The following is a 115,343-nucleotide window of genomic DNA, read 5'->3' as shown; positions in this document are numbered from 1 at the left end:
AGTGGTTGTATCCGCTCACGAAGAAATCCTTCAAGCTTCCTCTTTGAATCACACTAATTAGTCCTTGTTGCGCAAAACACCGGCAAGAGCCATCGCATATCTTTCTGCGAAACCAACGGTTCGCTGACACGGTGTCCGGACATCGTTAGATTATCTGTTGTTGAGCAAAAAGAATGTTTCTCGCTATTTTCACCCTGTTAACGTCTGCTTGCAATTGCATAATGGCCGGAAAATAAATACACCTCTCCATACCGCGAAAGCGAACGGCAGTCGTTCGTTCCGTCGATACGGAGAGGTGTGAGAGCGGTTTAACGCTCAAGCATTATTGGAAATATGTTTTCGTTTGCTGCGGCTGCTGTGCGGCGGAATTAACAATAGAAATCGGACCTTGCGTCTGCTGAGCGACGGAATTGATCGCCGAAACCGAACCCTGCGCCTGCTGCTCGGCTTTTTGCAGACTCTGCCGGATACTTTGGATTTGCCGTCTTTGGGCGTCCATTTGCGTTTGAAGCTGATTCTCCGCGATCTGCAGCTCGCGACCGATGTTTTGAAGCTCAATGACGAGCTGCTGCACCTGCTGGGAGCGAGGATCAAGGCCTACGTTGCGTAGAGCCTGCTGAGCTTGGATCCGTTCTTGCTCCTGCTGTCGCTGAACCTGCTCTTGAAATTGCTGATAGCTCATCTGTTGACTATTGATTGGCTGCTGTATCTGATTGTCCACTGCAATACCTCCTGTTAATCATATCTAATATAAGGATGACCAAACAGTTGGATATTTATGTATGGACGTTTACATTAAAACAGTCATTTTTCTGCGCGTTCGAGAAATCGCCGAATAGTCTCGTCTGTGATCTTTTTTTTGCCGTATCTAACGCTATTATACTGGTGGATAAGTGTTTCCGCCGAAGGGGAGTCGCTCGCCTGCGTGCCCGCGTCCGCCCCGGTTTCGATTGGGGTCAAATGAGGCTTGAACGCATAACCGGCCTTTACCCGCCTGGCAAGCCACTGCCTGTAAAGGTAACGAATTCGCGATTCGTTATCCTGCAAATCCTTCCAACGGCTTCGCGGTTCCTTTGTTCTGCTCAGCCGTAGTCCGCCGAGTAAGCCCGGCTTCCTAATGCTCTCCACTACATCAACATACCCCTGATTCTGCTCGCCCTTTTCCCTTCCAAATAATTGAGCGAGCTTCTCACGGAGCTGTCGGAGCCATTCCGGAAGATGGCGCAGCTGCCGCAGGACCAGCCATAATACAGCCCCGAGTACCGCAATCGCTATGCCGTACAGCAGAATATCAAGCCAAAGCGGCATGGATTTGCCCTCACCACTTGGCAACCCCGGCGGCTGGGCTGGAGGTTCGGTTTGGGGAGGCGGCACCGCCGCTTTCTCTCCTCCGCTGGACAACCACTTGTTCAATATGCTGGAGAAAGTATGCCATAACGCTCCTAATGCAGCCTGCAGCTGGTAACTAAATACGATTAGCAGGGTTATAACAGCTACAGTGGATACAAGATACAGATTGTGTTTCCTCACCGTCGGCTCGATCATCGGCTTATCGTCATTTGATAACGATTCGTTATTAACATTGTCTCGATTGGCGGCGAATAGCGTCAGAAACAGTGCGACAAGGCCGAGACCAATCATCAGCGGCTTAAACGGTTTGAACGGTTCAGCCAGACTGCACACAACCGATACGCCGAAATAAACAAGCAGGCCGGCCGTATAATGGCGGGGAAGCAGCCTATTATGCCAAGGAGTTACTGCCATCTTGCCTCCGCGATACAATGTAAGCGATGCGGCAATCAGACTGAGTGCACCTTCCTTCGTTGCACCAAACAGCAGCAAACTGTAACAAAAGGCGATTACAGCACTAATGAGAAGGATCATGAATGAATGGCGGAATGAAAACAAGCGGTTGATCATAAATCCTGCCGGGTATCCGATCGGCAGCAGAGCAATCCACAGCCATTCCGTACCGGGAGGCAGCATGAAGGCTTGAAAGACCCACGCAATCGGCACAAACAATATAAGCTCAATGAATCCTCGCCGTAGTGCCAGCAAACTATCCCGCAGCTGCTGTTTCAAGCCGCATCACCTGCCCTTGCCGATAACGGCATCCATTCCACTCCGTGTCCATCGCTGCGGAGTCTGTCGACCGCAAGCTCCATTTTCTCATTCATAAACGCCGATACGATGACGATGTCACAGCTGTCATCAAGCTGATCGGCAAGCTGAGCCAGCAGCAGGTCAAACGGAGTCGCGCTCGATATAACCAGCTTGGCCATGCGCTCAAAAAGATACAGCATATGATCGCTGCCGCTGCTCATCGTGGTGATGACCGGTACGCCGGGCGTATCAAGGTCATGGCCGTTTGACGCAAAACCGGTTTCAAGCCCCTGTTCTGCCGCAAACTGCACGAACCCTGCCGCCAGACGGATACCCTGCTCGATGAGTTCCGTATTGTTCACCACCTGCCACATCCCGGCATGATCCTCAACGTTCAGCAGTACGATAATTCGGAAATCCGCCGTAAAATCGCGTCTATGGACCTGCAGCTTACCGGCCCGCGCCGTCGCGTTCCAGTTAATGGACTTAAGCGAATCTCCCGCCTGATAATTGCGGACGCCTGTCACATAGAACGGATCTTCCACGATCCACCTGCGGACCGTGATATCGCCCTGCCAGCTGCGGGAAGGCAGCTGAAGCTGCGAACGGTCTGCCGGCTGCGGGTAGACGATAAGCTCTTCCTGCAGCGGCACCGTCTCCCACGACCTGAACAAGCCGAACAAATCGCCATACGTAAGCGATGCGCCCGTCAACCGGTAGCAGCCTCTTTGGACGCATTGAACGGCGTGTCTGCGCGTGAGCTGCTTGAAACCGAGTAAACTGAACAAGCTTTTATGATTCTGATAGAACTGGCCGTTGCTGACGTCAAAGTTAAATACATTCTCGAATTTCAGTCCCGTATGAAGCATCGATTCCACACGGAGCCATGGCACTGGAAGAGCTTTACGGTTAGTCAGCCGCTCGATCATTTCGATCCTGTCGCCCTCGAAGCAGCGTGAAACGCTGAAGGTTCGAGCATAAGCCAGACGCTTCAAGCCGAAGCGGCGAAAGACCCAGCCCTGAATGATTATAACGGCCGCGGCGCTTAATATAAACCAATGAATCCCCATCCCTTGTTTCACACCTCCGCTTGAGACTGAATTAAGACCTGGTCATAAGCGGCGCGTCGGACGGAACCGCTACTGTCCGCATGATGGAATCCAAGACGCCTTCCGCCGCATCCGGCCGCAGCCGCTGCGCGCTCCGCAGCGCTATGCGGTGGGCAAGCACGGGCACGGCCATCGCTTTGACGTCGTCTGGGAGCACGTAGTCGCGGCCTTGCAAAGCCGCGTATACCTGGCAGGCACGCAGAAGCGCCTGACTGCCGCGCGGGCTTACGCCGAGCGCCGCATCCGGATGGGAACGCGTGGCTTCCACAATCGCCAGCATGTATTGAAGCATGTCCTCGCTAACAAGAACAGCCGGATAAGCGAGCTGAGCCTCCTCAATCTCTGCTGCGCTTGCGACCGGCTTCAGCTCGTCGAGCGGGTTGTCCGACATAAAGCGCTTCATGATATCGAGCCCTTCCGCCGCCGTCGGATAACCCATCTTCACCTTAAACAGGAAGCGGTCGAGCTGCGCTTCGGGCAGCGGAAAGGTGCCATGCTGTTCGATCGGATTTTGCGTAGCGACAACGAGAAAAGGCCGCCCAAGACGATGGGTCGTTCCATCAATGCTCACCTGCCTCTCCTCCATACATTCGAGGAGACTGGATTGCGTTCTCGGCGTTGCTCGGTTAATTTCATCGGCCAGTACGATGTTCGTGAACAGCGGTCCCGGCCGGAATTCGAACTCCGACAGCTTCTGGTTATAGAAATGAATGCCGCTCAAATCGGACGGCAGCAGATCCGGCGTAAATTGAATCCGTTTAAACGAGCAGTCGATAGATTTAGCAAGCGCTTTCGCAAGCAGCGTCTTGCCTGTCCCGGGTACGTCTTCAAGCAGAACGTGCCCCGATGCAATGATGGCGATGAGCATTTTATCGATGATATCTTCTTTTCCTACTATTACACTTCCTACGTTTGTACGAATACGGTCGGCCAATCGGTGAATCGACTGTAAGCTCATCCGGCGGTGCTCCTCTCTTCTTTAAGAAATGGTAGAGTCTGTTTCAGTATACCCGGTCGTACAAAGCCAGGCTATGTATTTGCCGTCAGCCATGCTTCGTATGCTGTTATTATGACACAAAAAAACCGCAGCCCGCCAGCTGAAGTGCACCCCTTAGAATAGACATTGGAAAAACCCCTGGGTTGACCGATGATATTTCTAGGGGGTGTATTTTTTATGGCGCTAAAGGGACAAAAATTTAAGCATTATCCTGAGTCACTTAAGATGGAGGCAATTCGTCTTCACACGGTGGAGGGCTGGAGTCAGAGGTCCATTGCTATTCATTTGGGAGTTCAGGATAAAGATCGAATTAAGATATGGGTGAGGAAGTATCGGGAAGTTGGAGACACCGCATTTAAGGATGGTCGGGGAGATCCGAAACGAACGGAGACCGAACAAGAACGCGAACTCCGTCGGTTGCAATTGGAGGTAGACGTACTAAAAAAGTGGTTACAAATCTTGAATCAGGAGGTGCACACTGTAAGCACATCGTTGTCGACCAAATGAAGAACAGACAAAGCATAAAAGGATTATGCCAATACCTTGGTATCAGTCGTAGTGGATACTACAGCTATCTGAAAAGAAGCAACCATGATCCTAGCGAAGATCTGAAACGTCAAATTACAGCTATATTTGAACGCCGTAACAAGACTGTGGGCTACCGGCGCGTACAGGATGAGTTGTATCGCCAGCATGGCCTCGTGGTTAATCACAAGAAGGTACTTCGTTTAATGCAGGAGCTGGGCATTCAGGCTGTTATCCGTCGCAAATATGTTCACCGAACAAGTCAGCAAGCAGCGGTAGAGGATGGCCGGATCGCAGAAAATCTACTGCAACGAAATTTTAAGGCAGACGCTCCCAATCTAAAATGGGTAACCGACGTAACTCAGTATCGGGTATTGGATGAAAGAATCTATCTGTCAGCCATTAAGGATCTCTGGAATAACGAAATCATTGCCTACCACATAAGTAGGAACAACGACAACCCACTTGTTTTAGAGACTTTTAAGAAGGCGTTCAACAAACATAAAGACGTGACTGGATTGATCATTCACAGTGACCAAGGAAGCCATTACACGTCTCATGCTTACCACGACATGCTGCCACAGGTTGGAGCCCAAATCAGCATGTCACGCCGAGGCAATTGTTATGACAACGCCTCGATAGAAAGCTTCTTCTCTCATCTTAAAGTCGAAGCACTCTATCCCTATGATATACGATCTATCGATGAGGCACAAAGGCGAATGGAGGAATTCATCCAATTTTACAATGAAGATCGCGCTCAACGAAAACTAAACAAGCTGACACCGGTTGAATACCGGCGCCAGCTTGTTGCATAGGGCTTTTTCCAATGTCCACTATACGGGGTCTTGACCAAGCGATACGGTGCGGTTTATGAAGCGGCGATGCCGCTTAAGCGCATTACAACCAGCCGGCAAGCAGCACAGCCGCTATAAAAACAATCTGCAGCGCAGTCCGCTGAGGCAGCGGTGTAACGCTTCGGCCCCCGATCATCCCTTTGACCTTTGCCGCGTGAATATTGGCAGGGAACATCGCGAGCAGCATAACCGCAAGTCCTGTGCCGGCATATGGCGCCAGCATCGGTATCCACAGACCGATTACACCTGCAATTTCAAGTATTCCGGTAATTGTTACAAGCAGACCGGGATTAGAATAAGAAGGCGGCACCATACGGATCAGATTCTCCCGTTTATTGCCCCAGTGTGCCGAAGCCGTAAGCAGAAACATCCCAGTAAGCCCTCCAGTCAGCGCATGCTGCCATTGATCAAAGTAGGGAACTCCTGCGAGACCTGCACCGTACAAAATCGCCGTAACCGCGACTAAAACATAGAAAGGTATCAACTTTACTCCTCCTTAAGGCTTGACGACCATCAGGTAAACAATGACAAGAGGTATTACGGTATTCATTATGCCGAATACATTCCACAGCATCGTCCATCGTTTATTCTCGGCAGGCATCACTCCGGTTTCCATGGCGACCTTCGAGTAACGGACCATCTTGACTTGGGCTGGAATGAGAACCGCCAGCCAAATAACGCCTGATAATATGAAGAGGATGTAGGAGTGAGACAGCCAACCGGTAGTCCAGATCGGATATCCAAGTCTCAGCGCGGCAAGATGGCCGAATACAGCAAGAATGACGATTCCCGGCCCTGTAAACACATAATCGGCAAGCAGCACATTCTTGGCTGCCTGGTGCAGTACCCGGAAATCTCGGCCATAATCTGCTCTTACTTTCCAGAAAGCCGCCGTTATTACGTTGCCGAGAAACAATATCGCTCCCAGCACGTGAATAAACTTGAATATCATAGAGGACATCCCCCCGAAAGCATCAGTTTCATAAAAGTGAACATATCGTCTGCGGTGAAGTTTCCCGACTTGGAAACCGTCATTCCTCGGACGCGCATACCGTAAGAAATTAGAAGAAACAGCTCACCTAACTTATGGGCATCGATTTCGGACGGAATAACTCCGCCCTTCTGCCCGGCTTCAATCCATTGAACTGACATATCGAACGATTTCTCGTAAAAGTCCTTCAGCGTTTTCTCCACGACCGGGTTATCGCGTTGGTTTAGCAAATAGACGAGTATCCGGTTGGTGACATCCTTCTCGTCATGCATCTGTTTCATTCCGTATACTACTGCATGGAGCGGCTCCGTTAAGCTTCCCTTTTCATTGACGGCGTTGTAAAATCGTTCATTTGCACTGCTTAGTCTTTCTCGGAGAACAAGACCGAACAGTTCATCCTTGCTGCCCACATAATGATAAATCGCTCCTTTTGAAAGCCCAGTGTCGTTCATAATCTCCTGAAGCGTCGTCTTGCGGCAGCCCTTCTCTGCAATGAGTTTCTCCGCGGTTTGAAGCAGCAGCTGCAAGCTGGAGTTTGTACGGGATTCACGGGGCTCGCTTGATTCTGACATTATCGTTTCCTCCTCTTGTCACGCGGGAATGGCCGGTGTTCAAGCGCTGCTTATTCGGACTAACTCGGCTGTTCGTGCAAATAACCAATTGAGTGAAGAATTCATAAGCTGCTGCCATATTTCACAGACCGACCGTCGGTTTGTTTTAGATTATACCGACCAACGGTCGGTACGTCAACAACATTTTATCGCAGCTGGTCTGCCCCTTTCATATAAGGGCGAAGCGCCTTGGGAATATAGATGGAGCGGTCTTCCCGTTGGTGGTTCTCAACCAGCGGAATAAGAATCCTCGGGCTGGCAACCATCGTGTTATTGAGTGTATAAGCAAACTGAAGCCTACCATTATCATCGCGATAGCGGAGATTTGAACGTCGGGCCTGGAAGTCAAGCAGCATTGACGCTGAATGCGTCTCGCCATAGTTATTCCGGCTTGGCATCCATGTTTCGATGTCATACTGCTTATAATTTTTTTGCGACATATCGCCGGAACAAACCGCGACAACCCGGTATGGCAGCTCGAGCAGCTGGAGGAGCTCCTCCGCGTTTTCGGTAATCCTATCCAGCCATTGCTCCGAAAGCTCATGGTCCGCACGGCAGATAATGACCTGTTCCACTTTCGCAAACTGGTGTACCCGGTAAAGTCCATGAACATCCCGGCCCGCCGATCCGACCTCGCTCCGGTAACAAGGACAGCATGCGGCAAGGAGCTTGGGCTCCGTTAAGTCAATCACTTCTCCGCCATACATGGAAACGAGCGGCACTTCCGCAGTACCGGCAAGCCATTTGTCCTCGCCTGCTATTCTGTAAGTTTGGTCCCTGTTGCCCGGGAAGAACCCCGATGAGACAAGCGTCTCCTCTTTAACCATGACCGGAACGTCGAGCAGCGTATAGCCCTTATCCTGCAATAGATCCAGCGCCAACTGCTGAACGGCGCGGTGGAGCAGCAATCCTTTGTTTCTCAGCACATACTGTCTCGATCCGCCGATCTTCACTCCACGCTCCATATCAAGCATATCATGGTCCCGGCCAAGCTCGATGTGGCTCTTAACCGGAAAGTTAAACACAGGAAGATCGCCGACCCGCCGCAGCTCAACATTATCCCGGTCGTTTCTACCCATAGGCGTGTCGTCCGACATAAAGTTCGGAACCAGCAGCATGAGCCGTTCGTATTCTGCCTGACTCAGCTGAAGCGCCGCCTCAGCTTCCTTTAAATTCCTTAAGAGCTCCGTTACGGCCTGCTTCTCGTATTCCGCTTCCTGCTGCCGGTTCTCCTTTAACAGCTTGGGAACCACCGCCGAACGGTGGTTTCTCTCTGCTCGCAGCTCCTCGGTCTTAGCCAGCTGCTGCCGTCTGCGGTCATCAAGCGCAAGCAGCTCTTTCACATCGAAAGCAAGGCCTTTACGGTCAGCCGCTTCCTGAACATCTTTGCTCCGAGCTCGGATGATGCGAATGTCTAACATGGGCAAGCACTCCTCTTCCTATGCGAAATAAAATACGCGCCCCTCATCCCATAAGGGACGAGGAGCGCGCTCGCGGTGCCACCCAAATTAGTCGAAGCTGACTTCATCGACTCTCTTGATCCGCAGATAACGGTACGGTGCCGGAATACTTAGAGGACGCTTGCAGCCTGCGGCTGCACAGTCCCGTTCGCAGCGCCTCCGAGTTGGATTCTCTTCATCGGCATGATTGCGTATACGGTTATTGTTGGTAATTATAGCAAAGCCGCGGAAATCGCGCAAGTGCAATATCATAAGAGAGGCGATAACCGGTATGCTTCAACCCTCTGAGAGCTTATTTGGAGAATACCCTTTGGAGTAATCTTTTCCTCTCGGTTTCTTTACCCGATAAATGCCGCAAAACGATATCGGCTGCCTGCAGCCTCATCTGATCGTTGCCGTTTTCCAGAAAATCCGCAAGAACGGCGACGGCTTTCTCACTGAGTTGGCCTTTAGCGGTTATGGCAGTATAGGGCTGTTCTTGATTCCACATCCATGCTGTCCGCGCTTTACGTTCGATCTCGGATTGTTTATGTTTCATTGACCATTCCATGAAATAGTGGTTTTCCACGTTAACACTTCCTTTTTGATTTTTCGACCAACGATAGAAAAGTGTCGTCTCAGATGCGAGAAAAGCGGTAAGCACTCTCATTATCAAGCCGCAGTAAAAATCCGGTCCACCAAACACTTGTTTGCTTATAGTATATCAAACATACGTTCTCATTAGAAGGTTTTTTTGCTGTAACCGGAATCTTGTTACTGCTTCAGTATCGCGCCTTCCGGTTAACTTCGGACGCTGCTCTCTAGCTGAAAAACGGCTCCGGATATAACAGCTCTCCTTTGAGATTCTTCAAATCCCCGTCCTTTAATTCACGGACCATAAACACATCATCCGAAACTTCAAATTGCCTCAATGCGAAGTCAAGAGTTCGTGCAGGTTTAAACCCGAATTTAGGGTAGTAAGACGAATGCCCGATCAGAAAGACCGCTCTGAACCCAAGCTCCTCACATCGGTCCAAACCTTCTTTCATTAGCCGGCTGCCGATTCCCTGCTTTTGCAATGACGGGTGAACCGCAATCGGGGCAAGAACAATTACCTCTTGATTCTCTTGACCCTCAGCAACCCTTGCCCTGCTTAGAAGCAGGTGTCCGACGATCCTGCTTTCAATCTCGGCTACCAAAGACAACTGCGGTATAAATCCGTCTGAGTTTCTTATCCGCTCGACCAGTTTCGCTTCGTTCTCCCGGCCGCTGAATGCTTCAACATTCAATTGATAAACCGCTTGATGATCGGCCTCTGCTTCCGTCCTTATCTCGACCAATCGGACCAACCCTCTCTCCAGAAAATCTCATACCATCTATCCATCTGGTACACCAGGTGGACCTTATCCTTTACGCCCCTGTCCGAATCGAAAGCGATTGCTGCATTTCGAATTGGGTCATGTACAGCTTGCGGTACAACCCGCCCTGCTTAAGCAGTTCTTCATGGGTACCCTGCTCCGAAATGCGGCCGTTTTCAACCACAAGAATCACATCCGCATCGCGGATTGTAGACAATCGATGCGCAATAATGAACGCTGTCCGCCCTTCCAGAACCGTCTGGAGCGCAGCTTGAATGTGCTGCTCCGTTTCCGTGTCGACGCTGGAGGTTGCTTCGTCGAGAATGAGAATACGCGGGTCGGATAACAGTACCCGGCCGAAAGCAAGCAATTGACGCTGGCCGACCGACAGCTTGGAGCCGCGCTCCTCGACCTGTGTTTCGTATCCATCAGGAAATTGGGAAACGAATCGGTCAATGCGAACATTTTCCGCAGCCTTTCGAAGCGCTTCATCCGTTGCGTCCTCATTGCCGTACCTCAGATTTTCTTCAATGGTACCGGAGAAAATAAACGAATCCTGAAGCACGATACCCATTTGCCGGCGCAGCGATTCAAGCGTGACATCCTTCACGTCCTGACCGTCGATCACTATTCGGCCGCCTGTCGCGTCGTAAAACCGCATGAGCAGATTGACTATCGTGCTTTTTCCGGCGCCCGTCGGTCCAACGATTGCAACGCGCTGACCCGGCTTGATACGCAGATTGACGTCATGCAGCACTTCCGGTTTATCTTCGCCATAACGGAAGGAGACGTTCTCGAATATGACTTCGCCGCGGATCGGCTTCATACGTTTTGCGTTCGCGCGGTCCTGAACCTCAGGCTCGGAATCCAGCACTTCAAAGATCCGCTCTGCCGAAGCCATCGCCGACAGCAGTTGACTGTATACTTTAGATAAAGCGCTGAGCGGTCCCCAGAAGCGCCACAAATAATTTATAAATGCCATTATAAAGCCGAGCGATAGCGCTTCACTCATGACCTGTTTCGCGCCGAACCAGATTACGATGCAGGTGCCAATCATACCGATCATCTCTACAGAAGGCCATACGGTGGATTCCAGAGTCACAGCCCGCATGAAGGCCTGTTTGTTATTCGTATTCAGCTTCTCGAATCGGCGGTTATTCTCCGATTGGCGTGAGAACGCCTGTATGACGCGTATTCCCTGTATCGTTTCGTTCAGGTTGCCGTTAATGGCCGACATCGTTTTGCGGGATCTCGACCATGAGCCTTCGATTTTCGGCTGCAGCTTGCCTACGACCAAATACAGCAGAGGCATAGTAACGAAGGACAGCAGCGCCAGCTTCCAATCCATCCAAAGTAAAATCACGACGATACCGATCAAATGTGTGAATTCCATTACCATCGTAATGAGACCGCCGTTAATAAGCTCCCCGATTGCATTCGTATCGTTCGTAATCCGGGACATGATCTTCCCTGCAGGTCTTCCGTCGAAGAAACGGAACGACAGTGTCTGCAAATGATTGAACAGCTGTTGACGCAAATCGAACAAAATGCGCTGACCGGTAAAATTGATCAGCCGGGTATGCAAATATCCAAAGAGCCATCCGATGAGCCTGATCGCGAGCAATGTGATCCCAATCCAATGAATGACAGTAAAATCCTTCTTCAAGATGCCCTCATCGATAATATAGCTGAGCAGCAGCGGCTCGGCTAAGCTCAGTGTCATATTTAACAGGACTATGAGCACGACAAAAGTCAGTACCTTCCGGTAGGGCAGTACATACTTGAACAACCGTTTCATATATGACCGGTTAAAGGGCTTTTCCTCCAACTCGTCGATATCCCACTCTATTTGACTCATACTATCCCCCCATTGCGACATTTATGCACATTAATTATTGATGTTATTAATTATATATCTCCGCTCAAGTTCTTAACGTGCTGCCGCTGCTTCCTGCATCTCGAACAAATTACGGAAAAATCCGTCTTGATCGTACAGCTCCTTGTGTGTTCCCTGCTGCACGATTCTTCCGCGGTCAAGCACTATGATGCGGTCGGCGCGTTTCACGGAAGAGAGCCGCTGCGCGATTATGAATGTCGTCCGGCCTTTCATCACTTCCAGCAGCTCTTCATGAATAGCCGACTCGGTTGCGGTATCGACGCTCGCCGTCGCTTCGTCGAGTACAAGAATCGGAGGATCCATCAAAATCGCCCGCGCAAGGGCGACCCTCTGCCGCTGTCCGCCGGACAGTCCAACACCGCGCTCACCGATAAGCGTGTCATAGCCATACGGCATCGTTTCGATGAATTCATGGATTTGCGCTTTGCGTGCCGCCCACTCTATATCCTCCCGGGTCGCATCCGGAACTCCATAGGCGATATTATCGCGTATGGATGCCGAGAACAGGAAGGTTTCCTGCGGCACGATGCCGATTTTGCGGCGCAGTCCATCCAGCTCATATTCCCTGACGTCTACGCCGTCAATGAGCAGACGTCCGCCGCTTACGTCATAGAACCGTGACATGAGCGCGATCAGGCTGCTTTTGCCCGAGCCCGTCGCACCCAGAACCGCAACCACTTCGCCTTGGCGGACATCAAGTGAAATGTTCTTCAGTACGCCTGCATCCTTGCCGGGATCCTGATCGGCAAAATGAAACGAAACCGCTTCAAACGTAACATTGCCCTTGATCCGTATCGCATCGGTGCCGCCGCTTGCCGGCGAGTCGATTTCCACCGGCGTATCAAGCACTTCAAAGACGCGCGGAGCCGCTTTAATTGCCTGCTGCATAATATTGATCTGCCAGCCAAGCATGTTCAGGGGCCAAATAATCCCCCATGTATACCATTGGAATGCCATGAACGTACCCAACGTCATCTTACCGTTGGCAACAAAGATCGCACCCAGCCAGATCATAATAAGGAAGGTCAAGCCGCCATAGAAGCCCATGAGAGGGAATGCTTTGGCCTCCAGCTTGGCGCGCTCCATGTTGGTGTCAAAGTTCTGATCGTTGCGGTTTTCGAATTTGGTTTGTTCCGCTTGCTCGCGGGCGAAAGCCTTCACAACGCGTATACCGGAAATATTCTCCTGGAGCGTAGTCGTCAGCTTCCCCATTTGCTCGCGAATTTGCCCCCAAGCCGGTCCGACCTTCTTGTTGAAACGCCACAGCGCGAATAAGAGCAGCGGAACCGTAGCCATGCTGATCAGTGTAACCTGCCACTGCATAAACAGCATGAATACGATTGTTCCAATAAAGGTCAACAGTCCGCCGAACATCATCAATGCACCGAAGCCGATGAAGTTTTTCACCGCCTCGATATCCCCGGTCATCCTTGACATCAGCTGCCCTGTCTGGGCTTTGTCGTAATAGCCGAACGATAACCGCTGCAGCTTGGCGTAAAGCTCCTTCCGAAGCGTAAACACGACATTCTGGCCGACAAGCTCCTGCGACCTCCCCTGCACAAACATGCCGAAGCTTTTAAACGCCTGAACCCCGGCAAGCGTTAATGTCAGCACCAGAATTACGGTAACATTTTCTTTGGCGATTCCTTCATCGAATATTTCCTTTAACAGCCATGGCGCGATAAGATCGATAATCGTGCCGAGGATCATTAGCGATACCGACAGCACGACCCATCTGCTGCTCGGTCGCAAATAATTCATAAGCCGGAGCAAAACCTTCATTTTCTCTCTCTCCTCCTTCTAAAGCATGCGCATTTCCAAGTGTCAGGCACAAAAAAGAGACTCCGAGCCGCACAGGCTCAAAGTCTCTTTGTACGCACTTGTTACGTTACACGGCCATTATCAGGCAGCGTACGACGAGGCATGCAAAAAGTCGGGCCGATGGGCACATCCAATAACCAACTGACGCACATTGAGAGTTATAGTTGTCATATCCATCGTCCCTCCTTTCGTTGTTTTCCGTTTTTTTGGAACATCCAAATCTTATCATCACTTCCAGCAGCCCGCAAGGGGGAAAAGCAAAAATATTTTTAAAGATCCCGTGAAGATTCCCAATCGGCTTCCGGACTGCCTTCCTCTACCGCATAATCATAATCTTCAATATCGTACACATGAACAGGCACTTCCGCTTCGAGAAGCCGGTCCTGAAATTCGAATTGATCCGACAAAAGCGGTACGTTCAGCTTGAGCGAGGTAAGCAGCAGCTCCGTCTCAATCGGGTCGAAATAGTCGCCGTAATGAGCATTGTCTACAGCATAAACGACAGTGAATTGAATCATATCGCTGAGCAGCAGCGGAGAGCTTTCGCGCCAGGGCATCTGGAGCGCACGCTCGATTTTTTTCCGGTTGAAGGGATCCTCGAAAAATTTGATCAGTTCATCGATTTTTTGTTTGACGTGTGCGTCATCGTCCGGATCATCCATTACCGGATCTGTGCCGTCCTTCATATCGTAAAGCTCTAATATTGTCGAATAAGGCAGGACAAAATCGACCGGCCTGCTTGGTACAAGCAATTGTCCGTAAGTCGCTACCATCACAGCTTCAATAACAAAGCGCCGTCGCATTCTATCACCTCATTTTCATCGTCTGTATACAATTTTAGCTTATTATACAACATTCTGCCGCTCGTACACAGAGCCAATTGCCTGATTAAGCGCTGCAAATGCAATGCGTTCCTGCATTGCTGCCGCAAACCTGCTGAACAAGAGCTCTTCATGTGCTAAAATGATGCTATCTGCAATAACCTTCCAATCATGTTTGCCATCTATAAGGAGGTTTATCCTAAACATATGATTTCCGAACAGATCGTTATTATCGGGGCCGGCCCTTGCGGTTTGGCGGCAGCTCTTCAGCTGCAGGCGATAGGCGTTAATCCGCTCATTATCGAGAAAAGGAATGTCGTTCATTCCATATCCCAATATCCGACATACATGCATTTCTTCAGCTCTCCCGAGCTGCTCGAGATCGGCGAAATCCCTTTCACCACCGCTAATGAGAAGCCCTCGCGGCTGGAGGCGCTGAATTATTACCGAAATGTTTCGCTGCGCCGGAATGTGCGGATCAACGCCTATGAAACCGTTACATCGGTAATACCCGTGCAGGGCGGCGGTTTTGAACTTCATACGGTGGACCGTTACGGGGAATCGCTGAACTACCGTGCGTCTGCCGTCATAGTGGCGACTGGTTACTTTGATCATCCGAACGAGCTGGGCATACCCGGCGAGCAGTCTGATAAAGTTAGTCATTTCTTTCGCGAAGCCCACCCCTACACCGGCACGAATGTTGCCATTATCGGCGGAAGCAACTCGGCTATCGACGCCGCACTCGAGCTTGAGAGGGTCGGAGCGAGAGTGACGGTCGTTTACAGGGGAGAACAGTATTCGCCAAGCATCAAGCCTTGGGTGCGGCCGACCTTTGAGAGTTTAGTGGGCAAAGGCCGGATCGATATGCGATTTTCCTCCCAAATCGTCGAAATCGGACCGCGCAGCGTAAAAGTGAAAGATGCGTTAACAGAGGGGACCGAGCATCTGCCGAATGATTTCGTTCTCGCGCTAACCGGTTTTCACCCGGACCGGGCATTTCTAACCTCAATCGGCGTTTCGATCGAGCCGGAAGGCTACCCCACATTTAACGACGAGACGATGGAGACCAATGTCCCCGGAGTCTATCTGGCCGGCGTCGTAGCATCACGGCGCGAGGCGAATGAAATTTTTATCGAAACAGGACGGTTTCACGGCTTTAAAATCGCGGCTCACCTTATGAACGAGGGTTGTGTTAATAACCGTTAAGTTATCTCCCTATCAATAAGATCAATTTGCCGTTCACATTCACAGATTACACGAAAAATCAATACTTACCGATTGAAAAAGGTTTTGATGTCTGCAGCTGCAGACATCAAAACCTTTTTTTGCGGCCACATCTTACAACTGTTTATCGGCCCCCGTAAAAGTCATTACCGTGTCGATTCTCTGCAGCCGGATGTATTCGTTGTTAGTCAAATCCGTCCGGAAATAAGCAAACATATATACGGCTTCGATGAACGTAAGTCCCGGATATACGGCGATGTTCTGATTCGAATACGGATTGTCGAGCAGCACCTGCCATTCGCCGCTGCGCAGCGTATGACCGATCGAGCCGAAAACATGACGTTTCGTTCTGATAATACTGTCGAATTCCTGCCAGATATAAGCCCAGGACGGACTGATTCGACCCGGCTCCGGAAGCGCCGTCCTTGCAAACTGCAGCAGCGCAGCGGCACGCTCTCCATCATCGTCTTCAAAGCGCCGAAGATAATCGCGGAAATCATCCAGAAACCGCCTTACCGCCGTAAATCCTCCCTCGCGCAGCTGACTGCCGAAACTGGCGGCCGACGATTCATTATCGAGCTCCAGCAGCTGCTGGAAATGAACGTTTTGCATCACTTTCATCTTAACTCTGGTCCCCCTTTTCATTCCTCCGCCCTTTAACAACCGTAATCGTTCCATCGCCTTCCATAATGAGCTGCCGTTTCGGGTCGTTATTCAGCTTCACGTTGAACAGCTTGAGACGTTCTTCCTTGACTTCAAGCAGCTCCCAGTCCGAAGCTTGCTCGAAGCCTGCCGCAGTCAATGCTTGACCCGAACGCTCCTCCGCCGTTTCCTTATCGTCCCACCAGAGTGCGCCATAATATGCAAAATTGTATACATTTTGCAGTAAACCGCAAGCGATTTCACCTGTTGTCCGATGCCTTAACACAATCGGCATGATACTACCGCCCCTCCCCGCTTAAAAAAGCAAACAAGGGCGCAAGCACCATCCGGCTTCGCCCCGATTGCATTACATAAATTTAATTAATGTCCTTAACTATTATAAATATGGATTCTCATGCTTCGCCTTCAGCCTCATCCAGCGCCGTTCAACCTCGTCCTCGAACGATTTGAGCGCTTCGGCGTATTCCGGCCGCGTCATGTGCTTTGTTTTACCCATATTTTTGAGCCAATCGCCCAGTGGAATCCTTTTCCCTTTCTCTTCGGGATTAAACGTAATATTCGTTACGCCTTCCTCCACCTCGTAGAGCGGGAAGAAGCATGAGTTGACGGCATCGTCAATCAATGTTTGCCCGATCTTCTCCTCCGACAGCCAGTTGAGCGGACATGTGATCAGTATTTTACCGTAGACCAGTCCGACGTTTTGCGCGTAATACTGCGCCTTGGCGGCCTTTCTGATCAAATCCTGCGGGATTGATTCCGAACCGGTGAATACATAAGGAATATTCGTTGCAGCCATTATTTGCGCCGTATCCTTGTGATGGAACAGCTTGCCGCCCTGATGCTTGCCGACATTGGATGTCGACGTGCGGTGACCGAGCGGCGTCGAATATGACAGCTGAGCGCCGGTATTCATGTAGCCTTCATTATCGTACTCGAGAATGATCATTTTATGATTGCGCAGTGCGCTGCCGATCGCCGGGCCCATCCCGATATCCATGCCGCCGTCGCCGGTAATCATCACGAATGTGAAATCATCCTTTAGCCCATAGCTGTCCAATTCGCCTCGGCGCTTCCGCTCCCAGAACATTTCGACGACGCCTGAAAGCGTAGCCGCTCCGTTCTGGAACAGGTTGTGAATATAAGTCGCTTTATGCGATGAATAAGGGAAGCCGGTCGTAACGACCATTGCGCAGCCGGTTTGATAGAGAGCAACGATATCGCCTTCTATTCCTTTGAAGAACAGCTCGAGGCCCGAGAAAATACCGCAGCCCGGGCATGCGCCATGGCCGGGAGCCAGCCGCTTCGGCTTCTTCGTGAGCTGACGGACGGGAGGCACTTTCACCTTAAGCTTGCCGGTAGACGCATCGCGGTCTACCGTAATAAGCCCGGTCTTCAGATCCTCGTACTTCATCGGCTCGAGTACCCGTTTCGGCGCTTTATCCGGATCGCCCGGGGTATGGCCGTAATAATCGAATGGAACGGCCACCTTCCCGTTCTTCACGGCTTCCAGAGCGAGCTCGAACATATGATGTCCGTCCTCCGCGTAGAAGTCTTTACCGCCTAAGCCGTAAATGCGGCTTACGACCATCGTGTCGGTTACGCCATGCGTAAACAGAGCAGCCTTAATTTCATTGGTCATGTTGCCACCGTGAGCCCCGTACGAATCGGCGCGGTCGCCGATCGTTACCGCTTTTACGCGGCGCAGAACATCAGCGATTTCCTTGGCAGGGAACGGACGGATCATATTTGGCGCTACCGAGCCTGCTTTAATGCCTTTGGCTCGCAGCTGGTCAACGACGTCCTTGATGATTTCGGAAGCGGAGTTCATGAGGAAAACAGCCACCTCGGCGTCTTCCATCCGGTAAAGATCAAGGATCGGGTAATCGCGGCCTGTCAAGACCTCGTACTCCTTGCGAATACGGTCGAAGACGGCGGAGGCGTTATACATCGCAACCGACTGCTGATAGCAGTTGTTGATATAGTCCGGCTCGTTCATATAAGGCCCAACCGTAATCGGATTGTTGCGGTCGAGCACATGCGCGTAGCCTTCCACCGGCTTCTCGCCTACGAATGCATGGACATCGGCGCGATGCGCGAACGTTTGAACCCGGCGCTTCTGGTGCGATGTGAAGTAACCGTCGGAGGCGACAAGCACAGGCAGCCTGACCGCAGGGTCCTCCGCGAGCTTAATCGCCATAATGTTCATATCGTATACGGCTTGCGGATCCCGGCACATAAGGATTGGCCAGCCGGTGTTAAGCGCAAAATATAAGTCCGAATGATCGCCGTGTATGTCGAGCGGACCGGAAACCGAGCGGCAAACCAGATTCATCACCATCGGAAAACGGGTACCTGACTGTACAGGCATCTGTTCAAGCATATACAGATAACCGTTTGAGCTTGTAGCGTTGAAAACGCGGCCGCCTGCGGCGGAAGCACCGTAGCAAATACCTGCCGAGCCGTGTTCGCCGTCAGCCGGAATGAGTTTTATGTCGTGCTGCCCGTTCGCTTTCATCAGGTCGAGAAATTGCGCAACTTCCGTTGACGGTGAAATCGGAAAATATCCCATTACATGGTAATTGATCTGGTGCGCGGCATACGCCGCCATTTCGTTGCCGGATTCGTATACCATACGCTGTTCGACGGTTCCCCGGCTCACTTCCTTATTGATTTCAATGGCCATTGTTTCTCCCCTCTCTCCTGGCTACCCGAAGCACTGCATTAATTCGCCCATTCAAAACGGTGCGGAACACGGTTCTGCTCGCCGTAACCGTCCGTTTCACGCTCGGAGGCGAGCGCTTCGGTCGGACAAGCGACGACGCATTTCAGACAGCCCTTGCAATATTGGTAATCGATTCCCTGCAGAAACATTTGCGGACGTCCCTTCTTATCCGGCTGCTCATCCCATACGAAGCAGAAGTCCGGACAAGCGGTGTCACAAGCGGCGCAGTGAATACATTTCTCTTCGTCAAAATGCGGCATCATTCCTTGGCGGGAAATACTCAAATCCTTCAGTACGCTGTTGCCGGGGTTCGTAATCATGCCGCCCATCGGTTGAGTCAAATATCCCAGAGCCGGGACATCCCAACGCGTTGGCTGAGGCATTGCCGTCCCTTCCGGCAGCGCAAACGTTTGGAACTGCACTTCGTCGTAGCCTCTCTGGAACGTTCGAAGCGCAGGTTCTACCGCCTGCGGATATTTTTTCTCCAGCGATTTGCGGATTATGCCTTTCATATGCTCAAAATCAAGGAAGTCGCAGAGCCGAAACAAACCGCCAAGCATCGCCATATTGACGCGATTATTCTCTTCGAGTGCAATATTTGTCGCATCGACCACAGCCATCGTACCGCCAAGAAGGTTTAATTTCTCCTTGAGCTGCTCAGGCGACTTGGAAGAGTTGACAAGTACAACGCTGTCTTCATGAATCCCGCTGATGACATTGACCGTCTTCGACAAATTTTCATGAAAAATACCCACGATGTGCGGCCGTTCCACTGGTGTCGTATCCCGGATGTTCGTTTCAAGGTCGCAAAACCGGATATGTGCTTTTACCGGTGAACCCTTCTTTTCCGAGCCGTAAGAAGAAAAACTGACTCCGTTGAAACCGCTTCCAACTACGCCCGCTTCAGCCAGCATTTTACCGGCCAAGTTAGCGCCTAGTCCGCCGATCGATTCAAGGCGAATTTCGAAGAAACCGAGTTCGTTCTGCTTAGGAAGAACCGCCAATTCTCCCACTCCCTTCCCGAATTTTCTGAAAATATATTAAATTCACAACTATCAGTATACCATTATAAGTAATTTCCGAACAGTGGTTCTTTTTTCAATCGTTACTTCCGTTCACCGAGGGGCTTGTCTGCTTTTGGGAGTGCCTGACGCTGTGTCAAGCGTTACCATTGTATTGTCGACCGGAGTTAAACGGACGCGGATAAGCGGCGCTGCAAATCACGCAGCTGTCTCCAGCGAACCGGAATGATCCCCTCAAGGCGGAGCGCTTCCTGAACATCCGGATCCCGGAACAAATCCATCTCCATCCCGCGCTTAAGCGGCGTCTCATGGAAAGCGCATAACTCGTCGGTTACTAGCGACGGATGGATGATGATTTCGGATATGCCGGGATGCAAATTCTGAAGCAGCGCGATCATTTGCGCTTTAAACGTGTCGAAGGTTTCACCCGGCTCAGAACGGAATGGCAGCCCTAGCAAGTAATCCAGCACAATAACGCCTTTCGCATTCGCCAGATCCGCAAGCTCAAGCGCTTGTTCGGCCAGCTCCTGCGGAGCAACCTGCCCGTTCTCAAGCAGAAGAGTTCTCGGCAGCCGGAACGGAAGCCCATACTTCGCACATATATCAAACACCACATCAAGAAAATGGCGCCCGGTCGCAAGTCCGTACAGGCTGCCCATATGATTATCCGCGTGCGACAAATCAACGCCCAGCTTCAGCGCCATCTCAATTTGCGCGATAAGCTCCTGGCGGACTTGCTCCGGATCGGCTTGGCGCTCTAATGTTTTCACATCTTTGGGGAAATATCCCTCTTGGGTGACTAACGAGTCAATGGGCCCTTTTCGGTAAACTGGACCCCATTTCATCAAGTCCCACTCGCTGGTCAACGTAAAATGAACGCCTATATCCAAATGGGTGTGCCGGGCGCTCCAAAGAGCGGCTTCCCTGGCCCAACTGCAAGGCATCATAAGGGTGGCGGAAGATACGACACCGTCCAGGAGGAGCTTTTGAATACCCATATTGGTTGAATGGCATAAGCCGAAATCATCTGCATTTACAATAAGGAGCCGATCGGACGGACCGTAACCAAGAAGCTCCGCTGCGTTCAACATTATGATTAATCCCCCCCACTGCAATTGTAATATATATATGGCGGCAGCCCGGCTTTTCATTCACGGATGTCGCTTCCCAAGAAGCGATATGCCTTGCAAATAAGTAATTAAAGGAGATACTGGCGGAACATCGGCTCCAGTTTGTCTAGGTTACGATTAATCCATTCGCAGACATATGAAGCGCGCACAATCTGGCCGTCCCATACCTGCTCGGGGTCGAGCTTTTCCGCATATCGCCCGGCAAAATGCAGAAAAACATCCATCATCCGCAGCTTGATCAGCTCCGGAAGCAAAGCGATTTCATCTATGGTAAGCTTGACGGCTGATCCGAAGCCCCGGCAGAACAAAGCGGTTCTCTCAAGCGCAGTCCCTTCTTCAGCTTCCGGAAATTCGCCAAGCACAACCGCCAGCTCCATTACTCTGACATCCACGGTACTGAATTCAAAATCAAGCATCCCGACAATACGGTCCCCTTCACAGAGCGAGTTGGTAAACACGATATCACCGTGAATCCACTGATGGGGCAAAGCGGCAATCCTCGGCTTCAAATCGAGAAGCTGGCCGCGGAGCCGAAGCAGCTGCTCCAGCTGGCCGGTCCGGCCTGACAGCAGCTCCGATTCCGCTGCCATTACACGGATAGCCTCATCGGTCACAGCGCCATGCGTTTTATCGAATTCATAGTACGGCTTATATATTGGAATCACATCCGGCCTCACTCCATTTAGCGCGTGGGACAGCAGCCCCGCGGCACGGCCCAGTCCTGCGACGTGCTCCGGATTTTTCGGTGAAGGCCTATCGCCTTCAATAAACCGGAATAGTGCGGCGAGTTTTCCATCCGGTGATACGGTTATGGAAGAGTTTCTGTTATTCTCCACCGGCTGCGGTACTTTGAACGGCAGCTTCAGAGCTTGTAAGCCTTCAAGAACCAAATGCTCGATTCGCACAATTTGTGCGTCGCGGTGGTTATCATACACACGCAGAACATATTTATTATCGCCCGAATATACCATTCGCGTCGTGTTGTTCATGCCGCTTTCTTCCTCTACGGCCCGCCATGCCGCGGCGAGGTTGTATTGATCAAGAAAGGCGGCAAAGTCCCCGCCTGCAGTTATAGCCATCCGATGTTAATCCCCCGTTTTTCTAATGTCCTGCTTCAAGCTTCGCCAATCTGCTCGTCAACGTTTCCCGCCAGCTCGTTGCGAGCTCCGGGATCTCGAGCAGACGCCTTATACCTGCAGAGTCCTTCTTATCCACGCTCATCACACGATTAGCCTCCGAAATCGTAATACCTGCCGGATGTCTGTGTTCGAGATACAGCTCGTCTCCCTCTGCAACCATGCCCTCATGAAGGACGCGAAAATAAAACCCCGTATACCCTGTTCGTTCAACCTGAAGCGGGAGATCCGGAAGATTATGCTTCAAACCGAGTTTAAAGCAGGGTTGACGCGGCTGACTGACCTGCAGCAAGGCCTCCCCTACGCGAACCGTATCCCCAATGCATAGCGATTCCTCCGTCAAACCCGACACGGTAAAATTTTCGCCAAATGCTCCGTTCTGAGCGCTTTTTCCCCATTTCTCCGACCAATATGGAAAATGGACGCTTGTATAAACGCACACGGCCTTATCCGGGCCGCCATGATTGATCAAATCCGCTTGCCCGTCACCTGCCAGTCCGGTGAAGCTTAAATGGAGTGGTTTGCCGGCCGGCTTTTTAAAAATTCCGGTTTCAACTTTCTTCGACCCATGCGGTACGGAGACGGGCGTGGCAATGTTAAGAGATAAGAGCTTCCCGAGTAAAATCAATTGCTTCCCTCCTTCCTATTCTCCAAAGATTATAAGATGGATTGGAAGTGCAAGGCAAATAAATAGATATTTCATGTCATTAATTATTACCATCATACCTCAAACAATTAATAGCATAATTTTTCGACAGGAAGGGCTCGGAAGATAGTGTCGAAAGCGCTCTTTTCCTGTTATTTTATGCGCTTCCCCGGGAAATGAACATATTACTTCGGGAAATTATTGTTGTGGGAATTTTCTCTCAATTCGAATCATCTCATCAAGTGTTCTTCTGCTGAACCGCAAAGGATCGACTGATTTGAAAGGCCCTCTCAGGCGGCGGTATTTAAGTTCAATCAAGATGATGCATAGAACCGCAGCGGTGCATGTGGAGATTTGGAGGGTAGGCTCTAAACGCCATATCACATACACCGAACTTGCAGGAAGCCATAAGAGTGAGATCGTATCGGCTGTCAGACCGATTTTTCCGAGCTGCCATGGTCCCTGCGTCACAGGAGGACGTTTATGCCGGTGAGCGGTAAATTTGATAACGATGGGAATTGCGTAGGAAATGTGGATCGCGGCAAGACCGAGAGAAATAAGATTGACCAGCATGGCTAATTCCGCTGTATGCCAGCCGATCACGCCGGAAGCGATCGATATGATCGCCGAAGCAGCGGCAACACTTACAATTGAGCTCAGCGGCGTACGATAACGTTCGGATACCTCCGCCGCCCGTTTGGCGAACGGTACGACCCCGTCACGAGCCATTGCAAACCAGGTCCTGGAGGCAGATGTCATCGTACCGAGACCGCTGCTCCATCCAAGGAGGGCAATGAGGCCTGCCGCAACCGCCGATACCGTAACACCCCACCTCGCCCATATCCGGTCCATCCATACCGGTAAATCGCCATACGAGGCAAATCCTTCAGTTCCAAAAGGATAATTAATGACCAGGAAGGCAAACAACACAAAACCGAATATGAAAGTATACACAACGGATAAATAAATCCCCCAAGGCACGTTAATGCGCGGTTCATACGTCTCCTCAGCCGTTTGAGCGGCAGCGTCCGAACCGAGAAACATTTTTTGCAAAATCAGCATGCCCAGAAGCATTGACGTCTCGTGTCCGGCGCCATCGGCACTGTTCATTGGGCCGGAAATGTAGAGCAGATCAAGAGGATAAAAGCCAGGCCAGGCGAATGCAGCAAGGGCCGCGACCATAATCAGCACGAATAAAGCGTGAACCCAGGTCATAGCCGACAACATGCGGGAGAGCAAGCCTATTCCCCTCATATTGACGAGAGCTTGAGAGACGAAAAGAACGGCCAGTATCGAATAGAACGGCCAAGCTCCTTCCTGATAACCAAAGCGGGAGGATGCAATCCGGTCCAGCCATCCGGCACATAATAAATTCGTTGTAACAAGCATCAATACCGTTCCGATCAAATTAAACCATCCCGAGATCATTCCTGAACGTCTGCCGCCGATCGCCGTCGTCCAGTGGTAGCACCCGCCCGCCGTCGGAACCGAAGAAGCGAAGGAAGCCAGCGAACAGGCCGTCGCGAGCCCGAACAAAGCCAACACAGGCCAACCGATGCCTACGACGGCCGTGCCGCCTGCCGCAACCGCTGGACCGAGCAGAAATACCGCTCCCCCAATAACCGAAAGAGTTGAGAATGAGAGACCAAAGACTGAGAAGCCGCCCATATGCCGATTCAATTGCTGAGCGATACCAAATCGGTTAAGATCATGTTTATCCTGCATGAATCGGATATAGGAGGAATGGCGAATAAACGACTGCTGCATCGCATGGTTCGTTTTTCGTTGTACGATAACACCGATGCAGACGGATACCGCGCATACGCCGGCAAATAATAGCAGCCCCGAAAGTACCGTAAACACAGCTTCACCCCCATACTTGACTGTATGAGGGCTTTTATCGTGTCAGTACAACCATTGAACAAACGCTCGCCGCATATCGTTGACCCGTGCTTAAGGAGCCGATAGGTGTTCGGTTGCAGTTCTTGAAATAAAGGTCCGGTTAACCTTTAAACCTTAACCATATAAACATCAGCAATGCCGAAACTGCAAACGCAAATCGGAACCATGAAGCCATATATGAGCATAACCGATCCGATAAACGTATATGGAAACAGCAGCCCGAGCAGTACATGTGCGATAATGCCGATCCGCCTTCGCACGCTCACGACACGTCCCCTTCCCGTCCCTGCTCAGCTTCCTGCTTTAGCCTTACCATTACAAAATCTTTTACATATTCAATATCGAAAGGTTTCGTGAAAAATGCAAGCGTACCAAGCATTTTGGCTATTTCAAGCTTTTCGGGATCACCGTAGGCTGTTATCATGGCAACCTGAACGCTCGAATTAAATGTGCGAATTTCCCGAAGCGCCTCGATTCCATCCATGTCGGGCATTTTGAGATCCAGTAAAATAAAGTCGACCGGGTTCCGTCTCACCTGCTGGATCGCTGTCCGGCCATTCGGCGCTTCATACACCGTAATACCCTCAAGTTCGAACAATTCCCGAAGCAGCAGCCTGATGGCGGGTTGGTCGTCTACTATGAGCACATTATATGGGAGCCTGCCCTGCTTAGGCGGAGTAAGATCCGATTCCGACACGTTTTCCCCGGGATCGTAGGTTGTCTGAAGATATGCAACGGTATTGAACGGGTTGTGTTCAACGACCGGTCTGTTTTGCCGCCGCTGACGAATAACGAGAGCAACTCCGACTATTATGACTGAAATTAGAATAAGAAGATAGATCATCAGATTGCTCCTCGTATCTTTGTCTCCCCAGGATTTCGTCGTATATTTATAAATCCTTTAGCGGCCATAAGAAAAGAATTGATCGAATCCGCTAATCGTTGACGGACATGGGAGCGAGAGGTCCGGTCGGGTTAATAATATCATATAAATCATAAACCGAGATAGGGAAATAAGGAAAACCGAAAGCATAGGGCGTCAGTTCATAGAGGGCGAAATAAATGACAAGAGCCCGATCGGCGATATAGAAGGGCTGGTCGGCCCGGATGGACTCAAAGGGATCCAATACGGCAATCTCACGCGCTGCGATTTGGCGTTTGATGATCTCCGATAGTCTGTGTATATAAGGGCTCCCGGGCTTGAACAACTCAGAGAGAGAGTACGACTTGCCGGTACCTGTCTCGAAGGTAAGCGATTGCTGCAGAGTCAAGCCATGGGCTCCGCCGGTATAAGCATAGTTGAACAAAGAAAGGCTGAGTACATTTTTCTCGTTCGTCTTTATCTCAAAATAGCCCAACATCTCAGCTCTCGGATCCTCGAGCGTGCCTTGCTCGGATATGAGCTGGCGTACGGTATGGCGGATCGATTCATTGATCGTGTTTCGCGCCGCGGCGTTTTGCAGACCGCTTACGACGGGAACCCACAGCTCGGCTTTGGGGAAGGTCATGCGTGAAGCATGAATGACCGCAGGAAATTGAAAGGCCATATATGGACACCTGCCTATTCGGGTTGATATTCCATTGTATGCGGCCTTCACGCCACGATTGCTTGGTTAGCGCACTTATTATGCTTACAGCTTAAGGCTCATCTCGCATGCGTCCGACTCCGCCGTGGCTGCATGATAAGCAGATATAATCGAATCCGCACGGCTCAGCCTCGCTGTTAAGAGTCATATCAGCATTTTTTCCCGTTCGGTTAATCTTCTCCCCTTAACATCAAGCACCAGCCTGCCGTTGTTCAGACCTATAATACGGTCGGCAAACCGCTCGGCCCAATCACCCTGATGCATAACAGCGATGACGGAAATACCCTGAATCCGGCACATGCGCTTCAGATCCGAGAGTACCTGCTCCGCGGCGTGAGGATCCAGACCCGATACCGGCTCGTCGGCCAGCAAAATCTGCGCCCCGTGAACGAGCGCTCTTGCGATGGCGATACGCTGCTTCTCTCCACCGCTCAGCTTCTCGCCTTTCTGATGCGCTTTCTCGAGCAGCCCCATTTTTTCTATGACATCCATTGCCCCCATATAATCGTCGCTGCGAACCATCCCCGATAGCCTTCTCCAGAACGGAGTCTGGTAAGCCGCACCGATCAGCACGTTCTTAAGCGCCGTACGGTTCGGATAGAGATTCGGTTTTTCCTCGAGGTATGCCACCTCACGGCGGATTTTCATTGTGCCGGTTAATCCTTTTTTGAGAATTTCCACTCCGTCAACAATATATGAACCGCCGCTCCATTTTTCCCGCAAAGCCAAACAGCGCAGCAGCATCGATTTTCCGCTTCCGCTTGCTCCTTTCACCGCCACGAATTCGCCCGGCTGCACTTCGAAGCTAATTCCGGATAACACCTGCGGGCCGCCTGGTATTTGCTTCGACAATTGAGATACTTTTATCATGAATGGCGCTCCTTTATCAGTTCAATAATGCAATCTATCAGTCTAGTTTAAGGGAAACAAAAAATAGTTTCCATCCGAACAAATGTTTGGTATAATCGAGACAGGAACAGGTGTTCTACTAATCCATCTTTTCGAAGGAGGCTGATCATCATGAATAACTGTGAAAATTATCGATTTATTGAAAGGAACCGTCCGTGGCGTGATTTGACTTTTAAATTTTATTCCAACGGCTCGTTGACCATTATTGATAACACTGCGGAGGAGGTGATCACGCCCCGCGAATTGAAAGGTGAGAGCTATGATTTCTATGTCCGGAAACGGATTGCCTATATTAAGCAGGATCTGAGCGCCAAAATGCGCAAGTTTGCTTGAAAGCCCGGAGAGCGGGCGTCCCCGGTCGATTTTATAATGCCCGTTAAGCGCGCACCCGCTGCAATCGGTGATGATTTGGTAGATGCACGCTTTCGGGCAATGGTGACTTGAGCTGCCGGATGAATTTACGGCAGCTGTTTGTTGATACCGTTAGAATTTGGCACACGATCTGCCGCTTTGTCGGATTTTATCGTTCTGGAGCTTTCTTTTATACTGGATTCATTTTGCTGATTTTCCTTCTTTTCACTTTTATTCCATGGCATAGATTGCCTCACCTCCGGCTACAGTATTTGTAAACGTGTACATAAATATTCGATTTGACGGCGAATCCCGAGATGCGGTAGATTGGATTTACAGCCGATTCATTTGGGAAAGGAGCCGTGCCTATGATGAAGCAGCATATACTGTTTGACCTTGATGATACGCTCATCTACTGCAACAAATATTTCTACCATATCATCGATCAGTTTTCCGACGCGATGAGTGCCTGGTTTCGAGGATATGACGTTTCAAGCGAGGAAATCCGCAGCAAGCAGACGGAGATCGACATAGCGGGCGTACAAGCCGTCGGCTTCACGAGCGAGCATTTTCCACAGTCGTTTGTCGATACATACCATTACTTCTCCGATTTGACGGGAAGGCCTCGATCGGTTATCGAGAGTGATTTCCTGTGGAAGCTCGGACGCAGCGTTTATGAGCATGAGGTTGAGCCCTATCCATTCATGGAGGAGACGCTCGACCGCCTCGCATCGAGCGGGCATGAGCTGCATTTATATACAGGAGGCGAGCTGTTGATCCAGCATCGCAAAATCAAACAAATGCAGCTGGAGCGTTATTTTGATTCACGCATTTATGTCCGCTCCCACAAGAATATCCAAGCAATGGAAGATATCTTAACCGAAGGCGGCTTTGAACGGGATTGCACCTGGATGATCGGAAATTCCATACGTACAGACGTTATCCCTGCGCTTACAACCGGCATTAACGCGATTCATATGAAGAGCGAGTCCGAGTGGGTTTATAATATTGTCGGAATCGATGTTGAACCGAAGGGAGCGTTCTTTACCCTTCATCAGCTGCGAGACATCCCCGACAAAATTCATGATTATGTCCAGAATCGCCAGCCCCTTTCGTAAGCCGCAGCTACGCGCAATAGGCTTGTCACATTCATGAATCTTCATGAGTGTGACAAGCCTATTTGCTATTATTCAGCAGGGATGTATTCAATAGAACCTTTTGTTTGATCAATCAACTTCCATTTTCCGGGCACGATTGACCCATCCTCCAGTTTCAAACTGACCTTGCGCGTCTCGCCGCTCGTGGCGAGCGCTTTAGCCATTGCTGCCGTTATCGCCTTTCCTCCCTGCACTTTCCAAATGACGAAGGAACATCCTTCCCGAAATTTCATACAACCATAACCGCGCTTGCCTTCGACAATTTGCCCTCCGCACCCCGGTCGCGGGCATGCCGCAATCACAGCAGGCGACCCTGCAGCTTTGGCTGAGGTAGTGCTTTTATGATCTTCAGCACCTCCCGAAAGGCGCCTGACGGGCTTAGACGCATTTACTAACCCGTCAGATGCGGTTACGCGTCTCTGTGTCGATGCGGAGGCTTGATGCGGCGAATTTGCAGGTTTTCCTTTACTGCTCGCTGTGACACTACTTTTATTACCATTTCGGCTTGTTCCGCGCCCCTTACCCTTTGCCCCTTGCCCGGCATCCGCTTCGGCGAATAAGTTTGCAGCGGCAGGTCGTTGATGCCTCACCTTCCCGACAATCATCTCTGCAAACTGCTTAACCTTCTGCATAAACTGTTCATCGGACGCTTCGCCCTTGGAAATTTGATGAAGCCTCTGCTCCCATCGGCCCGTCATCTCCGGGGAGGCCAGCAGTTCAACGCCTGCCCCGCGTATCAGCTCAATAGCCGCGCAGCCTTTAGTGGTAATCTCCAAACGTTTGCCGGCCGTTGTAATGTAGCCGACCTGCTTCAGCCGCTCGATTGTCGCTGCGCGTGTTGCCGGCGTTCCCAGTCCTGTTTGCTTCATCGCATCGCGAAGCTCTTCATCTTCAATGGATTTTCCGGCGCTCTCCATCGCTTTCAGCAGTGTCCCTTCCGTGAAGGGCTTCGGCGGTTTAGTCGCCTTCTCGAGCGCTAGCGCTTCCACGCAGTTAACCGGCAAACCGGCATCAACGTTAAACGGCCGGTCCGTAAGCAGCAGTTCGTCTTCCTGCTCCTCAGTCGGCTCTTCCGTCTTCTTCTTTCGGCCTTTCTCTTTGGCGACAGCAGCTCCATCTTCGGCGCTCAGGACAACGCGCCAGCCCGGTTCCAGCTGCTCCTTGGCGCGCGTCTTGAATACCTCTCCCTCGACCTCCGTCATAACCTCGTGGTTGTTGTAGACTGCGGGCGGATAATAGTGAGAAAGAAAGCGGCGGACGATCAGATCATAGATGTTCTGCTCCTCCGCACTAAGCGTGCCGGGACGCTTGGGAGTGGGAAGAATGGCATGGTGGTCTTCCACCTTCGCCGGATTGCAAACTGCTTTGTTCCCTTTGTGGACGCGGCTGCGGTCGGCTCCATTAGCAATATCACCATAAGCCGGGGTCTGCTTCAGCATATTCAGCACATTGCCCATCACCGGAATATTCTCTTCCGTCACATAATTGGAGCTGGTCCTGGGATACGTAATGACTTTATGCTTCTCGTACAACGCCTGTGCGATATCCAGCGTTTTCTTGGCGGGATAGCCGAATTTGCCGTTCGCCTCCCGCTGCAGCAATGTCAGATCGTACAGCCTGTACGGAAATTCCTTTGACTCGTTTGTTTCGTAGCTAAGTATTCGTCCCGGCTTGCCGGATACTTTCTGTGCAATCGCATCGGCCTGTTCGCGTTTCGTAATTCGTTCTCCCTGCCATAGCCCCTTATAGCTGAAGTCCTGCTGGTTGAATGCCGCTTGAACGACGAAATACGTTTCACTGTCAAATGCCGTTATTTCTTTATGGCGGTCATACAAAAGCGCAAGAACCGGTGTCTGAACGCGGCCCACCGACAGCAGGGTCTTGTGGCGAATTGTGAAGGCGCGTGAGGCATTCATCCCGACAAGCCAATCGGCTTCGCTGCGGGCACGTGCAGCACGCGTAAGCGGATCATAGTCCTGATCGCTGCGCAGGGTGTCAAAGCCGCGGCGTATCGTCTCCGGGGTCAAATCAGAAATCCACAGCCGCTCCGTGGGCTGAGACATTTTCAGATATTGCCGGACATAATGAAATATAAGCTGACCTTCACGGCCGGCGTCGCAGGCATTCACTAACCGATCGCAGCGCTTCGCCAGCTCCCCAATCGTCTTCAATTGTTCCTTCGTTCTCGGATTGGGCCACAGCTTGAATCGTTCGGGTATGATCGGCAGGTCGGCATCGTTCCACCGTTTGTATTTAGGATCGTAGTGATCGGGTTCTGCCAGCCCCACCAAGTGGCCGATTGCCCATGTGATAATAAACCGTTCACCTTCAAGATATGACCTTTTGTTTTGCGCCTTCGGTTCGATAACGGCTGCAATGGTCCGGCCCATATCCGGCTTTTCTGCGATGATTAATGTTTTCAACTGATCGCCTCTTTACCGCTCGCTGGTGTCTATGTAGCGCTTCATCGCTTCCATTATGCTTCTAACGCCTTTGGACCAGTTCGGGTCTTCCGCATATTCCCGGTTAATCCAGGTCAGGGCATCTTTACCCTCCGGTCTGTCTTTACTGATCCTCAATATCGTTCTGGCGGCTATATTGGCCGATTGTTCTATGGTCGTATTGTATTCCTTCCAGCTGTGAAACACATTAAAAGGATTGTTCGCTATTCTCTTCGCCTGTTTATGATCTTTAGGGACAAATGCTTGCTCCTGCCCCGTAATGGCGAATAAGAGAAGCGGGTGAATGTTCATATTCTTTGCGGTCGACATAATGGCTTCAAAATAAGGCCGCTCTGCAAGCAGTGATGATTTTATCCGCAAATACTCCAGCAGCCGACTCCGGTTGACTTCAGAGTAGCGAAGCTCGGCCGGCAGGCCGTTCAAGTCTAGCGTCTTTAGCGGCATGACGGGTCTTACGACAATCGGCGGCTGCAGTCTGGATATCGGTGCCGGCGAGAGTTCGCTCCAGCCGTAAAGCAGCGTTGTGGTTACCAGTACTGCTGAGAGAAGGCTGTACAGAACTGAACTGACCCTCGGCCGTCTTATCGTGAGCGGAAAATGAACAACCTGTCCAGGCTCTGACCTTCGTTTCACATAATGAACGGATATTTCTCTCTTATGCATGGAAGCCAGTTCAACCAGGATACTCCAGGTCGTGCCGGATTGCGGCGTCTTAGCCGCTTCAACCGCCTCAGCCAGCAGTCTCCGGAACACATCGACATCTATAAAAATACCAATTCGCTGTTCCGTCCAAGCATGGAGGGCTTCAAACAATTCCGGTCTTTCAAGATCCAAAGACAAGGAAGCGCTAAAGATGTGCTCCGTGCAGACTGGAAGCCGCTCGGCGGCTATAATGTCCCGCAGAAGCCGGCCGGTAAGCTTGTACCTTATATCAGGCGGATAAGCCGGCAGTTGACGAAGGACAATACGCTGCATCGCGTCCGCCAAGATTTCCGCTCGACGCTCGTTAGGCAAGCCGGCATATTTATTATGGACATAATGACGAAGGTTTCGAATCTCGGTTGATGTAAGCACATTGACTGGGGTGGTTTGCATCGGCACTCCTCCTAAGGTTTTGCAAGAGCAAAACTGCATCGGAAGTATAAGCGCAGCTGTCCTTCAATTTTACCACAAGTTTCCTTAGCTTGGGGAGGCCGTATTTGTTATCGCTTTCTGAATATCGGGCCGTTCGATGAACGCCCTGATTTGCTCCTTCTCATCGGCGGTAAATTGAAATTCACAGTCGCAACCTTCATCAAGAGGGACTATTTGCGCAATGACGCCGTCTACTGTACATATGACGAGTGCCGTTAACTCGGTTAACCCGGCAGGCATCGGCGTCAAGTGCGACAGCTCAAGTCCCAGCTCAATATCGACCCATTGATCGTCACGGCGCTCGATTCTGGGATGAAATACCTCAAACCGCAGCTGTGTCACCACATCGGAACCATACTGAATCAACCTTCAACACCTACTTTCAATCCAAGTTAAAAAGCGCCCTAAGGCGCTTTAGTTATTTGCTATAAAGTATAAAATAATTATTATGGCAGCATCGTCGTTCCCATCAAGAACCTGTCAACCTCACGAGCAGCTTCACGGCCTTCGTTGATCGCCCATACAACAAGGCTTTGCCCGCGGCGCATATCGCCGGCGGCGAATACTTTGTCGACGCTTGTACGGTATTTGCCATATTCTGCTTTCACATTGGTTCGGCGGTCCTGCTCAAGGCCGAGCTGTTCAATGATCGTATTCTCAGGACCTTCGAAGCCGATTGCGATCATAACGAGATCGGCAGGCCAAACCTCCTCGGTACCCGGTATCTCTTTATAAATTCTGCGGCCGGTTTCATCAACCGTACGTTCGATGCGGACAGTATGAAGCTCCTTCACATTCCCGTTCTCATCCCCGACGAATTTCTTTGTCAGGACGGAGAATGCGCGCGGATCCTGTCCGTACAAGGCGCGTGCTTCCTCTTGCGCGTAATCGAGCGTGTATACGTTCGGGAACTGCGGCCAAGGATTTCTCACTTGATCGCGCTCCAGAGGAGCTTTTGGAACGGTGCCGAATTGCGTGATGGACTTGCACCCATGACGAAGCGCTGTCGCCACACAGTCTGTACCGGTATCTCCGCCGCCGATGACGATGACATTCTTGTCTTTGGCGGAAATATAATTGCCGTCCGTCAAATTCGAATCCAGATAGCTCTTAATCGTTCCATTCAAATAATCCATAGCCTTATGAATGCCGCCCAGCTCCCGGCCTTCGATATCGACTTCACGGGGCTTAGTCGCACCGCCGCAGAGGACGACAGCGTCGAACTCGTCCATAAGCTGCTGAGCGGGAACATCCTTGCCTATTTCGGTGTTAACGACAAACTGTACGCCTTCCGCTTCAAGCAAATCCACGCGGCGCTGCACGATTTTTTTATCCAGCTTCATTGTTGGAATACCATACACCAGCAAACCGCCGATACGGTCGGCACGCTCATAAACGGTAACCGAATGTCCTGCTTTATTCAATTGGGCGGCGCAGGCCATACCCGCAGGACCGGATCCGACAACGGCCACTTTCCTGCCTGTGCGCATTTGAGGAGGCTGCGGAACGACCCAACCTTCGTCAAAGCCTTTATCGATGATGGATTGCTCAATCGACTTGATGGTTACCGGGTCACCGATTAGTCCTACGGTACAGGATCCTTCGCATGGCGCAGGACATACACGGCCGGTAAATTCAGGGAAATTGTTCGTTTTATGCAGCCGTTCCAGCGCTTCGCGCCACAGTCCGCGGTAAATCAGGTTGTTCCACTCCGGAATGAGATTGTTTACGGGACAGCCCGAAGCTCCGCCGGGAAGCTCAATGCCTGTATGGCAATAAGGCGTGCCGCAATCCATGCAGCGCGCACCTTGCGTACGAAGTTGGTCTTCATTGAAATGTTTATGAAATTCTTCCCAGTCCTTGATCCGCTCTAGCGGGTCGCGGTCAGCAGGCAGTTCGCGCTTGTAATCCATAAATCCAGTAGGTGTAGACATGATCGCTTATCCTCCATCTCTTGTTTCCCGGTACCCCTAGCAAACATCTTCTTAAAATATATCGGGATTTCATTGTTTATTCAATATCAAACTTTCCCATATCCAAATAGAGGCTCATTTCAATATCGTAGCAATTGCGCACATTCCGTAAAATGGATTTTCCGTACAATCATTTGCACTTTATGACATATCGTTCGTCAAATGATGGCCGGCTTTATTAATGGCCCCGCGGTTTTCGCACGTAAGTCCGGATGTAAAAATTGTATGCATTTTTCTCATCCTTCGAGTATGCTTCACTGTCCGTGACCATCCATTCATTCTCATTAAAAGAAGGGAAAAATGCATCGCCGTCAATCTCGGCTTCGACCTCTGTGAGCAGCAGCTTGTCCGCATAGGGCAGAAACTGCTTATACACTTCGGCTCCGCCTATCACAACCAGCTCCGTGTCGGAGCTTGCTGCGTAACGTTCAAGTGCTTCCTGAACTGAATTAACAACTTCACAGCCCTCCGGGACGCAGCTGCTGCTGCGCGTCAGGACGACATTTAGCCTGTTCTTAAGCGGTTTGCCGAGGGATTCGAACGTTTTCCGACCCATAAGCACCGTTTTGCCAAGTGTTGAACGTTGAAAATGAGCTAATTCCGCCGGCAGCCGCCAAGGCATCCTGTTGTCCACGCCGATAGCCCTGTTGTGCGCCATTGCCGCAATCATCGTTATAGTCATGCCACCCGACCCCTTCCTATATCGCTACTTCCGCTTTGATCGTAGGATGATATTGATAGTCCGCTATTTCAAAATCTTCGAATTTATAATCAAAAATCGATTCAGCCTTTCGCTTAATCACCAAGCGCGGAAGCGGCAGCGGCTCACGGGAAAGCTGCAGCTTTACCTGCTCGATATGGTTGCTGTATATATGAACGTCGCCGCCGGAATATATAAATTCCCCGACGCCAAGATCGCACTGGTCGGCGATCATATGGGTCAACAGCGCGTACTGTGCGATATTAAAGGGCAGACCGAGAAACGTATCCGACGAGCGCATGGTGAGCATGCAGGACAGCTTCCCGTCAATTACATAAAATTGAAAAACATAATGGCAAGGCGGCAGCTTCATGTTCTCGATCTCCGCCACATTCCAAGCGCTTACAATATGCCGCCGTGAATCCGGATTGCGCTTGATCGAGTCCACCACCTGCGCAATCTGGTCGATGCGTCTGCCGTCCGGCGCTTCCCAGAAGCGCCACTGCGACCCGTAGACAGGTCCGAGATCACCATTCTCATCGGCCCATTCATTCCAGATTCGAACACCGTTTTCCTGCAAATAACGGACGTTCGTCTCGCCCTTCAGAAACCAGAGCAGCTCGTGAATGACCGATTTTACATGAATCCTTTTTGTCGTTACAAGCGGAAAACCTATATTTAAATCGAAACGCAGCTGGCGGCCGAATACGGATATCGTTCCCGTTCCCGTACGGTCTTCCTTAAACGTTCCGTGGTCCAGCACATCCTGAAGCAAATCCAAATACGCTCTCAAAGCAGAGTGATCCCCCTTCTGCATTCCACTGGTCGTTCTATTTTAACATTTAATGACCGATCTGTCTGTCCCGTTTTCGCTGCATTCGAAGCGCATAACGAGTCGGGGCAGAAGCATTCAGAGCCTTTTCTTCCTCCGTCTCGGGAATTACGGGCGTCACTTTACAGGGTTTGCCGTCTTCACCCAGCGAAACAAAAGTAAAAAAAGCCGTGACTGCAGTTTTGCGCTCTCCGGTGTACACATTTTCCGTCTCAACTTTAACAAAAACTTCCATTGAGCTCTTATGCGTCCAAGTTACGAATGCTCCGACTTCAATCACTTCACCTATTCTGATCGGCGCCACGAAATCCAGACTGTCCGTCGAGGCTGTCACAACAGGCTTCCTCGCATGACGCATACTGGTAATGGCAGCTATTTTATCCATATACTCCATTACTTTTCCGCCGAACATTGTACCGTGATAATTCGTATCGGATGGAAAAATCAACTGCACCATCGTCGAGCGCGATGCGCTTGCCGGCTTGCTTTCAAGCTCCATGTCCATTGAACGGCCTCCTTTGAGAAATTAGCGCTGCAATTAGAAAAAGAGGCCCGGCCGCTGCAGCGGCTCGTGACCTCTTGCTAACTATCTTAACCAAAGCTCAAAAGCCCATATTACTTGCCGACTGCGTGTATCGGGTGACCAAGGGCCATTTCGACCGCATCAAGAACAATTTCTCCCAGCGTCGGATGAGCATGAATCGTGAGCGCGATATCTTCGAGTGTTGCGCCCATCTCGATGGCTAAACCAAGCTCTGCGATCATGTTAGATGCTTCTATACCGGCGATTTGTGCGCCGAGCACCAGGCCGTTATCAGCGTCGGCAATGATTTTTACAAAGCCTTCTTTAACGCCGAGCGACAATGCGCGGCCGTTAATATTGAACGGAAATTTACCTACCTTGACGTTGTGGCCTTTTTCTTTCGCTTCTTTCTCACTGTAACCGACACTTGAGCATTCCGGATCGGAGAATACGACGAGCGGAATACATTTGTAATCAATTTGGCTTGGCTCTCCAGAGATAGCTTCAGCTGCGACGCGGCCTTCGTACATTGCTTTGTGCGCAAGCGCCGGGCCCTCGATGATATCGCCGATTGCATAGATATGAGGAATGTTCGTACGGCATTGACCGTCGACTTCGATCAGTCCGCGATCGGTCATCTTGATATTGATCAGATCAAGACCAAGCTCGCCGTCGGTGTTAGGACGTCGTCCTACTGTGACGAGCAAATAGTCTGCCGTCACCTGCTTGTCTTCGCCGCCGACCGTGTACGTGACGGTAACGCTGCTGTCCGTTTGGTCCGCGCTTTTCGCTTGAGCGCCGGTGATGATTTCTGCCTTGGCGCCTTTAAGCTTCTTGGCGACGAGCGAGGACATATCGTTGTCAAAGCCCGGAAGGATCGTATCGGAACCTTCAATAACCGTAACTTTCGTGCCGAAACGGGCATACATTTGACCAAGCTCGATTCCGATATAGCCGCCTCCGATTACAACAAGGCTCTTCGGAATTTCCGGCAGCGACAGCGCCTCTGTCGAGGAGACGATGCGGCCGCCGTATGGGAATGCTTTCAGCTCGATCGGACGGGATCCGGTAGCAATGATGCAGTTCTTGAAACGATAGCGGGGTGCTTCCTGTTCGTTGAATACGCGCGCTTCGTTCTCGTTGATGAACATTACTTCACCGCTGAAATATTGAATCTTGTTCGCTTTAAGCAAGGTTGCCACGCCGCCGGTCAATTTCTTGACCACGCCGTTCTTGAATTCCTGGACCTTGCTCCATTCGACCTTCACGTCGGAAGCCGTAATACCGAAAGCCGAAGCGTGATTAATCGATTCATACTGATGGGAAGCGGAGATCAGTGCTTTGGATGGAATACACCCTACATTCAAACATACGCCGCCAACATACTGTTTATCCACGACAAGCACATTTTGCCCGAGCTGGGCGGCACGAATAGCCGCCACGTAACCGCCGGGTCCTGCACCGATTACCAGAGTATCGATATCGAGTGAAGCGTCACCTACTACCATGGCTTACACCTCCATAACAAGCAATTGTGGATCGGCGAGCAGCTGCTTGATGTAATTCAAGAAATTCTGAGCTGTTGCGCCGTCGATGAGACGATGATCAAAGCTGAGCGAGAGGGCCATTACGGATGCTGCGACAATTTCACCGTTCTTGACAACCGGCTTTTCCGAGATGCGGCCGGTACCGAGAATCGCTACTTCCGGGAAGTTGATGACCGGTGTGAAGAACATGCCGCCTGCGGAACCAATATTCGTAATTGTAATGGTGCTGCCTTTCATTTCGTTCGGAGTGAGCTTGCCTTCGCGTCCGCGTACGGCAAGATCCTTGATCGCGTCGGCGATCATCCAGACGTTCTTGCGGTCCGCATCCGGAATAACGGGAACGATCAGACCGTTATCGGTATCCGTTGCAATACCGATGTTGTAGTATTTCTTGTACACGATTTCCTGCGCTTCTTCATCCAGCGTCGAGTTCACAATCGGGAACTGACGGCAGGCCGCGACGAGCGCTTTGACGATAAACGGCAGGTACGTCAGCTTGACGCCCTTCTTCTCCGCAACCGGCTTCGCTTTCGTGCGCAGTGCCACGAGCTCGGTAACGTCGACTTCATCCATTAATGTTACATGCGGCGCAGTGTAGACCGACTTGGACATTGCATTTGCAATCACCTTGCGGATGCCCTTGAACGGCAAGCGCTCTTCCGTACGATCGCCGGCAATAGTCGTCACATTCGCCGGTTTGGATTCAACTTGTGCTGCGCCCGCTGCCGCGTCTTGAGCGCCAGCTTGCGCTGCCGCAGGAGCTTTACCGCCGCCTGCCGCCAATGCCTCAACGTCTTCACGCGTTATACGGCCGTTTTTGCCAGAGCCTGCTGCTCCGGATAGGTCTACGCCCTTCTCACGCGCAAATTTACGCACACTTGGCGTCGCCAGAACCAGGCCGCCTGCAGCTTTGGCAGGAGCCGGAGCTGCCGCTTTATCAGCCGCTTCGGGAGCTGCGTCTTTCGCCGTATCGGCAGCGCCGGTCTTAGGCAGCTCGGTCTTCGCCGGCTCTTTCGCAGCCTCAGGCGCTGCGTGGCTTTGGTTAGCCGGAGCCGCTTGTTCCGGAACTTCGCCTTCAGCATCAATAACGGCAACAATATCCCCGACGTGGCATACTTGCCCGTCTTTGACAAGCACTTCAAGCACCTTGCCGTTTACCGGGCAGGGCACTTCCACAATCGCCTTGTCGTTCTGCACTTCCATAATAATATCTTCGTCGGTTACCGTATCTCCGGGTTTAATGTGCATTTTTACGATTTCGCCTTCATGCAGCCCTTCGCCCAGCTCCGGGAACCGATACTCAAATTTCGCCACGTCCCGTGACCTCCTTCCAGGTCTCATCGACCTGTCTGATTCGATCTATTGTAATAAGTCAATTAGAAGTTCAAAACGTTGTTCACTGCTGCAATAACGCGCGCCGTGCTCGGCAGCCACGCGTCTTCCACTTGCGCGAAAGGATAGACCGTATCGGGACCGGCCACACGCAGGACGGGGGCTTCGAGATGAAGAATCGCTTTTTCATTAATTTGGGCAATGATTTCCGCCGCGGCGCCTGATGATTTCTGCGCTTCCTGAACGACGATTGCTCGGTTTGTCTTTTGAATCGAGGCAACGATGGTGTCGATATCGAGCGGCATCAGTGTGCGAAGGTCGATCACTTCCGCTTTTACACCGTTCTTTTCCAGTTCTTCAGCCGCTTTCACAGCTGTATGAACCATCATGCCGTAAGCGATAATCGTTACATCGCTGCCTTCACGGACGACATTCGCTTTGCCGATCGGCACCGTGTAAGCATCTTCGGGCACGTCTTGACGGAATGCATGGTACAGGTTCAAATGCTCCATGAAGAAGACAGGATCGTTATCGCGGATCGCGGAAACGAGCAAACCTTTTGCATCGTAAGGGTTCGACGGTACGATCACTTTAATTCCCGGCGTTTGCAGAGCAAGGCCTTCAAGCGCATCCGTGTGCAGCTCGGCAGCTTTAACGCCGCCGCCGAAAGGAGTGCGGAATACGATAGGAGCGTTGTAGCGTCCGCCGGAACGGTAGCGCATACGCGCCGCCTGAACAAACATTTGGTCAAGCGCTTCAAAAATAAAGCCGACAAACTGAATTTCCGCTATCGGACGGAAGCCTTGAATGCCCATCCCGACAGCCATACCCGCGATAGCCGATTCGGCAAGAGGCGTATCGAATACGCGGTCCTCGCCGAACTCGCCCTGCAAACCTTCGGTCGCACGGAATACGCCGCCGACTTTACCGACGTCTTCTCCGAAGACGACTACGTTCGGATCATTTTTCAACTCGACGCGCATTGCGTCGCGGATCGCTTCTTTCATATTCATTTGAGCCATTGCTGAAGGTTCCTCCTCAGAGTTTTCTGCGATACTCCGGAAGCGCCATGCTATGTTTTACCCCGTAAAACTTATTTCTAAAGCATGGGCTTGCCGTCATCTATTTATTAAACGATTATTGAAAGTCGGCTTTTTGCTCTTCCAGATGCTGCGGCGTATGCTCAAACATCGAATCGATCAATCCTGCGACCGTCATTTTCTCTGTCGCTTCCGCTTTCTTGATATGCTCGTTAACGGTAGCTTTCGCTTCTTCCTTGACGCGAGCCGTATCTTCATCCGACCAGAGGCCTTTAGACTCCAAATATTTACCGAAACGTATAATCGGGTCCTTCAGGCTCCACTCGCCCTCTTCATCCTTGGTGCGGTACTTGGAAGTATCGTCAGCCATCGAATGCGGACGGAAACGGTAGGTAAGCAGTTCGATCAGCGTCGCGCCTTCGCCGTTGCGGCCGCGTTCGGCGGCATCGGACACGGCTTTGATAACGGCAAGCACGTCCATTCCGTCGACTTGAACGCCTTTAATGCCGGCTGCTACAGCTTTATGTGCGATCGACTGGGCCGCCGTTTGTTTTGCAAAAGGCGTGGTGATCGCGTATCCGTTATTCTGAACGACATAAATAACAGGAAGTTTAAATACGCCGGCAAAGTTCATGCCTTCATAGAAATCTCCCTCTGAGGAGCCGCCGTCGCCGGTGTACGTTATTGCAACGCGCTTCTCGCCCTTCTTCTTGAACGCCATGGCAACGCCGGTGGCATGCAAAATTTGCGCGCCGATGATAATTTGCGGCATCAGGACGTTAACGCCTTCCGGAATTTGCCCACCGTGCTGATGGCCCCGGGAATATAAGAAAGCTTGGTAAAGAGGCAGCCCGTGCCATACGATTTGCGGCATATCACGATAACCCGGGCATACAAAATCATCCTTATTGAGGGCATATTCGCTGCCGATCATAGATGCTTCCTGACCCGAAACCGGAGCATAGAAGCCAAGTCGTCCTTGTCTTCCGAGATTGACCGCGCGTTCATCCCAAGTGCGCGTAAATACCATTCGGTACATAACTTCTTTCAGTTGCTCATCCGACAAATTCGGCATAAAATCGGAATTGACGATTTCACCCTCGGGCGATAGTACGGACAACGGCTGAACCGGTTCTGTCTGAACTTCGTAAGGCAGCTTGCTCATATCGTTCACCTCAGTTAAATATTTGTAAAACCGCGAGTCTCTGTTATAGAATGATTATAACCCTGTTTAACCCGAACGGTCAAAGTATAAAAGACAATAAACCGTTGATTTTTCGCAGTTTTGGGTTATTTTTTCTACACCTTGTATATGTAACAGACCACAGAAATTTATAGTACAGTATAGTACAACGATACCAAACCGCGCTTTGCAGAAGGTGCTTGGGCCTCCCCTTTGTTTACCCACAACTTACCGAATCCATGCAGTGAGAGAGGAGTTTTTTACAATGACGGATGAACGGTACTTGAAAAGAACGATAGTGAAAGAAAAGGTGGCAAGCCGCTGTCTACCGGAAGGCTCGCGCGATCTTCGCGTATATTTGCCGCCGGGCTACAATGAACTTCTCAGTTATCCTGTCGTTTATTGTCAGGACGGCGAAGAATTTTTCAACTTCGGAAGAATTGCGACGATTGCAAATCAGCTTATTCTCGATGAAGGGATCGAGCCTTTCATCATTGTCGGCGTGGATGTCAACAAGAAGCTAAGGTCCGCCGAATATTCGCCGGACGGTGATTTGTTTGCAGGCTACACGGATTTTTTCGGGAACGAGCTCGTCCCCTATATTGAGGAAAAATACCCCGTCCGGCGCGAGCCTTCTGAACGTATTCTGGCCGGCGATTCGCTTGGCGGGTCGGTTTCCTTACACTTGGCGCTCACTTTTCCGCACCTGTTTCAGCGCGTGATAAGCTTCTCCGGCGCTTTCTACCCCGTATCCCAGTCGATTGCAGCGGAGACGGCCAAGCTTGAATGGCTTACTATGTATATGATTGTCGGTTTACAGGAAACCGCATTCGAATCCGATCGGGGCGTGTTCGATTTTGTCGCGCTAAACCGGGAGATGAAGCGGAGACTGGAGGAAAAAGGCGCAACGCTGTACTACGGAGAACACGATGGGAATCATGTTTGGGGCTTTTGGCAGAAATTTATTCCCGAAGCGCTTAAAACATTTCTCGGCGCCGAGACTGGATAACTCTATCTTTAAAAAAAGGACCGCTTCCAGCGCTGAAACTGAATTCAGCATTGAAAACGGTCCTTTCTTATTATGGTCAGGCTTCCGTGCGGTTCAACTGCTCTTCGCATATTTTATCCAGCAGGCGGGAGCAGCCCTGCGATACGAGGTCGTACACCTCGTCAAAATTACCTGTGTAATATGGGTCCGGCACATCGTCAGTCTTAATTTCCGGAAGCAATTCCATAAATTTGAATACCTTCGTATGGCCATCCGATTTACTGCCGAACAGCTGCCTCACATCGCGTTCGTTGTTGCTGTCCATACAAACGATATAATCATAGTCGTTATAATCGTCTATCCGCACCTGTCTGGCACGTATCCCGTCATAGGGAATCCCGTAACGTTCGAGCAAGCTTCTGGTCCCTTCGTGTGGCGGCTTTCCAAGATGCCAGTCGCCCGTTCCTGCGGAATCGGCCTCAATGATGTGTTCCATTTGCCGTTCCTTTAATTGTTGTCGAAACACCGCCTCCGCCATGGGTGAACGGCATATATTGCCAAGGCAGACAAACAATACGGATATCATTCGCCTCCTCCTTTCTGTTTCGCTTCCAGCTGCGCAGCTGCGCGTTCGTCTTCTGCATGAACCGACTGGGCGAGAGCAAATTTCAGCGATCGACGCGGCAGTCTCCATTTATAATGAACAGAAAGCATCCGAAATACGATAACGACTCCAAATAAGAATAGCAGTTCGTGTGAAGTTTCGAACCAGCCCAGACCGATAACGGCGCCGGCCGCCATCGCCCAAACGGCATAGATTTCGTCCCTCAGCACGAGCGGCTTTCGCCCTGCCAGCACATCCCTTATCATACCGCCTCCGATTCCCGTCAGCATGGCTGCGACAATGACGGCGCTGAGCGGGTACTTGCCGGTGGCGTAGAGAGCGCCCTGTATGGCGAATGCGGATAGCCCTATGGCATCGAAGAAAGCCTCGCTCTTTTGCCATCGCTGAATCCATTTGATCGGCAGCACGAACGCAATCGTCATTGCGACAACGGCGGTTTTGAGCAGCATACCCTGCGTCCAAAGCATCGTGACAGGCACATCGATAAGCAGGTTTCGGACGACTCCCCCGCCAAATGCCGTCACAAGGCCGAGCACATATACCCCGAGGATATCATACTCCTCTTCCATTGCCACAACCGCGCCGCTCACGGCGAAAGCGATGGTGCCGATAATGCTGAATAAGGTGAAAATGTCCATACTTGGCTGAAAAGTCACGTCATAATGCCTCCGGTTGCACATTCTAGCTGCATGAGATCCTTCTTTTGCGTTATTCCCATCTTCGCCGAAAGTGTCTTGATTAAATCCTCTCTCATTTTAGCCGCCGTTATCCGAATCGGCAAGAGGTAGCGTTAATTTTGACGCTGGTTATTGAGCGGCGGCGGAAGTATACTGTCAAAAGGATATATTCACGGAAAGGAACGATCATTCCATTGAGCACGAACCGTATACTAATTTTTACCGGTGGCCGACTCGGACCTTGGGCTCTTTCACATATCACGCCCGAGGATTTGCTGATCGGCGCCGACGGAGGCGCGCTATTCCTCGTCTCTCATGGGATGAGACCAAATATAGCTCTGGGCGATTTCGACTCCGTCACGCCGGAGCAGCTTGCCTTGATAGAAGCGCAAAGCGATGAGATAATCGCATGCGATCCCATCGACAAAGACTATACCGACACCGAGCTCGCCTGGCGTCTTGCACTCACCAAGCATCCGCATCAAATCATGCTGTTCGGCGCGCTAGGTTCACGCTTCGATCACTCGCTCGCCAATATTCATTTGCTCCGGTCAGCGGCGGAATCCGGTGTCGATGCAGCCATTGTGGACGAAAACAATTTAATACAGTTAACTACTAATGAGCTTGTTCTGACAGACAATAATTTCCCGTATGTGTCGCTTCTGCCGTTATCAACCACCGTAACAGGAATTACCCTGTCGGGTTTTCGGTATCCGCTTCACGACGCTGCGCTTGAGATCGGCCAGTCGCTTGGAATTAGCAATGTTCTGAGCGGCCGCCAAGGCTTGATCCGAATACGGGAAGGATTACTGCTTGTCATCCAAAGCCGCGATTAACTTGATTTGTCCGGCCTCCTCGCTTATTGCTGCGTCTCGTCGGGCGGAGTGACTATTTCAAGACCCGGTACATATTTTCTGCCCATGAGCTTCTTTGTTTTACGATTTCCTTTGCTTTCGAACACGATGTCCAGGTCATAGTCCGTACCAGGGTACAGCTTATGATTCGGGATATATAACGAGAGTCTCTTCCTGTTGAATGTCAGCTTGTTTTTCTGCACCTGAACGACAACCTCTCCCCGTTCGTTAGCCGGTTTAAATACAATGCCGGTCCGTTTGAGCGGATATATCCAGACGCAGTCGCCGACTTCAAACGGGCGTTTTGCGGAAGTCTGGTCCAACTCATTGTTCGCAAGCATCATATCGATACCAGTGCCGTGTACGACCTCGGAAGGCGAGCCAATGGATTTTCCCGATTGTACATTGGATTGATTAATAGCATTCAAGCTGCCTGTCGTACCGGATACCTTATCGTTCGTTCCGGTCGGCTCTTTCCTGATGTCGGCCGCCCGGTTATCTGGCTGCGCTACGCCATTCGACCTATATGCAGCCGCTCTCGCTTCTGCCCGCAGTACAATCCGTTCCGGCAGCCCGAAACGTCTGGCAATAGCAAATGCATAGCTATCGCCGGCCTCGCCGATTTCCAACCGGTAAAGCGGCTTAAGCGTTTCCGCATCGAACGCCATACGGGCGTTCGTGCATGCAGGTGTCTCGGCGGCAAAACGTTTGATTTCATTAAAATGAGTCGTTGCAGCTACGAACGATCTCCTCTCGAGCAGCTCTTCAAGAACCGCGATTGACAATGCGATTCCTTCATCCGGATTGGTGCCGGCAGCCAGCTCATCGAGTAGAATGAGCGAGCGTTCATTCGCGGACGTCATCATTTCCCTCAAACTAGCCATATGAGCCGAAAAGGTACTAAGCGATTGCTCAATGCTTTGACCGTCGCCGACATCGGCCAAAATATGCTGGAACAAGCCGAATTCAGTCCCTTTACAAGCAGGCACCAGCAGGCCGGCTTGAACCATAAGCGCAAGCAGGCCGATTGTCTTCAGTGCAACCGTCTTCCCTCCGGTATTCGGCCCGGTGATGATAAGCTGTCGCCATGCGCCTCCGAGCTCGACGTCAAGCGGTACGCTCTTTGACCCCAGCAGGGGATGTTTTGCGCCAACCAGCTTGATATACGGTCGATTCGTAAGGCTAACGGGAATACCGTCATATGTTCTCGACAGCTTCGCCCGCGCGAAGATAAAATCGAAGGAAGCCATCGCTTCCGCATTCCACCTTAACCGTTCCGCCTGCTGCTCGGCTATTTCCGACAGCTCGGATAAAATGACCGTCCGCTCGCGTTCTTCCTCAGCCTTCCACATTTGCCATTCCGCTTGAAGCTCCGCAACATCGACAGGTTCGACAAACAGGGTTTGACCGCTTGCCGATTCATCCCATACCGTACCGGGCACCTGCTTGCGAAGCTCACGTTTGACGGCGATAACATAATGTCCGTTGCGCTTGCTTACGATTTGCTCTTGAAGGGCGGATTTGTATTTTCCGAGCGTTTGATTCAACCTGCGCTCTATCCTATCTTCCACAGCGGCAATATGACGCCTGATATCGGCTAACAAGGGGCTCGCCTGGTCTGCAAGCATACCGTGCCTGATGCACCGGTCCAATTCCTTGCGCAGCTCTGGACAGTCGTGCATCGAATCGGCGTAGCCGCTAATGGTAGGCGCCGCAAATCGTTTGGCTTCCATATAACGTTTCATCTGGGCAACGGCCGCCAGCCATGAAGCCAGGTAACCGAGCTCCTGCTCGGTATAGATTTTCCCCTTGCCGAGCAGTGCTATGAACGGTTCCATCCCTTCCATTGCGGACAGTGGGATGCTTGCACCGGTTGCCAGTAAATTCGCCGCCTCTTCCGTCTCTTTCAGCCACGCCCGGACCTGCATTTCATTAGCGGACGGTACATGTCTGGCGGCAAGCTGCATCCCCGATGGAGATACGGTAAATCCGTTCAGCATATGTTTGATTTTATCGAATTCCAATTTATTCAAGGTCGTTTCGTTCATTGTCTGTTTTGCCTCCTAAGTGGTTCATTTACTCTAAATTGCTTGAAATAAAAAAACACAAGAACAGAACGCATGCGCATTCCATTCCTGTGTTTTAGTGCGGCAAATCCCTTACCGGTTACTTGGAGGCGGCCATCCTGCAGGACTGGACTTATGCCTGAATGTATCCGGAAATGAAAAAAGCGTGCTCAAAGAGCACGCGGATTTGCCGTCAGCAGGCGGAAATCGTCATGTTCTTAACTCTTGGCGGCACACAAGTGAATAAGTATAGCTGAACAAAGCCTGTGCAGATGACAAGCGCAGCTGTACTTCTTCATGCTCCAGGTACTATAACCCGGTGACCGTATTAACGATCCCTGATGTTACGGTACGGATAACCGAGCCGTCATAGAGATGACGTCTAACGGTTACAGTGGGACTGATAACCGAGCCGTCATAGAGATGACGTCTAACGGTTACAGTGGATTGTGTGCCATTCTATCCAATTACGAGTTAAGAACACCGACAAACATTAAAATTTCCCCTTGCCTGTAAAGTTATGTCTATAATACCGTTTCGAACCCGAATCGTCAAGCTCCCTTATGCCTAGAGCTTCACTTCAAATCCGGTCCTTGCAAATGCTGCCCCGTCCGGAAGCCGATAATCACGTCGCAAATCGATATCATGCGATAAATGAGTGAAAATTGTTCGGACGGGCTTCCATTCCTCAATCAGGGCCAGCGCCTCGGTTACATCGTATACGGAGCGTGTTTCGAACGGAAACGGCTCATGGTAGAAGCTTGTCCCGAGTATAAGCAGATCCAATCCGTACAAAGGCTTGCGCTGTACTTCCGACAGGGCAATTGCATCGGAGCAATAAGCCCATGCTTTCCCGCTGGCCGCATGAGAGAATCGAAACGCATAAGCATAGCCATTCTTCCCATGATTTACTTTCCAACAGTCAACCTGCCAGGCTCCGAATGTAAGCGGCCCCTCGATCGGCCTGAAATGAATATTGCGGCTGATCCAGGAAAATCGCACATTGATATCGTCTATCACATCCGGCATCGCGAAAGCTTCTCCCCGATAACCGAGCCAACGGCACATATCCGCCCATTCGGACAGGCCTCCTATATGATCAAAATGTGCGTGGGTAATTAATATGCGGTCAATACGGCGCAGTCCCGCAGCTTCCATTTGCGTGCGCCAATCCGGGCCGCAATCGATCAGCATAGTACCGAACTCGTCATTCGTTACATGGACAAGCGAGCGGTATCTCCGATTAACGCCGCTCATGCGCGCTTCACCGCAGACTTCGCAATCACAGTAAACACGCGGGACCCCCATTGAATCGCCAGTACCCCAGAAAGCTATCGTAGTTGTCACAAGGTTCCCTCCTAATTCCGGCATTCCAAATGAACGTTATAATGGCTTCAAGGCGAGCATCCCGCTTAATTGCAGGTTTTGTATCATGTCATACCACGCCGCCGGTTTATTGGGAAGTGCTGAATAATACCGGTTTAGAAACTCCGATACCATTGGCGACGGTAGTTCATGCAGCTCTTCATCCCGAGGAAGAAAACAAAGGTCAAGTCCGCTTACCGCTTCGCCGTTTTCCTCCCATGAAGGGTGCACATAAGGGAAGTCCAGCCGTTGATAACCAATATGCGAGAGCACTTCTCGGCGGACATATGGATGCATCGGCGTAATGCCTCCTACATGATAATCCGCCCGCACCGGGTCGTAAATCTCCGCAAACATGCCAAGCGGCTCCGTTCCCGTATCCGCGGCAAGGCGGGCAATATCCTTCTCTCTGCTGCGCATCAGGAACCGGCCGATGCCCATTGAAGGGCGGCCGACAATCGTAAAATCGGTCATCGCGACACGCATATCCGGATAGTACCGGTATTCTGTGGCCCCGACAACCTCCTCCCCGTCTACGGCAGCATAAACATGGATGCCCGGGTCCATAAGGGGCTCCTTCCACTTTTCGAAAGCCAGAACCTCTTCAGGAGGGAAAACCGTTGACATCAGTTGGTGCATCTTTAAAAACAGCGGATTATCGATCGATTGAATTCGAATATAGTCCATTTCAATCAAGCTCCCTTCGATTTGACTACAAATTTCAGCGCCAAAAAGGATTGCGCCATTCCATCAATGCCGCAAAATGGCAGGACTCCTCATCCTCCAGGTAATGTGAAACGACACCAACCGGCATTCTACCGCAGCGCAATAAAAAGGAAAGCACAGGATCGTTCCATTCCCCGGCTACCACACGCTGGACATACTCCTCGGCAGTGGCAAGGGAAGCGTATTTGTGATAACCGGGAATCCTCCCTCCGCCAAGTAACCGTCTCAACCGGTGATGGACGACAACTTCGTACATCGACTGCATAAGCCACTTGCCGATGCCGGCTTTGCGGTAAGCGGGAACAACGCATAAATCTACGACGTAAAGCGTCTCTCCCTGAGGATCGTGGTTTCTAATATATCCGCCGTCCGTGACGGAATCCCAGCTATGATCGGTTCCCGTAATCGAATCATTAACTAATAATCCGGTCATCGAGCCGATCAATTTCCCCCCGGCCTCAGCGCATAGGGCTGCTTCCGGGAAGCGGGTTACATGCTCACGCAGCTGCTCCGTATTCCACCAAAGCTCAGCAGGAAAAGGCGGCGGAAAGCTTTCTTTCTGAATGTCGATCATACCCTCCACATCATCCAGCGTATAGTTTCGGATGATAACGCGAACGGGTTGACCTGACGAATATACGATCAGTTCTTTATACATGCGCTCCCCTCTGCTTCCGTTCAATCCTTCGGCCAATCCGGGTATAAGTCGGTTCTCCGGTCGCGCCAGGTCGTAACCGAGCCGGCTGCGCGAGCAAGCAGCTGTAAATCAAGGTCTGCGACCATGAGCATATCGTCGTTTAATCACGCCTTCGCTTAAGATGCCGGCAGGTTTCCCGTCTCCTGCATCGATAACGTGGGCAGCTATCGATATCTTCCAGTCTACACTGAACGGCCCCAATGCGAATATTCAATTCCTTCTCTCCCTCGATTAGAAAATTCTTATTTTTTTTTAATAAATCGATTCAAACCGTTGGCGGGTCTGGGATCATTTTCTTCGTGGTAATCTTTTAGGATGTTTAGCTTCTGGTATAGTATTCCTATCAATCAACAAGAGGAATTGGAGGACATCACGAGAATGCTGAAGAACATAATTGTCCGTAAAGTTATTGCTATAGGTGTTAGCGCTTTTATCGGATTTTCAAGCATTGCAGCGATACATACCCCCAAAGCAGAGGCCGCATCGTACAAAATGGCAAGCCGTATTATCAGCATCGGCGACAACTACTTGGGAGTCCCCTATCGGTTCGGCGCTCCAAGCGGAATATCTTCCATGTTTGATTGTTCGTCCTTTACCCAGCATGTATTCAGGAAAATTGGAATTTCTTTGCCCCGCACCTCAATTATGCAGTCTAAAATCGGTTATTACGTACCCCGCAGTAAATTAAAGAAAGGCGATCTAGTGTTCTTCTCCACGGCCCGTACCGGTAAAAGGGTCGGACACGTCGCAATCTACGTGGGAAACAATAGAATTCTGCATACATACGGCAAAGGCGGCGTAAAGTTCTCAAGCCTCAGTTCATCGTATTGGAACTCGCATTATCTGACAGCACGACGCGTCGTCAAATAGATCAATATATTGCGGGCCAAGCGCAAGAGCCGCTTCAAAGTCAAGCTTGACCTTCGAAGCGGCTCTTGCTGTCCGGCCAATTATTTTTTTTGCGGTAAAACGACTGTAATGGTCGTCCCCTGCTCCGGCTTGCTGAATACGTCAATTTGACCGTCATGAAGATCTACGATCCTTTTCGCGATCGACAACCCGAGTCCAACCCCGCCTGTCGAGCGGCTGCGCGCCCCATCCACGCGGAAGAAGCGCTCGAATATGTACGGCATCTCTTCCTCCGGAATGCCGATCCCTTTATCCGAAACCGATATCCGTACGGTTCCTTTGGTAACCGTCAATGAAATGTCAATCGTTTCTTTACTGTATTTAATCGCATTGTCGAGCAGAATAACCATCAGCTGCCGAATTTTATCCTTATCGGCTCTCAGACGTACCTCCGGCTTAGCCGAATGAACGCGGATCATCCGTTGAAAGGTCATGTGCAGCAGATCGGCAGTTTCTTCTGCAAGTTGAACGACATTGAATATTTCCGCCTTAAGCCAATCTTCCTGCTCCGCTTGGGCCAGCATAAGCATTGATTTCGTTAAATTTTGCAACCGCTGCGCTTCCTTACTGATCGCTTCGATAGCTTCATCGCGGATGGTATCGTCGTCTCTGCCCCACCGTTTTAACATACCGGCGTAGCTGCTAATAACGGTAAGTGGCGTTTTCAGCTCATGCGAGGCATCCACGACAAACTGCTTCTGATGCTCAAACGTCCGGTCCAGCCTGTCGATCATCTGATTAAAGGCCCGCGCGAGCTGAAGCAGCTCCGCGGACTGATCTTTCTGGTCTAATTCGATCTGTCTCAGTTTACCGCTCCGGTCGATCTCCCGCATGGTCTGAACCATATGCTGAATCGGCGAGGTCAATCGGGAGGTGAACCAGTACGTACCGATTATCGCGAACAATGTAGCGCCAACGCTCGTAATCGTAAGCGCGATAACCAGAACCTGCAGGTAGCTGTCAAGCAGCGTCAGCTTGCGGTACATCTCAAGCGTCCCGATCACTTGCGAGCCATGATAAAGCGGTACTTTCATAAACAGCGCTCTACGGCCATCAATGAACATCATGCCTGTCTCGTGCTGTTCTGTGAAGACCGGCGGAAGAGCCAGAAGCTCCGGATCGGAGCCTCTGCTGTTAAGGACCATCCCTTTCGTATCGACAATACGCATCAGCTCGCTGGCGTTGTAATAGTCCCGAAGCAGATCCGGGTCGGAGAGCGTCGCGGGATCGTTAATCCGCGGATCCTCGAGTAAAATATTGACTTTATTCGTGAGCAGCTGGTCCTCACTGCGCAGGGTGATTTTGATCACGAACAAATAGACGAAGATATTGAACAGAATCAAGATGAAGATCAACCAGAATATCGTGAAAAAAGTAAATCTTTTACGCAGTGTCATGCATCCGGCTCCTTGAGCATGTAGCCGACGCCCCGAACCGTATGAATGAGCTTGTGACGATATCCTTTATCGATCTTCTGGCGCAAATATCGAATATACACATCCACAAGGTTGGTTTCGCCGATGAAATCGTACCCCCATACCTCTGACAAAATGTCTTCCCTCGATTTTTCCTCATTTTTGTGCTCGGCCAAATAAACGAGCAGCTCGAATTCTCGAGGTGTGAGCTCAATAGGCAGTTCTTTGCGGAATACCTTTCGGGAGCGCAGTTCAATCGACAAATCGGCCGTTTTAATTACATCCGGACTTTCCGCTTCTCTCGGCTGCTGCTGGAAAATCCGCAGAAGATTGCGAACGCGCGCAAGCAGCTCCTCCATTGCAAACGGTTTCGTAATATAGTCATTGGCGCCATGCTCGAATCCGCTAACCTTGTCCGGAATGGTATCACGCGCCGTCAGCAGTATAACCGGAATCGGATTTCCAGCTTGCCTCAATCGGCGCAGAACCTCAATACCGTTAAGTCCCGGCAGCATAACATCAAGAAGAACCATATCCCACTCGCCGGATGCGGCCTGCTCCATTCCGCTCCTGCCGTCGGCAGCCCGTCCGACCACGTACCCTTCATGCTCCAGCTCAAGCTGCAGGATACGAGCGATTCCCTCTTCATCTTCGATTACAAGTATGCGTTCGTTCATCTAGTTGTCCTCCACTTCTACGAATCGATTAGGAGCGCTTATGTCACCAATCATAATGAAGCTTCGTTACGTTTGCAAGCCGCTCACAGGATCCTTACAGCAGCACCCATCCGGCAAGTGCAGAGAAGAGTACCGCCTGCCATGGTTGTCGTTTCCAAACGTGCAGCAGCAGAAATACGAGAAGCACAATTACAAAATGACGGGGAGATTGAACCGCATCATGCCAGATCGGATTATACAAGGCGGCAAGAAGAATACCGACGACCGCGGCGTTGACGCCCATCAGCGCCGCTTGTGCCTTAATGCTTCCGCGAAGCGAATGCCAGAAGGGAAGCGCGCCTAAGAGCAATAGAAAGGATGGAAGAAATATAAAGATTAACGCTGCCGTTCCGAACAAAATACCCTTGAGTCCGCCGGCCATCGAGCCTCCGATATAAGCGGCAAACGTGAAGAGCGGTCCGGGCACGGCTTGTACTGCACCATAGCCGGCGGTAAACGTCTCGGCTGAGAGCTTGCCCGCGCCGCTTCCAACCACTTCGTGCTCAAGCATTGGAAGGATCACATGCCCGCCGCCGAACACCAGCGAACCGGCGCGGTATGCGCTGTCTACAAGCGCCAGCAGCGGAGAAGCGCTTAAGCGCGACGCGATCGGCAGCGCGGCAAGCAGAATGGCAAAAAGTGCGAGAGCGGTCCATGCGACGGGATACGAAATCATCGGCTTGTTTTGCGGTTCATCCGATGCCTCGGCTTTCGGCAGGTTCGGCTGCAGCCATAATAATCCCACGACTGCACAAATAACGAGCGGAATCAGCTGAGCACCGGCACCCGGTATCCATAAAGCAAGCGCGGCAGACCCTATCGCCATAGTGGCCCGGATCGGACCCGCCGCTAAGGTGTTGCCCATACTCCAGACCGCTAATCCGACGACCGCAACGGCCGCAAGCTTCAGACCCTGCAGCCAGCCTGCCTGTGATAAGTCCGCGTTTGAAGCTGCCAGCGCGAACAACAGCATGATGAGTGCGGATGGCAGAGTAAATCCGAGCCATGCGGCTATAGATCCCTTAATGCCGGCACGTTCAATGCCGATCGCCATGCCGAGCTGACTGCTCGCCGGGCCTGGAAGGAACTGTGCGAGCGCCATATATTCGGCGAATTTGCGCTCGCCAAGCCATTGCTTACGTTTTACGTACTCTTCGCGGAAATACCCCACATGAGCGGTAGGACCGCCAAACGAAGTCAGGCCAAGCTTCAGAGCCGTAATGAACACTTCGCCAAATGTGCCTTTCTTCCGTCCGGTTTCCAAGTCAACTAATCCCTCCACTTGTCAAATCGAGCGACCCTCGTTTCCGCTGAAAGGTCAGTGGGTGTTTTGTAAGGACCATGCCTCGACGTCCCATACCTTTGTGACCCAATCTTCATAAAAATCCGGTTCATGAGATACAAGCACAATCGTCCCTTTGAAAGCTTCCAGTGCGCGTTTCAGCTCCGCTTTCGCGATAACGTCCAAATGGTTTGTCGGCTCGTCAAACGCTATCCAATTGCTCTCCCGCATCATCAGCTTGCAAAGCCGTACTTTCGCTTGTTCGCCGCCGCTTAATTGGTTAAGGGCGCGCGTTATATGCTCATTTTTCAAACCGCAGCGTGCAAGCGCTCCCCGCACTTCATGCTGATTCATATGAGAAAATTCGTTCCAGACATCATCAAGCGGCGTTAAGTTCGGAGCCTTGGCTTCTTGCTCGAAATAAGCCGGGTGCAGAAAATCCCCGCGGTAGACTTTACCGTCAAGCGGCGGGATCTGTCCCAGAATCGTCTTCAGCAGCGTCGATTTACCTACACCGTTGCAGCCGACAATGGCGATCTTGTCTCCCCGTTCAATTAGCATGTTCATTTCCGGCAGCAGCGGCCTGTTATAACCGATTAAGAGGCCGTTTGCCTCGAATACAGTCTTGCCGCTCGTACGCGCCTCTTTAAAGTTGAACGTCGGCTTCATCGCTTCCTCGGGACGGTCGATACGGTCCAGACGGTCCAACTGCTTCTCGCGGCTTTTTGCGCGTCCGCTGGTCGAATAACGGGCTTTATTCCGTTGAATGAAGTCTTCCTGTTTCTTTATAAATTCCTGCTGCTTCTCGTATGCATCGATGTGTTGATTTTTATTAATATCCGCCATCTGCAGAAACTTCTCGTAATTCGCCGAATAACGGGTTAGCTTGGCGAATTCAAGATGGTAGATCACATCCACGACCTCGTTCATAAAGCCGGTGTCATGCGAAATCAGAATAAATGCGTATGGGTACGACTTCAAGTACCCTGTCAGCCACGTTATATGCTCTTCATCCAAATAGTTCGTCGGCTCGTCGAGCAATAGTACGGTCGGCTTCTCCAGCAGAAGCTTGGCGAGCAGAACCTTAGTACGCTGCCCCCCGCTAAGAGCGGCCACATCTCGTTCGAGCCCGATCGCATTCAAGCCGAGACCATTGGCCATTTCCTCCACTTTCACGTCCAGCATGTAGAAATCGCCGATCTCAAGCTCCTCTTGAATCTCGCCCATCCTTACAAGCAGCTCTTCCAGTCTATCCGGATCGGCATCAGCCATTTGAACGGCTATGTCGTTCATTTCGTTCTCCAGCTCAAGGAGCGGCAGAAAAGCGTCCTTAAGCACATCCCGTATCGTATTTCCAGGAGTCAGCTTCGTATGCTGATCCAGGTATCCATAGCGGATTCTGGGCGTCCACTCCACTTTCCCGCTGTCTTTAAGCAGCTTTCCCGTCAAAATGTTCATCATCGTCGATTTACCAGTTCCGTTCGCACCGACTAATCCGACGTGCTCGCCTGCAAGCAGACGGAAGGAAACATTTTTGAACAACGTACGATCGCCAAAATTATGGGATAATTCTTCAACTGTCAGTAAGCTCATGATCTCTCAATACTCCGTTTCTATATGGTGTTCATGTTAAAGAGCGCGTTTGTTCTACACCGCTCGCGTTCCATTGTATCACAGGAGCTTGCCTGTTGTGTTAACTTGATGCAAAAAGCCTGCTGATAAAAGGGTGGAAGGAACGTTCAAACGCTTTAGACCATGATTTGTGCGAGGTTGCCCATAACCCGTTCCACATCAGCTCTACCCACTCCTCAGCGGGCAAAAGAGGAATCGAAATGTCCGGCTTGGCCGGAATCATCGCGAGCCATTCGGAACGGCTGCGAAATTTCATATCTTTGTTGGCAGCCCATATTGTTGCAAGATTGTTTCCCTCCCGTTCGAAGCAAATAGTTTGCGCCGCTTTCATTCGGCGGAGCGTCCATTTGGACGGGAATGGATCAACAGCGAATATTAGAACGTCGGTTTGAAGCAACTGCTTTTCTGCAGCCCGTTCGAGCCATTGGCCGGACATATCCGTCACCACGACGGGTTCGTTTATCGATTCCATCATTAACCTGAATTTCAGATCATCATCAATGGCCGCTTCAGCTGCAGATGGCAGAAGAGCATGCCAATACACCGGTTCCCGTCCGTCCTGAATCCGAATATAGCGGGAATCAAGTGGCTGGCCGGCTTTAGCCGATTTCTTTCGATGTTCTATGTTTAACAAGGAATACCATTCCGGTTCAAGCGAAGGATGCTCAACGGCCGCGCACTCGATGCCGCGGGAACCGAGCAGCCGGGCAAGCGATATTGCGACGAACGTTGAACCCGCGCCCGGTGAGAACGATGCTACTGTAATATGAAGCGGTTTGGCTCGGCTTATTCCGGGCTGTTGAATACTCCGTTGTGCTTGTAAGCCTTCCGGTAAGATGGATCCACCGGCATTCGGCGACTGTACACAGGCAGCCATTGCTTTGGCAGCCTCTTCCATGCACGTATAACGGCAGTTAGGCCGGGGATCAAGCATTCGGCCGATTACCGAACGAACGTCAGCCGACACATTTCCCGGCAGGCCGCCTCCTGACTGCACACCGTCTTTGAGCGGGGTGCCTCCGTTCAGCATATAAAGCATCAGGGCGCCGAGACCGAAAACATCCGTGCGTGCATCACTTTGCCTCTGTGCCTCCTGTTCAGGAGCCGCAAACCCGGGAGTACCGAGCTTAACCGTATCTTGGACCTGTCCCGCCTTATAACGCCTGGCAATACCAAAGTCGATCAACCGTACGTAGCCGTTTTGATCCACCATAACGTTCGTCGGTTTCAAGTCGCGGTGAATAATCGGCGGATGCTGGCTATGCAAATAATGAAGCGCATCGCACAGTTGTATTCCAATATTAAGCACTGCGGACTCCGGCAAGAACCCGCCGCTGTCTCGAAGCAAGGATTGGACGGTTTCACCGTCGATATAGTCCATAACGAGCATTTCGCTGTCCTTGTCGCCCGGGGGAAAATAATCGACTATAATCGGAAGGCGCGGGTGATTCAGCCGCATAAGAAGTGCAGCCTCTTCGGCGCTGTAAAGTCCGTCCGCGGTCGGCGGCCGATTCACCTTTAATGCCCGTAATTTACCTTGCAGACGCAAATCTTCCGCGGCATATACTTCTCCCATGCCTCCCCTGCCGATCAGACCCGCAATCCGATATCGATCGCCGATTAACGCTCCGCCTCTCAAACTCTCTCTGTCGACCGGTTCCATACATTTCACTCCTCATAATCAAAATAAAGCATCCCGATAGACAGACCTGAGTCTGTAGATCGGGATGCTTTCCCATAATAAGCGTATAACTTATTTTAACGTTTAATTAAATATAACGTAATTTCATCACGGTTGTGAAACAATTGTTTGGCCTTCTTCAATTCGAAAGACTCACTCAGCCTTGCAATGACATCGCGTATCGTTTGCAGCGGCTTCTTGTGCATTAATTTCACCGTGATGATTGCGGTGGCTCCTTCCGCCAGCGCAGTAATCTGTTCGAGCACCAGCTTCGACATTTGCATCGGGCTCCAGCTCATATCGCAGACGAGCAGATCAAAGGTACCGTGTTTGAATTCCACGTCCGAAGCGTTCTTCTTCAAATATGTCAGCCTGGGGTAGCTGGATAAAGACGGATGAAGCTCCGCCGGATCCACCGACGTAACCTTCAAGCCCCGTTCAAGCAGAAGATGAGTCCACCCGCCTGGAGCGGCACCGATATCCAACGCTTGGCGAAAGCCGGCAAAGTCCAGTTTAAACTCCCTCTCCGCCTCCAAAAGCTTGAATTTGGCGCGGGAGATTTGACCATCCTCTCGTTGAAACCGAACTGCTCCTCCAGGCCAATCAGATAACTGTTCCTCCGGCGTTCCCCATCCGATACAGAGCTCCGTTCTTCCCGCATAGATGGATAAGATGAGCTCCGGCGCTTGCATCGTCGGTTCACAGCCCATTTCAGTCAGAACAGCGTCGATGACGGCCTTCGTATCGGCGGCCGAATACAGGAAAGGCGTGCTGTCCGCACGCCGCAGATGAACGGCCGTGGTTCGGCCCTCGCATCGCAAACGGGCATGGCGGACCAGCTCTGATAATGCCTGTAAATCATCGGCATTGCCGTGAATCGGTAACGTCCTGTCGACCGGCTGGATATGCCGCAAGAACATCGGCTCGTTATCACTAAGCGCCGATAATACCTCTTCGCGGCCGAGCGTCAATTCCATCCGGAATATTTCATTCGCTGAAAGCTGCGTGAATTTAATGTCATTAAATAACCGCCGCAGTTCCTCCATCGCGTATGCCGCAAATCCGTAATTAGCCGTCCCTATCCATTGACTCAACGTTCTACTCCTCCTGATACCGCCCGAATCCAGGGCCTGCCATTCACCCAGTCAACTTCTACGGGCCAATCGTACGCCCGGCTGAGCGCTTCACCGTTCAACACTTCCTCCTTGGGTCCGGCTGCGGTAATGCGTCCTTCATGTATAAGAGCCACATGAGTAAACAGTGGAATAATTTCCTCGAGATGGTGCGTCACATATACAATCATCAATCCACGTCCGCTTAGCTTGCCGAGATCGAGAAGAAGCTTTTCACGCTCATGCAGATCAAGTCCCGCACATGGCTCGTCCAAAACGAGAAGCTTGGGACCCGCCATAAGCGACCTGGCAAGAAGCACCTTCTTCCGCTCGCCTTGAGAGAGCGTGCCGAACGGCTGCTCCGCCATAGAACCAAGTCCGACCTGATCGATCAAACGCAGCGCCTTGAGCCGTACGTTCTCATCAATGGTTTGATAAAACCGCAAAAACGCATACTCCCCGGTTGCGACAACTTCCCAAACCGGATCGCTCAGCGACAGTTTCTCGATCACGGATTGGCTGATGTAGCCGATTTCTTTCCGGACTTCCCGGACATCGCATGAGCCGTACCGATACCCGAGTACATCGACCGTCCCTGAAGAGGGAAACAGGTATCCGGTCATCATTTCAAGCAAAGTCGTCTTGCCCGAGCCGTTTCGACCGAGAATGACCCAATGTTCGCCATCATTCATTCTAAGGTCCACGCTCTGCAATATATCCCGTTCGCCGCGGCGTAACGTAATTTCCTGTAGGTTTATCATATTAGGTTCCTCCGTTATTTCACATGCCCGGGCGAGCCTGACAGTATGGTTACCCGGGCATCGGACCGTTATGAATATTCACGTGAGACGGTGCATGCTTGAGCAGCAGATGAACCATCTGCGTTCGCCCTTCAGGGCTCGATGTATGAAAATAAATGGACCTCGGGTAACGGCCGCTTTCCACTATGTACCGGGCAACCTCAAGACCGGTCGGCTGTCCCCACCCCAAATCGTAATCGAGTGATAAAATGTCCACTTCCTCGTGTTCCAGAAGCAGCCTGCATTCTTCGGCGTTTTTAGCTGGTGTGAAGCCAACTGGACATGGCCGGTAATCATCCAAATAAACGTTTATCATCATTGTCCTCCCCATCGGCGTATTCGTTCAAGCTGATCAAGGTGAGTACCGTCTGCGCCTGCCGGCGTCTCAAGGATAAACGGCGTTTCCGTGAAAGCAGGGTGGCCCAGCAGCCAGGAGAAACCTTTTTCTCCAATGAAGCCCTGACCGATCACGGCATGCCGGTCGCGTTTCTCTCCCGAAGGATAAACAGAGTCATTAAGGTGAATCGCCTTTATATGCGCCAGAACTCCGAGCCTATCCGCATTATCCAGCCATTGCGCGTTCGGTTTCCCGTCCCATACGCCGCTTGCGAACAAATGGCACGTATCCAGACAAAAGCCGATTTTGTGGGGAGCGACACACAAACCGCGAATTTGCGCGAGCTCCTCCATCGTAGTTCCCATGAAGGTATGGTCGCCCGCCTGATTCTCGATCAACAGCTTGGCGTTTCCGTTCCACTGGGAGGTTACTGCACTTATCGCCTGAATGGCGTTTCTATAGCCCTCAAGAGAATCGGAGCCTTTATATACACCAAAATGGACGACGACACCCAGCGAACCGCAAGCTTCCGCAATTTCCAAATCGTTTAAAATCGACATTACCGTTCGTGCCCGATGGTCGGGATCTTCAGCGGCAACATTCGTCGGGTAAGGAGAGTGAGCAATCGAGACGATTCCTCTCTCCCGGCAAAAATCCGCACAGCGCTTCGCATCCGCCGCATCGAATTTCTTAATAAGAAGGCTGCGCGGATTTTTCGGAAAATATTGAAATCCCTCTGCTCTAATCGAAGCGGCTCTCTTGGCCGCCTCAAGGTAACCGCCCCTGGTCGATACATGACAGCCGGCGCGCATGCTCTGTTACCTACCTTTCTGGCAGGAAGGGCAGAAAAACATTTTTCGCGAGTTGATCTCGCCCCGTTCCACGGTTCCACCGCATCTGAGGCACGGCTGTCCGTCACGGTCGTAGACCCTGCAGCGGTCATTGAAACCGCCTGTCAGCGTATCGTCGGCAGTCAGCGGCATCTCCATATAGCCGCCGTAAGACGCCGCCTCCTTCAGTACGCTGTGCATCGAATTGTAGAGCCTTTCCCATGTATCAGGCTCAAGCTCGCTTATACGCGCATCCGGCCTGATTCCAGCGTCGAACGCGATTTCATCCGCATAGCAATTGCCGATGCCGGATACGACCTGCTGGTTGACTAGCGTCGTTTTGAGTGAGCCGCGTTTGCCGGCAAACAGCTTCTTGAAACGCTCGAATGTCAATCTCTTATCGAATGGATCCGGCCCGAGCTTGGCCAGATGAGCCTCGACTTCCTTTACGGTGTACAAATGAATATAACCGAGCCTCAGTCCGATAAAACACATGACACCCGCAGGGAAGCCGATGGCCACCTGCACCGATCGGTCCTGTATCTCCCCGGGCGGTCCGAAGCGGATCATCCCTCCAAGCATCAAATGGAGTAGAAGACGCTTCCCATTGTCAAGATGAAACAGAAGCATTTTACCGCGGCGCTCTACAAACAACACCGTCCTTCCGATCAGCTGCTCCGAGAATATATCCGGTTCTACATTAATCGATTTCGGCCTTGTCACTTCGACTTGCGTAACCGGCTGACCCACGATGCGCTCCGCGAGCAGTTTGCGATAGGTTTCCATTTCCGGCCATTCCGGCATCGTCTATCTTCCTTCCAGTTAGTTAATGGACCTCTGAAGCTTATCGTCTACATGTAACTTAAGTTTATGTAAATCATCAAATACCGCGTCCGCGATGACACCGGCGGCTTGAAGAAGCCGGTTATAATTGTCCTTCGTCGCGAGTCCGGTAAGCACTAGAGCGGAATAGCAGCCTGAAGCCTGAGCCGCTGCAATATCCGTCGCCGGGTTATCGCCGACCACCCAGGTTTCTGCAGCAGTTAATCCCAGCCGTTCCAGCGCGAAATTCATCAGTATTGCGGAAGGCTTGCCGATCAGCGCCGGCTCCACGCCTGTCGCCGTTCGAAGCATGGCAGCGATCGTTCCGGCCCCGGGAAGCAGTTCGCCGTCCGAAGGAAGCAGCACATCAGGATTCGTAAGGACGTAAGCTGCACCGCCGAGAATATGCCGGACTGCGGTGGATAAGCGGTCATAAGTCAAGCTGCGGTCGATGCCCTGGACGACGATATCCGGATTATCCTCTACGACCTGTAAACCCTGGTCGGTAAGAGCGTTTCTCAGCCCTTCTTCTCCTACCACGAAAACACGCGCGCCTTTCTGCCGCTCCGCAATATAAGATGCAGCCGCCTGAGCGGATGTGCAAACATCCTGCGGCTCAGCGGGAATTCCCATCGCATTCAACCGGTCCGCGACGGTTTCCGGAGAGGCTGAAGAATTGTTTGTTACGAATAGATAACGCGCACTTCGGGCGCGGAGCATATGTATTAACGTGTCCGCTCCATCGACCATTTGGCGGCCGTTATAGAGGGTGCCGTCCAAGTCGATAAGGAGTCCGCGCAGAGCCGCACCGGAATCAGTCATTGGTGTTCCACTCCTTATTTTGTTTCAGCACGCGGTCTATCAAATATTCAGTCTTAATTCCGTCTTCAATTGTCGGAGCGAGTCCCGCCCAGCGGTCTTCTCCGGCAAAACGCCAAATAAAATGATGCAGGGAGCCGAAATGTGTGTCTACCGCCACACCCATGGTCGCTTTCTCATCCGGCAGCAGGGTTAAGGAATCTGGTATCGGCAATGCCGTTGTACCGCCATGCAGGAGATGGACCGCCGGTATCGTATGGCGCTCCAGATCGCATGTTATGGAGCCTTGCGCACCCACAATTTGAATATCGAATGCGTCGGATCCAAGCGCTATCCGTGAAACCTCAGCCGTTCCGCTTATTCCGGACTCCGTTGTATAATGCATCATCGCCCAATCGTCCACATCAACATCGACGATTTCACCTGTTTCCGCATCCGGACGTTTCCGGACATAGGTTTTGGTTCTTCCGCTGACTTCATCCAGCTCTCCGAACCAATGGCGCAGAAGATCGAGGACATGAACGCCGAGATCGCTAATCGCGCCGCCTCCCGACATACCGCTTTGCAATCGCCAGCTTACCGGGCGCTCCGGACTGAGATAACCGGAGCGGCGGTAGGAGATTTTGCACTGCAGAATATCGCCGACAATTCCTTCCTGCAGCCAGCGTTTAATTCGCATAACGGCAGGATGATACCGGAAAGTAAAGGCAAGCTGCTGCAGAACTTCAGGCTGTTCACTTACTCTGCGGTGCAGCTCTAGAGAACGACTGTACTCTTCCGTTACAGGCTTCTCGCAGTATATAGCCTTACTTCCCGACAGTGCCGCCATAACATCGTCGAAGTGGTTTGCGTTCGGAGTGCAGACGTCAAACGCATGCAGACGTTCGTCAGCGGCAGCCTTCGAGGCCGAATCGACTACGCGGCGAAAGCCGATCGCTTCGGCCTGTGCTTGATGGACGTCCGGTCTTCTTGTTACAAGTGTATCAAGCACCGGTACAACCGGCGTTTTCTTTATAACAGGCAGCGCGCGAAGCGCAGTCATATGTGTTTTTGCAATATTACCGAAGCCAAGTATCGCAAATCGCAGTTCCCTCATCCATACAGCCTCCCTGATTTCACCCGCAACCGTTCGACCCGTTTGTGGATGCTTTCCAGTTCAGCACGGCGTTTCGCGTCGATCCGCATACTTGTATAACGCCGCTGCGCGAGCTCAAGTGCCGTTTCGGCAAGCGCCAGAGCCGCATCGAACTGTTTGGTCTTATGTTCATAGTACATGGAAAGCTCGATATGAGCATCCCAGTCCGGCCACGAAGCGTGTTGCGCCATATGTACGGCCTTCTGCCACAATAACACAGCACGCGTCCAATTTCCACATTTCTTGTCCCTGTCCGCCAGTGCGGTTAAGCAGGAAGCCGGGGTACGACTGTCTGCTTCGAGAAGGCTAAACAAGGGAGCGGCATGTTCCGCCGCACCCATCTTCTCCAGCCATAAGCCGGTGCGCAGAAGCTCTTCCGGTTCGGTCGGATTGGAGACGCGAGTGCCGAGCCCCCCACTTAGCAAATGCCCGAATCGGATCGCCAGACAAGCCAGTGACAGCATGTCCGATTCATTGTGGAGAAAGACGCCGAGCAGCGGGTCAGGCTTCCCGTCGGCCAGAAATTGAAAGTAGATGGCGGGAGCCAGCGAACCGGGCACATCGTCGGTACGGACGATTCCGAGCCGCTCCTCCTCCACATGGCTAAGACGACAGGAGGCAAGCGTATTGCGCCATATGCTCCGAGATGGATGAAGCAGGTCAATATGGATAGGCTCCCACCTGAATGTACGGAAACCATTAAGGATGAACCGGTTCAGTAATACCGGCCAATCGAATGTCCGACCGTTGTAGGTGATAAGATGCGAATACATCAGCAGCTTCTCACACAGATAGCCCAGCATCGCCCGCTCCTCCGCCGGATGACGAATGAGCATTTGTTGAACGACAAACGACTCACCTTCGGCGAAACCGAGGCCAACCATAAAAGGCACATTGCCGGCGCCGACGCCAAGTCCCGTCGTCTCCAAATCGAGAAACAACACCTTTTCCGGCTTCACGGCGATTGCCTCAATGTTAGTCCCCGGCATTCCGCTTGGGCTGCCGTTTAATCCACCTATACGGCTTAATCTCACCGGCTTTGGTGCGTTAACCGGCGATTGAAAGGCTGATAGTCCCGTCGACGCTTCATGCAGCTCGGACAATTGATGAATTCCGTGCCGGTGCTCTAAAGGATAACGGGTCTCCCGCAGAAGAAAGCTGCCTTCCGCAGTTCGGATGATCTGGACGCCGGTGTCATCCCAGTCGGAAGTCAGCACTTCGATGTCGTCTGCATAGCCGTTCACCGTTTCATGCTTCGGGTCTGTCAGTTCCTCATCAGCCGAACGATTGTCTGTCTTTCCGTCCGCCTCGCTTGCAAGCTCCAACGCTTGCAGCGCCTCAGAAGACTCATCGGCGCCGGGAGATTCAGCAGCTCCCGCGGCACTTGAACCTCTAAGCCGAAGCAGTCTGTCGCGCAGCCCGCTCATTGCAATATACCCGCTTCCTCGATCAGGTCCAGCGCAAGTGATTTGCCGAGCAATCCTACCTCTTCGATCGGTCCCACACACGCCGGACAGCCGCTCAAACAGGTACAGGAGCGGATGAGCGATTTGGCCTGCCGCAGCAGCTCGTCATGCACCTCGAACAATCGCTCGCTGAGACCGATGCCGCCCGGATAACGGTCATAGAAATAGATAGTAGGACGCTTCGTATGGACTGCCTTCACTTGTGGTACGACTCGGATGTCTAGCGGATCGCACATCAGGTACAGCGGGGCAAGATGAACAAGCACGTTCGCCAGACCGAGCAGCGCCTGCTGCATATCGTTAGCGCTCTTGCGCGCTGCCGCCTCCTCGCTGAACGAGAACCAGTAGCCGCTCGTATGCAGCTCCTCTTCAGGCAAATGAATCGGACCGCTGCCGATATTTTCATGGCTTCTAAGTCGGATTTTCTTGAAAATGGTCGCTTTTGCGTTGACGGTCACCTCGCCGTACTGCCTCAGCAAATCGCCGCTCTGCCGTTCCTTGTCGACATGCAGCACCTTAAGCTCAACGGCCATATTGGCATCGGTAAAATAATCGACGTCGACCTCGCGTACATATGCTTTTTTCTCAGGATAATCGAGCTTCTCGACCTGATACTGCACGCCCTCATGAATATATATGGCTTCGTCGTGAATGAGCGTCGGCGCGCTGAACCGGTCTACTTCCCCCAAGACGCGGCTGCCGCTCGTCATATCGATTATAATGAAGTTCTCCTGAGCTGCGGAACGGAGCGATATGCCATGAGCCGGAAACGATTGCTCCATCCAGTACCACCGGTCCTTCACACGGTGCAGCACCTTCTCTTCCACCAGAAACTCAAGCATGTGCTCAAGCGACTCCTCGCCGAATTTCTCTCCCGCTTCAAACGGCAGCTCGTACGCGGCGCATTTCACATGATCGATCAGGATCAGCAAATTATCCGGATGGATGAGCGCGCGTTCCGGAGGACGATTAAAGAAGAAGTCCGGGTTTTGGATCATATATTGATCAAGCGGATTGCTGCTTGCCACAAGAAACGTCACCGAGGTGCCTTGGCGCCGTCCCGCCCTTCCGGACTGCTGCCAGGTGCTTGCGATCGTACCCGGATAGCCGTTCATCACGCATGCCTGAAGCTGCCCGATATCGATACCGAGCTCAAGCGCATTGGTGCTGACAACTCCGCGTATTTCGCCGCTGCGCAAGCCCTGCTCGATTTCTCGGCGCAGCTTGGGCAAGTAACCGCCCCGGTAACCCCGTATCGTTTTCGTGCCGAGTTCATCCTTCACCAGCTCCTGCAAATACGTGAGAAGCAGCTCCACCCGAACGCGGCTGCGTGCGAATACGATGGTCTGAACCCCCTGGCGAAGCAGGGATGCGGCAAGCCTGCGCGATTCAAGAACGCTGCTGCGGCGTATGCCGAGCTGTTTATTGACGACGGGCGGATTATAGCATATAAAATGCTTCTCTCCCATCGGAGCGCCGTTGTTGTCGACAAGCCTGACCGGCTCGCCGATCAGCCGCTGCGCATGCTCGCCCGGGTTATCAATGGTCGCCGAAGCGCAAATAAACTGCGGACTGGAGCCGTAAAACCGGCAGATCCGCTTGAGCCGCCGGATAACGTTCGCCACATGGCTGCCGAATACTCCGCGGTAGGAATGCAGCTCGTCGATGACAATATATTTTATATTTTCGAATAGTTTGACCCATTTCGTATGATGCGGCAGTATAGCCGAATGCAGCATATCCGGATTCGTCACGACGATGTGTCCTGCATTGCGGATCACCTGTCTGACCGTAGGCGGAGTATCGCCGTCATATGTATGCGTCTTCAGATCGACATCCATTGCCGCTGCCAGCTCCTGAAGCTCAGCGACTTGATCCTGGGCCAGCGCCTTGGTCGGAAATAAATAAAGCGCTCGGCCGCTATCGTTCTCAAGCAGCGACTGCAGCACCGGCAAATTGTAACAGAGCGTTTTGCCCGATGCCGTCGGCGTTACAGTGACCACGTTCAGACCGCCGCGCACCGCGCGGTAAGCTTCCGCCTGATGTACGAACAGCTTTCCGATCCCCCGTCCCTGCAGAGCTTCCCTAAGCTTGGGATGGATATCCGCCGGCATCTCCGTACTGCGCGCTTCACGCGGCGGAATGGTATGCCAATGTGTCACATTTTCCATGATTTCCGGTTGCTGTTTAAGCAGCTGCAGCCACTCGTCCAAGCCTGATGCTTTCCCCGTCCACCGGTTCATGCCATTATTCTCCCCTTCTTAAAACCATTCCGATTCTATTCTCTTTATTGTACAGAATGTATGTTCGGCATGCAATCGTATAACGCAAAAAAAGGCCGCTCCCGGTCCTGTCGAACCCTCCCGGAAGGCAGCCCATCAATTATACATAAGGCGGTTCCCATGTTTTCTTGCTCCATCCGATCCTGTCATGCAGCACGTTTAAATCCCGGTCGAGCGTAACAGCCGCGCTGAACGGCATTTTATCATTATGCCAAAATCTGACGTCGCTCCACGTTACTTCATATCCTTCCTGCCGTTCCTTAACCTGGACATGAACGCTCTGGGCAAAATGGAGAAACGCACTGACGCCAAGCGTGCCTAGAGTCGCCTTCGCGGCCGCCGGATACCTGTCCGGACCCGTCTTGCTGAGTATTGCTTGCTGATAGATATTCCCCTGTTTTACCGTACCGATCGCATAGGTGTCGTCCGTCTCTGCAACATATTGCCACGTAACTCCCGACATGCTTGGGATCAGCGTTATTTGACCATTAGTCCGGTATTCGCTTTGCAGCTTCCGTTTCGTGCGTACGCTCTGAGCCGTGCGCCACCCGATATAGGCGATACTGGCGGAATATACCGCAGCAAACATAAGACCGGGAGAGAATGTGCCTGACAGCCATATGAGAACGGCTGTGGCATGTAATCCAAATAGGTACGGATCGAACAGGCAAAGCACGTCAAGATGCCGCCATTTCGCGGAAAACGGACGCAGGCATTGAACACCGTATGCGTTAAATAAATCAAGACTTATATGTAAGCAGACAGCGATAAAGGTCCATAGGATGACCGTCCATCCGGCATCCAATACCCCGAACATCCAAGCAAGCGGGAAACCGAGCAGCACAGACCATATCGCCGGCGCCGGCAGCGAGTGTGTCAGCCCGCGGTGGTGGCGGACATACGCCGGTTCCCCACGCAGCCTCATCAGAGAATCAAAATCCGGTGCGTGACTTCCAATAAGGGTGCCGGCCATAACGGCGTGCGCGACTTCCGGGTGGGATGCAACGGTCGGATCAAGCATGGACAAACCCGCCAAAGAAACGCCGAAGAGCAAATGAGTTCCGCTATCCAGGAAGCAACATCCTTTCCGATTTTGCCATTAGATTTGTAGCATGCAGCTTACAGCATCATAATAGCAGCGTTTCGTTAACGGATCGTTTTCGAGACATAATGTTTTTGTATAGACCGCCCTGAGACTGTACAAGCTATACAAGGTTTGAAAAATTAACCAAATATAATCTTAGAGGAGGAACTACAGAACATGGCACATCCGGACAATCGCGAAGACAACGTCAGCAATCTGCAAAATGCAATCGAAAATACGGAAGAAAATATGAACGAAGCGGAAGAGTACCTTAATGAGCATGCGGACGAAATTTCATCCGAAGAGCAAAGCAATGTGGAATCCAAGAATGCGCGCCGCAGCGAAAGCATCGAAGGATTGACTTCGGAGATGCGTGACGAGCAGGAATTTCAGGAAGAACAGGAATAAACCGGGCTCGGTTGCACCAATAACCCCTGACCGTTTGCCGCAAGAATGCTTACGCGGTTCGGTACAGGGGTTATTTTCGTTTTAAATGTCTACCGGTATATTAAGACTGGTCAGCCGTCCTCGGAATATTAAGCTCCAGCAAATCATAAGCGGCGACGGTATTCTGAAATATCGTTTGCGCGTCCTCAACAAGCTTCGCGACCGCTTCGTCATCATAGCGCGAGCTGAAGTGTGTGACGGCCAGCCGTTTTGCGTTCGAGCTCGCTGCCACCTGCGCAGCCTGCAGTACGGTCGAATGGCCGTAAGCGGCCGCTTTCTCTTCCATACCAGCCGCAAACGTCGCTTCATGGACCACCAGGTCTGCGTCCTGTGCCAACCGAATTGCGCTGTCGCAGGGCGAAGTATCTCCAAGAATGGTCACGATTCTCCCATGAACCGGCTTTCCCGTTACATCCGCCGAACGTACGGTTTTGCCACTGCTCAGCGTGATGTCCTCGCCTTTTTTCAGCCTGCCGTATAGTGGTCCGGGCGGTACCCCAAGTTCCTTCAGTTTCTCCAGATTCAACTGCCCGGGCAAAGGCTTCTCGGTGATCCGAAAGCCGAAAGATGGCAGCCGATGATCGAGCTCCGCCGTTTCAACCGTGAACCTGTCGTCCTCTGCTATCAGGCCTGCCTCCGATATTTCGATAATCTCCGGCTCGTATTCAAGACGAGTGCCGCTATGTTCGAAAACAGCTTCCAGATAAGCGCGGATTCCCGGCGGACCCCAGATGCTCAAAGGGACTGACCCTTCAAAGTAAGTACGGCTGCTAAGCAGACCCGGTAAACCGAAAAGATGATCGCCATGCAAGTGTGTGATGAAAATCCGCTCCAGCTTATTTAACTTCAGCTTGCTGCCGAGAAGTCTGTGCTGTGTACCCTCACCTGCGTCAAACAGCCAAAATAAATTTGTAGGGCCTGGCAGCGACAGCGCCATTGACGTGACATTCCGCGCTTTCGTCGGTCTCCCTGCACCCGTTCCAAGAAACGTCAGATTCATAGCGGCTCTCCTCCTTATCCTTACTATAGCAATACCCTCGGCAGTGGCGGTTATACCGACTGCAGAGGGTATGCGATGAATCACTTTTTTCATATGTCAGACCAGGCCGATAGCCGCCCTGAATATTTGTGCCGTTAAGCCTTTTCCACGTTAAAATATTGCGCCTCCGGATGCGCAAACACCATCGCCGAGACGGATGCCTCCGGCTCCATCATGAACCCTTCGGTCAATTGTACGCCAATATCCTCAGGCTTCATCAGGTCGAAGAGCGGCTCCTGATCTTCAAGGTTCGGACAAGCGGGATACCCGAACGAAACGCGAATGCCTTGATAACGCGCCCCATGGCGCTGTTTCATCGTCATATCGTGAGGATCGGGAAATCCCCACGTATCCCGCATCATATGATGAACGCGTTCCGCAAGTCCTTCGGCCACTTCCAGTGCCACCGACTGCAGCGCGTGCGAGCGCAAGTAATCGCCTTTGTCCTTCAGTTCGCCTGCTTGCTCCCGTACGCCTTCCCCAGCGGTCACAACGAGGAACCCGACGTAGTCCATCACTCCGCTGTCGACCGATTTGAGGAAATCGGCCAGACAAAGATAAGGCTCCACGTGCTGCCGCGGGAAGGTGAATCGTTTGATTTCCTGTCCGGACTCCTGCGGGTCGTAAATGATAATGTCGTTGCCCGACGACTGCGCCGGGAAAAACCGGTACATGCCGTGAGCATGCAGCGTTCCCTTCGTTGCCGCTTCACGAAGCAGCGTATCGACCGTTTCCTTAAGCTGCACGGCTTTCTCGTTGCGTTCAGCCAGCAGCTGCTCCACGTTACCCTTCAGACCCAGGTGATGACCCAGCAGCATCTGCATATTTACGTAGGGTACGATTTGCGGAATCGGCACGTCACGAAGTACATGTCGGTCAAGATCCGGCGGAATATAGACCGGCGCATCCGCCGAAATATTGGAGCGGACCGCCCTGGTGAGCTCGGGAAGCGGCTTCTTCTCTTCCTCTTCGATGTGGCCGGCCGCCTTGAACGCCGCCAAGTCATCCTCGTACACCCGTCTCAATTCGGGATTCATCAGCTTGTTTGCAATATCGAGTCCATCCATTGCATCCTTCGCATACAGCACCAAGCCATCGTATTCCGGACTGATACGGGTTTTCGTAAACTTGCGCGTTAATGCCGCGCCGCCTACCAGAATCGGCGCATCAATGCCTGCACTGCGCATATCCTGCGCGGTTATGACCATTTGCTGTGCCGATTTAACAAGCAAGCCGGAGAGCCCGATCGCATCGGCCTTCTCCTTCCGGTAGGCTTCAATCAGCTGCTCGGGAGGTACTTTGATGCCCAGATTAATGATTTTGTACCCGTTATTGGACAAGATGATCTCGACCAGATTTTTCCCTATATCATGGACATCGCCTTTTACGGTGGCCAGAATGATTTTTCCTTTCACGGACGTCTCGTCCTTCTCCATGAAAGGCTCCAGGTGAGCGACCGACGCCTTCATCACCTCTGCGCTCTGCAGCACCTCAGCTACAATCAGCTCGTTGTTGTTAAACAACCGGCCGACCTCTTCCATCCCTCTCATGAGCGGTCCGTTGATGACTTCAAGCGGCGAATATTTCTTTAGCGCTTCCTCAAGATCCGGGATAAGCCCTTCCTTCGTACCTTCCACCACATAGGAACCGAGCCGCTCCTCGAGTGTCAGATTGGAAGCTTTCTCCTTCTTCACGATCTTCTTGTCTCTGAACGCAGCGACAAAAGCAGCCAGCGTATCGTCATTGGTATTGTAAATGAGCTCTTCCGCAAGACGGCGCTCTTCATCCGGGATTGAAGCGTAACGTTCCAGCTTCTCCGTGTTGACGATCGCATAGTCGAGACCCGCTTTGGTACAGTGATACAAATAAACCGAATTCAACACCTCGCGGCCGGCATCCGGCAACCCGAAAGAAATATTGCTGAGGCCGAGAATCGTCTTCGCTTTCGGGAATTTCTCTTTAATGAGACGAATTCCTTCGATCGTTTCGACTGCAGAGCCGATATACTGCGGGTCTCCGGAGCCGACCGGGAACATGTTCGGGTCAAAAATGATATCTTCAGGGTCCATGCCGTATTTGTTAACCAGCAGATCATATGAACGGGCCGCAACTTCCATCTTAGCTTCCCGCGATACCGCCTGTCCGCGTTCGTCGATCAGAATACATACGACTGCCGCGCCGTAGCGGTGGATGAGCGGCAATATTTTCTCAAACTTCGACTCCCCATCTTCAAGGTTGATCGAGTTTATGATGGCCTTGCCCTGCGAATATTTCAATCCCAGCTCAATAATGTGGTCATAGGTGGAGTCGAGCATGAGCGGGACTTTGATTTTCTTCACGACCTGAGGCAGAAATTGATTAACGGCGTATGCTTCGTCGATATCGGTATCCTGCAGGTTAATATCGATAATATGCGCGCCGCCTTTGACCTGCGCTCTGGCGATTTCCGAAGCCTCGTCAAATTTGCCTTCCTTGATCAGCCGCTTGAATTTGCGCGAGCCGGAAATGTTGGTCCGTTCACCGATCATGATCGGCCGGTTATCCGCTTCGATAAACACCGTTTCAATGCCGGACACGGCCGCAGGGTGGTCGCCCTGCTTCGTGCGCGGCGGGTAGTTTGCAAGCGTCTCGGCCATCTCACGGATATGATCCGGTGTCGTCCCGCAGCAGCCGCCGGCGATATTGAGCCAGCCCTGCTCCGCGAACGCGGCGATTTTCTTCGCCAGCGAAACGGGTGATTCGTGATAATTGCCGTTCTCGTCCGGCAGACCGGCATTTGGATAGCAGCTGACCGCAGTCCGTGCGATTTCCGAGAGGGAACGGATATGGTCGCGCATAAATTCAGGGCCGGTCGCGCAGTTCAAGCCGATCGATATCGGGTTCAAATGTTCAAGCGAAATATAGAACGATTCGATGTTCTGGCCGGCGAGCGTCGTGCCCATCGGCTCTATCGTACCCGAGATCATGATCGGCAGCGTCTTCCCGGTCGTTTCGAAGGCGTTCCGAATACCGATCGTTCCCGCCTTTACGTTAAGTGTATCCTGGGACGTCTCGAGCAGCAGCGCGTCGACGCCGCCTTCAATAAGCGCAACCGCCTGCTCGTAATAGCTCTCGATAAGCTCGTCGAAGGTAACTCCGCCGGTTACGGAGAGAGTCTTTGTCGTTGGTCCCATAGCGCCTGCCACAAAACGCGGCCGGTCAGGCGTAGAGAACTTGTCCGCCGCTTCCCGCGCAATAGCCGCAGCAGCCAGATTAATTTCCCGTGCCTTCTCGGTAATATCGTACTCGGCAAGTACAACACCCGTAGCGCCGAACGTATTTGTTTCCAAAATATCTGCACCCGCGGCCAAATAAGCCTCGTGGATTTTCCGAATCACATCAGGCCGGGTTAAGACGAGCATCTCGTTGCAGCCTTCAAGCTCCTCGCCGCCGAAGTCTTCCGGACCGAGATCCTCCTGCTGAATCATTGTCCCCATTGCGCCGTCTAGAATGAGAATTCGTTTCTGCATCATTTCTTGTATAGTCGGTTTCGTCATCGATGAGCTTCCCTTCCGAAGCCGCGTCCATCGCCTTCAAACAATCCCTGGACGAGCGCGGCAGTGAAAAAATCATTAACCCTTAGTCTACCAGAATCCGCGCGATGTGAAAAGGTTCTGTCGACAGTCCGATTACTTTGTTTTATAATTATTCTTATCGGAATTAATATCTATGGGAAAGAGGGATCTCGCGATGGCTGAAATCCGTATCCGGAACACGAACGAGCGCATCTCGGGCGAAGAGAACGTCCGCGCCTTTCTTGAGAATCAGGAAGTATTGTATGAACATTGGAACCCCGGCAAGCTGCCGGCGGAACTGCAGGACAAATTTATTCTCTCCGACGAGGAAAAACAGCAAATTTTAACAGTTTTTGATGAAGAAATCCGTGACATCGCTTCACGCCGCGGCTACCTCACATGGGATATCGTCGCGTTGTCCGACGCTACGCCGAACTTGGACGAGATTCTTAAAAAATTCGAACAGGTGCATACTCACACGGAGGACGAGGTTCGCGCCATTACGGCCGGACGCGGTATTTTCATTATTAAGGGCAGCGACGAAGTCGGATATTTCGACGTCGAGCTGGAAGCCGGCGATGTGATCTCCGTACCTGAGCACAAACCGCACTTCTTTACATTGATGGACAATCGTCAAATCGTCGCAGTCCGCCTGTTTATTGAGACGGAAGGCTGGATCGCGCATCCGTTCGAAGACCCGTCATTCCTAAAAACGCAAAACTAGCGTGCTGCAGCTGCTAAATGAAGGTTTAAATGCCCCTGGCATGCTAACTGCAGCCAAGGGCAATTTTTTTAGCGGCATTGTTCAGTTGGAAAACTCAACTTCCACCTTTACATTCTCACTGTGACTTTCTTTAATCGGATTATGTGATTGATCAGGCGCAAATCCCCTCCATATGGTATGTACCTCCACCTAGAAAAGTTCATGACATGCACCCAAGTGATTTGACTGATCGCCAAAGTCCAAACGCAATCATTAGAGATTCATATGATAATAGAGGGAGTTATACTATTACGAATAATGAGGGGAATGAAACAATTGCACAAAGGAGTTACGGTATGGTTTACCGGCTTATCCGGTTCCGGCAAAAGCACCGTCAGTCGTATGGTTCAAGAGAAGCTGACTGCAGCCGGGCTGCCTGTCGAGATATTGGATGGTGATGAAATCCGTAAACATCTATGTGCGGAGTTGAATTTTTCACGGGAAGACCGATTTAAAAATATCGAACGTGCGGCTTATATTGCAAAGCTGCTCTCTCGCAACAGGGTTATCGTCCTGGGCTCGTTTATTACCCCTTACAAAAGCATGAGAGATATTTTGCGTCGCGAACTCGATCCTTTTATAGAAGTATATGTAAAATGCACTTTGAAGGAATGCATTCGAAGGGATGTAAAAGGGTTGTACCAGCGGGCTCTTGCCGGTGAAATTACTCAGTTTACCGGTATCACCGATCCGTATGAGGAGCCGGAACAGCCGGACTTGATTATTGATACCGAAAATGAATCCACGGAACAAAGTGCGGAAAAGGTGATTACCTGTTTACAGCTGCTGGGGTTCATAACTTTTGGCGATGAAACAACTTCATAACGCGGATTATAATGAAGAATTGTAGAAGGTGCGGTCAAAGTGCCTTCTTCGCCCCTGGAATGGACTCAGCAGCGAACAGCAACTCCAAGACAATGTCGGAACGCCAACTTTTACAAGGATAGACGAATATAATAGTGTTCGTTTGTATCCCGCTCTGGTTCGGATGATACAGGAAAACCCGCACTATCAATATAGTCTGCGGGTTCTGATGTGTGCCGATATTACATACTTTAGCCTAATAAAGCAAGCAGCTCTTCCAAATGCTTTATCTCATGCGTCGGGACGATTTCATCCGTTCGCACAACCCCATGGCGGTTAATCCAAACGGAGGTCATTCCAATCGTATTCGCACCGAGAATATCCGTCGTAAGCTTATCGCCGACCATTATACCGTCTTCCGGCTCGATACCGAGTCGCTCCAGCGCGTGGCGGAAAATCGGTGCGGCCGGTTTTCCTTCGCCGAATTCTCCGGAAATAATGATCGTATCGAAATAGGGCGCCAGCTCCGGCACTCCCGCGAGCTTTTCCTTCTGTAGATCCGGCGATCCGTTCGTAAGGAGCAGCAGCTTGTATTTTCCTTTCAACCGGTCAAGAACACGGAACGTTTCTTCATATACGATCGGGCGCTTGCGCCGCTCCGCCGGAAACAGCTCGGCGAGCTCGGCGCCAAGCGCCGCGTCGTCTACACCAAGCGCTTTCAAGCCGCGCGTCCACGCTTCGCGGCGGTACCCGGGAGCGAGCTGTTGAAGCTTCCTGAAGTCAACCTGATCACCTTCGAGGAAATTGGCCCACAAGCCTTCGAACGGGTTGATCCCGATCATTTTGGTAAACGGAAACGTCTCGTACGATTCGTACAAGGCACGCGCTTCACGCCGAACCGATTCCTCGAGCGCTCCTGCATCTACCCCGGTCGCGGCAGATGCCTTATTGCAGGTCGCTTCGAAAGCTTCCTTCACGCTTCGATCGTCCCACAACAACGTGTCATCCAAATCAAACAATACCGCCTTCTTAGCCATAACGGTTACTCCACTCCAGTCGCTTTATTTCTCCGTAAACGGAATTTGATTGCTGCTTGCAAATGCACGCAGCCGCTCTGCCATCATATCGGTCGGATAACGGTTAATGAACCGGGAGAACATCCAGCTGCCGCCCTTGGGCTGCTCAATCAGGACATTGCCCTTCGACACCGTAATGCCTTTAATTGAACTGACATACAGCGTCCGGTCGCCTCCGAAACGGCGTGAGCGAACGAAATCCTTACCGATCGACAGGTACGGACGGCGCATAATAAACAGAACCGCAAGCAAAATATAGCACCCGATCGTTATCCAGAACATATAACCCGCCTGCTTATACGCACCGCCGGTAAGATTGATTATGACGTAAAACAAGGTGAACAACAGCAGGAAAGACGGCATTAGCAGGCTTCTTCCTTTGAAAGTCTCCACCGGATGGCTTGTTGACTTGCTGACCGATAATGGCGCTATCCCCTGCTTCTTGCGCTGCTTGTTTAGCTGACTCTGATTTTTCTGTATTTTGCGTTCCCAAGATCTTGACACGATTGTTCCCCCTCAGAATATTGCGCCAGCAATATTCACATCGTAAGCATAAGCAAAGTTTTGCGGAGCAAAACTTACTTCGTAAGCATAGCTGAATATTGCACCGGCAATTGGAGCATTATTCATATCGTAAGCGCTATATTCCACTCATTCAAAACGGCCTTGCGAATTTAGCGATGAACCTGTTCGGATATTCGGACGGAAGCGAGCTCGCTTCATTCAAGCGGTTCCATACCGGCTCGGGCATGTTCCATCCGATCGCCCCCATGTTGTCTTCAAACTGCTCAAGCGTGCTTGCTCCGAATATAGGCGATGTAATGCCTTCACGCTGAAGAAGCCAGCTGAGGGAAACTTGGGCGGGTGTCTTCTCCAGTTCCTTGGCAGCTTCAAGTACGGCGCTCAGGATGGAAAAGTTGCGTTCGGTGCCGCGGACCCCCCATGAACTCTCTCCCATCTTGGTCGTTAGACGGCCGTATGTCGGCTCCTCCCTTGTATAACGTCCCGTCAAGAAACCGCCGCCAAGCGGAGCCCATGGAATGACGCCTACATTCTCTTCCAAACAAAGCGACATCATCTCACGGTCCATTTCACGGCTGACCAAGCTGTACTGCGGCTGTACCGATATAAAACGAACATATCGGTTAGCATCGCTGCAGGCCAGCGACTTCATGAGCTGCCAAGCAAAAAAATTCGAGCATCCGATATAACGGACTTTCCCTGTCGTGACCAGGTCGTCAAGCGCACGGATCGTTTCCTCGATCGGAGTCGCGTGATCCCATACATGAACCTGATATAAATCGATATAATCGGTCTGCAGCCGTTTCAAACTCGCTTCGACGCAATCCATAATGTGCTTGCGCGAAACGCCGACTCCGTTCGGGTGATCTGCAGTCGGAAAACGGACCTTGGTCGCAAGTACCACCTCAGAGCGGCGGTCTTTAATTGCTTTGCCCACAATCTCCTCCGAACGCCCGGATACATAAACATTTGCCGTGTCCACAAAATTTCCGCCCCGTTCGAAAAAACGGTCTATCATCTCAATGGAATCGCTCTCGCTTGTCGTGTTGCCAAACGTCATCGTACCCAGACACAGCTGCGATACGGCAAGGCCGCTTCTACCCAACAATCGATACTGCACCTGTCATACCTCCTTATTGGACAATCTTCAACAACCCGCGGTGTCCGGCGGAAGTCTCGTTAACCTCATCGGAATTAATGCTTGATGTTGTCGTTGTCGTCCTCGTCCTCTGTGAATTTAATCGTGTCCAGCTGGTTTTTGAAATTTTGCTTGAAGGTATCCAAATACTTTTGCCGCAGAGCATCGCGCTCGACAAGCTCTTCGGGCGTCAAACCGACCGTCTTGTTTTTACGTGAAAGCTCGTTAATACGTGCGATCAGCTTCTCCAAAACCATTACGCTCCTCTCAATATTTGTGCCAACATTCCATCTTTTACTTTGACATTTTCAGACCTGCATTGTCAAGGCAGAGAGGATATCCGAACACTATGGAAATAAAAAAAAGCGGACTAGTAGTCCGCCGGAATGATTAATAGTTGCCCCGCCTTTAGAGTGCTTGAGGAGAGATTGTTGCGTTCCTTCAAATCGTAAATTATTCGCCGCAAATCTTCCCCTTCCTTACGTAACCCGCCGGCAATACTCCAAAGCGTATCGCCCGGGCTTATGTAAATCACTTTCTCACCCGCTGCCGGTTCTGCGAGATGTTCACCGCTAGCATCACTCTTCATTAAAGTAAATCCTGTGAACAGAATAACGAACAGCAACGATGCTGCAGCCAGTCTCACGACCACCCGTTCGAAACGGCGATCCGCCCACGAACGTTTGCGCACAACCTTATCGCTAGATCCTTTATAATTAGTAGAGTACGAAGATATTGTTGTTATCATTCCCCAACACCCCAAACGTTTGTTCTATTCTTGCTGAAATCAGAATAACACGAACATTCGTTTGCAGTCAACAGCTTTTTGGAACATTTGTTCGTAAACATTCGCGCCATACGAAGAAGCGAATTCAGCCCCAAAAATACGAACCCTTGTTTCTCGAACTTATGTTTGTACGAACTCCGGTTCTGTGTTATAATTTGACACAAATGAAACATTTGGAGTGATTCTCGTGTCGAAACTATCCAACCGCCAGCAGGCGATACTTGAATTTATCAAGACGGAAGTACGGGAGAAAGGCTATCCGCCGTCCGTACGGGAAATCGGCGAAGCGGTCGGACTTGCTTCAAGTTCTACCGTACACGGGCATCTGGACCGCCTGGAGAAAAAAGGACTGATCCGTCGTGACCCGACGAAGCCAAGAGCGATCGAAATATTAGATCAGGACGACAACGAGCTTCCATTCCCGCTCGCGGTTGCGAAGGTTCCTGTAGTCGGTAAAGTTACAGCCGGTGTCCCGATTACGGCGACAGAGAACATTGAGGAGTATTTCCCTCTTCCGGCAAGCAAAGTAGGCGACCATAATGTCTTTATCCTTAACGTCATCGGTGAAAGCATGATTGACGCCGGCATTCATGACGGCGATTATGTCATCGTACGCCAACAACCTTCCGCAATTAACGGTGATATCGTCGTCGCCATGACGGAGGACGACGAAGCCACGGTTAAGACATTTTACCGGGAGAGAGACCATATCCGGCTGCAGCCTGAGAACTCGACAATGGATCCGATACGACTACGTAACGTCACCATATTAGGCAAAGTCATCGGCCTTTTCCGCGATATTCACTAAACCGCTTTTTGAATACTTAACAATAGAGGGGCTGCCGCACTGCCGTTTTGGCGAATGCCGCAGCCCCTCTTGCCATCTTTCGATCAAATGCCGGAAATCGACGATTCGCGGTATAACATATTGTTATAGGCCAATTTACTGCTTTTATATTTAAACTCAAGGTTAATACCGGAGTATTTAATTTTGACGGATTGAAGCGCCTTTGTCCTCACTCTCACGCTGATCAACCTTTGAAGAGATCTCGAATCTTTGCGGCGGATTGCGGCAGCAACGGCCGAAGCGTAGGCTGAAAAGCGTGATAATGCCCGGTACAATGGTAAGACAGCCCTCGCTATCGATCGATGAATCGGTGTAGAAAATTCAAATCGTGCTTTACCCAGCTGAAGGGCGGTCCCGTTCGTATATTGAATCACCGGCTTCGGAAGCCGGAAATCGATGAAATATCCGATACCGTTTACCGATAAACCGTCAACCGGAGCGGAAGGGGAAGCAGATTTGAACGCTTGCTCCATCGTATCCAGATCAAGTTCTCGGACAGCCTTTGACCAAGCATCGGCGAATGTTTTATTAAAGGCTATCTTGCGGTAAAAGGGCAGCATCTGTGCCGCCACCCGCAGTAAGATATCGCCGGACAGTCCGAAAGATTGCACTCCAGCAGCATTCCTCCCCATCTGAACTCCCCCGTTATCTTAATATGATGCATTATATTCGCACGGAATAGGCAAAGTGAAAGCTATAAATCGAATTTATAGTTCTGAGTATTAAAAAACTGCCAATCGGTCTGTTTCCAGACAGCTTGGCAGTTTTTTTGTCACCTGTATGTTCATTAACCGAAGTTTACGTAATGTTAATGTCAGTAATAGCTCTCTAATACAGTGTCAAGTATTGGTCCCGTTCCCATTGGTGAACCTGGGTCCGGTACATGTCCCACTCAATTTCTTTCAGTTCAAAGAAATGAGCAAGCGCGTGATCGCCGAGTGCATCGCAGATGACTTCGTCGCGAAGCATTTCATCGATTGCATCCTTAAGATTCTCGGGCAAGCTAGGTATGCCTTCATCGATCCGCTCTTCCTCAGTCATGATATATACATTGCGATCCGTTGGAGCCGGAAGTGGAAGCTTATTCTGGATTCCGTCAAGACCTGCCCTAAGCATGACGGCCAAAGCCAGATACGGATTGGCGGCAGGGTCAGGGTTGCGCACCTCGATACGGGTGCTGAGACCGCGGGAGGCAGGAATTCGGATCATTGGACTGCGGTTGCTTGCCGACCAAGCGACATAGCAAGGCGCCTCATAACCGGGAACCAGACGCTTATAGGAATTGACCGTCGGGTTGGTAATTGCTGCGAATGCGCGGGCATGGCGAAGAACACCGGCCATATAATAACGTGCCGTGTGGCTTAAGCCGGCCTTGTCGCTCTCATCATAGAAGGCGTTCTCTTGACCGCGGAACAGCGAAATGTGGCAGTGCATGCCAGACCCGTTGACGCCAAAAAGCGGTTTGGGCATAAATGTAGCATGTAAGCCGTGCTGACGGGCGACCGTCTTAACAACAAGCTTAAAGGTCTGGATTTGATCGGCCGCTTTAATGGCATTCGCATATTTAAAATCGATTTCATGCTGGCCCGGTGCAACCTCATGATGTGAAGCTTCAATTTCAAATCCCATTTCCTCAAGCGTCAGAACGATCTCGCGGCGGCAGTTCTCGCCGAGATCCATCGGCGCAAGGTCAAAGTAACCGCCCTGGTCGTTAAGCTCGGTCGTCGGTTCGCCTTTATCATCAGTCTTGAACAGGAAAAACTCCGGTTCCGGTCCCACGTTCATTGCGCTAAATCCAAGTTCCTCGGCTTCCTTCAGGGCACGCTTTAGAATGCCGCGCGGATCACCGGCAAACGGCGTACCGTCAGGCATATAAATGTCGCAAATCAAGCGAGCAACTCGATCCTGTGTCACCCAAGGGAAAACAACCCATGTATCTAAATCCGGATACAAATACATATCGGACTCTTCAATCCGTACGTAACCTTCAATGGACGAGCCGTCGAACATCATTTTGTTATCCAACGCTTTCTCCAGCTGACTTACCGGAATCTCCACGTTTTTAATCGTTCCGAGCAAATCGGTGAACTGCAGACGGATAAAACGAACGTTCTGTTCCTGTGCAATACGAAGGATATCCTCTTTGTTGTATTTGGTGTAGCTCACGGAATCATCTCCTTTGAAGTAAGGTAATGGAAGGCTGATTACTTTTTGTTATAGAAACGGGACAGCTGGCCTTGAATCATCGAGGCTTTGCCCGGCCTCTTCTCCAGTAATTGCTGCTTCAGCAAACGGTGCAGCTGAGCGTCGGAAAGCTCGCGGCGCTTAACCTCCGATTGCTCGCTCAGAACAGTCGCCTCTTCCGATTCTTTGGAAACCGGATTCATAACTTGCTTGATGCCGGCGATGTTGACACCCTTCTCGATAAGCGATTTAATTTCTAAAAGCCTCTCCACATCGTTGAACGAAAACAGCCGCTGATTGCCTGCCGTACGAGCCGGAACAATCAATTCATGCTGCTCGTAGTAACGGATTTGACGCGCGGTCAAGTCGGTTAACTTCATGACGATGCCGATCGGAAAAAGCGCCATATTTCTGCGTATTTCGTCACCCATGTCGCATCGCACCTTCCAGTTTCTGATATATGCCCTATTGTACCGCTCTGCCAAAAACATGTCAAGTTGTGTAAGGTTTAATTACAATCAACTCTCGTTCTGCAAGCGTGGATAAAGCATTCAGAACACCGTATTTGACGTGCGAATAAGTGAGTCCGCCCTGCATATAAGCGATGTACGGCTCGCGTATCGGAGCATCTGCTGATAGCTCCAAGCTGCCCCCCTGCATGAAGGTGCCCGCTGCCATAATGACCGGATGCTCGTATCCGGGCATGTCCCACGGTTCAGGCACGACATGTGCGTCAACCGCCGCCGCGCGCTGGATCCCTTGAACGAAGGCGATCAACTGACCGCTTTCAGCGAATCTCACCGCTTGAATCAGATCGGTTCGAGGCTCGTCCCAGCGCGGATTCGTCTCGAATCCAAGATTCTCAAACATCGCTGAGGCGAAGACGCTCCCTTTCAGCGCTTGTCCGACCAGGTGCGGCGACAGGAACAGTCCTTGGAACATGGCGCGAAGCGTGCCGAGCGTAGCGCCGACCTCGCCGCCGATTCCCGGCGCCGTCAATCGGTAGGCAGTCAGCTCAACCGCTTCCTTCGTTCCCGCAACATAGCCGCCAGTCGGCGCCAATCCTCCACCGGGATTTTTGATGAGCGAACCCGCGATTAAATCAACGCCGACCTCTGTCGGTTCCGCCTCTTCGGTGAATTCGCCGTAGCAGTTATCGACAAATACGAAAACATCGGGCTTCAGCGCTTTGACACGCTTAACCATCTCGCCGATTTGAGCGACGCTATACGATGAACGCCAATCGTAGCCGCGAGAGCGCTGTATTCCGACAACCTTGGTTCTCTCCGTCATTCGTGATTCGACGGCTTCCCAGTCAACAGAACCATCCACCGCAAGCGGCGCTTCTGCATAACGGATTCCGAAATCCTGCAAAGACCCTGTGCCGTCGCCAGGCTTACCAATTACTTTATGCAGCGTATCGTACGGCCTTCCCGTTATATACAGCAGCTCGTCGCCGGGCCGAAGCAGACCGAACAGCGCACAGCCTATTGTATGCGTACCGGATACGAAATGCGGTCTAACCAGCGCTGCCTGAGCCCCGAACACGTCGGCATAGACCAGATCAAGCACTTCCCGGCCTCGGTCGTTGTAGCCGTAACCGGTCGAACCGTTAAAATGATAATCGCTTACCCGATGCTTCTGAAAAGCGCGGATGACCTTCCACTGATTCCGCTCAGAAACAGAATCAACCGCGCGGAACACGCCATATACCTGCTCTTCAGCGGCTTCCGCCCATTTCACAAGCATCCCCCAAATTCCATTCTCCTGCAGCGCCACAGCCTTCTGTCTCTCCTCTGTTAACGAATCGCATGCATGAGGTCTATTGCTGTTTAATGTAGGCTTCCAGCTTATAGCCATGCACTTCATAATCCTGCTTGTTTAATTCCACAGTCAAAAGCAGCGAATCGCCGTCGATCTCCTGGTGAGTCACTTCTCCCGTCCGATAAGCAAGCGCGATCAAATCGCCCCGCTCGGCAGGAAGGACGAAGGTTCTCGTATCCCCCGACAGTTTATTCTGGATCGTCTCTCGAAGTCGAAGAAGATCACCGGCATTAAATGCGCTTATGACAAGCGTGTCTTGACCGTTTGCCGGCATTAGATCCGAGCCGTCCGCATTGAATAAGTCAATTTTATTATATATCGTCAATTGCGGCTTGTCCGACGCCCCGAGATCGCCGAGTATCTTGTCGACGACGGCCATTTGCTCATCGCGCATCGGCGATGAGCTGTCCACCACATGCAGCACGAGATCGGCTTCGCACACCTCTTCCAGCGTCGCACGGAAAGCCGCTACCAGGTCGTGCGGCAGGTTTTGAATAAATCCGACCGTGTCTGTCAAAATGACTTCTTTGCCGCTTGGAAGCTCAAGATTGCGGGATGTCGGATCAAGTGTTGCAAAAAGTTGGTTTTCCACGTACACATCCGCGCTCGTCAGCTCGCGAAGCAGCGTCGATTTACCGGCGTTGGTATATCCGACCAGGGCGACCTGCTGTACGCCGGATTTACGCCGGCGCTCGCGGTGAAGCGTACGGTGGCGAACAACCTCGTCCAGCACCGACTTCAAGTCGGAGATCCGGTCCCGGATATGACGGCGGTCGGTTTCGAGCTTCGTTTCGCCGGGCCCGCGTGTTCCGATCCCGCCGCCCAGCCTGGACAGGTTCTTGCCGTGGCCGGACAATCGCGGCAGCAGATAGCTGAGCTGCGCTAATTCGACCTGGATAATGCCCTCGCGGGTCTTTGCACGCTGTGCGAAGATGTCAAGGATGAGCTGCGTCCGGTCAATGATTTTCAAATCAAGCGCTTCCTCCAAATTGCGTACCTGGGCGCCGGAGAGTTCCTGATCGAATATGGCGGTGGTGGCGCCAAGCTCTTCCGTCAACGCCTTCAGCTCTTCCACTTTGCCTTTGCCGATAAACCATTTGGTGTCGCGGGCTTCCTTGTTTTGCGTCATCGTAGTCAGAACTTCCACGCCGGCCGTCTCCGCCAGATTGACGAGTTCCTGCAGCGAATGCTCCGGGTCGGCTGAGCCTCTCTTAACCTCCGGCGTCACAAGACTGACAAGCACTGCGCGATCGTGCAAATCAGTATCCGTATCGTAAGTTGTTTGTCGCATAGCTTGTGAGGTACTCCTTTCTATATCTGTTTATTTTCCCATTTCAGATCCTCCGGACGGATCGCCATCAGCTCCTGTCTTCCAGGCGACCCGTTCGGATATTGGTTCAACAGTCGGACCGCCTGATGGCGGAACGCTTTCTCAATTGCGTTGCGCACATAACGCGCATTGCTGAATGAATACAAAGAGGCCGTCTTCTCCTGCATCAGGTGCTGACGCAGCTTGAACAGCGACTGCGGCATCAAAGTGTAGTCCCGGTCCTTCGCCATTAATTCCGCGATTTGGACAAGCTGGTCGACGGAGTAGTCGGCGAAATCGATCTGGATTGGAAACCGCGACGGCAGCCCCGGATTTGTCAGCAAGAAATGTTCTATCTCCAGCGGGTACCCCGCAAGTATAAGCACGAACTGATTGCGGTGGTCCTCCATTGCTTTGACAAGCGTATCGATCGCTTCCTTGCCGAAGTCTTTCTCCCCGCCGCGCGCAAGGCTGTACGCTTCGTCCACAAAAAGCACTCCTCCGAGCGCTTTTCGCACGAGATCGCGCGTTTTTTGCGCGGTGTGGCCAATGTACTCGCCGACGAGGTCGGCTCGTTCCACTTCAATGAGATGCCCCTTCGAGAGCACTCCCATTTTATTGAACAGCTTAGCCACGATACGGGCGATTGTCGTTTTCCCTGTGCCGGGGTTGCCCTTGAAAATCATATGGTAAACATGCGAGCCTCCGGAAAGTCCCGCATCTGTGCGCATTTTGCTTATTTGGAGCAAAGCGAAAATTTCATAGACGAGCAGTTTGACATTCTCGAGCCCGACCATCGGTTCGAGCTCGAGTTGGATCTCCGAGTACAGGTCATTAACGGCAGTGGAAGGCTTAACCGCTGCGGCTGAAGGTTCGCTGTCCAGCGCCTGCGCCGAACTTGTGGACGCATAAGGCTCTTGACTGCGCAGCACCACGTTAATTTGCCGCGACGGCCTTGCGCTGCCCGTCTGTCCTGTTGATACGACACGCTCGTTCATCTGCCCGATCACCTATCCTTCGCATCCGCTTATTCTGGCGCCCATGCGTAAAGCGGGATACAGGAGCCGACGTGCACGCATGCGCCGTTTGATCCATTGTATTCTATCGAAACCAAGCTTATTAACAGTTTTCAAGGACAACTTGAGGCAACAGTTTCAAAAGGGTTTATCCGGAGGCTGCAAACCGGCCCGCAGCAATATCGAATCCAGTTCCCATTTGGTGAATGCCAGCACTTCTCTGGTTTGATTTTTTGCCACTGAAAGCACTTGAGACTTAAAGCCCAGCACCTTGGTTTTCGTATAACCAAGATATTTCGCGATATCGGCCGCTCTGGGCGCATGGTAATCATGAGTAACAATAACTAAGCTTTTCCAGCCGTATTTCTTGGCAAGAGGCTTGCTGAACAGTAAATTTTCATACGTGCTCCGGGCGTCATTCTCCAGCACCAGCCGGTCTTTCGGAACGCCGCGAGCGACTAAATAATTGCGCATCCCTTCCGCTTCGGAAATCGTGGATCCGTTGTGGTCGTGCCCTCCGCTCAAAATAAGGTGCTTGACGCTGCCCTGTTTGTACAATTTAAGACCGTAATCCAGCCGTTCACGAAGGCCGGGGCTTGGCTGGTTGTTCCAGAGTGCCGCTCCCAGCACAATCGCCGCATCCGCCTTGGGAAGCGGTTTCGGCAATTCGTAGCTGTTTATGATCCAGAGCAAATAGGCACTCCAGAAAACGGCAAAAGCCGCTGCCCAAGCAGCGATCCGCAGCAGCAGCTTAAACGGACGGAATCGTTTGCGGGATCGCTTCTTGGAACGTATTTTCACATTTGAGGCGGCAGTCATGATTCGCTTACTTCTCCGTTGGGCCCGGCGAGCGCCTTGCGGTGCTTCAAGCTCAGCGTGAAATAACGGAACCGGCCGTTGCGAATCGCGGAGAGCAGTCTTCCCGCCGTTTTGCGGGCTAGCGCCGCGTCCTTGTTCGAAACGACACCTTGCCGCACGGCATCCTCCAACTCGTCCTCGTCCAGAAGAAAAACTTCGCCGCTCGGCAGTACCACTACGTCGAGATACAAATCGTCAAACCAGGGCACCTGCTGATCCGTCAGCCCTTGCGTTTTGCAAATATCAATATACCACTGCACAACTCTGTTCTTATCGTCGAACATCGTCGTCACGACAAAGTGTTCACCCCGGGGAAAATGCTGCATCCACAGATAACCCCGATCGGCCAGGCACAGCTTGCGGCCGTTGTATTCCTTCCAAAGCGGTTCGCGTAACTCGTGAATGCGATATAACGTCACAAGTCCTCTGAACTCGTCGCCGTCCATCGTCATGCACGTGTAGCTTCTTCGCAGAATGCGGCGCCAATTGGCTCGGTCAGAAAATTTTCGTTTCATACGGAACGACCTTTCCGTTAGGATCGCATTGACAACATCATAAAAAAAGCTTACCACAACTTAACGTCCATCTCCAGCAGGCTTCAAAAATAAACCAAGTCCTCCTATATGGACAAAAGGAGAGCGGCTACGCTCTCCTTTTGAATCTTGACCATGCGTCCGACTGACCGCAATCAAGCGTTATGGAATTATTGTGCCACAATGGCAAACGATTGAATCACGACTCGGGGGATAGTTTAACCTCCGTTAGGATTTGCCGGCTGTTGCCCGCCGCCGTCCTGCGGCGTCTTATTGCCGCCGCCTCCTTGATCAGACCCGCCGCCGGTCCCGTTGCTGCCGTTACCGGATGGATCGACGATGCCAGGAAGTAAGCCTTGTCCTCCTCCATCCGACGGAGCCGTGTCTCCGGCGGGCGGTGTATTTCCGGGATCTCCACTGCTTCCCGGCGTTTGTCCGCCGTCGCCAGGCGTTTGTCCACCGTCACCAGGCGTTTGTCCGCCGTCACCAGGCGTTTGTCCGTCATTACCCGGCGTTTGTCCGCCGTCACCCGGCGTTTGGCCACCGTTGCCCGGCGTTTGGCCACCGTTGCCCGGCGTTTGGCCACCGTTGCCCGGCGTTTGTCCACCGTTGCCCGGAGCGGTACCGTCGCCAGGCACTCCAGGAACAACCGGTGTCAACTGTTCGGCCGGCACTTCAACCGTCAATTGGGCGGAAGGCGCGCTTTCCAGCTGTGTCTTTGGATTATAGGCGGTCACATAGTAGTCATACTTGAGGCCGGGGGCGACGCTCATGTCGTCCACTCCGGTCGAAACCATTGAGTCCATGAGACGGGTAAACTTTTGTTCGCTCTCTTCCTTACGGTAAACGCGATACGTCATTCCCTCACCCTGCACAGGGTCCCATGCGAGTTTTACGGATGCGCTCTGCGCATCGTATACCGCACTGAAGTTACTTATGCTGGCCGGAGGCTCCTCTAGTCCTTTAGGGATCTTGAAATTCTCTACGGGCATTCCCTTCATTGCTTCTTCCATGACTTTTCCGAACATGGCGGCAGATTGCGAGCTGCTTTTCTTCAGCAGGTGCTTCTTATCCGTCTTGTCATAGCCCATCCAGACGACTCCGGTCCATTCAGCGGTATAACCGGAAAACCACGCATCGCGGTTATAGCTGGAGGTGTAACCCGGAATGCCGTGCTGGGTCGTACCTGTCTTTCCGGCCACTGGACGGTCGATTCTCGCCTGTGTCCCTGTACCGCCTCTTTCCAAAACACCCTCCATTATATCAGTCATGTAATAAGCCGTTTCCGGTTTCATGAGCTGCTTCGGGGTAGGTGGGTTATACTTGTAAATTGTCTCGCCATTGGTGTCGATAACACTTAGAACCGAATGCGGATCCACCGACTTCCCGTCATTGGCAAATGCGCTGAACGCAGTCGCCATTTGCAGCGGCGTAACGCCTCTAGTCAGACCGCCAAGCGCAATCGAAAGGTTCCGGTCTTTCTTATCATCGAGGTGAAATCCCAGCTTTTCTGCAAATTTCAAGCCAGTATTCACGCCGATTTCATTCAGCAGCCATACAGCGGAAGCGTTTCGGGATTCTTTAATGGACTGCCTGATCGTAATTGGCCCAAGATATTTGACTGCATTCGAATCGCGCGGACAATAACTGCCGTAGCACTTCAGCTCATCCTGCACAATCGACCAAGGAAACCAGTCGCCGGAATCGATTGCCGGGCCGTAAACGGTGACCGGCTTGAAGCCCGAGCCCGGCTGCCTTGGAACAAGAACCCGGTTCAAGCCTTTTTTGACGTAATCGCGTCCGCCCACTAGGCCTTGAATGTTTCCGTCGCGATGGTCGACTATGATCATTGCTCCTTGGACCTGCTGGTCATCCACGCTTTTTTCGAAATTTTTATCGTCGGCGAATTCTTTTTCCATGACCGATTGCGCTTTGGTATTAAGCGTTGTGAATATTTTGTAGCCGCCGCTTCGCAGCTGCTCCTCGCTTAGTCCCGTCCTGCTCTCCGCTTCATTGATCACATAATCGACGAAAGCAGGGTACTGCTGAGTGTTCGGAGAACTCAAATCCGGATTGTAATCAACAGCTTTCGCTTGGTCCATCTGTTCCTTGGTGATATATTTCTGATCGTACATGAGCTGGAGTACAACGGCCCGGCGCTGCTTCGAATTCTCCGGATTGCTTATCGGATTATAGGTGCTCGGCGCTTTCGGAATAGCTGCCAGCGTCGCAATCTGCCAAAGCTCAAGCTCGTCTAGGGGCTTGTTGAAGTACACCTTGGCGGCCGCCTTGACGCCGTATGCCGTCTTGCCGAAATAAATCCGGTTCAAATACATGGTCAATATTTCGTCTTTCGTCTTCTTATGCTCAAGCGCAACGGCGATTGAGGCCTCCGTCGCCTTACGGAAAAAGGTTTTATCCTGATTCAAAAACAGATTTTTTGCGAGCTGCTGGGTAATTGTGCTTCCGCCCTCGGCGGTGCTTCTGGAGACGACATCCTTCACAATCGCCCGGCCAATCGACCAAAGGTCAATGCCCGAATGCTCCTCGAAACGCCGGTCCTCCGTTGCAATAAACGCATCCCGCATCAGTGGCGGAATTTGGGCAAACTCCACATTTTCCCGGTTCTGAACATACAGCTTGGTCACTTCATGACCGCCTGAGTCATACAACGTAGTGGCTTCCGGCAGATCGAATTTATCCTGATTGTCGGCAAGAATCCGCTCTCCGTTTAATATAATCAATAAATATCCGATAATGCCGCAAATGACTGCTATAGCAGCGGTGAAGAACAACCAGACGAGCGCTTTGCGCCCGCTGAACTTTTTCTTGCCTTTCTTAGTTACCCGACTTTTCTTGGTGCGCGGTCCATCAGCCATAGCCGGCTCCCCTCCTACTTAAAGCGAGTTACCTCCCGCTTTCTGTTTATATACTTATATGAGTAAACGGCAGCGGCCGGATTGAAACCAGGAAAGGCCTGGTAACGCAAAGAACAACCTGCACGCGGGCGGGTTGCTCTTTCGTGCCGCTATTCAATTAAACGTAACCGGGCTTAAAAAGGTTTCGAATCGTGACGGCAGCCGTTACGCCTCGTTATTGTTCTGTTCTTGAATAAGCGATACATTACGCTGTGGGGTAAAGGTGGAAATGGCATGCTTGTATACCATTTGTTGACGACCTTCGCTGTCAATGACAATCGTAAAATTGTCAAATGCTCTAATGACGCCGCGAATTTGAAAACCATTGGTCAAATATACCGTAACCGGGATGCTGTCTTTGCGCAGTTGGTTCAGAAACGTATCCTGAATGTTGATTGATTTGTTCATTGGCCGTTACCCCCATCGTTAAAAAGATTGGTTAGTAGGATATTCAAGATCCACTCTAAACTTTCCTGCTATTATAGCATGAATCAAAAGCAAATTCTTGTGAAAATTTTCAGAAGATTCGACCCAGACGATATCATGCATCCTTCTGAACCACGAAAGCTGTCTTTTCGCAAATCTCCGTGTATCCCGTTTGAGCAATTCAACCGCATCCTCCAGCGGCAATTGCTGTTTTAAAAAGAGCGCGATCTCCTTGTAGCCCAGCCCCTGCATCGCGACGCAATCCCCCGAAACTCCGCTGCCTAGCAGACGCCTCACTTCTTCAACGAGCCCTTCCTCGATCATGGCATCGACCCGCTTATTAATGCGGTCGTACAGAGCCTGTCGTTCCATGCTGAGCCCGATTATACAAAGTTCGTAGGGGGACGTTTTTTTCTGCCCGGCCAGCTGCGCCGACAACGTCATGCCCGTCAAATGATGCACTTCCAATGCGCGGATAACACGGCGCTGATCGTTAGGATGAAGACGCTGTGCTGACTCCGGATCGACAGCCCGAAGCTTCTCATGAAGCGCCTCCGCGCCGTATTCCGCAGCGTACTGGAGCTGCTCCTCGCGATATGCTTCATCCGAGCCGCTATCGGGAAATTCGTACCCGTAAGCGACGGACTCCACGTAAAGGCCTGTGCCGCCAACGATGAAGGGCAGCTTGCCCCGCGCTGTAATATCCCGGATAAGCTCGCCGCACCGCTCTTGAAACTCGGCTACGGAGAACGGATAATCGGGCTCGCAAATATCGATAAGATGATGCGGAATACCCTCGCGCTCTTCTTCTCTGATTTTGGCTGTTCCAATATCCATCCCTTTATATACCTGCATGGAATCCCCCGAAATGATTTCAGCGTTCCATGCTTTGGCGATTTCGAGACTCATTCTTGTTTTCCCGATGGCAGTCGGCCCGATAAGCACGAGCAGCCGCGGCTTTGATGTCTCGTTTTGTCCGGCGCTCATAACGGCGTGATCACTCCATAGGCAATTTTGTTCGCATGCCGGCGTTCAAAGCCGAGACGCTCGAATTCCCCGCTGTCCTTATGTTCCTTGAGCACGACGGATTTCCGCGCAACGCGGGCCGCATGACGAACCGATTCAGGATCGAGCGGCTCACGATTGGCAAGGCCGCGCAGCGGGCCGATTGCCGAGGAGTCGTGCATCGGCTGGCGGAACATCGGATCGAAGTAAACGATATCGACGCTCTTGTCCGGCTGTGAAGCAAGCCAGCTCCTGTGGTCGGCGTGCTGCATCTCAATCCGGCGGAACGCTTCATTGACATCGCTATGCATCGTTTCATAGGAACGCAGTCCCTCGCGTACGACGGCGAACAATACCGGCTCGCTCTCCAGAGCAGTTACTCGGCCTTCCGGTCCGACTGCGTATGAGAAAACGATCGCATCCGAACCGAGTCCTGCGGTGCAATCCAGTACATGATCCCCGGGCTTGCAGCCGCTCAGGTCTATCAGTGGATCGCGTTCGCCTCTGCGCAGCCGCTTCACCCTGACATATGCCATGCTTGGGTGAAAATACAGCGGGTTATCCGATTCTTCATAATAACGCAGTCCGCGATCGTCCGCAACCAGCAGCCTCTCATCCCCGTAGCGGAGCCTCAGCCCGGTAAGCGATTCCTGCTTGCGGGGGACAAAACGACCGCCGAGCTCCGCGGACAGCTTGCTGGCATACTCCAGGAGCTCGGGCGACGGTTTATGCGGTGTGGTGACGATCATGACATCACCCGCTTAAACATTTTTTCCAATTGGTAGGTCGACATATGAACGACGATCGGTCTTCCGTGCGGACATGTATATGGCTGAGCGCATGCCGCAAGCCGCTGCAGCAGTCCTTCAGCTTCTTCCCGCGTAAGCCTGTCATTTGCTTTAATCGAAGCTTTACATGAGCACATTATCGCCGATTTCTCGCGGAGCTTGCCGATATCGACGCTTCCCTTCTCGCCCAGCAGCCATTCCACCATTTCCTGAACAACCGCCTGCTCGTCTCCCGCGGGAAGCCATTCGGGGTAAGCGCGTACGAGAAACGCGCCCGAACCGAACGGTTCAAGCTCGACTCCGGCTTCCTCCAAGACCCGCAGCCGGTCCCTAAGCAGCGCAGCTTCCGACGCCGTATATTCCAGGGTGAATGGCACAAGCAGCTGCTGGCTCGCTTGCTGGGGCTTGCCGAATTTCTCGTAAAAGTATTCATAGTGAATACGCTCGTGCGCCGCGTGCTGATCGATCAAATACAGTCCGTCCTCGTTCTGAGCGACTATGTAGGTGCCGTGCAGCTGGCCGATCCAGTAAAGCTCCGGGAAAGAAGCCGCAGACCGGTCTGCCGCCGATTCACTATAATTGATGTCATTCCGGTCACCGGTCTGCGGTTCCTGCTTCATAGCCCGGATTTCCCCGTTTGGTTGATTCATGTCCGGCGAATGTACACCGCCGGTTTCCACAGACTGTTCCTCTGATCCTCCGCCCGTTCCCTCGGTCCGCTCGCTGACCGAGAAATCGCGCGGCTCGGCCCGGTTGATTTCGAACAGCGCCCCTGCCGCGGTTTCACGAACCGCACTGCCGCTGTCAATCGCAGAAGGCGGCGGCGCATACAGCCGCTCCGTTGCATCCCTTGGTATCGCGGTTCTGCCGTTCTGCCAATCCGGCTGTGTTCGTCCGCCCCCTTGCCGAGAGGAGCTGCTTCCGCCGCCGGTAGAGCCGCCGGCAGCAGGCGGCGGAAATGACGATTCAGGCCGGTGGAAGGAGATGCGGTCCTGAATAAATACCGGCTTGGAGCGCTCGGATGAAGCCGGCCCCGGTATATGACGCTCCCTGCCGAGCGCGCGCTCGACTGACTCCTCGATAAACTGGCGCAGTTCGGTTTCTTTGCTGAACCGGACTTCCATTTTCGAGGGGTGGACATTGACATCAAGCAGGCTCGGATGCATGCCGATTTCCAGCACTGCAAGCGGAAAACGGTTGATCGGCAGCAGGGTATGGTAGGCCTGCAGAATAGCTTGATTAATAACAAAGCTTCTTATGTACCGCCCGTTGACGACGACCGTTATACCGTTCCGGTTCGCCCGGGTTTGCTCCGGTTTGGAAATAAACCCCGTAAGCTCATAGTCGGGGTGTTCGCCTTCAACCGGAAGCATCGCCTTAGCCGCCTGAGTGCCGTATATCGCTGCGAAGGTCTGCAGCCGGTCCCCGCTGCCAAGCGTACGCAGCAGCAGCCCTCCGTTATGCTTTAGCGTAAAAGCGATGCCCGGATGAGCAAGCGCAAGACGATTGACATAATCGGCAATATGGCCGATCTCCGTCTGGATTGTCTTCATATATTTAAGTCTTGCAGGCGTATTGTAAAACAGGTCGCGAACCGCAATATCGGTTCCTTGAGGCGCGCTGCATTCCTCGTTCTTATGGACGGTTCCCCCTTCGATTACGAGGCGCCGCCCGAGTCCCGAGGTTTCCGATGAGCTGACGCATTCCACACGAGCGACAGCGGCAATACTCGGCAGCGCTTCGCCCCGGAAGCCAAGGCTTGCAATCCGGAACAAATCGCTTCCGGATGAAATCTTGCTCGTGGCGTGACGGAAGAATGCCGTTCCCACGTCTTCGGCGGCGATGCCCGAGCCGTTATCCGCAACGCGGATCAGCGTCAAACCGCCCTCTTCGATGACGATGTCGACGGTCGTGCTGCCAGCGTCAACCGCATTCTCGACCAGCTCCTTCACAACCGACGACGGCCGCTCCACCACTTCACCGGCCGCAATCTGATTGGCCAGCTGCTCGTCCAACACCCGGATTTTGCCCATTATCTCTCCTCCTTTCTTCATAAGCTGTGCCTATGCTTTATCCTCGGCAAGCTTCAGCTTCATATCATTCAACCATTGCATCGCCTGCAATGGCGTCATATTAAAGAGGTCAAGCCGTTTCAATTGATCGGCCAATTGCTCCGCCTTCGGGTTCGCCCTGCGGCTCTTATTGCTTTCAGGCACAGCTTCGCCGAAGATGGACAACTGCACTACCTCCGCCTTCTGATTCGGAGTCACTGCGGCTGCTTCCGCTTTTTCGGGGGCGCTCCCTTGCCTGGCATACGCCTCTGCTTGTTCGGCTATAGCAATCGCGGCAGTGACGGAATCCTTTATCTTGGCTGGTGCGTCGTCTGCCGCTTCCAAGGCTTGTCCGGGCAGCGGCTCGCGGGAAGCCGCCGCCTCCTGCATGCCGGCGAATGAGGAAATCCCGTTTCGGCCGTTAGCGGAGGGGTTACGAACGGGAACCGAACCGCCGCCTTCCTGCCCGTCTAGCGATTCCAGCAGCGAGTAAGCGCGTGTGATAATACTTCCCGGCAATCCCGCCAGCTGCGCGCAATAAATCCCGTAGCTGGTGCTTGCCGCACCTGGAACCAGCTTGCGCAGGAAGGTCACATTGTCGCCGGTCTCCTGCACCGCCATACATACGTTGGCCAGTGAAGGAAGCGTATCTTCAAGATGGGCCAGCTCGTGAAAATGCGTGGACACGAGAGCTTTGCAGCCGACCTCGTGATGCACGAACTCGATTACCGCCTGGGCGATCGCCATCCCTTCGCCCGTCGATGTGCCTCGTCCGAGCTCGTCGATGATGACAAGGCTTTGCGGCGTCGCTTTATCGGTCATCGTCTGAATGTCCTTCATCTCGACCATGAAGGTGCTTTGACCGCCGATCAGATCGTCGGCTGCGCCGATGCGGGTGAAAATCCGGTCGATGAGAGGTATTACCGCCAGCTTTGCCGGAACGAAGCAGCCGATTTGCGCCATGATACCGATCAGCGCCACTTGACGCATATAGGTGCTTTTGCCCGCCATATTCGGTCCTGTGATGAGCAGCATCGAAGCCCCTTCCTTCGTAAGCGACGTTCCGTTCGCAATAAAAGGCGTTCCTTCGATAACGGCTTCCACGACAGGATGGCGGCCGTCTTCCACGATAAGATCGTAGCTTTCGGTGATGGCCGGCTTCACATAACGCTGCTCGGAGCTTACTGTAGCAAGCGACTGGAAGACGTCTAGAGCCGCAATCGTTTCACCCAGCTTTTGCAGCCTGTGCAGATGAGCGGATAAATGATCGCGCAGCTCAAGAAAACGGGCATATTCGAGGTCTACCATCTTCTCTTCCGCTTCCAAAATGAGCCGTTCCTTTTCTTTCAGCTCAGGCGTTACATACCTCTCCGCATTGGCAAGCGTTTGTTTACGCTCATAGCGGCCTTCAGGCAGCATCGATATGCTCGCTTTGGACACTTCAAGGTAATAACCGAACACTTTGTTGTAACCGATCTTGAGCGACTTGATTCCCGTTGCCTCACGCTCGCGGCGCTCCAGCTCGGCAAGCCATTTCTTGCCGTTCACGCTCGCCTCGCGGAGCTCGTCCAGGTATGTGTCGTATCCCGCCTTGATAAGTCCGCCTTCTCGTACCGATACAGGCGGATCCTCGACAATAACCGTTTCAATCATGGCCGCAAGGTCCGCGCAGCTGTCAACGCCGTCGACCAGCTTCCATAGCGTCGCCGAATCCGAATCCGAACATAGCTCAGCAAGCGCCGGAACGTGCTGGAGCGAGGATTTCAGCGCGTTCAAATCGCGGCCGTTCGCGCTGCCGAAGGCAACCCTCCCGACAAGCCGTTCCAGATCGTATATTTCACTAAGCTCGCGCCGCAATTCGTCGCGAAGGATAAAATTGGCGTGCAGCTTTTCTACCGCTTCCAGCCGTTCGTCGATAGCCGGCTTCGACAATAGCGGCTTGTCGATCCAGCGGCGGAGCATCCGCGCCCCCATCGAAGTGCGCGTCCGGTCAAGCAGCCACAGAAGCGAACCTTTTTTGCTGCGGCTTTGCACCGTTTCCACCAGTTCCAGATTACGGCGGGTGAACGGATCGAGTATCATGAATTGATTAGGTTCATAAACGCGAACCCGGCGTAAATGACCGAGCGATCGCTTTTGCGTTTCGTCCAGATAGCCGGTCAGCAGGCTTACCGCCCGGTAGCGTGCCGGATCTAGCGTATCCAGTTCCTGCCCGTCGAACTGCCCGCTGAGACGCTCCGGGTCCATAGGTTCACGCGGCGTGAACAGTACAGGTCTGTTCCATGCGGCCGCCGCAGGCTTAAGCAGCTCAAGCAATGCAGCATCGCCGACTATTTCAACCGGATGATAGACGTTGATTTCATCTGTCAGCATATCAAGACCTGCCGGGAAGGACGTCACATACAGCTCCCCCGTTGTCAGATCGCAGGACGCGACTCCGTAAGCTCCCTCAAGGCCGGAGACGGATACAATAAAATTATTCGCTTTCTCGGTAATGGATTTCGTCTCCATTACCGTCCCGGGTGTAATGACCCGGACAATCTCGCGGCGAACGACGCCTTTGGCCGCCGAAGGATCCTCGACTTGTTCGCAAATCGCGACTTTGTATCCTTTTTCGATTAATCTGGCTATGTATCCTTCCGCGGAATGGTAAGGGACGCCGCACATCGGAATGCGCGACTCGCCGCCTCCCTCGCGTCCGGTCAGCGTAATTTCAAGCTCCCGTGAAGCTGCCACCGCATCGTCGAAAAACATTTCATAAAAGTCGCCCAGCCGGAAAAACAGAAAGGCATCCTTCGCCTCTTCCTTGATGGCGAGGTACTGCTGTATCATCGGGGTATAAGCCGGCATTTCGCCCCTCCTAAGAGTTTTTGTGACGAAGGAGCAAAAACTCACTTCGTAAGCATCCACCTAGAGTTTTTGTGACGAAGGAGCAAAAACTCACTTCGTAAGCATCCACCTAGAGTTTTTGTGACGAAGGAGCAAAACTCACTCAAGCATCCACCTAGAGTTTTTGTGACGAAGGAGCAAAACCCACTGTAAGCATCCACCTAGAGTTTTTGTGACGAAGGAGCAAAACTCACTGTAAGCATCCACCTAGAGTTTTTGTGACGAAGGAGCAAAACTCACTCTGTAAGCATCCACCTAGAGTTTTTGTGACGAAGGAGCAAAACTCACTTCGTAAGCATCCACCTAGAGTTTTTGTGACGAAGGAGCAAAAACTCACTTCGTAAGCATCCACCTAGAGTTTTTGTGACGAAGGAGCAAAAACTCACTTCGTAAGCATCCACCTAGAGTTTTTGTGACGAAGGAGCAAAAACTCACTTCGTAAGCATCCACCTAGAGTTTTTGTGACGAAGGAGCAAAAACTCACTTCGTAAGCATCCACCTAGAGTTTTTGTGACGAAGGAGCAAAACTCACTTCTGTAAGCATCCACCTAGAGTTTTTGTGACGAAGGAGCAAAACTCACTTCAAGCATCCACCTAGAGTTTTTGTGACGAAGGAGCAAAACTCACTTCTAAGCATCCACCTAGAGTTTTTGTGACGAAGGAGCAAAAACTCACTTCGTAAGCATCCACCTAGAGTTTTTGTGACGAAGGAGCAAAACTCACTTCTGTAAGCATCCACCTAGAGTTTTTGTGACGAAGGAGCAAAACTCACTTCTTAAGCATCCACCTAGAGTTTTTGTGACGAAGGAGCAAAACCCACTTCTGTAAGCATCCACCTAGAGTTTTTGTGACGAAGGAGCAAAACTCACTTGTAAGCATCCACCTAGAGTTTTTGTGACGAAGGAGCAAAACTCACTTCTGTAAGCATCCACCTAGAGTTTTTGTGACGAAGGAGCAAAACTCACTTCTGTAAGCATCCACCTAGAGTTTTTGTGACGAAGGAGCAAAAACTCACTTCGTAAGCATCCACCTAGAGTTTTTGTGACGAAGGAGCAAAAACTCACTTCGTAAGCATCCACCTAGAGTTTTTGTGACGAAGGAGCAAAACTCACTTCGTAAGCATCCACCTAGAGTTTTTGTGACGAAGGAGCAAAAACTCACTTCGTAAGCATCCACCTAGAGTTTTTGTGACGAAGGAGCAAAAACTCACTTCGTAAGCATCCACCTAGAGTTTTTGTGACGAAGGAGCAAAAACTCACTTCGTAAGCATCCACCTAGAGTTTTTGTGACGAAGGAGCAAAACTCACTTCGTAAGCATCCACCTAGAGTTTTTGTGACGAAGGAGCAAAAACTCACTTCGTAAGCATCCACCTAGAGTTTTTGTGACGAAGGAGCAAAAACTCACTTCGTAAGCATCCACCTAGAGTTTTTGTGACGAAGGAGCAAAAACTCACTTCGTAAGCATCCACCTAGAGTTTTTGTGACGAAGGAGCAAAAACTCACTTCGTAAGCATCCACCTAGAGTTTTTGTGACGAAGGAGCAAAAACTCACTTCGTAAGCATCCACTGCAAAACATCAGACTATTATTATAGCATTAAAGCGCCCCGCCATGGAATGGACTGGAACGCCGTAAGGGGCCTGCCGGCAGGCTTATACAAAAGGTGCCGTGCGCCATTTCTTCCTGATATCGGCGGACACATCCCAGGTTCTTCCCTTTCGGGCGGCCTCGAATAGCGGCTCTATATAGCCGGCGAGCTCGCGGTAAGAAGGGGTGGCCTCCATCGACTCGGCCAGCCGCTCCAGACAGCGGCTGCGCAGCGTTTCCCTGTCGCCTGCGTAATAGGCGTCGACGATACGCTCGTCCTCCGAAGGCCGGTAGGACAGTGTGCCGCTCTCCCGCGCGCATAGCAGCGCCAAAGCGAAGGCCGCTTTTGCAGCGAGCGGCGATGCAAGCCAGCTGGGCGGCGTACGGTATTCGAAACCGCCGTGCGACTGCAGCCTGAAATCGCCGAGCCCGCCGTAACGGGGACGGCGGTCCCGCTCGCCCGCTGATTCGATCATCGCAAGAGGCAGCGCCAAATAGCTGTCGAGCTGCCGCAGCAGCCGGCCGGTCAGCCGAACGCCGCTAAGATGGATGTGTCCGCCCAGCGCGAAGCCCGGGACCGGCATGCCGCCTGCGGCCCAGCGCAGCTCGCCGCCGTCCGGAATGCGCGCCGCCGCTTGGCTGAGCAGCCGCCGGATGTTCGCGGCCAGCTCGCCGGGAGATTTCGCCGGTGCCGGCCGCAGCTCGGCCACCGGGTGCATAACGCGCCCGCCGACAACTACGGCGTCGCAGCCCGCCCCATGGCCGCCCTCCAGATAGCGGGCGGCAGGTACAACTTTGCCGCCACCCCCGAGGAGAAGGAACTCGGGGTCCGCGCCAAGCAGAACAGCCCCGCCTTCCCGGCTCGCATGAACCGCAGCTTCCGAAGTTTCGGCTTTGAAGCCTCGAACCGCTTCGGCCCAAATCCCGCCCGCCAGACGATCCTCAGCCGGCAAGCTTACTCTCACAACAGAGCAGCGGCCAACGTCGTCCGTCTGAACCTCTACAATCCCGAAATCCAGACCGGCCGCATAAAGGGCTCTAACTGCAACCATCGAAAGCCGCCGGTACAGCGAATCCGACGGTCTGATAATCCGGGCCGAAGCAGCCGCGTTTATTCCAATCCCCGTGCCGACGGGGCTTCTTCGCTGCACGGCAATCGGCTGAAGGTGAAAGAGCGCAACTGCATATCGCCGCGTATCCCGCCAGCTCTTCCCGCTCTCGGCTTCCCGAACTGCAGTCTCATCCCCGGAAGCACCTGCAACCGCAACGCCGGCCCGGCGGAGCCGTCTTCTAATCTCTTCCTTATCCAATGCGGCGAAAGCCGCGGCGCGCGCGTTGAGGACCAATGGTTCTCCCGCATCGCGCCATATCGGCGGCAGCTTCGCGCCGCCGCATACAATAACTGCATCGTCTGCAGACGGTATACCTTCACGCCATGCCTGCGGTGCTAATGCGGACTTCGCTGCCGCGCGCTCTCCGCTCCAGAACCAAACCTTGCCCGCCATCGTTCCATCCCCGATCCAGCGAAACTTCCCAAGCGGAAAATTATTCGAAAAAAAAGAGGGCTGTCGCCCTCGAATCCCGCACCGCTGCCGCATAAGATATTTTAACCGCTGTAACCGCAGGTAAATTACAGCTCGTCGTCCAGCAGCTCAGGATCCAAATCCTCATAATCGCCATCGCCGTCGCCATCGTCGCCGAATTCGATGTCCTTGCCGTCCTCATCGTATCCGCCGGGATAAACGGCGACGCGCACTTTCGTTTCAGCAATCATTTCAACGAGAAACTCCCGTTCCACACGAAGAAGAACGCCGGAACCATTGGCAGAGATATTCGCTTCCACGCAATTTGGTTCCTGTGTCGCTTCGGCCGTCACTTCTTCCGTTGAAGCCCGATGCTTCGGATCGACGTAGGAGAGCGGCACATGCTCGACGTACGACAACGTTTCTTTCGCTACGTCCGTCTGAGAGTTTTTGTTGTAAGAATACCAAATGTTGATATCGTAAGTACCGATAACCTCAATACCGTCGCCCGAACGTACCGCCTCATACTGATGGTTGATTATCCACGCGCCCAATATGCTCGTGGGATGCTGAGGCGGTGTAACGGTATGGGTTACAGTGGAAAACTTACGACCTTTCCCGCAGACAGCTTTCGTTATTATCTCTCTGGCTTGAAGCTGTTTATCTGCAATTGCCATGTATTTAACCTCCTCCATACAATCATTCAATTAAAGTGTATGCAGGACATTCGTCTAGGGTGACTATTTCTTTTTGGACGGAGCGGATTTTATAGTGAAATTCATATAGTTGCCGTGTGGAGTCAAATTTGCTGCTCGCGGCGGACGGTCTTTTGGCTGTTTTTTTGCTTTTTCCACCGTTTAGCGATATCAAGATAGCGCTTCAGTTCATGCATAAGCTGCAAAATAGCCGCCCGAACCTCGAACTCCTCGCGGCTGGCCGGCAGCGGCATCGAGCGGAAGCGGGCTTCCAACTCGGAGAGTCGTTTGGCTACATACCCTTCATAGACATCCGATTTCACATCTTCCGCCAAATTATCGAACAAATCCGCCACCAGCTCGCCCTGCGGCAGCGTTTCATATACAAACGCAAGCAGTACGAGCATTTGCTGCATTGACTCAAGCTGCTGCCTTCTCATTTCGAAATAAGTGGGATAGTAGCGCCAGGAGGCGCTGTCCTGACCCCAAAGCCGGTTTTCCCTGTCCATATCGGCCCGCATAAGTCCCTCTTCAATCGTTTGACCGGCTTCGAGCAGCTCCCCGCCATTCCATACCAACGCCGGATTGCGCAGCGTCTGTCCCATATAGTGGAAGATTCCGCTAAAGTGCCTCTCTGTCTCGTGGCGCAGAGCTTCGAGCCTTTTCTCTTCCTTGGGCATATACAGCAGGTTGATCGCCGTCGCCCAGCCGAGACCGGTGAGCAGCAGCATAATTTCATTGCCTATCAATGCTGCCGTGACCTCTTCCCGCGCATAAATATGGAAGACGATTACCGAGCTTGTGACGATTCCATCCTTCAGCTGCAGCCGCGAGAGCAGCGGGAACACGAACAGGATAAACAACGAAATAGTCCAGATATGGAATCCGAGCAATTTAAATAGCAGCGAAGCGAAAAACAGTCCAAGCACCGACGCCATAAACCGGACAAATGCGCTTTTGAGCCCTTTCTTGCGAGTGACCTCGACTCCGAGTATTGCAAGCAGGCCGGCCGAAAGCGGCGGATCCAGGCCGATATAATGGGCGGTATACAGAGCGGCTAGTGCGGCTAAAGCAGTTTTAATAACACGTATTCCCATAGTTTACCTCTGGCTTACCGACATTTTTCGGCTTTTTCCTATATCCTACCGCTCCCTTCCTCTCTTCGTCAACCGATGCTCGAGTGCCGCAACAAGCTGATACATGGCCGTTGCCACGATAGCAATTACGACAAGGCTGGAGAGAACAATCGTGAAATTAAACACCTGAAAGCCGTATACGATCAAGTAACCGAGTCCGGCCTTGGATGTCAAAAATTCACCCACAATGACACCGATCCATGCGAGTCCGACATTCACCTTCAGCGTGGAAACGATAACGGCAAAAGAATCCGGCAATATCACATATCGAAAGACCTGCCCGCGTGATCCGCCCAGCAGACGGACAACCTTCAGAAGTCCGGCGTCCACCTCGCAGAAACGGATATAGATGGTAAGCGTCGTAATAATAACCGTTATCGACAGCGTTGTAGCCACAATCGCCGAGAAGCCCGCCCCGAACCCGACAATAAACAGCGGCCCGAGCGCCACCTTGGGCATGCTGTTCAGCACAACCAAATACGGATCGAGGACGCGGGAGAGCAGCGGAAACCACCACAGCAGCGCGGCCAGCGCCGTCCCAAGCAGCGTTCCGAGTGCAAAGCCGACTATCGTCTCCAGCACGGTTACGCCAATGTGCGGCAGAAGACTTCCATCCACAATCGTCGTCCAGAGCTGATAGTACAGCTTGCTCGGATAGCTGAATAATAGAACGTCGATCCAGCGAAGACGCCCCGCCGCTTCCCACAGCCCGATGAACAGGATGAGAAGCAGCGCCTGGACCGATCCGACAAGCCACTTGCTCCGTCTCATACGGCGGTGATAATCACGATGCAGGTCAGCGAGACGGTCTGGTGAAAAGGAACCGGCAGCGCCGGACACGGTCACCATGTCTTCCACCACAGGACGGCCTGGTTCGTCATTCCGGTTGTCACTCATTGCCGGCATCTCCTTTCGCGCTGCTGTCCTCCAGCGCCCCCCAGATCAAATCGAACATCGATTGAAATTCGGGAAACTTTCTCGCCGTTGTCGGCAGAGCGCTTCGAATCCGTGTGGGCACAATATAAACAGCGCGGATATGACCCGGATTTCGCCCCAGCACCACCACTCTGTCGCTCATGGCTGCCGCTTCGTTCAGATCATGCGTCACAAGCACCGCCGTTTTGTTCAAAGCCCGAAGCGTCGACTGCACCAGATCCTCCAATTGAAGCTTGATCTGCAAATCGAGCGCCGAGAAAGGTTCGTCGAGCAGCAGAACATCGGGCTCCGTCGCGAGTGTGCGTACGAGCGCCGCACGCTGCCGCATGCCTCCAGACAGCTCACCGGGCATACGGTTCTCGAGCCCTCCAAGCCCAAGCTCATGCAGCAGCGAGCGTGTGAATGCAATCGATGCCTCTGTTTTACGGCCGTTTATTTCCAGACCGAGCAGCGCATTATCAAGAATCGTCCGCCATGGCAGCAAGTAATCCTGCTGAAGCATGTAGCCGATTTTCGGGGAAGGCCGGCGGACCGGCGCTCCGCAGGCGGTGACTGTTCCCTCCGTGGGCAGGAGAAGACCGGCCAGCAGGCTGAGCACCGTCGTCTTACCGCAGCCGCTCGGTCCGACCAGGCTGACAAATTCGCCTGCTGCAACGGCCAGATTAAGACCTTCGACGGCAAGCGTGGTTCCGCTCTCGTTAACATAGACGTGCGACACGTCGTTCAGCTCCAGAACCGGATCCATGGGAATCAACTCCTTCCCCCTAATGAAACGGTTATTTCATTGCATTCTCGGCAAAATCGTTATCGACAAGCTTGTCGTGCTCCGTTCTCGTCTTCAACTCGCCCGCTGTCGTCATCACATTCAGCAAATTATTCCACTCGTCCGCGTCGATTATCGGGTTTGTCGCATACGAGCCCTGCTTCTTGTAACGATCGATTACACGTATCACAATATCCCGCTCGGCGTCTTTGAAGTAAGGCAGTACAACATCGGCGATTTCTTCGGCGCTATGGTCGTTCACCCACTGCTGCGCTTTATAAACGGCATTCGTAAACTTCTGCACCGTATCTTTGTTTTTGTCGATATAGCTCTGCTTTGCCATAAATACGGTATAAGGCAGATGGCCGCTCTCAGCTCCGAACGATGCCGCCACATAACCCTTTCCTTCCTTCTCGAAAATCGAGGCTTGCGGTTCGAACAGCTGCACGTAATCGCCTGTTCCCGATGCAAACGCCGCCGGGATATTGGCGAAATCGACATTTTGAATGAGTGTCAAATCCTTCTGTGGATCAATTCCATGCTTCTTCAGCGTAAATTCCCCCGCCATTTGCGGCATGCCGCCTTTGCGCTGCCCGAGGAAGGTGCTTCCCTTCAGCTGGCTCCAGTCAAACCCGTCTGCCGGCTTGCGGGATACCAGGAACGTGCCGTCCGTTTGCGTAACCTGCGCGAAATTAATAACCGGATCGCCGCCCTCCTGCTGGTACACATAAATGGAGGTTTCGGAACCGACAAGGGCTACATCGATGGCGTTCGTAAGGAGAGCAGTCATTGTTTTATCTCCCCCGGGCGTCGTCTGCAGGTCGATCTCCAGTCCCTCTTCTTTGAAAAAGCCCTTCCCCGCCGCCACATATTCCGGTGCGTAAAAGAGGGATCTCGTCACTTCGCCGATCCGCACTTTCACCGGACCCTTGCTTTCTGCACCGCAGCCGGCGGCAACAGCCATAATCATGGCGGTCATTAACAAAATCGCCGTAAATTTACGTTTACCCATTCTCGTCCCCCCATGATCCGCATTACAAATGTACTATAGCCTATGCGGCGACCCTTATACGGGTGAAACTCGGCTGCACTTACAATATGAAAAAGCCCGGAGCCTAAGCTCCGGGCTTTAACAGCGCAGCAATTGCCATTCTACAATTTGTAAATATCCTTATACTTCCGCTCCAGATAGGAGACAAGATAAGCGGGATCAAGCGGTTTGCCGGTAATACCGGTAATTAGCTCCGAAGGCGTGCGCAGCTTGCCGTATTGGTAAACCTTATCAGTCAGCCAGCTTTTCACCGGAAGCAGCTCTCCGCGTTCCACCGTATCCCAGAGATCCGGCAGTTCGCGCTCCATTGTATCCGTAATTTGCGCCGCATACATGTTGCCCAGCGAATAGGAGGGAAAATACCCGAACATGCCGCCGGACCAATGCACATCCTGCAGTACGCCTTCGCCGTCGTTCTCCGGAACCACACCCAAATACTCACGGTATTTCTCGTTCCACAGTGAAGGCAGCTCGGATGCCTTCACTCCTTCATTAAATATGAGCTTCTCGATTTCATAGCGGATAATAATGTGCAGATTGTATGTCAACTCATCCGCCTCGATACGGATGAGCGATGGCTTCACTACATTCGTCGCCCGGTAGAAATCCTCCACCGGCACTTCCAGCTGATTCGGGAAATGCTGCTGCAGATCCCGGTAATACCGGCTCCAGAACGGCTTGCTTCTGCCGATGACATTTTCCCAGAAACGGGACTGCGACTCATGGATCCCCATCGAAGTGCCCGAGCAGAGGGTCGTTCCGATGAGATCTTTCATGATATTCTGCTCGTAAAGCGCATGCCCGCCTTCGTGTATCGTGCCGAACAACGCGCTGGTCACATCATGGGTCAAATAGCGTGTCGTGATGCGGACATCTCCCGGGTTCAGTCCGGTTGCGAATGGATGCACGCTCTCATCGAGCCGTCCCGCCGCGAAATCAAAGCCCATCTGCTCCAAAATGAACAGGCTGAACTTCTTCTGGGCTTCCTTCGAGTATGATTGCTTGAGGAACCCGGTTTCCGGCTGATGCGGCGACGCGGCGATCGCGGAAGCAAGCGGCACCAGCTTCCCGCGAAGTCCGCCAAATACACGATCAAGCTCCGCAGTCGTCATTCCGGGCTCGTATGCGTCCAGTAGAGTATCGTAGCGTGTTGCCCCCGGCCCCCACAGATCAATGAACTGATTCTGATATGTAATGATTTTATCGAGGTAAGGCTCGAACGACGCATAATCGCTTTTTTCTTTGGCTTCTTCCCAGATCGATTCCGCCTGAGAAGTAAGGACTACATATTCCTGATACAGCTTCGGTGGAATTTTCACACTGCGGTCGTAATCCTTGCGCGTTTCCGTTACAAGTCTGCGGTATATTTCGCTTAAGCCCGCATTTGTATCCGGCGTCTCCAACTCCGTTAACCACTCGCCCAGCTCTGGAGCCGTTGACAGCTTGAACATTTGCCCGGAAAGCATACCGATCGCTTCGCTTCTTGCGTCCATCCCTTTGCGGGGGGCTCCGGTGCGCAAATCCCAGTACAGGACGCCTAGAGCTTCCTCATAGCTTTTGATTTGACCGATGCGCTCGATAAAATTCGATAGCACATTTCCATCGTTTGCCGTCATCCGGATTCCACCTTCCATTTATTAGTCCATATATAGCACTACTTGATCATACTTTTCTCAATAAGTATAATCAACTTTAAGATGTTTACTTTTGCGAATTAATGGGGGAGATGCTGCGCTAATGCATTTTACTTTTACACCCTCCGCGGTAGAGCGGCTGTCCGAACAATTGAAAGGAGATTCTCGAAGCTTGCGGCTGTTATACGATACCGAAGGATGCGGCTGTGTAGTGAGCGGCGTTCCCGCGCTTCAGCTGATTGAATCGCCGGGCGAGGATGACAAGCTGGGGGATGGAGATCCCTATTCGGTATGGTATGAACCCCGCTACGAGGTATTCTTCGAGCCTAACCTGCGTATCGACTACGACAAGGCTCGTAACTCATTCAGCTTGAAGAGCGACAATCAGATTTACACGGCTAACTTAAGATTGATGAAGTAGAGAAAGACTAGTAAGGACCATACATTTATAGAGACTGGTAGGAGGATCACTATGAACAACATTCAAAATATTCTGGCCTTTAATGAGAAATTCGTCGAGAACCGGGAGTACGAGCGGTATTTAACCGACCGTTTCCCCGAGAAAAGAATGGTTATCGTTACCTGTATGGACACCAGGTTGACCGAACTGCTGCCCAAAGCGCTGGATCTTCGCAACGGCGACGTCAAGATTATCAAGAATGCCGGCGGTATCATCACCCAGCCTTTCGGCAACATTATGCGAAGCGTGCTCATCGCGCTGTATGAGCTTGGGGCGAAAGAAGTTCTCGTCATAGGGCATCACGAGTGCGGCATGACCGGGATTAATCCGGAAACCGTCATTGAGCACATGACGGACAAGGGTATCAAGGATGAAACGATCCAAACGCTGCTTCACTCCGGTATGAGTCTGAAACGTTGGTTGACCGGCTTCGACAGCGTGGAAGACAGCGTTGTGAACAGCGTCAATATTATTCGAAATCATCCTTTGCTGCCACCTAAAACGCCCGTTCACGGCTTTATCATCCATCCGGGGACTGGTAAACTCGATCTTGTTACTGAAGGCTACGACGTGCTTCAAGAAAAAGTATAAGACTAAAAAAGAGTTTTGCCAAAGCCATCGGCGGCTTGCGGCAAAACTCTTTCTGTTATTGTTTCAACCCGCTGTTCCCGGCTCTCTTCGCCTGCGCCGCGGCTTCTCTGGCAGCGATGACTTCGCTTCGGTCCCGCAGCGTATGCCGGTGAATGAGAGCCTCCTCCGTACCGCTTGCCGCTCCCCATACGAGGCCGTTTGCTTTGCATTTCTCTTCGCAGATCCGCACTAGCTCTTCATCTGCAAAGGGAAATTCCATATCTGTAAAAGGTTCATTCCTGCCCGCTGCTTCAAGCCGCTCCCCAATGATAGACAGAAACCGCTCTCCATGCAGGCCCAGCTGTTCCAATTGCGCTAGGGTCAACCTTTTCAAGGATTGACGGAACATTTTCATCGCGCCCTGCAAATTTCCTCTTCGATAATGATAGGAACCGACAGCAGCCTGGATCAGTCCGACCCAAGTATCAGCAAACGGGTCGCCGGGATGCTCTTTCCAATATTCCTCAAGCAGCTCATGGCATTCAAAGTAGTCCCGTGTCGCATGAAACTGGACTAAATAATCGATATAGGCCTCGGGATATTTGCCGTTTCCCATTACAATCCCTCCATAACCGCGAAAATCATTCAAAAAAAGAATTAAAAATGAAACCTTTGACTATATTAGACGTAAATGTACAGAAAGGCAACGTCCAATCAATGCATTTTTTCAGGAGGAGAAACAGAGATGAAAAAAGGGTTGTTATTGTTTGTAGCTTTCGCGCTTTTCTTTGCAGTGAGCGCCGGGTCGGCAGATGCCAAACCTAGAGGCGGCGGTTTCAAGTCTCCGAAGCAAAGCTTTACGCAAACGCCTTCCAAATCGTCCGATAGTGTGAGCAAAAGCTCTTCGGGCACGACGGCTGGCACAACGAAATCCGGCGCGGCAACGACGTCAAAACCCGGATTTTTCAGCGGCGGCAGCTTTATGAAAGGCCTTATGATCGGCGGTCTCGCCGGTATGCTGTTCGGCGGAATGCTCGGCAGCGGCTTTATGAGCAACATGCTCGGATTACTTATTAACGTATTGGCGATTTATGTATTAATTGTTGCGATACGCGGTATATTCCTTTACTTCCGCAACCGCCGCAAACCGGCGCATACGGATGATCGGAGCCGCTACTAAAAATGCGGATTTATACAGACGAAATCATTAACGCCATTTGTCTTCACATCGCGAGCCGCAAGGACATCTCTCCGACGGATGTCGAAGTGCAATTGGCCTGGGATGAACAATTCGGATATACGGCTGAGGTTTGGGTACAGGGACGCAGTCAATATTTGGTGGAAGCCAATATATTGGAAGCGATCGAGCAGTACTTGCTCAAGCAGTATCAGCGCCGTGTATTCCGCTCCCAAATTACGCTTGATGCGGATGAAGAATTTTGGGCGGATATCGCGGATTAAAGTTTCATAGCTGTAAAGGGCTCAGGGATTCTCCCCTGAGCTCTTTTTTTTATGAAGGCTCTGTTATCCTTGATTGTTGATTTCTGGCCAAAAGAAAAACCGCCCTATCAATCATATGGCGGTAAATTCTGAACTAACGTTTTCCGTTATCAATGACTCGTGGTACGGTCTTCCCCCAGTCTGTAACGGCAAAGTGTACTTTATCCCTCATACGCTTGCATCAAAGTTTTTATGTCAATTTTACTCTTCGTTTGGAGCAATGCTTTCATAACTCTTTCTGATTTTTCTGGATCTGGGTCGCTTACCATCTCGGTTAGAGTGGAAGGAATAATTTGCCACGACACGCCATACTTATCTTTTAGCCAACCGCAGTTTTGAGCCTTTTCATCTCCGCCTTCGGAGAGTTTTTCCCAAAAATAGTCCAATTCATCTTGATCTTCACAGTTCACGATAAATGATATTGCCTCTGTGAATTTGAAATACGGGCCACCATTTAAGGCTACGAATTCTTGCCCGTCCAGTTGAAATTCCACAGTCATTACTGTTCCTTCTGGTATCCCGTGATTATCTTTGCCATGGTGAGTGATTCTTCCTATCTTCGAATTTTTAAAAATAGAAGTGTACAACTCTGCCGCCTGTTCAGCTTGTGTATCGAACCACAAGTTTGGCGTGATTTTTTGGATTTTGTTATTCATAATTTTTTCCTCCTTAATATTCAAGCGTTTTAGTAGGTTTATACACAATACAAAATAGCATAAAAAATGAGCCATGGTTTCTTTCAAATTGCTATGTTTAAAAAGTTACAGATGAACCGTCCCTTGGTTTAAACCAAAATTCCATTCACAAGGGAGTCTTTTTTTGGAAGCCTTCGAACTTCGGATATACATCGTTTAGAAAAGACACTATTGAGGAATCCTGCCCGTTTAATAAAAAATCAACAACAAAGTTTAACAAAGCCTTTATGAAAAATACCGGTAAATCGGTTTTTGTCGAAACCTAATCTCTTATGCGACGTCTAATAGAATAGACTAGTAGAGGAGTTGGTTTAAGGCAGATGCATAAGCAATGGGGACTGAGTTTGGTCGTCGCCTTCGCGTTGACATTACAGGCAGGATTTGGAGCAGCGACTGCGGCGGCAGACGGCATAGACAATACAACAAAATACCGGGTCTATCAGAACGACAAAGCGGTTAAAGAGTTTTCGACGGAATCAAAAGCGGTCTCTTTCGCCAAAAACTATCTCTACAGTCATGTCGAGAAAATTACCGGCCGTGTGTGGGTGTGGGATAACTTCCCCAAATACAAAGTATATGAGAACGGCGTTTCGACAAGCGGCCGGGAATTCCGAACGCTCGGCGAAGCGAAAGCCTTTGCGGCAAAGCTTCGTTTCCCGCAAATACGCAGTTTGGAGCAGCCAGGGTGGATTTCCGGCACTTATTCTAATTATCAAATGTTTCAAGGCGATAAAACACTACCCGCTTGGAGCTTTACTACGCTTATTGAGGCGAAAAAAGCCGCAAAAGCCTACAGCAATATTCATGTTATGGAGTTAGCATCGAATCAATGGATCTGGGACAACTTGACGACGGCACAGAAAGCGGCGCAAAGAAATGGCACGCCGGTATACGATATTACGGTGAACGGCGTCTCAACCGGCGGTCCGCTCCATCCGTTCTTGCTGGATGCGGTCAGGGCTTCGGCCAAGCTATCCGGAAGCACTGTCGTGAACATAACGACCGGCCGCGTCGTACATACCAACATCCCTTCGTTTATCGTAACGCAAAATGGACGCCAGGTGAAATCGTTTACCGGTATCGGTGGCGCCATCGCGTATGCGAAAACCTTATCGAACGCTTCCGTTACCAGAGATGGCCTTGAATGGTGGACGAACGTCCCCTTCCTTACGGTTATGCAGGGCGAACGCCCGATCCGTGCGTTTAACACGCGGCAAAGCGCAGTTGCTTTTGCGGCGGGTTATTCGGATGCCGTTGTCATGACGGCCGACGGACACGCGATATGGAATAACAAGAGCAAGCTCATTTACCTGGGCTGGAACGGTTCTTCCAGTACCGCCGCCGTCCTTTCTCAGATAAGCCAAACGCAGGGGCTGGATATCGACTCCCCTTCCTGGTTTGAGCTCGCCGCCGCAGACGGGACGATCACTGATCGTTCCGATCCGGCGCTGGTCACAGCCATGAAGCAGACAGGAATGAAGTTGACCCCGCTTGTAAGCAACCAATTCAATGCCAAGCTGACAAGCGCTTTCCTGCGCGACCCGGATGCGCAGACCCGGTTCATCACATCATTGGTAGGACGGCTTGCCGAGCTTGATGTCGAAGGCGTCAATCTTGATTTTGAAGGGATGGCCGGAGGAGACCGGACGCTTTATACGGCATTTGTCCGCAGCCTGACCGATGCGGCTCACCGAAGCGGGCTTACCGTTTCAATCGATTTGCCGCGGGGCGATATCGCGTGGGATCATAAGGCGGCTTACGATCATGCCGCCCTCGCCGAGATCGTCGATATGGTTATAATTATGGCGTACGATCAAGCTTGGTCCGGCGGCGATACTGCCGGCTCAGTCGCCGAGCTCGATTGGATCGAAGGCGGGGTTAAGCAATTTCTCGCTTACGGAATTCCGCGCAGTAAGCTGATGCTGGGAATCCCCTTCTACGTGCGTGAATGGCGGATAGATGCGGCCGGTCAGTTGGTAGACAATAAGGCTATCTACATGAAAGAGCTGCCCCGAATCATTCAAGAGCAAGGCGCCATAGGCTCCTATGACCCGAATGCCGGACAGATCAGGTACACCTATACCAAAGACGGCTACACCCATGTATTCTGGGCGGAAACGGCAGATACAGTGAAGGAGCGCGTAGCGATAGCGAAGAAGTACGATTTGGCCGGCGTTGCCGCATGGCGTTTGGGTTATGAGAGCGCTGATTTGTGGACGATGCTGCTGCAACAGAAGTAACCTCGCAAAGTGGAACATGCTTTATTCGTTATGGTATTATAAATCTATATCGCTATGACAGCAGTTCTGCCAGCTTAGGGAGGAGATCTTTTATGCCGCAATTGAAGGAAATTCAGACCATCGATGAATGGAACGCCGCTTTGGACGGTTCCGCGAACCGCCCCTTGGTCGTATTCAAGCACAGCACAACTTGTCCGGTTAGCGCGAATGCGTTTAACGAATTCAATAATTTCTTGAAAAATAACGCCGATTCCGATGCCGATTTCATTCTTGTGAAGGTGATTGAATCACGTCCAGTTTCGAATCAAATCGCTGAAGATGTCGCGGTGAAGCACGAATCACCGCAAATTATCATGGTCAAGAACAAAGAGAAATATTGGAGCGCGACCCACTGGTCGATTACGGAAGCGCACATGAGCGCGGTAATGAATTAATCGGCGGTGGCAAATTAAACGGGCAGCCTGGGAAGCTTCGCTTCTTTGACTGCCCGTTTTATTTATTTCTTAGTCTCTTCCGCTTGATCAGCCGCTTGGCCGGCAATCAGCTGCTGACGCAGCGCATCAGCCGAGTAGAATCTTTGGGCGCCCCATTATTTAGGATGGAAGGCGTTGTTTCCTCTGAGCATAATGACAGGACAAGCGCTTCTGCAGCGCACCTCGTGAAGAACCTCCCATCCGTCCATCCCAGGCAGCGTCACATCAAGTAAATAACTCAGCATTACGGATTTCAAGCCGGTCACGGATGAATATATGCCAGCCGTACGACTCTGATTGGCGCTCTCATTTTTCGGGTAACAATAAAGACTATTCATATTACATGAAATGAAAGGTTCCCTCATGGTTTTACTACCAATTCTTCTTGCATTCGGTTCTGGGCTTTTAATCACGATTCAAGGAGTTTCAAGCAGTGTAGGGAGCAAAGCCGTCGGAACTCCTGTCATGATCTTCTGGCTTTCCCTTATTCAAGCGGTTCTAGCTTTGATTTTAGCGAGCGCGATGCTGCATTGGAGCATCGATGACTGGAAAACCGTAAACGATACGGAGACGACCGATAGCGGTTTGGGAACGTGGTATGTAGATCTGCCTCCATTTATTGCAGACGACCAGACGATATTCGTCTTTACGTTTTATTGGCAGGATGCAAAAAAATGGGAAGGGACGGATTTTATCATTCATATTCGTCCCGAATAGTTTCTTTGATATTACCAGGAAATAACCCAGTTGAATCAAGGTTTGTTTATTTCATCAATTGAATAGATGTCGAAGCCAGAGGCAGTCCCATAAATGTGCAATATTGCAAGGCTGCATCCATGAGACTCTCTTCCCTTTCTTTTTGAGGCACAAACAGGCTTATCTCGATGTCGATTCCTTTATTTTTGACGGTTCGTTTCCATATTCCCGCGACTTGTCCGTCGATGACGACGATCGGCATGAATACCCCGTTATTGCCAGGGACAATGAAAGGCGCATATTCCGCCCTTAATACCGCATTGCGGTCTGTATATCCGAGCAAATATTCGTCGAATCCCGGAAGCAGGCAGACACTCGGCCTTTCTTCTAATGCCACGCACTCGGAAGGACTCGACCAGTAAATTTCACCGTTAACCGATTCCGAAATCAGCCGGGATTGCGCGGCTTCGATGCCCTGTCTGGCGTCAGAGAGGGTAATCCCGGCCCACCAGCCAAAATCTTTCGCGGTCGCAGGTCCATGACCTCCAAAGTAACGTTCTGCGAGCAGCGCAAGCGCTTCGCTCACAGATACGTCTTTGGGGCGGGGCACCCACTCGTCCAGCAGGACGAAAGTTTGCTGCTTCCCCTCTCGCGGCCCCAGACAGATCAGGCCGGATTGCGCGAGATGCCATAGCAAGTGGTAACCGCGCTGATTCTTTGTGCAGATCCCGGCTTCCTCGAGCAATTGCATGATATTGGGCCGGGATATCCGCTTGTTCCCCTGTAAAGCATCGTGAATTATTTGCTTGCAGCTTTCGATATTTTCCGGCGTAAGCTCCAATTGTTCCAGCCTTCGCTTGTCCTTTGCCAGAACACGGGGAGCGGACAACTTCAACATCCATCGCGCATCTTCCGGCGGCACAAAATGAATCGTACCTCTCATCGGCCATGTAAGCATGATCTTACGATCCTCGATGCTTTGTTCAATGTCCATAACGGTGGCGGATCGCATACGCAGTCCGATCGCCCACAGGGCTTGGTTGTAGTCCTGCGCTTGCAGGGCTCCAAAATGCTTCACGACCTGTTCAGGCTTGCCCAGCTTAGCCCCGGCGATACGCTGGTTGAGCAGCCTTCTGTAAGGTAATGATGGCGCGGCCCTCATCCTTCTCTTTTGCGAAAATCATCCGTCAGAACACCGGCGAAGCCCCAATTCTCTTCTTCAATATCTTGAATGACGATGTGGGTATGTTCGGGCTTTTTACCAAGCACATTGACAAGTGTCGCTGTAAATTCCTTTACAATTAGAGCTTTCTGCTCCCGGGTGGCACCCTTCGTGATTTGCAGATTGATGTATGGCATTATTGTATATTTCCTCCTCCGGATAAATTGATGATCATATAGACTGCTCCTGCATTGTTCAACAGCCCGCGCTTCTATAACTTTCTACAGAATTTTACATAAATCCTTCTCACGCACGGAAAATAATGATTGAAGCATTGCGGGATATATGCGCTTTAAGAATTGGTAAAGGGAGCTCAGCCACAGCGCACTGGCGCATGGCAGAGCTCCCTTTAATTGAAGCAAGGAGAGCGCGGACTCGGTTGCAATAACCGATCACAATCTCTTACGAAGCTTCGCCTACGATGGTCGTACCGTTCTTTGTAATCGTGTAATTAACGGTTTCACCGCTCCAGAAGTGGAACTTCAGATTCACTACTCCGTCATTCACTTCATTGAAGAAATTCGGCTTAAGCGTGATTGTATTCGTATCATAGGAAGGCGCGAACGTATATCCGAACTCCTTGAACGAAGTCCAGTTCTGCGGGCCGGCGTTGCCGCCGGCAGCGTAGACCGCCTCCATTGTGGCAAGACGGTCGCCGTTAAAGTCTACCGGAATAGCAAAGGCGCCGGTATCTTCCTATACAAATCGGTTTCACAGCGCGGGTGGTATGACTGCGCTTACAAATTAGTTTTTAACAATGCCCCCTCATTGGATGTATGGTGCTCCGCCTCCTGTAAGCGATCCTATATTTAATCTTACCTGTAATGCAGCCTCGAAAATACCTCTATAATTATACATATTTTCATATTAAATCTATTTTTTGGTATGAATGTATTTAGATTCTAGAGGCGCTGCTCCCGGGCGTAGATTCGGGTTATTCGCGCCGGCAAGTATAACTCCCTTCCGCACTAAACTTCAATGCGTAGAAGGAAAATGGATGCCGGACAGCGAAAGATATACATTGAAAACCAAATCGTAAGGAGTGAAGCAAGTGGCAATTAATGTGTATATTAATTTCAATGGAAACTGTCGCGAAGCAGTTGAGTATTACGCACAGGTTTTCGGAACGGAAACACCACAGATTATGAGCTTTGGGGATACCCCGCCGGATTCGAATTTCCCACTTCCTGAGGAAGCAAAAAATTTGGTTATGCATACACGTCTTGATATCAATGGCAGCATTGTCATGTTTTCCGATACCTTTCCCGGTATGCCTTTTGTTCAGGGAAACAACATCAGCCTTGCAATAGGCAGTAAAAATATGGATGAAATCAAGTCTTTATTTCATAAGCTTAAAGAAGGCGG

113 protein-coding genes and 2 pseudogenes (2 of these 115 only partly in view) are annotated in these 115,343 nt (G+C 51.7%); 21 read left to right on the top strand and 94 right to left on the bottom strand.

What is annotated here, in order from left to right:
• Positions 1–47, top strand: partial view of a metal-dependent hydrolase gene (locus tag KZ483_RS13845; protein ID WP_220347873.1) — the 3' end only. 598 nt of this gene lie to the left of the window's left edge; the window shows 47 of its 645 coding nt (coding positions 599–645); the start codon falls outside the window, past its left edge; the stop codon is at positions 45–47.
• Between the two features lie 275 nt (positions 48–322).
• On the opposite strand, the gene KZ483_RS13840 is transcribed toward KZ483_RS13845, so the two are convergent.
• The 4 genes from KZ483_RS13840 to KZ483_RS13825 all read right to left on the bottom strand — a co-directional run bounded on the left by KZ483_RS13840 (position 323) and on the right by KZ483_RS13825 (position 4,170).
• Entirely contained in the window at positions 323–721 is a 399-nt protein-coding gene (locus KZ483_RS13840) for a hypothetical protein (RefSeq protein ID WP_220347872.1), read from the bottom strand.
• An 83-nt stretch (positions 722–804) separates the two neighbouring features.
• Positions 805–2,082 (bottom strand): DUF4129 domain-containing protein, encoded by a 1,278-nt coding sequence (locus tag KZ483_RS13835; protein WP_220347871.1) that lies wholly within the window; start codon positions 2,080–2,082, stop codon positions 805–807.
• Positions 2,079–3,173: a DUF58 domain-containing protein gene (locus KZ483_RS13830; RefSeq protein WP_220347870.1), complete on the bottom strand. Its 1,095-nt coding sequence runs from the start codon at positions 3,171–3,173 to the stop codon at positions 2,079–2,081. Before KZ483_RS13830 ends, KZ483_RS13835 begins: the two co-directional genes overlap by 4 nt.
• A gap of 31 nt (positions 3,174–3,204) precedes the next feature.
• Entirely contained in the window at positions 3,205–4,170 is a 966-nt protein-coding gene (locus KZ483_RS13825) for an AAA family ATPase (protein WP_220347869.1), read from the bottom strand.
• A 189-nt stretch (positions 4,171–4,359) separates the two neighbouring features.
• Between KZ483_RS13825 and KZ483_RS13820 the strand changes: the two genes are divergently transcribed.
• Together KZ483_RS13820 and KZ483_RS13815 are read left to right on the top strand one after the other, a co-directional pair.
• On the top strand, positions 4,360–4,716 hold the full coding sequence (locus KZ483_RS13820; RefSeq protein WP_309568571.1) for a helix-turn-helix domain-containing protein: 357 nt from the start codon (positions 4,360–4,362) through the stop codon (positions 4,714–4,716).
• Positions 4,713–5,549 (top strand): IS3 family transposase, encoded by an 837-nt coding sequence (locus tag KZ483_RS13815; RefSeq protein ID WP_220347866.1) that lies wholly within the window; start codon positions 4,713–4,715, stop codon positions 5,547–5,549. Before KZ483_RS13820 ends, KZ483_RS13815 begins: the two co-directional genes overlap by 4 nt.
• An 82-nt stretch (positions 5,550–5,631) precedes the next feature.
• Here the strand turns inward: KZ483_RS13815 and KZ483_RS13810 are convergent, their stop codons facing one another.
• The 10 genes from KZ483_RS13810 to KZ483_RS13765 form a co-directional block, all read right to left on the bottom strand.
• Positions 5,632–6,072 (bottom strand): DoxX family protein, encoded by a 441-nt coding sequence (locus tag KZ483_RS13810; protein WP_220347865.1) that lies wholly within the window; start codon positions 6,070–6,072, stop codon positions 5,632–5,634.
• Positions 6,073–6,084: 12 nt separating this feature from the next.
• Positions 6,085–6,540, bottom strand: a complete 456-nt coding sequence (locus KZ483_RS13805) for a DUF2269 family protein (protein ID WP_220347864.1) — start codon at positions 6,538–6,540, stop codon at positions 6,085–6,087.
• Positions 6,537–7,151: a TetR/AcrR family transcriptional regulator gene (locus tag KZ483_RS13800; protein ID WP_220347863.1), complete on the bottom strand. Its 615-nt coding sequence runs from the start codon at positions 7,149–7,151 to the stop codon at positions 6,537–6,539. Before KZ483_RS13800 ends, KZ483_RS13805 begins: the two co-directional genes overlap by 4 nt.
• A gap of 185 nt (positions 7,152–7,336) precedes the next feature.
• A complete protein-coding gene (gene serS, locus KZ483_RS13795; RefSeq protein ID WP_220347862.1) occupies positions 7,337–8,611 on the bottom strand; it encodes a serine--tRNA ligase in 1,275 nt (424 codons plus the stop codon).
• An 87-nt stretch (positions 8,612–8,698) separates the two neighbouring features.
• Complete coding sequence (locus tag KZ483_RS13790; RefSeq protein ID WP_220347861.1) at positions 8,699–8,902, bottom strand: hypothetical protein; 204 nt, start codon at positions 8,900–8,902, stop codon at positions 8,699–8,701.
• 40 nt (positions 8,903–8,942) lie between these two features.
• A complete protein-coding gene (locus KZ483_RS13785; RefSeq protein ID WP_220347860.1) occupies positions 8,943–9,299 on the bottom strand; it encodes a hypothetical protein in 357 nt (118 codons plus the stop codon).
• Positions 9,300–9,450: 151 nt separating this feature from the next.
• Positions 9,451–9,969 (bottom strand): GNAT family N-acetyltransferase, encoded by a 519-nt coding sequence (locus KZ483_RS13780; RefSeq protein ID WP_220347859.1) that lies wholly within the window; start codon positions 9,967–9,969, stop codon positions 9,451–9,453.
• Positions 9,970–10,039: 70 nt separating this feature from the next.
• Complete coding sequence (locus KZ483_RS13775; RefSeq protein ID WP_220347858.1) at positions 10,040–11,845, bottom strand: ABC transporter ATP-binding protein; 1,806 nt, start codon at positions 11,843–11,845, stop codon at positions 10,040–10,042.
• A 72-nt stretch (positions 11,846–11,917) separates the two neighbouring features.
• Positions 11,918–13,666 carry an ABC transporter ATP-binding protein gene (locus KZ483_RS13770; protein ID WP_220347857.1) on the bottom strand — a complete coding sequence of 583 codons (1,749 nt, stop codon included), beginning with the start codon at positions 13,664–13,666 and terminating at the stop codon, positions 11,918–11,920.
• Positions 13,667–13,974: 308 nt separating this feature from the next.
• On the bottom strand, positions 13,975–14,508 hold the full coding sequence (locus KZ483_RS13765; protein ID WP_220347856.1) for an ADP-heptose synthase: 534 nt from the start codon (positions 14,506–14,508) through the stop codon (positions 13,975–13,977).
• 225 nt (positions 14,509–14,733) lie between these two features.
• Between KZ483_RS13765 and KZ483_RS13760 the strand changes: the two genes are divergently transcribed.
• A complete protein-coding gene (locus tag KZ483_RS13760) occupies positions 14,734–15,732 on the top strand; it encodes a YpdA family putative bacillithiol disulfide reductase (protein ID WP_220347854.1) in 999 nt (332 codons plus the stop codon).
• 132 nt (positions 15,733–15,864) lie between these two features.
• On the opposite strand, the gene KZ483_RS13755 is transcribed toward KZ483_RS13760, so the two are convergent.
• The 12 genes from KZ483_RS13755 to KZ483_RS13700 all read right to left on the bottom strand — a co-directional run bounded on the left by KZ483_RS13755 (position 15,865) and on the right by KZ483_RS13700 (position 27,427).
• Entirely contained in the window at positions 15,865–16,371 is a 507-nt protein-coding gene (locus tag KZ483_RS13755) for a hypothetical protein (RefSeq protein WP_220347852.1), read from the bottom strand.
• Position 16,372: 1 nt separating this feature from the next.
• Positions 16,373–16,687 carry a hypothetical protein gene (locus KZ483_RS13750; RefSeq protein WP_220347850.1) on the bottom strand — a complete coding sequence of 105 codons (315 nt, stop codon included), beginning with the start codon at positions 16,685–16,687 and terminating at the stop codon, positions 16,373–16,375.
• Positions 16,688–16,789: 102 nt separating this feature from the next.
• Positions 16,790–19,096, bottom strand: a complete 2,307-nt coding sequence (locus KZ483_RS13745; RefSeq protein ID WP_220347848.1) for a thiamine pyrophosphate-dependent enzyme — start codon at positions 19,094–19,096, stop codon at positions 16,790–16,792.
• Between the two features lie 38 nt (positions 19,097–19,134).
• Entirely contained in the window at positions 19,135–20,139 is a 1,005-nt protein-coding gene (locus tag KZ483_RS13740) for a 2-oxoacid:acceptor oxidoreductase family protein (RefSeq protein ID WP_220347847.1), read from the bottom strand.
• 185 nt (positions 20,140–20,324) lie between these two features.
• Complete coding sequence (locus KZ483_RS13735; RefSeq protein ID WP_309568570.1) at positions 20,325–21,248, bottom strand: polysaccharide deacetylase family protein; 924 nt, start codon at positions 21,246–21,248, stop codon at positions 20,325–20,327.
• A 107-nt stretch (positions 21,249–21,355) separates the two neighbouring features.
• Positions 21,356–22,366 carry a phosphotransferase gene (locus KZ483_RS13730; protein ID WP_220347846.1) on the bottom strand — a complete coding sequence of 337 codons (1,011 nt, stop codon included), beginning with the start codon at positions 22,364–22,366 and terminating at the stop codon, positions 21,356–21,358.
• A gap of 22 nt (positions 22,367–22,388) precedes the next feature.
• Positions 22,389–23,051: an MOSC domain-containing protein gene (locus KZ483_RS13725; RefSeq protein WP_309568569.1), complete on the bottom strand. Its 663-nt coding sequence runs from the start codon at positions 23,049–23,051 to the stop codon at positions 22,389–22,391.
• Positions 23,052–23,267: 216 nt separating this feature from the next.
• Positions 23,268–24,932 carry an amino acid permease gene (locus KZ483_RS13720; protein WP_220347845.1) on the bottom strand — a complete coding sequence of 555 codons (1,665 nt, stop codon included), beginning with the start codon at positions 24,930–24,932 and terminating at the stop codon, positions 23,268–23,270.
• 146 nt (positions 24,933–25,078) lie between these two features.
• A complete protein-coding gene (locus KZ483_RS13715; RefSeq protein ID WP_220347844.1) occupies positions 25,079–25,237 on the bottom strand; it encodes a hypothetical protein in 159 nt (52 codons plus the stop codon).
• Entirely contained in the window at positions 25,234–25,815 is a 582-nt protein-coding gene (locus KZ483_RS13710; RefSeq protein WP_220347843.1) for a response regulator, read from the bottom strand. The genes KZ483_RS13715 and KZ483_RS13710 overlap by 4 nt, the downstream gene beginning before the upstream one ends.
• A gap of 91 nt (positions 25,816–25,906) precedes the next feature.
• Entirely contained in the window at positions 25,907–26,518 is a 612-nt protein-coding gene (locus KZ483_RS13705; protein WP_220347842.1) for a DUF3298 and DUF4163 domain-containing protein, read from the bottom strand.
• A gap of 183 nt (positions 26,519–26,701) precedes the next feature.
• On the bottom strand, positions 26,702–27,427 hold the full coding sequence (locus tag KZ483_RS13700) for a phosphonate ABC transporter ATP-binding protein (RefSeq protein WP_220347841.1): 726 nt from the start codon (positions 27,425–27,427) through the stop codon (positions 26,702–26,704).
• A 150-nt stretch (positions 27,428–27,577) separates the two neighbouring features.
• Between KZ483_RS13700 and KZ483_RS13695 the strand changes: the two genes are divergently transcribed.
• Positions 27,578–27,799, top strand: a complete 222-nt coding sequence (locus KZ483_RS13695; protein WP_220347840.1) for a hypothetical protein — start codon at positions 27,578–27,580, stop codon at positions 27,797–27,799.
• Positions 27,800–27,924: 125 nt separating this feature from the next.
• On the opposite strand, the gene KZ483_RS13690 is transcribed toward KZ483_RS13695, so the two are convergent.
• Entirely contained in the window at positions 27,925–28,062 is a 138-nt protein-coding gene (locus tag KZ483_RS13690) for a hypothetical protein (protein WP_220347838.1), read from the bottom strand.
• Between the two features lie 126 nt (positions 28,063–28,188).
• Here KZ483_RS13690 and KZ483_RS13685 point away from each other — a divergent pair, with 126 nt between their 5' ends.
• Positions 28,189–28,935, top strand: a complete 747-nt coding sequence (locus tag KZ483_RS13685) for an HAD family hydrolase (RefSeq protein WP_220353439.1) — start codon at positions 28,189–28,191, stop codon at positions 28,933–28,935.
• A gap of 68 nt (positions 28,936–29,003) precedes the next feature.
• Here the strand turns inward: KZ483_RS13685 and KZ483_RS13680 are convergent, their stop codons facing one another.
• From KZ483_RS13680 to pdhA, 11 genes are all read right to left on the bottom strand, one after another.
• On the bottom strand, positions 29,004–31,397 hold the full coding sequence (locus KZ483_RS13680; RefSeq protein WP_220347836.1) for a type IA DNA topoisomerase: 2,394 nt from the start codon (positions 31,395–31,397) through the stop codon (positions 29,004–29,006).
• A 12-nt stretch (positions 31,398–31,409) separates the two neighbouring features.
• Positions 31,410–32,531 (bottom strand): hypothetical protein, encoded by a 1,122-nt coding sequence (locus KZ483_RS13675; RefSeq protein WP_220347834.1) that lies wholly within the window; start codon positions 32,529–32,531, stop codon positions 31,410–31,412.
• 84 nt (positions 32,532–32,615) lie between these two features.
• Complete coding sequence (locus KZ483_RS13670) at positions 32,616–32,936, bottom strand: hypothetical protein (protein ID WP_220347832.1); 321 nt, start codon at positions 32,934–32,936, stop codon at positions 32,616–32,618.
• 80 nt (positions 32,937–33,016) lie between these two features.
• Positions 33,017–34,504, bottom strand: a complete 1,488-nt coding sequence (locus tag KZ483_RS13665) for a glutamate synthase subunit beta (RefSeq protein ID WP_220347830.1) — start codon at positions 34,502–34,504, stop codon at positions 33,017–33,019.
• Positions 34,505–34,721: 217 nt separating this feature from the next.
• Positions 34,722–35,225 carry a dihydrofolate reductase gene (locus KZ483_RS13660; RefSeq protein WP_220347828.1) on the bottom strand — a complete coding sequence of 168 codons (504 nt, stop codon included), beginning with the start codon at positions 35,223–35,225 and terminating at the stop codon, positions 34,722–34,724.
• 16 nt (positions 35,226–35,241) lie between these two features.
• Positions 35,242–36,036, bottom strand: a complete 795-nt coding sequence (thyA, locus tag KZ483_RS13655; protein WP_309568568.1) for a thymidylate synthase — start codon at positions 36,034–36,036, stop codon at positions 35,242–35,244.
• Positions 36,037–36,085: 49 nt separating this feature from the next.
• A complete protein-coding gene (locus KZ483_RS13650) occupies positions 36,086–36,580 on the bottom strand; it encodes an acyl-CoA thioesterase (protein ID WP_220347826.1) in 495 nt (164 codons plus the stop codon).
• Between the two features lie 110 nt (positions 36,581–36,690).
• Positions 36,691–38,106 (bottom strand): dihydrolipoyl dehydrogenase, encoded by a 1,416-nt coding sequence (gene lpdA / locus KZ483_RS13645; RefSeq protein WP_220347824.1) that lies wholly within the window; start codon positions 38,104–38,106, stop codon positions 36,691–36,693.
• Positions 38,107–38,109: 3 nt separating this feature from the next.
• Entirely contained in the window at positions 38,110–39,459 is a 1,350-nt protein-coding gene (locus KZ483_RS13640) for a dihydrolipoamide acetyltransferase family protein (protein WP_309568567.1), read from the bottom strand.
• Between the two features lie 62 nt (positions 39,460–39,521).
• Positions 39,522–40,499 carry an alpha-ketoacid dehydrogenase subunit beta gene (locus KZ483_RS13635; RefSeq protein ID WP_220347820.1) on the bottom strand — a complete coding sequence of 326 codons (978 nt, stop codon included), beginning with the start codon at positions 40,497–40,499 and terminating at the stop codon, positions 39,522–39,524.
• Positions 40,500–40,614: 115 nt separating this feature from the next.
• On the bottom strand, positions 40,615–41,682 hold the full coding sequence (gene pdhA / locus KZ483_RS13630; protein WP_220347819.1) for a pyruvate dehydrogenase (acetyl-transferring) E1 component subunit alpha: 1,068 nt from the start codon (positions 41,680–41,682) through the stop codon (positions 40,615–40,617).
• A gap of 283 nt (positions 41,683–41,965) precedes the next feature.
• On the opposite strand from pdhA, the gene KZ483_RS13625 reads away from it, so the two are divergent.
• Positions 41,966–42,709 carry an alpha/beta hydrolase gene (locus KZ483_RS13625; RefSeq protein ID WP_220347817.1) on the top strand — a complete coding sequence of 248 codons (744 nt, stop codon included), beginning with the start codon at positions 41,966–41,968 and terminating at the stop codon, positions 42,707–42,709.
• Positions 42,710–42,785: 76 nt separating this feature from the next.
• On the opposite strand, the gene KZ483_RS13620 is transcribed toward KZ483_RS13625, so the two are convergent.
• Together KZ483_RS13620 and KZ483_RS13615 are read right to left on the bottom strand one after the other, a co-directional pair.
• A complete protein-coding gene (locus KZ483_RS13620; protein ID WP_220347816.1) occupies positions 42,786–43,274 on the bottom strand; it encodes a low molecular weight protein-tyrosine-phosphatase in 489 nt (162 codons plus the stop codon).
• Positions 43,271–43,951: a trimeric intracellular cation channel family protein gene (locus KZ483_RS13615; protein WP_220353438.1), complete on the bottom strand. Its 681-nt coding sequence runs from the start codon at positions 43,949–43,951 to the stop codon at positions 43,271–43,273. The genes KZ483_RS13620 and KZ483_RS13615 overlap by 4 nt, the downstream gene beginning before the upstream one ends.
• A 158-nt stretch (positions 43,952–44,109) precedes the next feature.
• On the opposite strand from KZ483_RS13615, the gene KZ483_RS13610 reads away from it, so the two are divergent.
• The gene (locus KZ483_RS13610) at positions 44,110–44,826 is read left to right on the top strand and encodes a thiamine diphosphokinase (RefSeq protein ID WP_309568566.1); all 717 of its coding nucleotides are present in this window, start codon (positions 44,110–44,112) and stop codon (positions 44,824–44,826) included.
• A 23-nt stretch (positions 44,827–44,849) separates the two neighbouring features.
• Here the strand turns inward: KZ483_RS13610 and KZ483_RS13605 are convergent, their stop codons facing one another.
• The 5 genes and pseudogenes from KZ483_RS13605 to KZ483_RS28910 form a co-directional block, all read right to left on the bottom strand.
• On the bottom strand, positions 44,850–46,892 hold the full coding sequence (locus tag KZ483_RS13605; protein WP_220347814.1) for an endonuclease MutS2: 2,043 nt from the start codon (positions 46,890–46,892) through the stop codon (positions 44,850–44,852).
• A 585-nt stretch (positions 46,893–47,477) separates the two neighbouring features.
• Positions 47,478–48,218, bottom strand: coding sequence for an MBL fold metallo-hydrolase (locus tag KZ483_RS13600; RefSeq protein WP_220353436.1), 741 nt, complete (start codon positions 48,216–48,218; stop codon positions 47,478–47,480).
• Positions 48,219–48,293: 75 nt separating this feature from the next.
• Entirely contained in the window at positions 48,294–48,962 is a 669-nt protein-coding gene (locus KZ483_RS13595; protein WP_220347812.1) for a GNAT family N-acetyltransferase, read from the bottom strand.
• Between the two features lie 34 nt (positions 48,963–48,996).
• Positions 48,997–49,659: a GNAT family N-acetyltransferase gene (locus tag KZ483_RS13590; protein ID WP_220353435.1), complete on the bottom strand. Its 663-nt coding sequence runs from the start codon at positions 49,657–49,659 to the stop codon at positions 48,997–48,999.
• A gap of 20 nt (positions 49,660–49,679) precedes the next feature.
• Positions 49,680–49,830, bottom strand: a pseudogene (locus KZ483_RS28910) (acyltransferase); the annotation flags it as partial.
• 246 nt (positions 49,831–50,076) lie between these two features.
• Here KZ483_RS28910 and KZ483_RS13580 point away from each other — a divergent pair.
• Positions 50,077–50,568 (top strand): C40 family peptidase, encoded by a 492-nt coding sequence (locus tag KZ483_RS13580; RefSeq protein ID WP_220347810.1) that lies wholly within the window; start codon positions 50,077–50,079, stop codon positions 50,566–50,568.
• Between the two features lie 80 nt (positions 50,569–50,648).
• On the opposite strand, the gene KZ483_RS13575 is transcribed toward KZ483_RS13580, so the two are convergent.
• The 15 genes from KZ483_RS13575 to KZ483_RS13505 form a co-directional block, all read right to left on the bottom strand.
• Complete coding sequence (locus KZ483_RS13575) at positions 50,649–52,004, bottom strand: HAMP domain-containing sensor histidine kinase (protein WP_220347809.1); 1,356 nt, start codon at positions 52,002–52,004, stop codon at positions 50,649–50,651.
• On the bottom strand, positions 52,001–52,699 hold the full coding sequence (locus KZ483_RS13570) for a response regulator transcription factor (protein WP_220347808.1): 699 nt from the start codon (positions 52,697–52,699) through the stop codon (positions 52,001–52,003). The genes KZ483_RS13575 and KZ483_RS13570 overlap by 4 nt, the downstream gene beginning before the upstream one ends.
• Positions 52,700–52,793: 94 nt before the next feature.
• A complete protein-coding gene (gene chrA, locus KZ483_RS13565; protein ID WP_220353169.1) occupies positions 52,794–54,002 on the bottom strand; it encodes a chromate efflux transporter in 1,209 nt (402 codons plus the stop codon).
• Between the two features lie 54 nt (positions 54,003–54,056).
• Complete coding sequence (locus tag KZ483_RS13560) at positions 54,057–55,613, bottom strand: ABC-F family ATP-binding cassette domain-containing protein (protein ID WP_220353168.1); 1,557 nt, start codon at positions 55,611–55,613, stop codon at positions 54,057–54,059.
• Between the two features lie 100 nt (positions 55,614–55,713).
• Positions 55,714–57,315, bottom strand: a complete 1,602-nt coding sequence (locus tag KZ483_RS13555; RefSeq protein WP_220353167.1) for a serine/threonine-protein kinase — start codon at positions 57,313–57,315, stop codon at positions 55,714–55,716.
• Between the two features lie 95 nt (positions 57,316–57,410).
• Positions 57,411–58,427 carry an SAM-dependent methyltransferase gene (locus tag KZ483_RS13550; RefSeq protein WP_258881686.1) on the bottom strand — a complete coding sequence of 339 codons (1,017 nt, stop codon included), beginning with the start codon at positions 58,425–58,427 and terminating at the stop codon, positions 57,411–57,413.
• Positions 58,424–59,206 carry an ABC transporter ATP-binding protein gene (locus KZ483_RS13545; RefSeq protein ID WP_220353166.1) on the bottom strand — a complete coding sequence of 261 codons (783 nt, stop codon included), beginning with the start codon at positions 59,204–59,206 and terminating at the stop codon, positions 58,424–58,426. Before KZ483_RS13545 ends, KZ483_RS13550 begins: the two co-directional genes overlap by 4 nt.
• A 49-nt stretch (positions 59,207–59,255) precedes the next feature.
• Positions 59,256–59,561 carry a cyclic-phosphate processing receiver domain-containing protein gene (locus tag KZ483_RS13540; RefSeq protein ID WP_220353433.1) on the bottom strand — a complete coding sequence of 102 codons (306 nt, stop codon included), beginning with the start codon at positions 59,559–59,561 and terminating at the stop codon, positions 59,256–59,258.
• Positions 59,561–60,394 (bottom strand): deoxyribonuclease IV, encoded by an 834-nt coding sequence (locus KZ483_RS13535; protein WP_220353165.1) that lies wholly within the window; start codon positions 60,392–60,394, stop codon positions 59,561–59,563. Before KZ483_RS13535 ends, KZ483_RS13540 begins: the two co-directional genes overlap by 1 nt.
• 6 nt (positions 60,395–60,400) lie before the next feature.
• A complete protein-coding gene (locus KZ483_RS13530) occupies positions 60,401–61,216 on the bottom strand; it encodes an Fpg/Nei family DNA glycosylase (RefSeq protein WP_220353164.1) in 816 nt (271 codons plus the stop codon).
• Between the two features lie 18 nt (positions 61,217–61,234).
• Positions 61,235–62,056, bottom strand: coding sequence for a TIGR01457 family HAD-type hydrolase (locus KZ483_RS13525; protein ID WP_220353163.1), 822 nt, complete (start codon positions 62,054–62,056; stop codon positions 61,235–61,237).
• On the bottom strand, positions 62,049–63,149 hold the full coding sequence (locus KZ483_RS13520) for a Gfo/Idh/MocA family protein (RefSeq protein ID WP_220353162.1): 1,101 nt from the start codon (positions 63,147–63,149) through the stop codon (positions 62,049–62,051). Before KZ483_RS13520 ends, KZ483_RS13525 begins: the two co-directional genes overlap by 8 nt.
• A complete protein-coding gene (locus tag KZ483_RS13515) occupies positions 63,146–64,615 on the bottom strand; it encodes a ribonuclease H-like domain-containing protein (RefSeq protein WP_220353161.1) in 1,470 nt (489 codons plus the stop codon). Before KZ483_RS13515 ends, KZ483_RS13520 begins: the two co-directional genes overlap by 4 nt.
• A complete protein-coding gene (locus KZ483_RS13510) occupies positions 64,612–66,897 on the bottom strand; it encodes a DEAD/DEAH box helicase (RefSeq protein ID WP_220353160.1) in 2,286 nt (761 codons plus the stop codon). The genes KZ483_RS13515 and KZ483_RS13510 overlap by 4 nt, the downstream gene beginning before the upstream one ends.
• A 139-nt stretch (positions 66,898–67,036) precedes the next feature.
• Complete coding sequence (locus KZ483_RS13505) at positions 67,037–68,008, bottom strand: metal-dependent hydrolase (RefSeq protein WP_220353432.1); 972 nt, start codon at positions 68,006–68,008, stop codon at positions 67,037–67,039.
• A gap of 189 nt (positions 68,009–68,197) precedes the next feature.
• On the opposite strand from KZ483_RS13505, the gene tlp reads away from it, so the two are divergent.
• Positions 68,198–68,428 carry a small acid-soluble spore protein Tlp gene (gene tlp / locus KZ483_RS13500; protein WP_220353159.1) on the top strand — a complete coding sequence of 77 codons (231 nt, stop codon included), beginning with the start codon at positions 68,198–68,200 and terminating at the stop codon, positions 68,426–68,428.
• Between the two features lie 100 nt (positions 68,429–68,528).
• Here the strand turns inward: tlp and rnz are convergent, their stop codons facing one another.
• Positions 68,529–69,467, bottom strand: coding sequence for a ribonuclease Z (gene rnz / locus KZ483_RS13495; RefSeq protein ID WP_220353158.1), 939 nt, complete (start codon positions 69,465–69,467; stop codon positions 68,529–68,531).
• Between the two features lie 134 nt (positions 69,468–69,601).
• On the bottom strand, positions 69,602–73,042 hold the full coding sequence (metH, locus tag KZ483_RS13490) for a methionine synthase (protein WP_220353157.1): 3,441 nt from the start codon (positions 73,040–73,042) through the stop codon (positions 69,602–69,604).
• Between the two features lie 193 nt (positions 73,043–73,235).
• Here metH and KZ483_RS13485 point away from each other — a divergent pair, with 193 nt between their 5' ends.
• Together KZ483_RS13485 and cysC are read left to right on the top strand one after the other, a co-directional pair.
• Positions 73,236–73,784, top strand: a complete 549-nt coding sequence (locus tag KZ483_RS13485) for a 1,2-dihydroxy-3-keto-5-methylthiopentene dioxygenase (protein WP_220353156.1) — start codon at positions 73,236–73,238, stop codon at positions 73,782–73,784.
• A 264-nt stretch (positions 73,785–74,048) separates the two neighbouring features.
• Entirely contained in the window at positions 74,049–74,648 is a 600-nt protein-coding gene (gene cysC / locus KZ483_RS13480; protein WP_309568666.1) for an adenylyl-sulfate kinase, read from the top strand.
• A 230-nt stretch (positions 74,649–74,878) separates the two neighbouring features.
• On the opposite strand, the gene KZ483_RS13475 is transcribed toward cysC, so the two are convergent.
• The 5 genes from KZ483_RS13475 to KZ483_RS13455 all read right to left on the bottom strand — a co-directional run bounded on the left by KZ483_RS13475 (position 74,879) and on the right by KZ483_RS13455 (position 78,111).
• The gene (locus tag KZ483_RS13475) at positions 74,879–75,664 is read right to left on the bottom strand and encodes an HAD family hydrolase (protein ID WP_220353154.1); all 786 of its coding nucleotides are present in this window, start codon (positions 75,662–75,664) and stop codon (positions 74,879–74,881) included.
• A 24-nt stretch (positions 75,665–75,688) separates the two neighbouring features.
• Entirely contained in the window at positions 75,689–76,207 is a 519-nt protein-coding gene (locus KZ483_RS13470; protein ID WP_220353153.1) for a hypothetical protein, read from the bottom strand.
• A 151-nt stretch (positions 76,208–76,358) separates the two neighbouring features.
• On the bottom strand, positions 76,359–77,345 hold the full coding sequence (locus KZ483_RS13465) for an aldo/keto reductase (RefSeq protein WP_220353152.1): 987 nt from the start codon (positions 77,343–77,345) through the stop codon (positions 76,359–76,361).
• Positions 77,346–77,419: 74 nt separating this feature from the next.
• The gene (locus KZ483_RS13460) at positions 77,420–77,620 is read right to left on the bottom strand and encodes a DUF896 domain-containing protein (RefSeq protein WP_220353151.1); all 201 of its coding nucleotides are present in this window, start codon (positions 77,618–77,620) and stop codon (positions 77,420–77,422) included.
• A 113-nt stretch (positions 77,621–77,733) separates the two neighbouring features.
• A complete protein-coding gene (locus KZ483_RS13455) occupies positions 77,734–78,111 on the bottom strand; it encodes a LysM peptidoglycan-binding domain-containing protein (RefSeq protein ID WP_220353150.1) in 378 nt (125 codons plus the stop codon).
• A gap of 226 nt (positions 78,112–78,337) precedes the next feature.
• Between KZ483_RS13455 and lexA the strand changes: the two genes are divergently transcribed.
• The gene (gene lexA, locus KZ483_RS13450) at positions 78,338–78,958 is read left to right on the top strand and encodes a transcriptional repressor LexA (protein ID WP_220353149.1); all 621 of its coding nucleotides are present in this window, start codon (positions 78,338–78,340) and stop codon (positions 78,956–78,958) included.
• 83 nt (positions 78,959–79,041) lie between these two features.
• Here the strand turns inward: lexA and KZ483_RS13445 are convergent, their stop codons facing one another.
• From KZ483_RS13445 to KZ483_RS13345, 21 genes are all read right to left on the bottom strand, one after another.
• A complete protein-coding gene (locus tag KZ483_RS13445; protein ID WP_220353148.1) occupies positions 79,042–79,629 on the bottom strand; it encodes a hypothetical protein in 588 nt (195 codons plus the stop codon).
• A gap of 196 nt (positions 79,630–79,825) precedes the next feature.
• Positions 79,826–81,163: a type I glutamate--ammonia ligase gene (glnA, locus tag KZ483_RS13440; RefSeq protein WP_220353147.1), complete on the bottom strand. Its 1,338-nt coding sequence runs from the start codon at positions 81,161–81,163 to the stop codon at positions 79,826–79,828.
• Between the two features lie 38 nt (positions 81,164–81,201).
• Positions 81,202–81,612 (bottom strand): MerR family transcriptional regulator, encoded by a 411-nt coding sequence (locus KZ483_RS13435; protein WP_220353146.1) that lies wholly within the window; start codon positions 81,610–81,612, stop codon positions 81,202–81,204.
• Between the two features lie 61 nt (positions 81,613–81,673).
• On the bottom strand, positions 81,674–82,930 hold the full coding sequence (locus tag KZ483_RS13430) for a methionine gamma-lyase family protein (protein ID WP_220353431.1): 1,257 nt from the start codon (positions 82,928–82,930) through the stop codon (positions 81,674–81,676).
• Positions 82,931–83,003: 73 nt separating this feature from the next.
• On the bottom strand, positions 83,004–84,296 hold the full coding sequence (gene hflX / locus KZ483_RS13425) for a GTPase HflX (protein ID WP_220353145.1): 1,293 nt from the start codon (positions 84,294–84,296) through the stop codon (positions 83,004–83,006).
• Positions 84,297–84,316: 20 nt separating this feature from the next.
• Positions 84,317–85,312 (bottom strand): AAA family ATPase, encoded by a 996-nt coding sequence (locus KZ483_RS13420; RefSeq protein ID WP_220353144.1) that lies wholly within the window; start codon positions 85,310–85,312, stop codon positions 84,317–84,319.
• 156 nt (positions 85,313–85,468) lie between these two features.
• Positions 85,469–86,149, bottom strand: a complete 681-nt coding sequence (locus KZ483_RS13415) for a YdcF family protein (protein ID WP_220353143.1) — start codon at positions 86,147–86,149, stop codon at positions 85,469–85,471.
• On the bottom strand, positions 86,146–86,703 hold the full coding sequence (locus tag KZ483_RS13410; protein WP_220353142.1) for a ribonuclease FAU-1 family protein: 558 nt from the start codon (positions 86,701–86,703) through the stop codon (positions 86,146–86,148). The genes KZ483_RS13415 and KZ483_RS13410 overlap by 4 nt, the downstream gene beginning before the upstream one ends.
• A 236-nt stretch (positions 86,704–86,939) precedes the next feature.
• Positions 86,940–89,600: a PBP1A family penicillin-binding protein gene (locus KZ483_RS13405; RefSeq protein ID WP_220353141.1), complete on the bottom strand. Its 2,661-nt coding sequence runs from the start codon at positions 89,598–89,600 to the stop codon at positions 86,940–86,942.
• Between the two features lie 204 nt (positions 89,601–89,804).
• Positions 89,805–90,047 carry an RNA chaperone Hfq gene (hfq, locus tag KZ483_RS13400; protein ID WP_220353140.1) on the bottom strand — a complete coding sequence of 81 codons (243 nt, stop codon included), beginning with the start codon at positions 90,045–90,047 and terminating at the stop codon, positions 89,805–89,807.
• Positions 90,048–90,065: 18 nt separating this feature from the next.
• Positions 90,066–91,052 (bottom strand): tRNA (adenosine(37)-N6)-dimethylallyltransferase MiaA, encoded by a 987-nt coding sequence (gene miaA, locus KZ483_RS13395; protein WP_220353139.1) that lies wholly within the window; start codon positions 91,050–91,052, stop codon positions 90,066–90,068.
• Positions 91,049–91,819, bottom strand: coding sequence for a class I SAM-dependent methyltransferase (locus KZ483_RS13390; RefSeq protein ID WP_220353138.1), 771 nt, complete (start codon positions 91,817–91,819; stop codon positions 91,049–91,051). Before KZ483_RS13390 ends, miaA begins: the two co-directional genes overlap by 4 nt.
• On the bottom strand, positions 91,816–93,891 hold the full coding sequence (gene mutL, locus KZ483_RS13385) for a DNA mismatch repair endonuclease MutL (RefSeq protein WP_220353137.1): 2,076 nt from the start codon (positions 93,889–93,891) through the stop codon (positions 91,816–91,818). Before mutL ends, KZ483_RS13390 begins: the two co-directional genes overlap by 4 nt.
• Before the next feature lie 30 nt (positions 93,892–93,921).
• Positions 93,922–96,759 (bottom strand): DNA mismatch repair protein MutS, encoded by a 2,838-nt coding sequence (gene mutS, locus KZ483_RS13380; protein ID WP_220353136.1) that lies wholly within the window; start codon positions 96,757–96,759, stop codon positions 93,922–93,924.
• A 1,690-nt stretch (positions 96,760–98,449) separates the two neighbouring features.
• Entirely contained in the window at positions 98,450–99,889 is a 1,440-nt protein-coding gene (locus KZ483_RS13375) for a putative amidoligase domain-containing protein (protein WP_220353135.1), read from the bottom strand.
• A 125-nt stretch (positions 99,890–100,014) separates the two neighbouring features.
• Positions 100,015–100,584 carry an outer spore coat protein CotE gene (locus KZ483_RS13370; protein WP_220353134.1) on the bottom strand — a complete coding sequence of 190 codons (570 nt, stop codon included), beginning with the start codon at positions 100,582–100,584 and terminating at the stop codon, positions 100,015–100,017.
• Positions 100,585–100,706: 122 nt separating this feature from the next.
• Positions 100,707–101,699 carry an aromatic acid exporter family protein gene (locus KZ483_RS13365; RefSeq protein WP_220353133.1) on the bottom strand — a complete coding sequence of 331 codons (993 nt, stop codon included), beginning with the start codon at positions 101,697–101,699 and terminating at the stop codon, positions 100,707–100,709.
• 45 nt (positions 101,700–101,744) lie between these two features.
• Complete coding sequence (locus tag KZ483_RS13360) at positions 101,745–102,587, bottom strand: ABC transporter permease (RefSeq protein WP_258881736.1); 843 nt, start codon at positions 102,585–102,587, stop codon at positions 101,745–101,747.
• 40 nt (positions 102,588–102,627) lie between these two features.
• A complete protein-coding gene (locus KZ483_RS13355) occupies positions 102,628–103,419 on the bottom strand; it encodes an ABC transporter ATP-binding protein (protein ID WP_220353131.1) in 792 nt (263 codons plus the stop codon).
• Positions 103,420–103,450: 31 nt separating this feature from the next.
• The gene (locus KZ483_RS13350; RefSeq protein ID WP_220353130.1) at positions 103,451–104,449 is read right to left on the bottom strand and encodes an ABC transporter substrate-binding protein; all 999 of its coding nucleotides are present in this window, start codon (positions 104,447–104,449) and stop codon (positions 103,451–103,453) included.
• A 140-nt stretch (positions 104,450–104,589) separates the two neighbouring features.
• Entirely contained in the window at positions 104,590–106,104 is a 1,515-nt protein-coding gene (locus KZ483_RS13345) for a carboxypeptidase M32 (protein WP_220353129.1), read from the bottom strand.
• Positions 106,105–106,225: 121 nt separating this feature from the next.
• On the opposite strand from KZ483_RS13345, the gene KZ483_RS13340 reads away from it, so the two are divergent.
• Complete coding sequence (locus tag KZ483_RS13340) at positions 106,226–106,543, top strand: iron-sulfur cluster biosynthesis family protein (RefSeq protein WP_220353128.1); 318 nt, start codon at positions 106,226–106,228, stop codon at positions 106,541–106,543.
• A 51-nt stretch (positions 106,544–106,594) separates the two neighbouring features.
• Positions 106,595–107,173 carry a beta-class carbonic anhydrase gene (locus KZ483_RS13335; protein WP_220353127.1) on the top strand — a complete coding sequence of 193 codons (579 nt, stop codon included), beginning with the start codon at positions 106,595–106,597 and terminating at the stop codon, positions 107,171–107,173.
• 55 nt (positions 107,174–107,228) lie between these two features.
• Here KZ483_RS13335 and KZ483_RS13330 read toward each other — a convergent pair whose 3' ends face one another.
• Positions 107,229–107,768, bottom strand: a complete 540-nt coding sequence (locus tag KZ483_RS13330) for a DUF309 domain-containing protein (protein WP_220353126.1) — start codon at positions 107,766–107,768, stop codon at positions 107,229–107,231.
• A 129-nt stretch (positions 107,769–107,897) separates the two neighbouring features.
• Here KZ483_RS13330 and KZ483_RS13325 point away from each other — a divergent pair, with 129 nt between their 5' ends.
• Both KZ483_RS13325 and KZ483_RS13320 read left to right on the top strand, forming a co-directional pair.
• The gene (locus KZ483_RS13325; RefSeq protein ID WP_220353125.1) at positions 107,898–108,332 is read left to right on the top strand and encodes a hypothetical protein; all 435 of its coding nucleotides are present in this window, start codon (positions 107,898–107,900) and stop codon (positions 108,330–108,332) included.
• Between the two features lie 2 nt (positions 108,333–108,334).
• Complete coding sequence (locus KZ483_RS13320) at positions 108,335–108,613, top strand: YxcD family protein (RefSeq protein WP_220353124.1); 279 nt, start codon at positions 108,335–108,337, stop codon at positions 108,611–108,613.
• Between the two features lie 200 nt (positions 108,614–108,813).
• Here the strand turns inward: KZ483_RS13320 and KZ483_RS13315 are convergent, their stop codons facing one another.
• On the bottom strand, positions 108,814–109,308 hold the full coding sequence (locus KZ483_RS13315) for a VOC family protein (protein WP_042226070.1): 495 nt from the start codon (positions 109,306–109,308) through the stop codon (positions 108,814–108,816).
• Between the two features lie 359 nt (positions 109,309–109,667).
• On the opposite strand from KZ483_RS13315, the gene KZ483_RS13310 reads away from it, so the two are divergent.
• Together KZ483_RS13310 and ytxJ are read left to right on the top strand one after the other, a co-directional pair.
• Complete coding sequence (locus tag KZ483_RS13310) at positions 109,668–111,587, top strand: glycosyl hydrolase family 18 protein (protein WP_220353123.1); 1,920 nt, start codon at positions 109,668–109,670, stop codon at positions 111,585–111,587.
• A 92-nt stretch (positions 111,588–111,679) separates the two neighbouring features.
• Complete coding sequence (gene ytxJ / locus KZ483_RS13305) at positions 111,680–112,021, top strand: bacillithiol system redox-active protein YtxJ (RefSeq protein ID WP_220353122.1); 342 nt, start codon at positions 111,680–111,682, stop codon at positions 112,019–112,021.
• Between the two features lie 155 nt (positions 112,022–112,176).
• On the opposite strand, the gene KZ483_RS28505 is transcribed toward ytxJ, so the two are convergent.
• Positions 112,177–112,398, bottom strand: a complete 222-nt coding sequence (locus KZ483_RS28505; RefSeq protein WP_258881685.1) for a response regulator — start codon at positions 112,396–112,398, stop codon at positions 112,177–112,179.
• A 127-nt stretch (positions 112,399–112,525) separates the two neighbouring features.
• On the opposite strand from KZ483_RS28505, the gene KZ483_RS13295 reads away from it, so the two are divergent.
• Positions 112,526–112,777 carry a hypothetical protein gene (locus KZ483_RS13295; RefSeq protein ID WP_220353121.1) on the top strand — a complete coding sequence of 84 codons (252 nt, stop codon included), beginning with the start codon at positions 112,526–112,528 and terminating at the stop codon, positions 112,775–112,777.
• Positions 112,778–112,823: 46 nt separating this feature from the next.
• On the opposite strand, the gene KZ483_RS13290 is transcribed toward KZ483_RS13295, so the two are convergent.
• The 3 genes and pseudogenes from KZ483_RS13290 to KZ483_RS13280 all read right to left on the bottom strand — a co-directional run.
• A complete protein-coding gene (locus tag KZ483_RS13290; RefSeq protein ID WP_220353120.1) occupies positions 112,824–113,918 on the bottom strand; it encodes a winged helix DNA-binding domain-containing protein in 1,095 nt (364 codons plus the stop codon).
• Entirely contained in the window at positions 113,915–114,115 is a 201-nt protein-coding gene (locus KZ483_RS13285) for a tautomerase family protein (protein WP_220353119.1), read from the bottom strand. Before KZ483_RS13285 ends, KZ483_RS13290 begins: the two co-directional genes overlap by 4 nt.
• Positions 114,116–114,380: 265 nt before the next feature.
• A pseudogene (locus KZ483_RS13280) lies at positions 114,381–114,668 on the bottom strand (cellulase); the annotation flags it as partial.
• 361 nt (positions 114,669–115,029) lie between these two features.
• On the opposite strand from KZ483_RS13280, the gene KZ483_RS13275 reads away from it, so the two are divergent.
• Positions 115,030–115,343, top strand: the 5' portion of a protein-coding gene (locus KZ483_RS13275) for a VOC family protein (protein WP_220353118.1). Its footprint extends 115 nt past the window's final position; 314 of the gene's 429 nt are visible here — the first part of the coding sequence; its start codon is at positions 115,030–115,032; the stop codon falls past the right edge of the window.

The organism is Paenibacillus sp. sptzw28 (assembly GCF_019550795.1).
Lineage (GTDB): Bacteria > Bacillota > Bacilli > Paenibacillales > Paenibacillaceae > Paenibacillus_Z.
Note: the sequence above shows the minus strand (reverse complement) of the source record. Positions and strands in the feature narration are given on the sequence as shown.

Coding starts and splice junctions, on each gene's coding strand:
- KZ483_RS13710 (WP_220347843.1), bottom strand. CDS start 25,815: ATGATCTATCTTCTTATTCTAATTTCAGTCATAATAGTCGGAGTTGCT.
- KZ483_RS13735 (WP_309568570.1), bottom strand. CDS start 21,248: ATGTTGAACGCAGCGGAGCTTCTTGGTTACGGTCCGTCCGATCGGCTC.
- tlp (WP_220353159.1), top strand. CDS start 68,198: ATGGCACATCCGGACAATCGCGAAGACAACGTCAGCAATCTGCAAAAT.
- KZ483_RS13580 (WP_220347810.1), top strand. CDS start 50,077: ATGCTGAAGAACATAATTGTCCGTAAAGTTATTGCTATAGGTGTTAGC.
- KZ483_RS13530 (WP_220353164.1), bottom strand. CDS start 61,216: ATGCCGGAATGGCCGGAAATGGAAACCTATCGCAAACTGCTCGCGGAG.
- KZ483_RS13435 (WP_220353146.1), bottom strand. CDS start 81,612: ATGGGTGACGAAATACGCAGAAATATGGCGCTTTTTCCGATCGGCATC.
- KZ483_RS13770 (WP_220347857.1), bottom strand. CDS start 13,666: ATGAAGGTTTTGCTCCGGCTTATGAATTATTTGCGACCGAGCAGCAGA.
- KZ483_RS13515 (WP_220353161.1), bottom strand. CDS start 64,615: ATGAGCGGGCTGCGCGACAGACTGCTTCGGCTTAGAGGTTCAAGTGCC.
- mutS (WP_220353136.1), bottom strand. CDS start 96,759: ATGCCGGCTTATACCCCGATGATACAGCAGTACCTCGCCATCAAGGAA.
- KZ483_RS13455 (WP_220353150.1), bottom strand. CDS start 78,111: ATGATAACAACAATATCTTCGTACTCTACTAATTATAAAGGATCTAGC.
- KZ483_RS13815 (WP_220347866.1), top strand. CDS start 4,713: ATGAAGAACAGACAAAGCATAAAAGGATTATGCCAATACCTTGGTATC.
- KZ483_RS13805 (WP_220347864.1), bottom strand. CDS start 6,540: ATGATATTCAAGTTTATTCACGTGCTGGGAGCGATATTGTTTCTCGGC.
- mutL (WP_220353137.1), bottom strand. CDS start 93,891: ATGGGCAAAATCCGGGTGTTGGACGAGCAGCTGGCCAATCAGATTGCG.
- KZ483_RS13615 (WP_220353438.1), bottom strand. CDS start 43,951: ATGGACATTTTCACCTTATTCAGCATTATCGGCACCATCGCTTTCGCC.
- cysC (WP_309568666.1), top strand. CDS start 74,049: ATGATAATAGAGGGAGTTATACTATTACGAATAATGAGGGGAATGAAA.
- KZ483_RS13370 (WP_220353134.1), bottom strand. CDS start 100,584: ATGGCAATTGCAGATAAACAGCTTCAAGCCAGAGAGATAATAACGAAA.
- KZ483_RS13555 (WP_220353167.1), bottom strand. CDS start 57,315: ATGGAACCGGTCGACAGAGAGAGTTTGAGAGGCGGAGCGTTAATCGGC.
- KZ483_RS13290 (WP_220353120.1), bottom strand. CDS start 113,918: ATGAGGGCCGCGCCATCATTACCTTACAGAAGGCTGCTCAACCAGCGT.
- miaA (WP_220353139.1), bottom strand. CDS start 91,052: ATGAGCGCCGGACAAAACGAGACATCAAAGCCGCGGCTGCTCGTGCTT.
- KZ483_RS13820 (WP_309568571.1), top strand. CDS start 4,360: ATGATATTTCTAGGGGGTGTATTTTTTATGGCGCTAAAGGGACAAAAA.
- KZ483_RS13475 (WP_220353154.1), bottom strand. CDS start 75,664: ATGGCTAAGAAGGCGGTATTGTTTGATTTGGATGACACGTTGTTGTGG.
- rnz (WP_220353158.1), bottom strand. CDS start 69,467: ATGAATCTGACGTTTCTTGGAACGGGTGCAGGGAGACCGACGAAAGCG.
- KZ483_RS13545 (WP_220353166.1), bottom strand. CDS start 59,206: ATGATAAACCTACAGGAAATTACGTTACGCCGCGGCGAACGGGATATA.
- KZ483_RS13430 (WP_220353431.1), bottom strand. CDS start 82,930: ATGCTTGTGAAATGGGCGGAAGCCGCTGAAGAGCAGGTATATGGCGTG.
- KZ483_RS13685 (WP_220353439.1), top strand. CDS start 28,189: ATGAAGCAGCATATACTGTTTGACCTTGATGATACGCTCATCTACTGC.
- KZ483_RS13350 (WP_220353130.1), bottom strand. CDS start 104,449: ATGGGTAAACGTAAATTTACGGCGATTTTGTTAATGACCGCCATGATT.
- KZ483_RS13600 (WP_220353436.1), bottom strand. CDS start 48,218: ATGGGGGTCCCGCGTGTTTACTGTGATTGCGAAGTCTGCGGTGAAGCG.
- KZ483_RS13755 (WP_220347852.1), bottom strand. CDS start 16,371: ATGAAAGTGATGCAAAACGTTCATTTCCAGCAGCTGCTGGAGCTCGAT.
- KZ483_RS13330 (WP_220353126.1), bottom strand. CDS start 107,768: ATGGGAAACGGCAAATATCCCGAGGCCTATATCGATTATTTAGTCCAG.
- KZ483_RS13520 (WP_220353162.1), bottom strand. CDS start 63,149: ATGAGGGAACTGCGATTTGCGATACTTGGCTTCGGTAATATTGCAAAA.
- KZ483_RS13775 (WP_220347858.1), bottom strand. CDS start 11,845: ATGAGTCAAATAGAGTGGGATATCGACGAGTTGGAGGAAAAGCCCTTT.
- KZ483_RS13410 (WP_220353142.1), bottom strand. CDS start 86,703: ATGAAACGAAAATTTTCTGACCGAGCCAATTGGCGCCGCATTCTGCGA.
- KZ483_RS13295 (WP_220353121.1), top strand. CDS start 112,526: ATGATCTTCTGGCTTTCCCTTATTCAAGCGGTTCTAGCTTTGATTTTA.
- KZ483_RS13510 (WP_220353160.1), bottom strand. CDS start 66,897: ATGAACCGGTGGACGGGGAAAGCATCAGGCTTGGACGAGTGGCTGCAG.
- KZ483_RS13750 (WP_220347850.1), bottom strand. CDS start 16,687: ATGCCGATTGTGTTAAGGCATCGGACAACAGGTGAAATCGCTTGCGGT.
- KZ483_RS13575 (WP_220347809.1), bottom strand. CDS start 52,004: ATGACACTGCGTAAAAGATTTACTTTTTTCACGATATTCTGGTTGATC.
- KZ483_RS13355 (WP_220353131.1), bottom strand. CDS start 103,419: ATGGATCCGGTTCTGGAGCTGAACGACGTGTCGCACGTCTATGTTAAC.
- metH (WP_220353157.1), bottom strand. CDS start 73,042: ATGACGAAACCGACTATACAAGAAATGATGCAGAAACGAATTCTCATT.
- KZ483_RS13340 (WP_220353128.1), top strand. CDS start 106,226: ATGCATTTTACTTTTACACCCTCCGCGGTAGAGCGGCTGTCCGAACAA.
- KZ483_RS13360 (WP_258881736.1), bottom strand. CDS start 102,587: ATGGTGACCGTGTCCGGCGCTGCCGGTTCCTTTTCACCAGACCGTCTC.
- hfq (WP_220353140.1), bottom strand. CDS start 90,047: ATGAACAAATCAATCAACATTCAGGATACGTTTCTGAACCAACTGCGC.
- KZ483_RS13665 (WP_220347830.1), bottom strand. CDS start 34,504: ATGTCTACACCTACTGGATTTATGGATTACAAGCGCGAACTGCCTGCT.
- KZ483_RS13315 (WP_042226070.1), bottom strand. CDS start 109,308: ATGAATAACAAAATCCAAAAAATCACGCCAAACTTGTGGTTCGATACA.
- KZ483_RS13570 (WP_220347808.1), bottom strand. CDS start 52,699: ATGAACGAACGCATACTTGTAATCGAAGATGAAGAGGGAATCGCTCGT.
- KZ483_RS13765 (WP_220347856.1), bottom strand. CDS start 14,508: ATGCGACGGCGCTTTGTTATTGAAGCTGTGATGGTAGCGACTTACGGA.
- KZ483_RS13375 (WP_220353135.1), bottom strand. CDS start 99,889: ATGGCGGGCAAGGTTTGGTTCTGGAGCGGAGAGCGCGCGGCAGCGAAG.
- KZ483_RS13700 (WP_220347841.1), bottom strand. CDS start 27,427: ATGATAAAAGTATCTCAATTGTCGAAGCAAATACCAGGCGGCCCGCAG.
- lpdA (WP_220347824.1), bottom strand. CDS start 38,106: ATGGTAGTAGGTGACGCTTCACTCGATATCGATACTCTGGTAATCGGT.
- KZ483_RS13525 (WP_220353163.1), bottom strand. CDS start 62,056: ATGACTGATTCCGGTGCGGCTCTGCGCGGACTCCTTATCGACTTGGAC.
- KZ483_RS13405 (WP_220353141.1), bottom strand. CDS start 89,600: ATGGCTGATGGACCGCGCACCAAGAAAAGTCGGGTAACTAAGAAAGGC.
- KZ483_RS13625 (WP_220347817.1), top strand. CDS start 41,966: ATGACGGATGAACGGTACTTGAAAAGAACGATAGTGAAAGAAAAGGTG.
- KZ483_RS13540 (WP_220353433.1), bottom strand. CDS start 59,561: ATGATAAACGTTTATTTGGATGATTACCGGCCATGTCCAGTTGGCTTC.
- KZ483_RS13320 (WP_220353124.1), top strand. CDS start 108,335: ATGCGGATTTATACAGACGAAATCATTAACGCCATTTGTCTTCACATC.
- KZ483_RS13635 (WP_220347820.1), bottom strand. CDS start 40,499: ATGGCTCAAATGAATATGAAAGAAGCGATCCGCGACGCAATGCGCGTC.
- KZ483_RS13325 (WP_220353125.1), top strand. CDS start 107,898: ATGAAAAAAGGGTTGTTATTGTTTGTAGCTTTCGCGCTTTTCTTTGCA.
- KZ483_RS13825 (WP_220347869.1), bottom strand. CDS start 4,170: ATGAGCTTACAGTCGATTCACCGATTGGCCGACCGTATTCGTACAAAC.
- KZ483_RS13535 (WP_220353165.1), bottom strand. CDS start 60,394: ATGCGCGCCGGCTGTCATGTATCGACCAGGGGCGGTTACCTTGAGGCG.
- KZ483_RS13785 (WP_220347860.1), bottom strand. CDS start 9,299: ATGAGAGTGCTTACCGCTTTTCTCGCATCTGAGACGACACTTTTCTAT.
- KZ483_RS13800 (WP_220347863.1), bottom strand. CDS start 7,151: ATGTCAGAATCAAGCGAGCCCCGTGAATCCCGTACAAACTCCAGCTTG.
- KZ483_RS13365 (WP_220353133.1), bottom strand. CDS start 101,699: ATGGGAATACGTGTTATTAAAACTGCTTTAGCCGCACTAGCCGCTCTG.
- KZ483_RS13595 (WP_220347812.1), bottom strand. CDS start 48,962: ATGGACTATATTCGAATTCAATCGATCGATAATCCGCTGTTTTTAAAG.
- KZ483_RS13285 (WP_220353119.1), bottom strand. CDS start 114,115: ATGCCATACATCAATCTGCAAATCACGAAGGGTGCCACCCGGGAGCAG.
- KZ483_RS13335 (WP_220353127.1), top strand. CDS start 106,595: ATGAACAACATTCAAAATATTCTGGCCTTTAATGAGAAATTCGTCGAG.
- KZ483_RS13590 (WP_220353435.1), bottom strand. CDS start 49,659: ATGTATAAAGAACTGATCGTATATTCGTCAGGTCAACCCGTTCGCGTT.
- KZ483_RS13730 (WP_220347846.1), bottom strand. CDS start 22,366: ATGGCTATAACTGCAGGCGGGGACTTTGCCGCCTTTCTTGATCAATAC.
- KZ483_RS13460 (WP_220353151.1), bottom strand. CDS start 77,620: ATGGTTTTGGAGAAGCTGATCGCACGTATTAACGAGCTTTCACGTAAA.
- hflX (WP_220353145.1), bottom strand. CDS start 84,296: ATGCGACAAACAACTTACGATACGGATACTGATTTGCACGATCGCGCA.
- KZ483_RS13705 (WP_220347842.1), bottom strand. CDS start 26,518: ATGGCCTTTCAATTTCCTGCGGTCATTCATGCTTCACGCATGACCTTC.
- KZ483_RS28505 (WP_258881685.1), bottom strand. CDS start 112,398: ATGAATAGTCTTTATTGTTACCCGAAAAATGAGAGCGCCAATCAGAGT.
- KZ483_RS13650 (WP_220347826.1), bottom strand. CDS start 36,580: ATGGACATGGAGCTTGAAAGCAAGCCGGCAAGCGCATCGCGCTCGACG.
- KZ483_RS13760 (WP_220347854.1), top strand. CDS start 14,734: ATGATTTCCGAACAGATCGTTATTATCGGGGCCGGCCCTTGCGGTTTG.
- KZ483_RS13745 (WP_220347848.1), bottom strand. CDS start 19,096: ATGGCCATTGAAATCAATAAGGAAGTGAGCCGGGGAACCGTCGAACAG.
- KZ483_RS13620 (WP_220347816.1), bottom strand. CDS start 43,274: ATGATATCCGTATTGTTTGTCTGCCTTGGCAATATATGCCGTTCACCC.
- KZ483_RS13485 (WP_220353156.1), top strand. CDS start 73,236: ATGGCTGAAATCCGTATCCGGAACACGAACGAGCGCATCTCGGGCGAA.
- KZ483_RS13790 (WP_220347861.1), bottom strand. CDS start 8,902: ATGATATTGCACTTGCGCGATTTCCGCGGCTTTGCTATAATTACCAAC.
- KZ483_RS13675 (WP_220347834.1), bottom strand. CDS start 32,531: ATGCAAACCACCCCAGTCAATGTGCTTACATCAACCGAGATTCGAAAC.
- pdhA (WP_220347819.1), bottom strand. CDS start 41,682: ATGAGCAAGCTGCCTTACGAAGTTCAGACAGAACCGGTTCAGCCGTTG.
- KZ483_RS13605 (WP_220347814.1), bottom strand. CDS start 46,892: ATGAACGAAACGACCTTGAATAAATTGGAATTCGATAAAATCAAACAT.
- KZ483_RS13660 (WP_220347828.1), bottom strand. CDS start 35,225: ATGACTATAACGATGATTGCGGCAATGGCGCACAACAGGGCTATCGGC.
- KZ483_RS13345 (WP_220353129.1), bottom strand. CDS start 106,104: ATGACGGCAAACGATGGAAATGTGCTATCGAATTTTATCGAGCGCATC.
- KZ483_RS13560 (WP_220353168.1), bottom strand. CDS start 55,613: ATGAGCTTACTGACAGTTGAAGAATTATCCCATAATTTTGGCGATCGT.
- KZ483_RS13390 (WP_220353138.1), bottom strand. CDS start 91,819: ATGATCGTCACCACACCGCATAAACCGTCGCCCGAGCTCCTGGAGTAT.
- KZ483_RS13830 (WP_220347870.1), bottom strand. CDS start 3,173: ATGGGGATTCATTGGTTTATATTAAGCGCCGCGGCCGTTATAATCATT.
- KZ483_RS13415 (WP_220353143.1), bottom strand. CDS start 86,149: ATGACTGCCGCCTCAAATGTGAAAATACGTTCCAAGAAGCGATCCCGC.
- KZ483_RS13445 (WP_220353148.1), bottom strand. CDS start 79,629: ATGGGGAGGAATGCTGCTGGAGTGCAATCTTTCGGACTGTCCGGCGAT.
- KZ483_RS13310 (WP_220353123.1), top strand. CDS start 109,668: ATGCATAAGCAATGGGGACTGAGTTTGGTCGTCGCCTTCGCGTTGACA.
- KZ483_RS13690 (WP_220347838.1), bottom strand. CDS start 28,062: ATGCCATGGAATAAAAGTGAAAAGAAGGAAAATCAGCAAAATGAATCC.
- serS (WP_220347862.1), bottom strand. CDS start 8,611: ATGTTAGACATTCGCATCATCCGAGCTCGGAGCAAAGATGTTCAGGAA.
- KZ483_RS13695 (WP_220347840.1), top strand. CDS start 27,578: ATGAATAACTGTGAAAATTATCGATTTATTGAAAGGAACCGTCCGTGG.
- KZ483_RS13420 (WP_220353144.1), bottom strand. CDS start 85,312: ATGAACGAGCGTGTCGTATCAACAGGACAGACGGGCAGCGCAAGGCCG.
- ytxJ (WP_220353122.1), top strand. CDS start 111,680: ATGCCGCAATTGAAGGAAATTCAGACCATCGATGAATGGAACGCCGCT.